Below are 115,343 nucleotides of genomic sequence, written 5' to 3'. Positions count from 1 at the left end.
TTCAAATGAACCAATTAGTTCCTTGAGTTGCAAAAGATAATTCCTGGGTCCTACTATCTCACCTTTGAATTCTTGCTCAGAATCTATTGCTTCATAATAGAAAATACCCTCACCTACACTATGTCCTTTTTGTCTATCCCTTGAATTGTGAAAATAGAAAATTGTCTCTGGTTCATACAACTCATATACACAATTTCCATTATCTACTTTATCTTCTGTAAAGTACCAAAATTTTTTCATTGGTTTGGTATTTCTTGATTCATTTGTAGGGTCAAATAGATTATACAAAACATCAGGTTCGCTCCCTTTTTCAGGTTGAAGACAAAGTGGAATTGGTTCAAATATTCTATTCTCTTTAGCAGGATAAGCTGGAGTAAAAATTATTTCTCCTTTTAGAAACATCTTGTAAAAATAATCATTTTGATGGGCATTTTCTCCCAAATCCATAAGTCTTATAAATTGATTAACTATTAATCCCTTAACAGTGAGAGCCGGGATGTATGTTTTAGTGTAGACAGTGTTTTGTTCCCCTCTTGGACTTGCTATCACTATTGGTGACAATGTCTTTATTGTATAGACAAGCTTTGCTAATGTTCTATCCTCTGTCCCCGTACACTTGAATTCTTTTATTGACTTATTTACCTCTGAAAAACTCTCTTCTTCACATTTTAACTTTTCTATTGCTTCAACAACATTTTTGAAATCAATACCTTCTATCCAACATCTTACTTGACCAAACCCTCTGTTTCTTAACGTGCCAATTCTTCTCAAATTTATAGAAGCAAGATAAAGCAAAGCTTTTTCTTTTTCTGAAAGAGGTTTTAATTCAAATATTGCACCTTCAAATTCTATGTTCGGCTTCAAAACTCTTGATGTTCTTAAAGAATTTTCTTTTGCTGTTCCATTTTCAGCATCAATTGCTGTTTGGTAGCGCTCAACTGTATAACAAGAAATTATTTTCTCTGGATAAAGAAAATGTTTATAATATTCTTCTTCCTTGAGTTTTTCAATTTCCCTTTTTATCTCCTTATAATTAGTCACATATAAGTTGTCTATATAAATTTTGGCAGGGTTAAAGCCATCTCTACCAAATAAAGAATCCACCAACTCAATTGATATTCCCAGCATTTCACACACTTCTGTAGCGCTTTCTTTGAAAAGCCCTTTTATGCGCCTTGAGGGTATATAAGGAAGACCTAAACTATCGTAAACTATATCGTTGTCTACCATTCCTTTGCTTTCCCCACAACCAACTAAAGTATATGACAAAGTTTTTAGAAAAATTTTTATACTATTCATTCAACAATCCCTCCGGATAAAAATCAATTGCTTCAATTGCATCAAAATATGGAGTTTTTTTGTTTTCCCATAAATCGGTAATATAATCTTTTTTAAAAGGTAGCTTCGGTAAATTTAAATCCTTCACACTAAACTCTTCAAGAATCAACTTCCTAATCTCCTTCTCTTCAAATAACGCTTCTCTTAGTCTCATCAGTTTATTTCTGGGAAACTTGAGAAGTCCTTTGATGTTTTCTTTAAGATATTTCAATGAATCATCATTATAACAATTAGTGTCACAATCTGAATCTACCTTGTATGGACCAAAATGTAAATTGCCATTTATTGTTGAAAAATGTTTTTCTAATATATCATCTATTTCGCCACTACAACCACCTGAAGATACAAAAAAGTCTAAATAAGAAGAATTGCCATTTTCTCGGGATTTCCTTTTGGCTCTTGAAAGTAATCCTTCGGCTATCAAATATGCTCTGTAAAATGGATATTTACTTTTTACAATACTTACACCCGCACAAGCAGAGAAAACGGAATTCTGTATTTTATAGTTCATAAGCTCTTTAATATACTTTTCAGCAAGCCAAATCCCCAACCTACCTTCACACACAAATGTTACTTCATCCCCGGCTATAAGAACTGGAATAAGAGGTAAAACAGTTTTTTCATCCTCGGAAGATAAATAAAAACCATTTTCTTTTGAAATGATTTTCTTTTTAATCTTATCAACAACTTCTTCAATTATTCTTTTAAAAGAACTTTGAGATGCATTTTCTACGTCAATAGAAAGCTTTCTAATTTCCTGGAGACTTTCACATTTTTTGAATTTCTCACCAATTTTATTTCCATCTATATGAACAATGGCAATGTAGTTTTTGGAGTTTTTCTGCTGCCCAAGTTTATCAATTTCGTCTGTAAATAAATATTCATTTTCATAATTTTTCAAATAACACTCTTTCATCCTCTCTCTGGCCTTTTTGCTTACTTCAATTTTCGCTTTTGCCACTGCAGAAATAAAACTTTCTTCTTCATCTTTCTTATCAAATTCTGCACTTTCATCAGTTCTTGGACAGTCTAAAGTAAAACCATGCTTCTGAAGAGTAACTAAAGAAAAAAATTTGTTTTTATTCATTTGTAATTCTTTATGAAGTTTTTTCATTGAATCTTCAAACTTGTCCAAATTAAAGTCAGCTGCTATCCCAAAAGCAGTTTTTACCCCAGGTACCTCTTCCAATAACATTTTTGTAAATGTTCTAACAAATTCCTTAGCCTTTTCTACTCTATTATATCTTTCACCTTCTTTGAAAAGTATCAAAGCATTACCTCCACCAATATAACCAACTTCAAATTCCACTTTATTCTGAGTTATTTGTATAATGTCAGGGTTTTCTCTCCATGTATTAATATTTATGTTTGAAGCCTTAAATACTATTTCAAGAGCTCTTTTTAGTTGGTCTTTATAAATGTTATCTACAATAAATGAAGCTCCTATATTGTCCTTTAACTTATTGCTCGAAAAAATGTATTCCTGAATAGAAACTGTATCAATTAAAACTGCTACGCAGTTATTCATTCATCAAAAACCTCCTCAACAATTTTATCTCCTATGTCAGCCCAATCATCTATTCCAAATACAACTATCTTTTCTTCGTGAGAACCAGTCTCATATGCCAAGTCCTCTTTCAAAGATTCAGGATTACTGTCTTTACCATTTCTATCTATAGCAGTTATTAAAATAGCTTTACTTTCTTCTCCTCCTATTTGGTTTACTCTATGAATAACTTCAAACCCTTTAAATTTACATTCTCCTGTTTTCAAAGAAGTTGTTATGCTAATTCCTATCAGTTGATATCCTCTAATAACAAATATATCTAATTCAAATCCTTTTGAATTATTTGAACCTTCTTTCTTTTTAGCTTTAAGAGATAAACCAAAATGACTTCCTTCTTTCAATCCTCTCTCAAGAAGTTTATTTTTTAGTTCATTGTAAACGTAGTACTCTAACCATTTGCCATCCAGAAACTTGACAGTTTCGAAAATTTTCTCTTTGAACTTCTTTGAGCTTAGATCTTCCGGCGGAATCCACAACTTCCCATCTTCATTGATTATCCTTTTTTCTTCTGGAAAACTCAGCAATAGACTTTTTATAAACTCATATTTGCTGAGTTGTTCATTAAACTGATTCACAATATTTTCATTGTTTTTAACTACATTACAAAATTCTTCCGTCTTCTCTATGAATTTTCCCGAAGACTTAAATAACCTTCTAAATTGATCATCAAGCCATGCAATAAATATTTTTATTTTTTCGGGCGTCTTAATGATGTCTTCTATTTGACGCATTATTATGATGAAATTGTTGCTACAAAACTTATTTCCCCATGATTCATTTTCTTCTTTTTTTTCATACAAATGAATTCTTAAAAGTGTGTCTATATCAATTGAGACCTCATCAACATTTCTTAAGTCATCTGAAGCTAGAGTTTTTATTTTATTTTTGGAATGAGGATTACTAACTATCATTCTTTTATCTCTTGCATCCAAATAAGACGATTCAAATTTTTCACCATATTTAGTTTTGAAAAAATCATAAATATACACGGCCATTGCCTTTGTTCCACCACTATAATGTAAATGTACTTTATTCACCTTTTCTTTTGAAAATTCCTGGCGAGAAGAAAAATATTCATTTAGGTCGTTGTAAATTGTTTCTGGATCTGACACATCTGATAGTAAAATATAAAATACTTTAACATTATCTCTACCCAACACCTCTTCTAATTTTTCGGCATATGAAGCTGTACTTTTCTGCCGAATAGTTTCTTCTGAACATATAAAAAAGACATAGTTATATTTTTCTGCGCTACATTTATTAGGCAAATATCTTAAAAAATATTTAGTTGCAATGTACTCAGGCAAAGGACTTGTACCAACAGTAACAACCAATATATTTTCCCCCACTTTACATAACCTCCCAAAATACAGCATAATTTTTGTCTTTTTGTTATTCTATTCTTATTTCTGAGTAGTAAATATTACTATTATTCGACAAATAGTTCTAGAATTCCTTCTTTAAGATTAATAATTTTAAATGTTTATTTGCAAGATTAATCTCACACATAGACAAAAGTAATAATTAACTTTAAGAAGTTTAATCTTTCTTGTTTCTTTTGTTATTGTCAAACTCTCCCTTACTTCATAGTTCAGATAAATCAAACCACCCCTTCAAGCAATTTTTTCTTCTACTGAAATGTTTACATCCCTCTCTCAATATACCTTTGATTTTCTCAAAATATCTCGCGATTTCTTTAAATTTCTCTACCGAAACAAACAATCTTATTCTTGATATTGTTATTATTGCTTTATTCTACCATACTAAACTTAGATTTAGCCTCTCTACTGTATTTATTTTGTTATTCTACTATATTGCGGCGGGTATCTATCCACAATAACCATGGCGTTTACCCTCTCATGTCTCTCAGGGTCTTTTCTCCCTTGCCCTCAATTCCTTCGTCCCATCTACCATAGCGTGGACGTCAGCTATGCTCGTATGCAGGGTCTTCGCCCGTATGGGGATGGAGTTAAAATAAAATTGTGTCCACTGCATAATTAGTATTGAAATAATCATCAAAGGGGGTCACTGAGAATAAATAAAAACGAAATATGTAAATGTCAATATCAAAATGGTTTGTTATTGTCAATACCTTTTCCCCACTTTTGATAACTTTTTTTCCCCACCTGTTTTCAAAAAAATTTAATTATCATTATTTAACTGATTTGACTCATTCTTGGAATCATCTGTTAAAGCTTTTATAGCACCCTCCCTTTGCTTCATCCTATAACTTTCACCTTTGATAACTACAAAATGACAGTGATGTACAAATCTATCTAAAATCGCTGTCGCTAAAACTGGATCATAAAATATCGTCGGCCACTCTTCAAATACCTTGTTTGTAGTTATTATTATCGATCCTCTCTCATACCTCTTTGATATTATCTCATAAAAATCATCTACACTGCTTTGATTAAATTTCCTTAAGCCCAGCTCATCTATTATTAACAAATCCACATTAACATAGTTTTTTAACTTTTGTTGATACGAATTATCCGCTCTTGAAATATACAACTCTTCTAACATCTCATTTGCTGTGGTAAACAAAACTCTATATCCAAGTGCTACGGCTTTAAGTCCTATCGCTATTGCAAGATGTGTTTTTCCCGTTCCTGGCGGTCCTATGAAGGCCACATTTTCTTTCTTGCGGACAAATTCACAGGTCGCCAAATTGTATATAAACCTCTTATTAATTGAAGGCTGATAACTAAAATTGTATTCTTCTAATGTCTTGTGCCATGGAAACCTCGCTTTGCTTATCCTCTTTTGATTACTGTTTATTCTCCTGTTACTCACTTCATCATTTATCAATATCTCAAAAAACTCTTGATACGAAAAGTTATTCTTAATAGCTTCCTCTACCCTTAAATCAAAACTCTTTATTATCCCAGATAATTTCAAATCCTTTAGCTTCCCCAACAAAAGAGGGAGTTAAAATAAAATTGTGTCCACTGTATAATGAGTATTGAAATAATCACCAAAGGGGGTTCACGATTATGGAGAAAAATGAAATTTTTGAGACCGCTAAAAATATGGCTATCGAACAAGTGCTAAATATGTATTGCTTCCTGTGATGATCCTACTCGCCCAGCTCTAAAACAGCTAAAAGTAAAACTTGCTCGATTGCTTTATGTTATCAGAAAGAACTGTTTACCTTGCTAAAAACGAAAACGACAAAGGCAATGGCTTCTATGAAAGAAAACTTGCAACACCTGCCTAACGTCTTGAAATCTCTGTCCCTCGCACACGCCCTTAGAATTTCCGACCTTCTATCCTCTTCTTTCCGCTACAAAAGAGTTGATAGCTTATCTACTTCCCTTCTTATGTCGCAAGTACATCAATGGTTATTCTTGAGCGTTCCCTTGTCCAGACTTTGAAAGCTTTGAATCTTCCATATTCCGAAAATGAAATACTAAAAATCAAAGAAGACCTTAAAAATGAGCTTCAGTTATTCAAACAAAGAGAACTACCAACAAGTGCTTTTGCTCTCATCATCGATGGTTATTCAGAAGTGAAGTTAAGGACAATTCTAAGGTTAAACAAGCTACTTGCAATGCCAGCCTCGGTATCGACTCAAGAAAGGTAAAAAAGACATTTTCGGTGTCTACACTTTCTTCGGCAAAGAAAATAAGGCTGATTGGATGAAAGTTTTTGAAGACTTAATTACAAGAGGGCTAAAAGAGATTCTAATTGTCATAAGTGATGACTTCCCTGGTATTATAGATGCTGTCAAACTTGCTTATCCTCTTGCTGACCTTGAGCTTGCTTTTGTCCACCTCCAATGAAATAGCAGAAAACATATGACAAAGGATAAAGCTTTCAGCTTTTAACAAGAGTTTAGACAGACTTAGAATTTCTTCCTCCGATTTTGACGAAGCTGTACTGAAATTTAAAGAACTTTGTAATGGATACCTTTCAAAATATCCTCGATTTTATTGCTGCAATATCAGAAAAAGCAGAGTTTTATTCTGTTCATATGAAATACCCTGAGGAATTAAGGAAGCAGATTCTTTGCTACAGACGCCGCCTTGCGTGTAAACAGCATGATTGAAAAGGTAAGAAGTAAATTCAGGTGGATACTTTTAAGGCTGCCAAAGTCTTAGAAATTAATATTTACTTAACAAGAAGAGAACTTACGCCGTACAAAATGGAAAAATGGAGTTCCCAGCATTAGAAAATGCATTAACAACATAACCCAACTCTACAATTTGCGTTATAAATTGGAAACACAAAATTCTTGACAAGTCTCATCACGTTCTCTTTGCCATTTGCTTTCATTATCTTATTTGCCCAATCCAAAAATTTTTCCATACCTTCTTTTCTATTCTCAAACTCTATTCTCTTGCCAAGCTCCACTCCTCTAAAATCAAATGCTCTGCCAACATGCCTTTCCTTTGCTATATCTACTCCTACAACTAATGTTTTCTCTGTGACTTGTAATATCTTCTCATTTTGTGTATACTTCAAGGTAGGTACCTCCTTTTGTGATGATTTCTCGTAAGTTCTAGAACTTACTTAACTATATTTTATCAGGAGGTACCTTTTCTTTTTCAAATCTCATTTCACTTCATTTTCACTCATTTTCGTTCATTACAGGAATGCTCATAGTTCAGATAAAACTATACAAAAAAGCGGAGGCGTTGCTGCGTTAGATTCAAGTTTACATCCCTCATAGTTCAGATAAAACCAGCATAACAAAAGAAAAAATTCTTGATAAAAACTGTTTACATCCCTCATAGTTTAGATAAAACTGTTCCTTATCCTAACACATTATTAAATATTTCACCGTTTACATCCCTCATAGTTCAGATAAAACAGGCAATGGATTTATTTCTCAATTTAAACCAGAGCCGTTTACATCCCTCATAGTTCAGATAAAACCTTTCTTGCTCATTAAATCTGCTTTCAGCTCTTTCATGTTTACATCCCTCATAGTTCAGATAAAACCCTGTTGTGTTTGCTTGAACGCCTATCTTAATCCCGGTTTACATCCCTCATAGTTCAGATAAAACCTCAAAACAGGTATTGCCTGCCTTATTCTTCTTGCCGTTTACATCCCTCATAGTTCAGATAAAACTTGAAGCTGATTTTTGCTATAATCCATTTTTGAATTGTTTACATCCCTCATAGTTCAGATAAAACCAAGGTTGTAAATATTTTGATACATGTCTTGTGAAGGTTTACATCCCTCATAGTTCAGATAAAACGAGCTCTTCTTTTCATTTCTCTTTGTACAGCTTCAAGTTTACATCCCTCATAGTTCAGATAAAACAAGATGTGAATCTAAAAAAGCGTATGCAAGATATGTTGTTTACATCCCTCATAGTTCAGATAAAACCTGCTGAGCAACAGTTAAGTTTTCAAGCCCTTTAAGGTTTACATCCCTCATAGTTCAGATAAAACATGATAAAAATTCTTATTGATTGTATAGTATGTTTTTGTTTACATCCCTCATAGTTCAGATAAAACCAAACTTGCTTTAGCAACTTTTCTCGCATAATCCTCAGTTTACATCCCTCATAGTTCAGATAAAACTTGCGAACGCTGTCTACCACAGTTTTAACAAAGATGTCGTTTACATCCCTCATAGTTCAGATAAAACCATCTACTATGCCTTAGCATATCATAATGATTTTAAAGTTTACATCCCTCATAGTTCAGATAAAACCTATACCAACTTACAATATAACAAAAGATTGGGACGTTTACATCCCTCATAGTTCAGATAAAACGTCACAAAAAACGTTCAATGTTTGAAATGAAAGATGACGTTTACATCCCTCATAGTTCAGATAAAACGTCACAAAAAACGTTCAATGTTTGAAATGAAAGATGACGTTTACATCCCTCATAGTGTAAATGTCAATATCAAAATGAACAAAAAATCGAAAATAAAAATGTACAAAAAATAAACTTAACTTTGCTGGTTTGTATTGCTAAAATATGCTGTTTTTGACTGCAATCTGTATGAAGGACCTTTTATGAAAATCACGTAAGAATGATGCAGTAGCCTATCTAAAATTGCATTTGCTATTGTCGCTCCACCAAATATCTCTCCCCATTCTGAGAATACAACATTAGTTGTTATTATTGTACTGCTCTTCTCATATCTGCTCGATATTAGCTGGAAAAATAAATTTGCTCCATCATTGTCTATTGGCAAATAACCTATCTCATCTATTATTAAAACTTTGTATTTCGAAAAATGCTTAAGTCTGTACTCTAATCTGTTCTCCAATAATACTTTCTTTAGCTGGGCTATTAACTCTTGAAAATGTATAAAATATGTTGAATACCTTCGTTTTGCACACTCTATACCTATTGCTGTGGCTAGATGCGTTTTCCCTACCCCTGGTGTTCCGACAAATAGTATATTTTCATTACCCTCTAAAAATCTCAAACTCATTAAGTCCATTATCTGTTGCTTGTTTATACTTGGCTGAAATGAAAAATCAAAATCTTCTATACCTTTTATAAATGGGAAATTTGCCACCCTCACACATCCTAATATCGCCCTTTCTTCTTTGGCTTTTATCTCTAAATTACTAAGTTCATATAATGCATCTGTCATACTTTTTTCTCCGCTTGCCACTAAATCTAAGTATTTGTCAAGGTTATTCTTTATGTTGTGAAGACCTAACTCTTCTAAGTTGTTAAGTAGTTTCACATAGTTGCTCATTTTTAGATTTTCTCCTTTCTTTAGGTTTTCAACAGATTATCAAATTTCTTTAGGTTTTCCTCACATATCTTGTTAAGCTCTTCTCTTTGACCAACTCTCATTAGCATTAGCTGCTTGTAATCTTCATCGTGATAATTGATATTTTTTTCATCAATAACATGTATCCTTAACAGGTTTGTGTTATAATAAATATAAATTTTGTTTTCCACCTCCTTTACTTGGACTGTCTTTCCTATGTATTCGGGTGGAACAGAGTATTTACTTCCCTTGTAGTAAATCAGAGAGTCCTTTTGGACTTTAACTGACTTGTAGGAATTTAGGTAACTGTCTATTAACCTTTTGTCTGGCAAGGGTTGTAAATACTCTTTTTCTTTTTGAAACAGAAGAGCAGGTGGAACTTGGGTTGTTTGATTTGGCTGCATATTGACCTTTGCGTTTATCTCTTTTATTATCCTTACTAAGTCCTCTTCTGTTTCAAATTCACCCTGATATGGCAGTATCCAATCTATGAACTTGTTTGCTGCTTCAACTTTTCCTTTTGTGTACGAATGTCTTGGTTTGCACAGTTTCACTTCAAACCCAAAGTCTTTTGCAAAACTTTTAAATCTTGAATTTACTTTAATTTTCTCACCTGTTATATCAACAACTGCTGCTGTATTGTCAAATAAAATCTCTCTCGGTACTCCGCCTATATCTTTGAATATTCTTATTAGAGTTTCTATTAATTCTTCTTGAGTTTTTGTCCTGTTTATCTCAAAGCAGCAATACCTTGAATAACCTAATTTAAAATCAAGAACATTAATGATAAACTCCTCTCCATTTCTTGAGACAAGCTTTATATTCTCTTTCCAATCAACTTGCGCTTGCTCACCTGGATCTGTCTCAAATCTTGGGTGACCTTTTATTTTCTTCTCTGGCTTTAATCCTTTTTTCTTAACATACTTATTGAAGTTTGAATATGTTCCTATTGTCTCATCTTTTGATTTTAAATACTCATAAACACCCTTGACTGTAACTCCTTTGATAGCAAGCTTTGATTTTATCTCATCATAGTATTTGTCCAATTTACTTGGTTTATTTCTATTCTTAGGTTTTCCTTCATAACCCTCATAATATTTTTTAACTGTTCTTCTATCCATCCCATATATTCTTGCAAGTTCTGAAAAGTTAGGTTTCATTTTCATCGCCCTTATCATGTTTAAATGTGCTGTTAAGTTCTGCATTTGATATCCCTCTTCACTATGAGAAAGGATATCATATCAATGTACAATTTTGTACATCATTATATTCCACTTTCAGTACATTTTTATTTTATCATTAACCATCATGCTTAGGAAAGCACAACCATTGATGAAAATAGACTTAAGAAAAGGTTGCAAAAGATTTGTTTTTTGTTAAACTAAAGTTAACAGGGCAAAGGTTGATTTATTGTTGATGGATATAATACCTCGATCATTAACCTAACCTGATTACCTTTGAGCCCAGCCAATTGTCGCCCCATATTATCCTGATATGGGAACAGCACGGGTGCTAAACTTCTTATTTTCTCAGGTAATCATCCCTGTAATAAATTCAGAATAGGAGATAATAATATGCAAGATTTACTTGAGATTTGTTGTGGATTGGATGTTCACAAAGAAACTGTTGTAGCCTGCTTGCTTAAAGGCTCTGTCCATGACGATAAACCCCAAAAAACAATAAGAACATTTTCCACTTTACTGCCAGGGCTTGAAGAATTAAAAGCATGGCTTGAATCAGAAAACTGCCGTCATGTTGCAATGGAAAGCACAGGAGTCTACTGGCAACCTGTTTATAATATTTTGGAAAGTGCTTTGGACGGCACTATGGTAGTTATAGTTGCCAATGCAAGGCATATGAAAAATGTTCCTGGCAAAAAGACTGATATGAAAGATGCAAAATAAATTGCAACTCTTTTGAGGGCAGGACTTTTAAATGGGAGTTTTATTCCAGCGCAAACAATAAGAGAATTAAGAGACCTTACAAGATATCGTAAAAGCATAATAGAAGAACTATCATCACAGAAAAACCGCATTGAAAACCATCTTCAAAGCTGTGGTTTTAAACTTTCAAATTTTCTCACAGATATATTTGGTGTATCTGGAAGAGCAATAATAAACCACATAGCAGAACATGGCAGTATAACCGCAGAAGAAGTTGAAAGTTATGTAAAAACAAGAGCACGCAATAAATTACAAGAGATAAAACTGTCGGTAAATGGCAGGATGAACAGACATCAGCGTGAATTTTTAAGGCTTCTGCTTAAGCATTTAGATGAGACATATGAACATCTTAGTGAAATAGAAGGAAATATTAATTTTGAACTTGAAAAATTTAAAAGGCAGATTGAGCAATTGGATAGCATACCAGGTATAGATAAAACGGCGGCTGCTGCAATAATTGCTGAAATTGGCATAGATATGAGCAAATTTAAAACTGCAGAACATATTTGTTCATGGGCAGGATTAAGTCCTGGCAATAATGAAAGTGCAGGAAAAAAAAGTCCACTCGAGTAACAAAGGGTAATACCTACATCAAGAGGATACTGTGTGAAGTTGCATGGAGTCTAACTCGCGTAAGAGATTCATACCTTGCTACGTGGTATTGGAAAGTAAAGCAGCGCCGAGGGGCAAAGAAAGCAATAGTAGCTCTTGCTAGAAAATTACTGGTTATAATCTATAATATGCTTAAGAATGACACTGACTATGATGAAAAAGTTTTTAGTGAAGTTCGAAAGAAACAAGAGATAATTCGTTTTAATCGACTTATCAGCGAAGCAAAAAAGTTTGGTTTAGAAGTTATAAGCCCCCAATCAGTTTAAATCTTGATTAAATTTATAATAATTCCAGCTGATGCCTTTTTAGCATCGGTTAGTTTGTTATTGTCTTTTTTTCTTATTAAATGATTGAGAATCTTCTATTGTTTATGTTCAAAATCATTTTTGAATGCAATCTATTTTCGTGCTAACAGATAAAACTGTGATAAAAGGTTATATTGAAAATGCAGTTGAAGGTTTACATCCCTCATAGTTCAGATAAAACGATGAGCTTCACGCAATCAAAGACCGCAACCTTTACGGTTTACATCCCTCATAGTTCAGATAAAACTATTCATAGACCAAATTCCCTTCTTGTAATGAAAGGCGTTTACATCCCTCATAGTTCAGATAAAACTCAGCAGGAGATTGGGTAACAATTAAAAATCTAACGTTTACATCCCTCATAGTTCAGATAAAACCTTACCAAGGGTGGCTTACCCACTTTTGACAATGTAAGTTTACATCCCTCATAGTTCAGATAAAACCGTTTGTTGACTGGAATGAAATAATACAGATTATTCCTGTTTACATCCCTCATAGTTCAGATAAAACAACATGTGGCAAATCTGGTGCATCAGACGGTACTATGGTTTACATCCCTCATAGTTCAGATAAAACTCTACACCCCTTATCCAAACATAACATCCCTACTCCTGTTTACATCCCTCATAGTTCAGATAAAACATGCAAGCATTCGGATTTATATTGTATATACCATTGTGTTTACATCCCTCATAGTTCAGATAAAACTGAATGATTCTGTTAAATCTCAGCTTTTAAAACTTGAGTTTACATCCCTCATAGTTCAGATAAAACTGGGTAACGGACGTACAGGCGGAGCTTGAAAGAATAGTTTACATCCCTCATAGTTCAGATAAAACTTCAATGCATTCTTCTCTTGATGAAGTAATGAAAGAAGTTTACATCCCTCATAGTTCAGATAAAACGAGAAATGCCCGCACTATCAATGGGGTAGCAAAGAGAAGTTTACATCCCTCATAGTTCAGATAAAACAGTCACAATTAGTTTGTATGACCCATCAGGCAACGTGTTTACATCCCTCATAGTTCAGATAAAACTGTGTGTGTAAATAAAACCACCAACGAACAACTAAAAAGTTTACATCCCTCATAGTTCAGATAAAACTAAAAATTTTTCAAGAGTTTATAGTAAAAAAACCGCGTTTACATCCCTCATAGTTCAGATAAAACCAGAATTTCTACAACGCCTTTACAAGCAACAAAACAAGTTTACATCCCTCATAGTTCAGATAAAACGTCTTTAATCTTTTCCAAATCGACCATACCATCCTGGTTTACATCCCTCATAGTTCAGATAAAACCAAGCAACGATGACGACTTACCCTTTTAATACTTACCAGGTTTACATCCCTCATAGTTCAGATAAAACTTTCCCCTGTGCCGTCGTCGTCAACAACAAACTCGAGTTTACATCCCTCATAGTTCAGATAAAACGTATTGTCTGCCTAATTCTTGTGTAACAACAACTTTTGTTTACATCCCTCATAGTTCAGATAAAACTGTTTTTTCTCCTTTATCACCTTCTTCCTTTTCAAAGTTTACATCCCTCATAGTTCAGATAAAACGATGGGTATAGTTATGAACTAGAACAAACAAAAATATCGTTTACATCCCTCATAGTTCAGATAAAACAGTTGTACCAACTTTGATATTTCCTTTGTCGTCAACGTTTACATCCCTCATAGTTCAGATAAAACCTGTTGTACGTAAGGTTTTATTATTTAGCAGTATATGTTTACATCCCTCATAGTTCAGATAAAACTTAGCTATTCAGAGCAAATTAGTTCGGGTGGTTTAGAGTTTACATCCCTCATAGTTCAGATAAAACTTATCACCCCAGTCTCCAGTGTCAGCGGGCGGTAGTGTTTACATCCCTCATAGTTCAGATAAAACTTTTATGAGCATTTTGTGTTAGTAGAAGTTGAATCTTGTTTACATCCCTCATAGTTCAGATAAAACCATAATACCAGTCATCACCTTCACCTCTGCGTTCAATGTTTACATCCCTCATAGTTCAGATAAAACTGAATTGTGTTATACTTTTTGAACCGCCTTCACTTTGTTTACATCCCTCATAGTTCAGATAAAACCGCTTGCAAATTTGTCACTGACGTTACACCATCAACGTTTACATCCCTCATAGTTCAGATAAAACATTTATATCTTTATGTATTGATTTCTTTTTCAGTGTGGTTTACAACCCTCATAGTTCAGATAAAACTGAAAGCTGAACAAACAGAACATAGAAACTAATCTTGTTTACATCCCTCATAGTTCAGATAAAACCTTGCCAAATTTTTTAAAGTAACTAACTGGGTCTGTAGTTTACATCCCTCATAGTTCAGATAAAACAATCTGTATCAAATACATTACCCGCTCGCGTTTTTGCGTTTACATCCCTCATAGTTCAGATAAAACTATCAAAAAACTTTTGATTCAAGACAAAGACAAAGAGTTTACATCCCTCATAGTTCAGATAAAACTGCCATATTCAGATGCCCATATCCATCTGGGTCGGCGTTTACATCCCTCATAGTTCAGATAAAACCTGCTGTATTAAAGAAGCTGGCTTTTTCTTGATTTCGTTTACATCCCTCATAGTTCAGATAAAACTTGCAACATATTGTTTTTTTATATGATTCCATGAAGAGTTTACATCCCTCATAGTTCAGATAAAACATGTGGGCGTCAAGGTCAGCTTGCTTTGCTGCATTTGTTTACATCCCTCATAGTTCAGATAAAACTGATACAGAAATGTCATTAGCTGAATATTTAGAGTACGTTTACATCCCTCATAGTTCAGATAAAACTATTATACTTTTTTTCAATTATAATCGTATAAGATCGTTTACATCCCTCATAGTTCAGATAAAACTGCATCTGCAGGAAGCACATACAAAACTACTTTCCTGTTTACATCCCTCATAGTTCAGATAAAACCACCAATGACTGGTTGAAAAAGTTCAATGTAAATGACGTTTACATCCCTCATAGTTCAGATAAAACGATAAATTAGGTGACCAAGATAAATTAATTGAAAAAGTTTACATCCCTCATAGTTCAGATAAAACAGCTATATTAATTATTTTTATCCTGTTCATGATTTCGGTTTACATCCCTCATAGTTCAGATAAAACAAGTGAAACACATTAATATGAGGAATTACTTTTGGTGTTTACATCCCTCATAGTTCAGATAAAACGATTTTGGGGAAAAGATAATGGGACCTACTCAAGAGTTTACATCCCTCATAGTTCAGATAAAACAGGCTTTCCCCCTCCAGACCTCCCCCGCAGGCTCTGGTTTACATCCCTCATAGTTCAGATAAAACAATAGAGATATACTCACAAAAGAAAGTAGGTTGAACAGTTTACATCCCTCATAGTTCAGATAAAACGAAGTATGCTTTGTCTTTAAATTTTTTTATATCTTTGTTTACATCCCTCATAGTTCAGATAAAACATGCAACAGACACTTATTATCTAAAATACAAGTTCAAGTTTACATCCCTCATAGTTCAGATAAAACCTGCCAGAGGCTAATATCCTGATTTCCATCAGAAATCGTTTACATCCCTCATAGTTCAGATAAAACAAAAGCAGAGGATATAGTTATTATTGCGCTGTATTTCGTTTACATCCCTCATAGTTCAGATAAAACTTTGCCCTATTTCTGTGCAAAATTTTAGTATAAAAAGTTTACATCCCTCATAGTTCAGATAAAACTAATATACTCTTGATACCCTCTGACCATTCCATATTGTTTACATCCCTCATAGTTCAGATAAAACACCTGATGACATTAAAATTAAACTTGCAAACTTTTTGTTTACATCCCTCATAGTTCAGATAAAACAGGTAATGTAGTAAGAATAGTAGCAACTGAACAAGAAGTTTACATCCCTCATAGTTCAGATAAAACCAGCAGATGGTGATACAACATGAACTCGGCAGAATAGTTTACATCCCTCATAGTTCAGATAAAACGAAATACCTGAAGCACTTTATTATGTTTGGGCGTCTAGTTTACATCCCTCATAGTTCAGATAAAACCTGCTATTGGTAAGCGATTGGTTCAGCCATGGGTTGAGTTTACATCCCTCATAGTTCAGATAAAACAAGTCAATCCATATTTTTAATATTTCTAAAAAGAAAGTTTACATCCCTCATAGTTCAGATAAAACTTAGAAGGCACATCAGGTTGACGACGAATAAGCACAGTTTACATCCCTCATAGTTCAGATAAAACTATCGTTAAAGGCAAGCCAAGTAAATACCCAACCTTTGTTTACATCCCTCATAGTTCAGATAAAACTTAATTATTTTCTCTGTACCTACCTCTTCCCATATTGTTTACATCCCTCATAGTTCAGATAAAACAGAAAAGAATGTCGGTTTGTTGTTCTGGGGAAAACCGTTTACATCCCTCATAGTTCAGATAAAACGGCTACCTGACCATTGACGGTGTTTTAGCAAAAGTGGTTTACATCCCTCATAGTTCAGATAAAACCAGGGTCAATTCGTTGACGTTTGTTTCGGCCTTTCACGTTTACATCCCTCATAGTTCAGATAAAACTTACTACTTCAATCTGTTGCTGAATCTCCTTTGTTTGTTTACATCCCTCATAGTTCAGATAAAACAAGAAAGGTGGTGAAGCAATGAATTCAAGAAAACTTAGTTTACATCCCTCATAGTTCAGATAAAACTCTGCTATGTCGTTCCAGCTCGGCAACTGGTCCGAAGTTTACATCCCTCATAGTTCAGATAAAACTTACCAAAGCTCAACATATGAAGATTGCAAGAAAAAAGGTTTACATCCCTCATAGTTCAGATAAAACTTACCAAAGCTCAACATATGAAGATTGCAAGAAAAAAGGTTTACATCCCTCATAGTTCAGATAAAACTACCTGAATGTCTTCTAGCTTGAACTGTCTTACCTCCGTTTACATCCCTCATAGTTCAGATAAAACATTCACATATTTTTAAACTAACGTTACACTTTGCAATGTTTACATCCCTCATAGTTCAGATAAAACCTTCAACAGTAACTATAGTATCATTATGCCACCCACCAGTTTACATCCCTCATAGTTCAGATAAAACAGGTCACAATATGTTAATTTCAATAGAAGGTATAGAGTTTACATCCCTCATAGTTCAGATAAAACTTACTATGATACGACAGGAACGAATATTATTGAAACAGTTTACATCCCTCATAGTTCAGATAAAACCCATAAAGTACCTTCTTTATCAATCAAAACTTTCGCGTTTACATCCCTCATAGTTCAGATAAAACTTCAATCGTTTGAGTATCCCAGTTGCCCGGATAAAGCGTTTACATCCCTCATAGTTCAGATAAAACAGCAAAGCTTCCTACTAGAGCAGATAAAGATTCTTGGTTTACATCCCTCATAGTTCAGATAAAACAGCAAAGCTTCCTACTAGAGCAGATAAAGATTCTTGGTTTACATCCCTCATAGTTCAGATAAAACCAATGAAGAGTTCTGACATGGTTTTAGGGATATTTCGTTTACATCCCTCATAGTTCAGATAAAACGGATTATGATATGGGTACAATTCCGAATTTACCTGAGTTTACATCCCTCATAGTTCAGATAAAACAGCAAAAGAATTCCCAGAAGTTCAACAATATCTGTGGTTTACATCCCTCATAGTTCAGATAAAACTCCGCAGAATGATTGGAAGTACAAATTTGTTTTCCGGTTTACATCCCTCATAGTTCAGATAAAACCATATACAGAATATTTGCACATTATCAAACAGTAAAAGTTTACATCCCTCATAGTTCAGATAAAACATACTCATCATATCTTGCTTTTGCTTCAGTTGCCGTGTTTACATCCCTCATAGTTCAGATAAAACATGAAGATGTTTATAAAAGTTTTTGACAAAGACTGCGTTTACATCCCTCATAGTTCAGATAAAACTTTGCACGCAATCGATATGATAGCGCTTTCTATAAAGTTTACATCCCTCATAGTTCAGATAAAACCGCTTGAACAGAATTCTAAAAAACTGCTTGAATTAAGTTTACATCCCTCATAGTTCAGATAAAACTATAACCTGCAGCATACAAAGGGAAATATCCTACCTGGTTTACATCCCTCATAGTTCAGATAAAACAGTCACCTACAAGCAAAAAAACTACAGTTTTAGCAAGGTTTACATCCCTCATAGTTCAGATAAAACCATCACTACTCCCCCTTCTAAAAATAAAAAAATAGAGGTTTACATCCCTCATAGTTCAGATAAAACTTTTGGCGAAAAAATAATGGGCCCTACTGATTATTGTTTACATCCCTCATAGTTCAGATAAAACCACTTTCACCAGCGACAAAACAGTTTATAGTTCAAGCGTTTACATCCCTCATAGTTCAGATAAAACTCTATATCGCTAAATATAACAAGCATATAATTGGTTTACATCCCTCATAGTTCAGATAAAACGGTTTTATAATACAGTTGAAGATTTAGAGTATTCGACGTTTACATCCCTCATAGTTCAGATAAAACCTGCTATCATTGTTCTGTTAATCTCATCAATGCGAATGTTTACATCCCTCATAGTTCAGATAAAACGGTTTTATAATACAGTTGAAGATTTAGAGTATTCGACGTTTACATCCCTCATAGTTCAGATAAAACCTGCTATCATTGTTCTGTTAATCTCATCAATGCGAATGTTTACATCCCTCATAGTTCAGATAAAACATTATCAATTTCGTATTTTATAATCCCTTGTGCTTCCAGGTTTACATCCCTCATAGTTCAGATAAAACTTATTTGAGACATTATTTGATGATACATGAAATTCAGTTTACATCCCTCATAGTTCAGATAAAACAGGGATTAACCCTTCTGAATCGGCTCATGCACATGCACGTTTACATCCCTCATAGTTCAGATAAAACATGTGGCAACAGCAACATTATTAGCTGGTGGTTTAGCGTTTACATCCCTCATAGTTCAGATAAAACAATTGTAATGCAGGCTTACAATGCTGCACAGAAAAAGGTTTACATCCCTCATAGTTCAGATAAAACCAGAAGATAAGCTTATAAGACGCCTTGAAACAGACAGTTTACATCCCTCATAGTTCAGATAAAACTACCAGAGGCTAATATCCTGATTTCCATCAGAAATCGTTTACATCCCTCATAGTTCAGATAAAACAATATTACAACTTCTCAGCACCAATTTTCATTGACAACGTTTACATCCCTCATAGTTCAGATAAAACCCGAGTAGGGCTGGTCTGTTAGAAAAAAAAAGAAAGGGTTTACATCCCTCATAGTTCAGATAAAACACCTCCACACAACCAGCATTTTTTATCTTTGCAAAGGTTTACATCCCTCATAGTTCAGATAAAACACAATTTATACTTTCTGTTGTTTTCTACCATTTTTGTGTTTACATCCCTCATAGTTCAGATAAAACGCAGAAATAGAAAAGGAACTCAATAAAGAAATCACTGTTTACATCCCTCATAGTTCAGATAAAACTAAGGCAGGCAATACCTATTTTGAGCTTGTTTGGTGCGTTTACATCCCTCATAGTTCAGATAAAACCTGTAAAGTGATGAGCAAAGTCAAATATATTATCAAGTTTACATCCCTCATAGTTCAGATAAAACAAGGTGAATGAGATGTGCGTTAAACTTGGGATACACGGTTTACATCCCTCATAGTTCAGATAAAACTTTAAGGAACAGAACATTTTGTTATAATAATCATAGGTTTACATCCCTCATAGTTCAGATAAAACTGGTGGAATTCCACCACTTGGCTATAAAATTGTTGAGTTTACATCCCTCATAGTTCAGATAAAACGTCCAGTGGCTTGATATTAAAATCTTTCTTGTTTTCAGTTTACATCCCTCATAGTTCAGATAAAACCTAAAGCCAAGTGCGACATATGGTGCTACATCATCTTGTTTACATCCCTCATAGTTCAGATAAAACAGTTGCTCTGTTTGAAAATATTCCAACAAGATTGTGTTTACATCCCTCATAGTTCAGATAAAACTCGCTGCCTTTTGATTTAGCATACTTAGTTGGTTTAAGTTTACATCCCTCATAGTTCAGATAAAACCTGGGTTAGTTGATAGAGTTAATATAAAAGTTCTCAAGTTTACATCCCTCATAGTTCAGATAAAACATCAAAAAGGCTCCAAGCGCTTAAAATGATTAACTGAGTTTACATCCCTCATAGTTCAGATAAAACCACCTATGAACGTCATAAACAGTTGCGTTAGAAGCGTGTTTACATCCCTCATAGTTCAGATAAAACTATATGCTTGTTATATTTAGCGATATAGAAATTTTAGTTTACATCCCTCATAGTTCAGATAAAACATTGGTCAGCATTCACAATCTGTGGTTTGCTTTCAATGTTTACATCCCTCATAGTTCAGATAAAACTGAATATGATTTTAATACACGAACAAGGAAAATAAAAGTTTACATCCCTCATAGTTCAGATAAAACTCCACCAATGAATGCTACATTAAGTTTTTTAAGTGTGTTTACATCCCTCATAGTTCAGATAAAACTCGACACCATCTACACCTCGCAAATATGGATATTGGTTTACATCCCTCATAGTTCAGATAAAACAGATACAATCTAATCTCATTACCATTTGTATCATACGTTTACATCCCTCATAGTTCAGATAAAACTGATATTGCAAATGACAATTTTAAAGTCCAAATACAGTTTACATCCCTCATAGTTCAGATAAAACAATTGGTCAAATTCTACCTTGCAGTGGCTTAATGCGGTTTACATCCCTCATAGTTCAGATAAAACAATCTATCAAAGCCATTTACTTTCCCTCTTTCTTTAGTTTACATCCCTCATAGTTCAGATAAAACCCATTAATAATAAATATCATCTTTTCTATGCTACATCTATATTATAACCTATTAACAAATTTTTCACAACAAAAATAAATTGCAGCGAGGGGATGGTTGGGTTTTGTAAGGAGATGGTAAAGAGTCTTGAAAGCCTTGTAGGAAAAGAAGACAGAAACTTTAAAATAGTTATAAGCCTCGCTGCAAAATGGTTAGTTTCGGAAATACTTATTCATCAATGGATTCATTTCAAAATCTTCAAATTATAATAGAATCATAGTTCTTTTCTTGTCCTAAAACCTTTTTATTGCACACAAGTTTATATTCCATCTCATAAAAATACACTGAATCTTCATTCTTCTCTATAACCGATAAAAGTTCACGTTTGCATTTTTCAAGCTTGCCCAATGTGATTTCACCTTCGAATACTGAGTTTTGAACCCATGTGAAGTATTTTTTCAAAATCTTTCTTACCTTGTTGACTCTTTTTTCATTGACATCATATGTGACTATTACAAATATCTTTAATCACTCCTTTGGGCAAAAACTTATAATATATTTGTTTAAAATATGTTTGCTGGGTCCGTGTGTACCGATGTCTTACAGAAACAAATGTCTGCCAATAGGCACTATCTTTTCATTGGCACTGCACTCCTCAACGCTTTCGACGACTGACAAAGAGGTTTACCTGACCATTCCTTAACCAACTTTTACCACCACGCCTTAAGTGGCGAGTAAACCTGATCGCCTATAAAATGTTTTATCAGCTTGTAACACTCAAGTCTTATAAATCCCTTATAGGAAACATTTCTATTTAGCTGTCTGTGACGAACTGTTGTCTCAAGCTTGTTTTTTAGTTCATTGATAAAAATCTTTTTTCCATCTTGATTCAAGTAGCAATAATTCAAATCCTCATCGAAGTGTTCAAGTGTAAGCTGATGATTATTCAAAAGCTTGAAAATTACACTATCCACAATCAGAGGTTTGAAAATTTCAGATATATCAAGACTTAATGAAAACCTCTTTTCACTTGGTTCATGCAAAAAACTTATGCTTGGGTCAAGCTGAGTATGGTAAATCTCTGTTAAAACTGTGCTATAAATTAGGCTATTTCCTAATGAAATCAAAGCATTTATCGGATTTGTCGGTGGTCTTTTTTCACGCTTTTCCATGTAAAAGTCTTCTGGCAAAAACTGATTGAAAGACGAATAGTAAATATTCCTCACTCTTCCCTCAAGCCCCATAAGCTCTGATATGCTTGAAATATTAAACCTGCCATTTTCCCATTCATCTTCAATTGCATTCAAAAAAGCCTCTGTTTTTTTTCTTTCTCTTAAATTTCTCATCATATGATAAACCGCTGATTCGACAAAACAGTATGCCAAGAAGATTCTCTTTTCCCTATCAAGATAATGAAGTGCTTGCCGAACAACAACATCTCCTGAAATGTTTTTCTTTCGAGGCAGAAAACTCCCCAAATAAAATCCGTAATAGTTGTAAAAGTGAAGAACTATGCCGTATTGAGAGATATAATTCAAAGTCTTGGTATTCAAATCGACTTCACCAAAGATGTGAATTTGTTCAATGTTTTCGATATCAATTGACCTTTTTTCAGTCTCTGTCTCAAAGTACAAGGTATTGTTTTTTCTTCTGAGTCTTCCGTTTGAGGTAATGTAAAGTGTTTTTTGCATAGCTTTTACCCCCAGCAAAACTCAAGGTACGCACAAGATTTGCATATTTTTTGCTTTGTAGCCGGCGGTGGAGTTGCTTGAGAAGTTATTTTTTCTATCTCACTTAGCGCCTGTTTTACTTTTTGTTCATATTCAGGTGTAAGCTGTAAGATTTCTTTCCTGCGTTCTTTTGGATAGTTGATTATACCTTGCTTTTCTATCCCTTTTTGTTTTAGATAGTAAAGATAATACATAACCTGCATTATATCTGCCTCTTTCATTCTGCTGCTGTATTTTACCTCTCTTACTGCCCCGTCAGAAAGAATGTCAATCATTATAAGATTGTCTATTAAGACCTCTTTTGTCTTTTCCTTGGGATAAGAATACTCATGCAAAATCCTGCCAAGCAATACTTTGTCTGATTGATTTTCAAATGTGATGTTTTTGCTAAATAGCCAAAGTTTTCTTTTGCAAACATAAAAGTAGTTGATTTTAATGCCTTGGAATTTGAGGTCTTGCAGTTCTTGAATTTCTTCTGACATTTTGAAAGCTCACTCTCTTTTTGTAGTTTTTACCATATATCATCTTTTTCTGATTCCTTAGGTGGTAACAAGCCCAACTCGTCGTCATAATCACAATTTAAAATGAATATACCCAGCTTTTTGCTATACTCACTCGCTCCACCTTTTGCGAAAAAGTACACCGGAACTGTAACTGTGTACTTTCGAACATCTGAAATTAGCTGCAGTTTCTCAATAGGGCTTAAAGATTTTGAACCTATTCTCTTCAGGCACTCTCTGATTGTTTCTTCATTTACCTCGAATACCTTCCTCGGTATACCTTCAACTGTAACTACATCCCTAAAAATCTTTTGAGCTTCAATCTTTCTATCTGCTTTAAATCCTAACTTCAAAAGTTCATATGCTTTTTTGAAACTCTTCATGAAATTAGTGTTTGAAAGTACCTCAACATCGTAGGCATATTCATTTAGCTCTTTTTTGTCATATTCTGTAATTTTTCTTCCGTCAAACCTTTTCAAAAACTCTTCTGTTCTAGTAACAATTTCTTTCTGATAAACTCTTCCAATTCCGCTTGGTTCCTTTGTTAGGATAATAACATTTGGTTTTTGCCCCTCATATGGTCTTTTCCTGTATACTCTCCCCATTCGCTGCAGCAATGAATCTGCAGAAGCCAGTTCCGTAAACAAAACGTCATAATCTATGTCAAGTGACGCTTCTACAAGCTGGGTTGAAATTACAATACTATTTTTTCTCTGGTTTGAAAGAATAAAATGTTCTTTTTGCCTTCTTTGCCCTTCCAAAAATCTTGAATGCAAAAGTTCAACCGGGACATCATCAGAATTTCCTATGCTTTCTTTTATAGCCTTATAAACTTCCTGTGACCTTCTTACTGTGTTGCATATTACAAGTACATTTTGTTGCTTCCCACAATTTACAATTTCATCTACACAATCTAAAATAGAAAGTGGTTTGACCGAAACAACATGCGACCAGCATTTTTTTAATTCTTCATCTGAATATGCCTGTAAATATTCAGAAATATCTCCAAGATACTTTAGTACAAGAGGATTTACAGTGGCACTCATCAAGCAGAATCGTCCATTTAAATTTACTATTTCTTCTAAGGTCTTTATTATAATTGCCAAAGACTCTGGAGAATAGCTTTGTGGCTCATCAATTATAATCTTTGAGTATAAGAATAACGAATATATTTTCTCAAAACCGGGCCATTTTAAAGCAGATGTAAAAATCTGGTCGCCGGTTGTTACAATTATCGGAAAACTTAAATTCCTCGCAAGGTTTACATTGTCAAATAAGGATTCTAACTCTTGGACATCTTCAGCTGATTGTGAATACTTTTCAAGCAGATAAATCATACTGTCAGAATGCAATATTCCAACCTTATTACTACCAAAAATTTTCGCCAGTCTTTCGTACATTGCGTTGATTGAAACACGAATTGGAAGAGTGTAAATTAATTTGCTTCTGCCTGCCCAGTTTAAGCCAAACTCTGTCTTACCACTGCCTGTGGGAGCAAATAAAATAACATTCTGGTTTGAGAAATCTAAAGCTTTTAGCTGAAATTCTTTAAAACCAACGAAATTCCCCTTTTCTTTCAAGTAGCTCTCAACCTTATGAGAAAAATCTGTAATCTTTCCTTCTTCTGTACTAATTCCTGCAGAACTTGAATGATCAAGTCTATGAAGAAAACCTTTCAAAAGAATTCTCATAATTGTGTTTTTATTGTAAAGGTCGGTATAACTTTTGAGCATGACCTCTTTCAACCAGTCAATAGTTCTATATACATAGTTTGAACTCTTCTCTATTTCATCTTTGGTAGGAAATGAAGGAAGTTCTTTAAACAAAGGAAGTAATGTCTTATTAGTTAAATACTTTGAAACATCCTCACAAATGTATTTTTCAAAATATTGGTAGTTGAAATCAAAACCCCTGTCATGCGAAAATGCAATAGCAAAAAGCAAATTTTCAAAATCTTCTGGGCTGATATTCCCCTTGTCTATCTCATCTTCCAAAGCCACAAAAGCTATTGAGATAAAGTTATGAGGTACCTCCACAGACAAGCACTTTACTTGAGGTACCTCATTTGATTTTGTCTTGTCTCTTATCTTTCTTTGAAAGTTTGAATTCGCCTTGCCCAAATCATGATATATTATTGCTAATTTTAGCAAATATTTAAACATCTCAAGGTCAATCTGAAGTTTTTGGAAACCTTCTTCGATCTCCTCTCTATACTCTTTGAATAATTTTTCCATATTCTGCAGTAGTGTCATTGTATGTTCGTATATTGTCTGGTATTCATAACCTTTCTCAGTTTTAAATCTCTTTGCGTAAAGATCTATATCCTCATAGGCTTTCATACTCATCATCACCTATTAAATCAATAAGAATATTTTCATCATCTACTAACAGCTTATCACTAACAGACATTATAGGGTTTAAATGTTGAAGATTTTCAAAATACACTACATCCTTTTTATCCGTAAATATCCTAAGACCATCTTTGGTTTTTATATAACGATTATTCAATCTGAACCTAATTCCATCAACCCTCAACTTCTCCGCAGTACTTGTCTTTAGATACATCCCTATGTCAGGAAGTTTGTGCTTTACATACTCCCTATACTCTACAACTTGAGGTTCAAAGAACTTCACTTCATCCACTCTCAACAAGTCTTCTTTTCTTCCAAGTCCCCAGTAAGAATTAAAGATATCAAGAGAAATCCCTTTTAAAACCTCTTGTTCTGCATTTACATGAATACATAGCTCTACATCAACAAGGTTGGTCACATATATAATGCCATTTAATACCCTCGCTGAGACATCTTTTAAAATTGGAGCAGAGGAATCTTCTTTTCTTAATCTGTCAAATTTTATGATTCTTTGAATGTCATAAACGATGGAATTAAACTTTCCACAAATAGAAACAGCCATTTTGTAATATTCTCCATTTTTTGCCCCCAAGATATTGTGAAGCCAACCCTTTACAGTGGAAGGCGGAGGCAGAGGGTAAGAATCTACTATTCCATATGAAAAAGGTTTTCTGAAGTTTGCAAAAGGCTGATAAAGTTTAATCTTCAGAAGTTTTTGAGACATCTTCAAACTGTCCCCTCTTTATAATATTTCTGTGCTTTCTCTTTTAAAGTTTCAAAGAAGTAATCAATTGTTCCACTTGAATCCGGCAAAAGTTTCTTGAGTTGTTCTTCATTTACAAAAAATCCTTCTATCAATCCTAATAAAGTATAATCATAAACCTTCTTACCATTTGGAAGAGTCAGCTCGCATGTACTATTAAGTAACCTTGCATCAATTGCATAGCCAACGTCATCTTTTATGATCTTAATTCTGTTCAAGAAAAAGGAATTTTTAACTGGATAAAGTCCGCCTATTACAAAAAGTGGACTTAAATTCTCTCTTCTTCCCTTGATTTCTCTGCTCAAAAACTTTATTGCATCAAAGAGGGTATTAAGTCTTTTCAGTCTTTCTTCAATAGGCACCTCTTCAATGACATTTCCCTTCTCATCAAAGTCTCTACCTAATCTATCCAAATCAACTGAAATAGTATAGGTGTAAAGAGACTTATGCTGTTCAAGCTGATAAGGGTTTGGATTGGTATTTGCTCTTTTTGCTAAATTTAAATTGGTTGCAAATTCTATGTCGTTTTTATACTCTTCTAAAGAGACAGCAGGTGTTATTTTGACAACTGTCGTCCTTGTCTGTGCACCCTGCCCCTGCCCAGATGTTTTCATATAACCGAATAAATCTATTTCGGGGTATTGTGTGATTGTTGCTTCTTTTGTAAACTGCACAACCTGCTCATCTCCTGTTACAGGCGCTTCCCTGTACTCTGAATTTTCCAGCATAAATTTGTGTTTTTCATATCTCAATGCCTGTCTTGACATGTAAGTATACACTTTATTTTCTCTTGTAAGTTTTTTAAGTTCAGAGATATTCCCTACGCTCTCTCCATAATTCAAGCTCATCGCTTCAAACACAACTGTAATCGTGATACCTGCATTTTTACTCATTTCTCCTCATCCTCCTCATTTTCTAATCTTTCATCTCTTTCACTTCCCAAAAGCCCGTTTACAAAGCTATATCCTAATGCGCAAAAATTGTCTTTATCATTTATACACGAAACAAATAAAGCCGGTACTTCCATGTTATAGTTCATATAAGTTCTAATAACTAAATTCATAAAGGTGTTTATGTCACCAATTCTAAGTGCTGAAATCAAACGATATGCAAGGCTCGTTATCTTGTTTTCTGCACCTGATTTTAAGAATGTTTTCTTTAACTCCTGTCCAAAAAAGTACATCCTCCACAAACTTTTTTCATCCATCAACATTTCACCTCTTTTTATGCTTTTTAGAAATTTATATGTGATAATGTTAAACATTTGAAGCCTATAGGGTGAAAGGTTTGTTTTAATTTTTGAATTCACTTTTTTAGAGCTTATAAACTGACTTTCTAAAAATGATACAAACTGAAAGCTTAGCGTATTATTTAAAAACCTCTGCAAAAGCTCGTGGAAAGGATACAAGGTATTGTCTTTCACAGTTATTTTGGTTCCCACAACATTTTCAAAAAATTCATAATTGGAGGTTACAAATTCAGCCTTTTGCTTGGATATATTGAAGCCATAAACCTTTGGAGCAACTGAAGAGAGATCTATTTCAACAAAAAGAACGTTAGTTAGGGCAAACTTGCTTTCTTCCCTCAGTTTTAACAATAAGTAATCATTTATGAAGTTCAAAATTCCTTTGTCTTTGAGTAAATTTTCTTCTTTTGACATTATTTCCATAAACAATTTATTTGCTTGATATAGCTCCAAAACAGAAGTACTTTTATCTACAAAGTAAAACCTTTTGGTTTGTCCAACTCTAAATTCAGTCAGGGCCGCAAAAATACAGAAATACATAAGCTCACAGATTTCGCATATAGGCAGCTGAGGCTTAAAGTTCCAGAAGAAATTCTTGTTATCTTTGTTTGCTCCAAGAAAATTCACAATCCCTGTGTTAAACATTGCACCTTTTTTAGCTTTTCTCTCACCGCAAAATATACAGGGATACTTCTTGTCCTCTTCATTGGCCTTCTCTATTATAGGTTTTTCAAAGTCGTTGTAAAACTTTTCTTTTAGGTTTTCTGTAATTTGCCTATTTAGAAAGCTTGCTTCACCATATACTGAGCTAACACTGTTCAAATAAACCTTTACATCGTTTTCCATAAACTCCTGTTTTCTATCTTCCAAAATTTTTATTATCGTGTTTACAAAATCTACTGCTTCATTTTTATTAAACTTTTTATTCAAACTGCATCCATATTCTTTCGCAAGCCTGCTCAGTTTTGCAAAACCATTAACTCTGTCTTTAAACTTTCTTATTCTCTCTCTCTGCTGTTCATCTATATCACTTCGGTTATTTAGTTGTTCCAGTAAATCCTTTCCTTCATTTATAATCTCATCTGTCCTTGGATACCTCTGATAAGCTTTCTTAAAAAACTTGTCGGAAAACCCTCGCAAACTTTCTCTTTCAAATTCAATGTAATTTAGTCCAATAGTTATAATGTTTTGAGAATCTATATCTTCTCCATCCAGCATAATCTCAATAAAGCCTATAATCCCTGCATTATAAGCCCAGTCACCTAAATAAACCCTCTCCTTCATTTTTTCCTATTCCCCTTTTATTTTTCATATTATTACCTCACCACTTCAATAAAACCAAATCCTTGCCCTCTTCTAAATCCAAGACCATTTTGATAAATCTCTTTTAAATCATCAGGATGTCCTGATAGTTCAAATATACCGCCAAAGCCTGTAAGATACATAATCTCTTTGCCGGTGTTTTCTACAAACTCAGAAATTTTATGCTTTACAACAATCTTTTTGATATTTATTGGCCTGAAACTAATTCTTTTATGAAGTCCTCTATTTTGCCCTCGCAAAATTCTGAGATTTCTAATTTCAAAGTCAATTACTTCGTTCAAAACCTCTTCAAATCCTTCATCATAGGGCAAAACTGGAATTTTCTCATCTCCCTCTTTTTTCTCAATCAGCACAGGTGAAAAGGTTTTGAAAGTCATAGTTGAAGAAAATTGTTCTGGTTCTTTTATAAGGTATGCCCTCTTGAGCTTGATTCCACAGTTATTAGCCAATTTATGAGGATATAGTTTGCTGCTGATTAAACTATTGTAGATATTGACAAAAAACTCATAATCGGAAGTTGAAAGGTTTAAAACTATATCTCCCCTGAACAGCACTTTATCGTCTGAAAAATTCATGTTGGGCAAATTTACCGCATAAACGAACGGCTTTTGCCACTTATTCTTTTTATCCTCCCACCAATAAAGCCTTTTGAAATATTCCTCATTGTATGATGATAGCGCTTTTTTTAAAAAAGCCATAAATAAGGTTCTATAGTAAACTGGGAGTTCCTTGGTTTCATTAAACCCATTATGTACTTCAAATATAAATTTTGCTCTCATCTCAAACAATCTCTCCTTTTTTAACAAATTCTTGTGTTAAACTGTATTGTTTATTATATTTCGACATTAACTGTATAAATCCTTCTTTTTCAAAATAAAATTTTTAAAGGAGGACAAAGAATATGACTAAACTATCCAAGCTCAAAATAAAAAATTTTTAAAGTTGTATTACGTGATAAAAAGATTACTGAAATACTAACTGAGAAGAAGAAACTTAATAGGAGAAGAGGACCGAGAAAATTTGATTTATTTCAAATAATAGCTCCATAATCCAGATAAGACTGTATAAAAACAACGAAAGCTCTAGAAATTGTATCAATCGTTTACATCCCTTATAGTTCAGATAAAACCTTTTTTGCAGTCCTTTGTTTTGTCCTCTCAAAATACGAATATTTCTTATCTCAAAGTCAACAACATCGTTGAAAATCTCTTCAAACCCTTCATCAAAAGGCAAAACTGGCACCTTTTTTTTGCCTTCTTTTTTTTCAATCAAAATTGTAGCAAACGTTTTGAAGGTCATTTTTGAGTCAAACTTTTCTGGCTCTCTTACCAAATACGTTCGCTTAAGCGCAATCTTGCAACTATCTGTTAAAGGGTATGGATAGAGACGATTGTTGAGTAAGCTATTGTACATGTTTACAAAAAACTCATAGTCAGATGTGGAAAGATTAAGCAAAATATCTCCTTTGAAAGAAACGGTATCATCTTGAAAGTTCATATTGGGAAGATTTACTGCAAAGACAAAAGGCTTTTGCCATTTATTCTTTTTATCTTCCCACCAGTAAAGCCTGTTGAAATATTCTTGATTGTAAAGTGATAGTGCTCTTTTTAAAAAACTCATAAAAATGGTTCTGTAATAGATAGGAAGTTCATGAACCTGTCCTTGTTTTTCAGATACTTCAAAGATAAATTTTGCTCTCATGTAAATATCCCACCTTTTTCTTTAACATTAGCATCAATTTGCATTGATTATTATATTTCGGCATTAATTGCTAAAATCCTTCTTTCTTTTTGAAAAAACTTAAAATTTTTTGGTGTTTAAAAATAATCTAATGTTTCAAGAGATAATAAAAAAAGCTGCCATATCGAGGCAGCCTTGAATTGATTTATATTAGTACAATTTACCCTTGACTTTATTGCAAAATTTTCTTCTCAACCTTTTTAAAATACTCCAAAAGCTCCTTTTCATACTCCTTATATACCTTTTTCGTATTAGAATCTCTGAACGACTGCAAGTCTTCATTCAAAGCGTCAAGCAAAAAAATTATCTTTTCAATATCGGGTTTAATCTGCAGCGCAAGATTTCTGTCTTTGGGCACAATTATCCTTTCGTTTATCTTTCTTACAAAATCTCTCACCTTAACAACAAGACCATACCTTTCATTCATTATCCTGCTAATATCCTTTTCCTCAAAGATATCAGGTTCTTTTGCAATTGACATTGTCAATGTATTGTTTAAAAAATATTCTTCTGCTCTCCCTCTCAAGTACGAAAAATCAATATTTTGGTCTTCTACAAGATGCTTTAGGATATCCTTTGCATCAGAGAGCTTGTACGAATATTCAGCAAAGAAGATATTGGGTATTTTGGCATTATAGTTTGTCTTGAATACTTCTAATCTGTTTATTTTAGCAATAAAAATAAAAATAACAACCAAGCTTATAACCAGATACACTACAAATGCCATCAAAAAGGGATTTTCAAAAGTTTTCTTTTCCATTTTGCAACTCCTCTTCTTTATATTAAACTGAGAGTTAAATCTACTACTAAATTAAAAAAATTACAATATTTAAATGAAACTCACATCTGATAACAACTTTTTGTATAATCTCAAACTATCTTCTTAATTGTCATTTGACTACACACCCTGATACTATTTTCACATAATTTTTCTATCATTTCAATATGTTTTGCGAAAAATATTGACAACCCAATTAAAACTGTATATACTGTATATATACAGTATGCAAAAGGAGAAAGGAAAATGTGTTAAAGCTTGTGATTTCGCAAACGTCAAACCAGCCCATATATGAACAAATCAAAAATCAAATAAAGAAGCAGATAATAGAAGGAAGTCTTAAGGCAGGAAATAGTCTTCCATCAATCAGGGTCTTGGCAAAAGAGCTAAATGTCAGTGTTATTACAACCAAAAGAGCTTATGAAGAACTTGAAAAAGAAGGATTTATTGTAACAGTCCCTGCCAGAGGCACATTTGTTGCTGACATTGATAAAGAAAAGATTTCTACTTTGGGCGTTCAAGAAATTGAAAATGATTTGAAAGCTATTGTTCAGAAAGCAAAAATACTTGGAGTTGACCTAAAAAAGCTTTTAGAAACAATTGAAAGATTGTATAAAGGAGAGGAAGGTCAAAGATGATTGCCTTGAAAGTAAAAAACCTTACAAAATCGTACAAAAACTTTAGGCTTGAAATACCAGAACTTACCTTAGAAAGTGGCTATATCATGGGACTTTTGGGGAAAAACGGTGCTGGAAAAACTACTTTGATAAAGTGTATACTTGACCTTGCAAAAAAGGAAAGTGGAGAGGTTTTCATATTCGAAAAGCCTTTTAACTGTGATGAAACCGAGATAAAACAAAGGCTTGGAGTTGTATTAGAAACTCCAATTTTGCCAGGTCAGTTAAAACCAAAAGATGTAAAAGAGATAATGAAGTCATTTTACAAAAATTGGGATGACAGGCTTTACAACAAGCTCTGTGACCTTTTTGAAATTGACCAGAACAAAAAGATATTTCATCTCTCAAAAGGAACTGTGATGAAACTGTCTATTGCTTTAGCTCTATCTATAAGACCTGACTTTTTGATTTTAGATGAACCAACATCTGGGCTTGACCCTGTTGCAAGAAATCAGTTTGTTGAGATTCTGCAGAGTTTTGTCCAGTCTGAAGAAAAAGCTGTGTTTTACTCAACTCATATAGTCTCTGATATTGAGAATGTTGCAGACTTTGTGACAATCATAGATAATGGCAAAATCATCTTTTCTTCATCGCGTGAAAGCATTGAAGAGGATTATTGTATAGTAAAAGGACCTTCTTCAGAGAGTAACAAAATCCCACAAAGTATAGTTTTATCTTGTAAAAAAGGTTCATTTTCGTTTGAAGCTCTTTGCAAAAAGAATGAAATTGAAAATTGTATGCAGCCAGGCTTTGTTGTTGAAAAACCATCAATTGAAAAGTTCTATGTAATGCTTGTGAGAAGGGATGAAAAGGATGAAGTTTTGGAAGTTCTATAGGAAAAGTATATATACATCAGTTTTGTATTTCTTTCTATACATTATTGTTCTTTGGATAGTTGGTAACCTATTAAATCCACCAGCATCTGCTACTATATTCTGGGAAGAATATTTATCTTACTTTTTTGTAGCTATTTTTCTTACATTTACCATGTTAAATAACCCTTTTACCTCAAATAGTTTTTCGTATGAAATATCTTTGAGTTTGCTCTTGCCTATTAAAAAATGGCAAATTATAATTAGTCGATTTTTAAAAGATGGATTTTTATTGCTAATATTTCAATTTATTAGTATGATTGGATATTTATTTATAGTTAATATTGATTCTTCTTATCTTATACTTGAGTTTAACAGCAAACTTTTGTCATATATATTTACAGAATTTGTTATGATAACAGTTCTTCAGCCTGTTTTTATTGCATTTAGAAAATCAACTCAAAAAAACTTGTATACAGTACTTCTTCTGTTTTGTTTTTACTTTGGAGTACCTTTTGTTTTTGCTGAACCTTTGCAAATTTTGTATCATAAAATTAAAATTTTTGAATCAATATACATAATGACAGCTGTTTCGCTTGCATATATTGTTGTTTTAATGGTTATTTCATATATTATTTCATACAAAATTCTTTCAAACAATGATTTTTAAGATAAATCCTAAAGGAGCGAGGTTAAAAATGTTTGCTTACATTAAATTGCTTAAAAGGGTTGAAAATAAGATTATTTCAGGTATCGTATTTCTTATTTTTCTTTTGTGTATATCCCAGCCTGTGAGAAAAACAGGCAAGATTGATCTTTCTCTCTTTATTGGAACTATCTATACCACCTTTATTCTGTTTATGTTGTTTGCAATAAAATCAAGCTTTTTCGTTCAAAGTACAAAACTACGTGAACTATATGGCAGTATATCTTATACTTCTCTGCTTTTTTTACTGCCTATTAAAAGAAATAAGATTGTTACTTTGGAGTTTATTTTAGATGTTATTATAATCTTGATATATATTCTCTTTCTTAACATCGGAATGTTAATCTTAAAAGTGTTTAATTTAACCCACTCATACATTTTCATTTTATCTTTCTTCTGGATTTTCTCTATTGTACTTGTATGGTATTCTATCTGTACTATCCTATATTCACTGCTCTACTTTATTAAAAATTCAGCTTTCCAAACAATCTATAACACTATTGTAAACTTTATAATAATATTAGCTGCTTACATACCTTTCTGGTTTGGTCTTCGTCTTTCAGAAATTCATAAAAGAGAGGAAAAATTTATTACAAATTTATATACAAACCATAAAAGTGCTTTAATAGTCTTATTTGTATCAATAATACTGTTTTTAATTTCATTCATTGTAAACAAAGCTGCAATTTACAGGCGAGAAATCTAAACTGCTTTTTATAAATATACAGCGTTAAAGTGATATGTAGAGTGAGGTGAAGTAATTGCATAAATTTAAACCTCATCCCAGTGAAATAAAAATGCACCTTTTAATTACCGGATTTTTTTCAGTTCTTTGGTTTTGTTTAAATTTACTTTTGTTAAATGTTAATAGCAATAATTTTGATAGAAATGCATATTCTGCATTTGTAATTGCATTCTCTCTTCTTATTCCAGTAGTTTTTGTAACTTTTAAAATAGCTTTATTTTTTGATAAAAGTTATGTAAAATCTAGTTATATATTGGATTCTGTTTTAAAATTTTACTTTTTGTTGCCTGTAAAAAGAAAAACAATTGCTTTTTGGATATTTACCAATGATATTATTTTCTCATTCTTATACTGTTCTGTCTTTTTTATCTCAAGCTTGTTTGCAATTTTTAGCAAACCAAATAGGATTGAACTTAATATATTTTTGTTTTTCGTTTCACCACTTGCTACTAACTTATTATTTATTTCATTGTTTTCATTACTTTATTCTTTTCCACATTTTGTTAAAAACAAAATGTTAAAATCATTATCAAAATTGTTGTATGGACTATTACCTTTCTTTCTCTTGATTATTCTTATAACAGTATTAGCTTTAGCAAAAACTGCAACAGTATCAAACGACAATTTAATAGCATCTATTGTGAATCTGTACAAAAATAGTCTCTGGTCACCAATATATTTGCTGATTTCGATAATTTTGCTCATTAGTTCATACATCGCTGTTTCTGCTTCATTCTACAGACAGGAGGGGTGATATACAAAGAAGGAAATTTTAAAATTATAAATACTAATTAACAAAAATATGTGAAAAGGAGGCTGCTTTGTGTATGATTGAACTTATTGAACTTACCAAAGACTTTGGCAAGGTCAGGGCGGTTGACAGGCTATCTTTTACCATTAACAAAGGCGAAATTTTCGGGCTCCTTGGTGAAAACGGCGCGGGCAAGACAACAACTTTAAGGATGCTTGCAACAATGCTAAAACCGACATCTGGCACAGCTATTATCTCAGGGCTTGACATTACAAAAGAACCAGAAAAGGTAAGAAGAAAGATAGGAATTTTGTTTGGAAGCGAAAGTGGGCTTTATGCAAGGCTTACAGCCCGGGAGAACATTGAATATTTTGGACTTTTGCACGATATGAAGAAGGATGAGATTAAAAAGAGGATTGATGAGCTATCTGAAAGGTTTGGTATGCAAGATTATATCGACAAGCCTGCCGGAACATTTTCAAAAGGTATGAAGCAGAAGGTGTGCTTTTTAAGGTCAATAATTCATAATCCAGAAGTGATGCTCTTTGATGAGCCGACAAACTCTTTGGATGTATCAAGTGCAAAAGAGGTACATGACTTTATAAGGCTTTGCAAACAGGAAGGAAGAACAATCATATTTTCAAGCCATTCAATGAGTGAGGTTGAAAAGCTGTGTGACAGGGTTGCAATTATTCACAAAGGAAAGCTTGTAGTACTTGGATCAATTGATGAGATAAAGCAAAGATTCTCTGGTCACAGCTTTGAAGATGTATTTATCAGATTGGTGGGTGATAGCAAATGAAGATAAATATGAAACATGTGTGGATTGTGTTTAAAAAAGAGCTCAAGGATGCTTTCAGAGACAGACGTGCTCTTTTTATGAACTTCATCTTGCCCATACTTACAACTCCTCTTATATTTCTTGTGATAATTTATGCATCTAAGTCTGCGTTTGAGGTTAAACCTGAAAAAACAAAGATTTGTATCATAGGTGAGCAATATGCAAAACAACTTGTTGACATAATTAAAAGCTCCCAGTTTGATATTGTTCAATCTTCAAATCCAAAGAAGGATTTGCAAGATGGGAAAATTAAGGCAGTGATTGAAATTCCACAAAATTTTTTGGACCACCTTTCAAAAGAAAAGCAGGTTAATATAAAGATTTTAGTTGATGGATCTGATTCAAAATCATCAAATGTTGGTTCAATCTTAAATGAAATTATAAGTAACTTTGCAAAAAACATAACAAAGCAAAGGCTTCTGGCAAAAAATATTAATCCTGAAATTATTGAACCCATTGTAATTATAAAAGAAAATGTTGCACCTCCTCGCAAAATGGCATTGTTTTTGCTGGCAATACTTGTCCCTATGTTTGTAGTGCTCAATACCTCACTTGGTGGCATGAATGCTGCTATTGACATAACAGCTGGTGAAAAGGAAAGAGGAACTCTTGAACCACTGTTGACAACTGCTGCATCACGCATCTCACTTGTAACAGGCAAATATATCTCAGTTTCAATAATGGCAATAATAAGCGGAGTTACCTCACTGATAGGGCTTGGACTCACATTTTGGCTTTTGCCATTGGTCCTTGGAAAAGATGCAACAAAAGAATTGGGGGATATAGCAGCTCTTGCACTTCCTGCATCTGTTTACTTTGTAATGTTTATTGTTGTGGTGTTGACAGCTATAATTTTCAGTGCAGTTGAAGTTGCCATTGCCTCATATGCAAGGTCGTTCAAAGAGGCTCAAACTTATCTTACACCTATTACCTTTTTGGTGCTAATCCCCGCTTACTTCACAATGTATAAAACTCCAAATGACTTGGTAGATTCTTACTTTATCATACCGCTTATCAATTCACTTGCAATATTCAAAGAGCTAATATATGGAATCATAAATATTCAGCACTTGTTATTATTCATAGTTTCTTCAACCGTATATCTTGTTGCCTCTATTATATTCGCCTCAAAGATGTTTGAGAATGAGAAGGTGCTGTTCAGAAGCTGAAAGCAAAAATGCAACTTACAATCTCATTTGAAATTCTACTAATCAACTTTACTAATCAATAAGTTGCTCAAAAATCTAAAAAACTGAGTAAATGGGAAAGAGAGGTGAAGATGACAATTTGTCTGCAAATGAAGCTCTAATAAAAGTTGAAAATGTGAAAAAATCCTTTAAAATAGGAACAAACAGTGTGGAAGTCTTAAGAGGAATCAGTTTAGAAATCTACCAAGGTGAGTTTGTTGCGATTGTTGGTGAGTCAGGTTCAGGCAAAACAACACTACTAAACATCATTGGTGGGCTTTTAAGACCTTCTGAGGGAAGTGTTGTGATTGCCAGCAAAGACATTACAGCCATGAGCGAAAATCAGCTTGCCATTTTTAGAAGAGAAAATATAGGATTTGTTTTTCAGTCATATAACCTTATACCTCATTTTACGGCGGTTGAGAATGTGGAAATTCCGCTTATGTTCAAAGGAATTAGTAAAAAGAAGCGTCGTGAGATGGCTGCTTTTATGCTTGAAAAGGTAGGTTTAAAAGATAGACTTTTTCACAAACCTGCTGAACTTTCTGGCGGGCAGCAGCAAAGAGTTGCAATTGCAAGGGCGCTTGTAACATCCCCTAAAATAATTCTTGCTGATGAGCCAACAGGAAATCTTGATAGCAAAAATGGTCAGGAGATTCTTGACCTTATGCTTCAGCTTAACAAAAATGAAAATATTACACTTGTTGTTGTAACCCACTCTCAAGTTGTGAGCAAAACTGCTTCAAGAGTGATAAAAATTGCTGATGGACTAATAATTGGAACTTAAGTAAAAGACAATAAAAAATTAAAATAAAGGAAGGTGAGATTTCTTAAGATGAGGAAAAAAATAATAACATTTGCACTTGCTATAGTGTTTACTTTAGTTGTTGTTCTAAGTTTTAAACCCAAAACTTTTGCTGACCAGAATAGTTTAATAATCCAAAAGGTGTGGACAGAACCATCAAGAGTAGTACCTGGAACTAAATTTGCACTGAATTTTGAACTTTTCAATAACTCTGAAAAGAGTTTATATGACATAACAATAAAACTTCTGTCAATTGAAGGAAGGCAGACATTGTCTGGCTTTTCCCCAATTGGAACCACAAATGAAATATATCTTAAAAAGCTTCAAAAGGGTGAGAAAAAAAGATTGTCACTCAACATGATTGCAGACGTAGAGTTAAAAACTGGTGTTTATAACCTTGTTTTATCTGTTAGTTTCAAAGAAGACAAAGTTTTAATTACCTCGACTAAAATTGTCGGAGTTGTTGTCGGGTACAATCCTCAGCTTTTGGTTCAGACATTGAAGTTTGACCAAACAACAGGAAAACTTAACTTGAAGATTGTAAATATTGGCAAGTGTACTCTTGAAAATGTTTTAATTGAAGCGTTTGCTGACAGTAAAACAAGCTCATTTGTTGGTACACTGGAAAATGGAGATGACTATCAGGAATCTATTGTTGTTGAGGCAAAAAAACAAAAGAATGTCAAAGTTGTAATATCATATAATGACCAGTTCAATAAAAAATTTACGATTACAAAAATTCTAAAAGCTCCATCCACACAGCCAAAATCCAGCTCAAAGACCAAAAATAAAGGTAGTTTACTTAAAAGCTTTTTAGGATTGGGTGATTAGAGAAAATGAAGTTTTCAGACATACTTTCTTTGATTGTGACAAACATAAAAAGAAGAAAACTTCGTACTGCGCTTACCGTTATGGGAATATTTATTGGAAGTTTGGGACTTTTTGTTGTTGTGTCAATCAGTACATCTTTTAAGGATTATATAGTAAAAGGCATTTCAAGCTTGGGAAATGCTGATGTCATATATGTTATGCCTAACACCAATGCAGGGTATACTCTTGAAAAGTTGAAAACTGAAATTCACGACAAAGACATAAAAAAACTTGAAAAACTCAGACATGTAAAGTTTGTCATTCCTTTTTATTTTACTAATGGAAACCTGAAATTTAAGAAATTTGAAGGCACAGTAACACTTGTTGCAACATCTGTCAAAGAATTTTCAAAAAAATACACTCTGCAGTTTGGCAGGTTCCCGAAAGATGATAATGAAAGCGGATGCATACTTGGTTATGGGATTGCAAAACTGATTGCCAATCCTTCTAAAGGAGGTTTTGCAGATGAAAATGAGGTTAAAAAGCTTGTGAACAAGGCTATAAAGATTGAGAGCAAAAGAATCAATCAGGCAGGTGAAGAAGAAACAAAAGAGTTTTCATTTAAAATAAGAGGAATTGCAAAGAGTGATTTTAATTTTGATTCTTCTATAATTCTGCCAATGAAAGCTATGGATAAGATTGAAGACTGGAGATATTCTCAGCAGGATTTTATCAAAAAGACTGGATATACCTATACATTTTTAGTTGTAGACAGTCCTTCGCACATACCTGAGGTGGAAAAATTCTTAGAAAGAGAAAAATACTACTATACCTCAATCAAAGAACAGCAAGAGGTTATCGAAAAGTTTTTAAATGCGGTAAAAATCATAGTTGGCGGAATTGGAGCAATATCACTGGTTGTTGCAGCTTTTGGTATTGCAAATACAATGATAATGGCAATTTTAGAGAGGCGAAAAGAAATTGGGATATTTAAAGTATTAGGTGCAAGTTCTAAAAACATCTTGCTTTTGTTTCTTTTTGAATCAGGCTTTCTGGGTTTTTTGGGCGGTGTTTTTTCTGTAATAGCTGGATTTGCATTGAATTTTTTGATAGGTCTTGTGCTAAGGGCACGCTTCCCAGCCATAAACGACTTTAGTATCGGTTTTAACATTCCACTTGCCTTGTTTGTTTTATGCATTTCAACCCTAGTTGGCATTATTGCCGGGATTTACCCTGCTAAAAAAGCAGTCTCGATTGAAGTAATCTCTGCATTGAAAGAAGAATAAAATAAAAGGGGAGGTTTTGACAAATGGAAGTTTTAAAACCAAAAAATCTCTTATACCTTATTATTCGCCCCTCCAGAGTATTTGAAATAGTAAAAGAAAAAGGCGTATTTTTGGAACAATTTCTTCTATACGTAATTGCTACATTTGTCTATCAGCTAATTCTTCCCTCACCTTCAAAAGAACAAATTGAGAGTTGGGTTAGGGAGAACATGAAAAATCCTCCTACTCAGAATCTTGAGATGACCGTAAAGACAATGCAGTTTTCTCTCTCCCCGGCTGTAAGGGCATTTTCAAGCTTGTTCGGCGCTGGTTTGGTAATAGTTATTTTCAGTCTTGTTGTTTTGGTAATAGTCAAAATTTTGAAAGGTAATATAAACTTCAAAAAGTCCTTTGCGCTTGTGTCAACAGCAATTCTTATTACTATACTCCAGTACATTCTGCACATTGCAATTTTTCTTATTACTCACAAAAGCCCTGTTGATTTTTTAGCAGCAAAGGATACTTCTTTTGCACAAGTTTTAGCAAAGACCTTTAATATCTTTGAAATTTGGTATCTTGTATTACTTGGAATTGGAGTATATGTAGTCGCAGGTCTGAGCAAAGCAAAAAGTGTAATATGCTCTTTGGTAGTAGCTGTTATTAATCTTTTGCTTGCTGGCATCTCATTGCTTGTAGGAAAAGTCTAATGAAGTGATAAATAAGCATAAATTAAATATTTAAGGGGCTGGTTGATGTTCAAACAAAGCCAGCCCCTTGTTATTTTCAAAAGGACAAACCTATATTTTTTCTTAGCTTACTGATGTATATTTTTATGCTTTCTTTCTTGACATAATATCAAGCCAAACTGCAAATACAAGAACAAGTCCTTTTACAATCAGCTGATATGAATATTCCAAGTTCAAAAGGCTCATACCGTTGTCTATGCTTGCCATAATTAAAGCACCTATGATAGCACCCGGAACTGTTCCTTCACCGCCAAGTGTGCTTGTTCCACCGAGGATTGCAGCAGCAATTGCATCAAGCTCCATATTTGTTCCAGCACCAGATGTTGCAGCGTCAAGTCTTGATGTTAATACAATTCCTGCCAGTGCCGATAAAAATCCCATGAGAATGAAAATCTTCATTGTCACATTTCTAATGTTTATACCCGAAAGACTTGCTGCTTCTTTGTTTCCACCTATTGCATACACATATTTTCCAAATGTTGTGTTCTGAGAAACAAATGTTAGCAGGATTGTAAACACAACAAGTATCAGAACAGGAATAGAAATTCCCTCATAGCTTATCATAACGCCCGTAAATGCAACAATAAGAGCAATTACAACTGCAGCTTTTGCAATCTCCAAGCCCATTGGCAAAACTTCTAAGTTGTATTTTTTCCTTCTATTTCTCTGGCTAATTGTTAAAAGAAGATACCCAACAATTAAAACAGCCCCAAATGCAATGCTCAAAGCTTTATTCAAATATCCTTGCCCGATAAATCTAAAACTATCTTTAAAAGGTGATATTGTGATACCCTTGCTTGCTAAAAGCACACCGCCTCTGAACACAAGCATTCCTGCCAGCGTAACAATGAATGCTGGAACGCCCCTGTATGCAACCCAGTATCCTTGCCATATACCAATTATAATACCAACTATCAAAACTGCAATAACTGTAGCAGGAGTTGACCACCCATTCCAAACCTGCAAAACACCAGCAATAGCACCAGTAAATCCGACAACAGAACCAACCGAAAGGTCAATGTGCCCTGCAACAATTACAAATACCATACCAATTGCAACAAGAGCTGTGATTGCCATCTGTCTTGCAAGCATTGAAAGATTTCTTGGTGTTAGAAAATTCCCATCAGTAAGTACTGTAAATATTGTCCATATAAGGAGAATTGCAATTATGAGAGTGTAAGTTCGCAAGTTTTTTTTCAAATTCATAACCTATCTTCCTCCTGTTGCTAAAGTCATAATCTTTTCTTGAGTTGCATCTTCGGCCATGAGCTCACCTGCAATTTTGCCCTTTTGCATAACAAGTATTCTATCTGACATACCCAAAATCTCAGGAAGTTCTGATGAAATCATAACAATTCCTACACCCTGGTCAACAAACTGGTTCATAAGGTTATAAATTTCATACTTTGCACCAACGTCAATACCTCTTGTAGGCTCATCCAGAATTAATATTTTTGGATTTGCTAAAAGCCATTTAGCAATAATAACCTTTTGCTGGTTACCACCGCTTAAATTCATAACCTGCTGGAAAGGTGAAGCTATTTTAATTCTGAGCTTACCAACATAATCCAAAGCTGTGCTGAGTGACTTTGGAATATTTATTATCCCACCGTTTGCAAACTTCTGGTAGTTTGGAAGCAATATGTTGTCTTTTATATCCATCATGAGCACAAGCCCATATCGTTTTCTGTCTTCTGAAAGATAACATATCCCGTGTTCTATTGCCTCTCTGGGGTTATTTATACTTATTTTCTTCCCTTCAAGCCAAATTTCTCCTTCTTTTCTTCCTGGATATGCTCCAAATATGCTCATAAAAAGTTCTGTTCTGCCAGCCCCCATAAGTCCTGATATACCCAAAATTTCTCCTTCTTTTATCTCAAAGCTTACATTATCTATTATCTTCTTTTCTGGATTATCTTTGTCATAAACAGAAAAGTTTCTAACTTCCATAATTGTTCTTTTTGCTTTGTGTGGCACTTTTGGATACCTTTGAGTAAGTTCTCGCCCAACCATTCTTTTTATTATCTCATCTTCAGTGAGATTTGATATTGGGTCTGTTGAAATTGTTTTACCATCTCTTAAAACTGTTACTGTATCTGCTATCTCAAATATTTCTTCAAGTCTGTGAGAGATATATATGCAGGTAACCCCGTGGTTTTTGAGGTCTTTTAAAATTCTGAAAAGCTGCCTTGTTTCACTCTCTGTTAATGCTGCTGTTGGCTCATCAAGAATTAAAATCTTGCTATCTTTTGAAATAGCCTTTGCAATCTCAACCATCTGCTGTTGGCCTATTCCTAAATTTTCAACTTTTTCATAAACATCTATCTCAATGTTTAGCTTTTCAAAAAGTTTTTTAGAATCAGCATAGACCTTATTCCAGTTTATAATCCCGTTTACAACAGGCTCTCTGCCAAGAAAGATATTCTCGCCTACAGTCATGCCTTTAACAAGGGTCAGCTCCTGGTAAATTATTGCAACACCTGCATGTTCGCTGTCTTTAATATTTCTAAAATGCTGCTTCTTGCCTTCAATGAAAATATCGCCGCTGTATGTGCCATACGGATACACACCGCTTAAAATCTTCATCAAAGTGGATTTTCCTGCACCATTTTCACCAACAAGAGCGTGGATTTCACCTTTTTTAACCTTAAAAGTTACATCATCAAGCGCTTTGACACCTGGAAATTCTTTTGTTATGTGCACCATCTCAAGAATATATTCGCTCATCTTAAAATACCACCTTCACCCCTTCAAAATTAAATTCTGAGAAGGGGCAAATCAACCCCTTCCCAGAAATTAAAGTCAAATTTTTTGTCCAAAAACTCCAAAATTACTTCTTGCCATAAACCTGTTCTTTTGTGAACCAACCGCTCTGGATAAGTACCTTGTCAATGTTAGACTTATCAACTGCAACTGGTGTCAAAAGTATTGATGGTACATTTATCTTACCATTGTAAACCTTGCCGTTTACATCTTTGAGCTGAGAAACCTTCTTGCCTTTTGCAAGCTCAACTGCAACCTCAGCAGCTTTTTTAGCTAAAAGTCTTACATCTTTGAACACTGTCATTGTCTGTGTACCCTCAACAATTCTCTTAACAGCTGCAAGGTCTGCATCCTGACCTGTTACAACAACCTTACCAGCAAGCCCCTGTGCTTTGAGAGCCTGAATGATTCCGCCAGCTGTTCCATCGTTTGGTGCCAAGATTCCTTGAACGTTGTTCTTTGCTGCAGTAAGAGCATTTTCACAAAGTCTCAAAGCCTCTTCTGGTTTCCAGTCTTTTACTGGCTGGTCAAAGAGAACTTTTACTTTTCCGCTCTTTACAAGTGGCTGGATATACTTCATAGCACCTTGATAGAAGAGTGTTGCGTTGTTGTCTGTTGGAGCGCCTCTGAATACAAAGTAGTTGCCCTTTGGAACCTTTGATGTTAAGTATTTACCCTGAAGTTCACCAACTTTTATATTGTCAAATGAGATGTAAAGATCAACATTTGCGTTTTTAATTAATCTGTCGTATGAAATTACTGGTATTTTTGCCTTGTGAGCTTCTTCAATTATGGATGTGAAAACTTCTGCATTGTTTGGAACTATAACAAGAACATCTACACCCTGGCTAATTAAATTCTCACACTGTTCTTTTTGCTTTACATCGTCCATATTAGCAGCCTGAACTAAAACTTTTGCACCAAGCTTTTGAGCTGCTTTTACAAATTCATCTCTGTCTTTGTGCCATCTTTCCTCCTGCAAAGTAGCTAAGGACAACCCAATTTTGATTTGCTTTTTAGAAGATTTTGCGCTTGCATATTTTGGAACAACTGCATAGCCAATACCAACTATGAAGACAACCGCAACAAAAATGGCAACAATTCTTAATAGTGATTTTTTCATTACAATTAAACCTCCTTATCAAATTTTTTTGTTTGATTTGCAATATCATTTTAACAATAAACATTTTCAAATACACTATTATTTTTTGACGTGTTGGTGGAATTATTAAATTTTCATTACAAAACGAATAGCACTTTTTTGAAATCAAAAAATTACTATAGGGTGCTGTGTGTCAAAAATGCTATAATGGTTGTTGAGGGAGGAAAAACAAAGATGCGAAAAAGAATGCAAAATTTGAGCTTTAGATTGATAGCTTTTTTCAGCGCAATTATCTTTGTAGCCATTGCATTGTATGATATTTATAATATAAGATTTATAAATGTAACAGATAAAAAAACAAACTTTAGAAATTCAGTAAGAATAATGATGATACTACCTCAAAACCAGACATACTGGAACTGGTTTTTGGAAAAATATAAAGATATCTCTGAAAAGCAGGGAATTATAAGTGATATTGTATTTTATAACACCTCTGAAGAAGCATATAAATATTTGAAATTGGCAACTGTGACAAAACCAGATGCAATTGTTATGTGCAATATATATAATTCAAAAGAAATTGCTCAAATGTTGCCAATTATTAAAAGCAATAATATTTTTATTGTATCCCTATTTAATGATATGCTCTTTAGATACGAAGATGTTTTTGTAGGAATTGATTATTATTATAAAGGCAAGATAGCTGGAAAGATTATATATAAAGTTTTAAATGAAAAAAACAGTATACCTAAAGACTTAAGAATTGCAATTATCAATCCGTTATATACAACAATTGGCGGAACGCTTGAGGTAAAAGGGCTTACTGACTTTTTAAAATCCAAAGGTATAAAAGAAATTAGCATAAAAAACTTTAATTTTGAATACCCTGCATTCCCATCTGAGGAGGTTGCAAGACAGCTCATTTTAGAAGACAAACAGAAATTCAATGTAATTTATATTGGAAGTGAAACAGACACACTTACAATTGCTCAAAATATTATAACCTTTAATAAGCTTGACAAATTCATTGTAATTGGTGCTGGTACAAATGAAAAACTTCAAAAATATGTTAAAGAAAAGATAATCAATGGAATTATAAATGACAAAGGAGATTTGATTGCCCAAAAGCTTTGCGAGGCAATACTTAGCTGGAAAAAGTTTGGTCATGCATCTTCTCATATTTCAACAAATTTTAACGTTATCGAATAAAGGTGATTAAAAATGAAGTTTTTTTCTGTGCAGAGCAAGCTTCTTGCATTTTTCTTTATAATAATCTTGTCATTGCTTGCAATCGACATTTTAATCCAGTACAACAATAGTTACATTGTAAGTCTGGTAAACGAAACATTTGAAACAATAAATACAATCAATACAACCAAAGAAGAAATATCTTTGCTAAATTCTAATCTTCAAAGATATTTAATCTCTGGAGACTCTGATTCTATGCTCTCTGTCTATGGTTCTCTTAACGCAATTGACGAAAAACTAACAGCTCTTGAAAACAAAATTACAACAAAAGAAGAATATCTATACTATACAAACTTAATCACCATATTTGAACACCTTAGCAAGCTAACCGAACGACTTGTAATTTACAAGAAAGGAAATTTGCCACTTTCCAAAACTTATTCTGAATATCTTGATTTCTCAAAATTTTTAAATGTTTATCTTGAAAAATTTAGCGAACAGAAGATAAAATTCACAATGCAGATTCATCATAGATCACAAAAACAGTTAAATGACATAAGAAGAATCAATACACTGGTAATACTTATATGGACATTATTTGCCTCATTACTGAGCATAGTTTTCAGCAACAGTTTTACAACACCAATTATTAATCTCTCAAAGGTGGCAAATAAGATAGCACATGGTAACTTAGAAGCTCAGCTTCCACAATATTCTTCTAACGACGAAGTTGCAGTTTTGTACCAGTCTTTTTCTAACATGATTTCAAACATAAAAGATATGGTTAAAAAACTTGAGGAAAAAGCTGAAATTGAAAGAATGTATGCCCAACAAAAGATTGAAGCGATAAAATATAGGCAGGCATTGCAAGAAGCAGAGCTTAAGAACCTGCAAGCTCAGATAAACCCTCACTTTTTATTTAACACTTTAAACACAATTCTTCAGATAGCCATGTTTGAAAATGCAAAGCAGACATATGAAATTTTGCTCAGAACCTCAAGTTACTTAAGATACGTTGTTCATAATATAAACAGGACTGTAAGGTTAGAAGATGAAATAGAAAATGTCAATAATTACATGTATATATATCGCATGAGATTTGGTAACAAGATAACTCTTGAAATTGATGTTGAAGATGAGACAAAACTTTTACTTATGCCTTGCATGATACTTCAGCCACTTGTTGAAAATGCTATTGTGCATGGATTCAAAGAAAAAGAAAGCGGACTTATCAAGATTGTAGCACGCAAAGTTGAAGAAAACGCAGAGATTGTTGTGTGGGACAATGGAAGGGGCATCGAAGAAAAGATACTTGAAGACTTGAAAAACTTTTCATTTGAAGACAATAAAACAACTGGGATAGGGCTTAATAACATCGCAAAACGTCTTTCGTATTTTTACGGTGTTGAAAGACCTTTATATATAGAATCAAATGTTGAAGGTGGAACAAAAGTCATAATAAAAGTACCATTTATAACAGATTACTCAAAGCTTCCAAAAAATGAGGTGAATACTTTATGACGTATAAAGTTTTAATTGCTGACGATGAAAAAATAGTTGTGGATTCTATTAAATTTATACTTGAAAATAATCTGAATACAGATTTTGAAATTTCTATATTTACATCAGGTAGAGAAGCACTTGAAAACTTGCTTTTTTATTCTTACCATATAGCTTTTATAGACATTAAAATGCCAGACTTAGATGGACTTGAACTTATAGAAGAGTACAGAAAAATGAAAAATTCAGAGTTTCCAATTTTTATTATTGTTTCTGCATACGACAGGTTTGAGTTTGCCAAAAAAGCAATAAAGGAAAAGGCATTTGCATATATCCTAAAACCGTATTCAATAGAAGATATAATCTCAACTATGCACTCTGCAATAGCTCAAGTAGATAGCATTTTGGCAAGGACAAAAGAGAACATAGAAAAAAATGCACAGCTGATTGTGATGAGAAACTTGCTTGAAAACAGTTTTATACCTACCTTAATATTCAAAAATGCATTCGATATTGTTGATGTAAATCAATATGAAAAAATCTTTGGAATAAATCTTAAAAGCGGGTTTTTAATGGTTTTGACACTCAAAGACAAAAGTGATTTGGTCTCAAGCTTCAAAGAACTTGACAATATCCGAAAAGACATAAAAATCTCATTTGAACACAAAGCTTTAACATCAATTGGCATGGGTGAGTATCTTATTTGTTTTTTCCCGTCTCAATCACAGAAAGAAGCAGAGGTTTTGCAAGAAAAAATTCAAGAAATTCTAAAACAAAAACCTTACTGGAATAGTATCAAAATTGGATTTAGTGACCTTTATTACTTAGAAGAAGGATATGAAAATGCATTCTGGGAGGCATACTATTCAACCCTTGACTTGGAATTCCCAGAAGAAAATGAAGAAAATGAGCATCTCCTTCTATTGACAGAAAATTTAGAAGCAAAACTGATTCATTCTATCAACAACCCAACACAAATTCCAATGATAGAAAACTATATAACCCAGCTTTGCAAATTATACATTGAACTTTTTGGGGAAAATAACCTAAAATACAAAGTGATAAAACTTATTATAATGTTATTGCTTGAAACTGGAATAGCAACAAGCGATGAGTCTATTGATGTAGAAAAATTAATTTCGCAAATACTTAATTCTTCTTATGAACAGATTGTAGAAATATTTAAAAAAGCTGTGCTTTCACTTTTTAGCAAGGCAAAAACCAAGCATGAACAGATTATAAACAATGATTCGATTAACAAAGCAATAGAATTTATAAACCAAAACTACAGTGAGGAAATTACACTTTCACAGATAAGCTCAACTTTTAACTTTAACCCATATTATTTCAGTAAATTGTTTAAAAAATACACAGGTGTAAGTTTTAAGACATACCTTACAAAGCTTAGAATTCAAAAGGCTTGTCAGCTTCTGAAAAATACATCAAAGAGTATAAAGGAAATATCATTTGCTGTTGGTTTTTCTGACCCGAACTATTTTATCAAGGCTTTCAAAAAGTTCACTGGAATGACACCCTCTGCATTTAGAAGCTCATCAGTAGATATAAATTCAATATAATTTTAGAAGAGGGATGATGGGATGAAACATATTTATAAAAGTAAAAAAACATCAAAAAGAAGTAGAGCTAAAATTTTTTGGGTTATTTTTTTGTTGATTTTTGTTGTAGCAGGCATTGTGATTTTAATTGCACATATTCCTGATATTTCTAAAAATGAACAGAAGGTTTTTAAACCATCAAAAGTGAGAATTGGCTTTGCAATGGGTACACTAAAGGAGGAAAGATGGTTCAAAGACAGGGACATCTTGATTGCAAAAGCACATGAAAAAGGATATGAGGTTGAATGGGTCAACGCAAATGAGAACGATGTTGAACAAATAAATCAGGTGAAATATCTTTTGAGCAAAAATATAAATATTTTGATTATTGTTCCTAACAACTATGAAAAATGTAGCAGTGCAGTAAATCTTGCTAAAAAGAAAGGAATAAAAGTTATAAGTTATGACAGACTTGTGAAAAACAGTGACATAGATGTATATGTCTCTTTTAACAATTACAAAGTAGGAGAGCTTATGGCAAAATGGCTTTTGAAAAAAGTTCCCTATGGAAACTACGTCTTTCTACTTGGTGACCCAGGGGATTATAACGTTCAGATGATAAAGGAAGGCTATCACAAAGTATTAGATTCACTTATTCAGAAAAAACAAATCAATAGTCTTTTAGAAAAATACTGTTATAACTGGAGAAAGGAATATGCATATAATTATGTCAATAACCTTTTAGAAGAGGGAAAAAGAATTGATGCAGTTTTAGCTTCTAACGATTCACTTGCTGAGGGTGCGATTATGGCACTTTCGGAAAAGCGGCTTGCTGGCAGTGTACCTGTTACAGGCCAGGATGCAGACATCTCAGCATGTCAAAGGATTGTCAAGGGCACTCAGCTTATGACTGTCTATAAGCCCATCGATAAGCTTGTTGACCTCACGCTTGATATAGTTGACAGGCTAATAAAAGGCAAACTTCTAAAGCCTAATTACACTATTAATAATGGTTACAAAAACGTTCCAACTTTTTTTATTGACCCAATAGGTGTTGACAAAACCAATATTAATGATACTGTTATAAAAGACAATTTTCATACATGGGATGAGGTATATATAACAAAGTAGTGTGGTTTCTCATAAACTGGGGGAGAGGCATGTGAATAATGTAAAAATTTATATTGGCACATCTGGTTTTTCATATTCTCACTGGAGAGGTATATTTTATCCTGAAAAATTGCCAACATCTAAAATGTTTGAGTTTTATGCAATGCATTTTAGAACAACAGAAATTAATTCAAGTTTTTATAGGCTTCCTCAAGAAAAAACTGTCCTGAACTGGTTTAACTTTTCACAGGCTGACTTTGTTTTTTCCTTAAAAGCTCCCAGAACTATAACCCATATAAAAAGGTTTCTGGATGTTGAAGATGAGTGGAAAAAGTTTGAAGACAGAGTAAAATTGCTGAAAGAAAAGCTTGGAGCAATCTTGTTACAGTTACCACCAAGCTTTAAAGCTGATGAGGAAAATGTCAAAAGATTATTAAATTTCTTGGATGGCAAAGAAAATTTTAGATTTGCAATTGAATTTAGGCATAAAAGTTGGTTTGTAGATGATATATATGACATCTTAAGAAGCAAAAACATAGCATTTGTAATTGCGGATTCGAGTCGCTATCCAAAAGAAAAAATTATAACTGCTAATTTTGCATATATTCGATTTCATGGTCCAAAAGAAATGTTCTCTTCAAGTTATTCAGAAGATCAGCTTAAAAACTTTGCAATGGATATAAAGGTATATTCCGAGATCTGTGAAAAAATTTATGTATATTTTAATAACGATTTTAATGGCTACGCAGTAGAAAATGCCAAAAATTTAGTAAAGATTTTGGAAAATGTTTTATAAATAAAAGGCCTCCTGCAGGAAGCCTTTTATTTACCAGTATTCATGCCAGTATTGTAAAAATCTCACCAATGCCTCGAAAAAGAAATAATCACCCCATATTGTGTGTTCATCCACACCTTCATTTTTCGGTTTATTATAAACACCATGCAAAAGCAAACCGTCTGAGTCCAGGTCTTGAGATGCTAAGTACTTTGTTGATAACGAAAATACTATATTTTTTGCTGCATTTTCATAATACTCTCTGTACTCATCACAAAGTGGTAAAAACTTTAACATCTCTAATATCCCACATGCACAAATTGCTGCTGCAGAGCTGTCTCTTGGCTGCTCACCTTCTGTAAAAACTAAATCCCAATAAGGCACACAGTCTTCTGGCAATCTGTTAAGAAAATAATTCAAAAGTTTTTTCGCTATATCAATGAAAATCCAATCCCGTGTGTACTTATAACTCAACACAAATCCATATATCCCCCAAGCCTGTCCTCTTGCCCAGCAAGAACTATCTGAATATCCTTGATGAGTTGATCCGTACAAAGGCTTACCTGTTTCAACATCAAAATAGAAAGTATGAAAAGTTGAAGCATCTTTTTTTACTATATTTTCAGCAGTCATTTGTGCGTGCCTGCGAGCTATATCAAAAAACTTTTTATCCCCTGTTTGCGTGCTTGCCCAATACAAAAGCGGAAGGTTCATTAAACAATCTATTATTATCCTACCTTTTTGGCCAGGGTCATCCATTGCACCCCACGCCTGAATTACACCAGGTTTTTCCCAGTACCTTGTACAAAGCTGTCTTGCCGCTTCTATAGCAATGTCTTTTGCTCTTTCATCACCTGTTACCTTGTAGCCTGCAACACACGAAAGAGTATATAAAAATCCAAGATCGTGGGTGTCTATGTAGCTCTTACTTTTGAGTCTTTTTTCAAAGCTATCTAAATGTTTTTTTTCATATTTTTGTATTTCTTCTCGCCTTTGACTTGTTGATTATAAAATAAAAATGATATTGACATTTACATGAGATTTATAATGACCCAAACCTGTCTTTATCTTTGATTGCTGAAAAGTTTAATATAACTCCTCAGTATTTATCATCATTGTTTAAAGAAAAAACTGGTCAAAACCTAAGCGATTATATTACTCACCTGAGAATAGAAAAAGCTAAGCTATTGCTCACGCAAACCAACTATTCTGTAAATGAAATTGCTTTAAAAGTAGGATACATATACCCTAACAGTTTTATAAATGTCTTTAAGAAAAAGGTGGGACTTTCACCAACAAAGTACAGGACTCTTTATAGCTCTCAAAATTAAAGGCGGGCTTTTTCGCCCACCCATTTTATTTATATTTTACTTTTCCAGAACAATGGTCAATATAGACCTTGCTGGAGACTTTCCGCTGAATATTTTATCTCCAATGACAATACTAAACTCTATTTCCTCTGGGTTTTTATTAAACACAACCACTGCTAAAGTATCGTCCTGGCTCTTCGCTGCCAAAACTTCAAGTTTTGAACTACTACAGCTACTTTTGACTACTTTAGCTCCCGGCCTTATGAATTTAGAAAAATGCCCTATATAATAACATGCATTTTGATAGTAAATCTTTTTCTGGTCTTTATCAACTATTATTGGAGCGTCGCAAAAGTTTCCTACATGATTGGGGCCTCCAACTGTGTCAAGAACAATATTCCAATCCATAAATCCAATTGTGTAGTTATTAAAATCACCAATTATCTCATGAGCATACCTTTCTCCAAGCTCCCAAGAACCAAGCTTCACTCCACCTTCCTGACAACCTTCGGTAAACACCAAATTGACATCAGGAAATTCTTCTTTTATTTTTTTGAGCTGGTCAAAATGGTCTCCTCCATACCAGTGGAATGCAACTCCCCATACAAATTTTGCAGCTTCTTTGTCACTCAAAATTGTTTTTACCCTGTCATATATGATGTCTTTGTTGTGATCCCAAATGAGTATCTTTACATCCCCCAGTCCTTCTTCCGCAAGAGTCGGCCCCAAATAATACTTCACAAAATCTCTTTCTTCTTCAGCTGTGTATATGCACGACTCCCACACTTGAGTTGCCATAGGCTCATTTTGAACTGTCACAGCCCATATCTCAATTCCTTCTTCTTTATATGCTTTTATGAATTTGCAGAAAAATCTTGCCCATGTTTTTTTATACTCATCCTTTAGCTTTCCACCATGGCACATATCACCGTTTGTCTTCATCCATGCAGGCGGACTCCATGGCGAAACAAGAATTTTTAGGTCTTTGCAATACTCCTTTATCCTTTTTAAAAGAGGAATTACCATCTTTTTGTCTCGTTCAATGTTAAAGTGTTTTAGCTCTATGTCACCTTCAACATCATCACAGCTGTAGCTATCAACACAAAAATCACAGCTGTTCATGTGGATTCTACAAAGCTTATAGCCAAGCCCCTCTTTTGGGTCAAAGTACCCTCTTAAAATCTCTTCTTGCTGGTGTGGCAAAAGCGACAGTATATTTACCGCAGCAGCTTCAGTCAGTGCCCCACCAAAACCTATTACCTCTTGAAATGTAGTGGATGGCTCAATTGTTATAACAATACTACTTTCTATTTTTGTGCTTTCTTTTATATTGTCTACTTGCTGCATCGGAATGTCTTGATCTTTTGCTGTTACGTAACATGCAATTGTTTTGTGCATTTTTTAACTTTTCTCCTTTTGCTTTTCAAATATTTTTATATTTATTTTATCTGACTGCAATATTATATGTAAATACTCTAAATTTTAGGGAAGGTTTCTATTTTGGAGAATGGTAAATCTAAAGTAAGAATACACACAAAAAAACCAACTATATAGCCTTATATACAAGCTCTCCCCCAACATATACCTCTTTTACATTTAAATTCTCATCCATCAATACAAAATCTGCCCTAAAGCCTTCTTTTATCGTAGCGCACTCAAGTGAAAAAAGTTTTGATGGATTGTAAGTTGCTGCCATGAGAGCATCCTCTAATCTAATTCCGATTTTTACCAGGTTCTTCACTGCCTTATCAATCGTCAATGTGCTGCCAGCAATGGTACCATCTGCTAATTTACAAATTCCATTTTCAACTTTTACTCTTAGGCTTCCTAAACTATATTCACCATCACTAAGTTCTGTTGCAGCAATAGAATCACTGATTAGTATAATGTTCTCTGCACCTTTCAGCTTGTATGTAAGTTTTATAATCTCAGGTGATAGGTGAATAAGGTCGCAAATTAGCTCCACTTTTATATCGCTCAAAAGCGCATAAGTTGTAATAGAATTCTGTCTGTGATGTAGCTGTGGCATTGCGTTAAAAAGGTGAACAATATTTTTTGCACCAAGAAGGTGTGCTTTTGCTGCCTGTTCAAAACTGCTTTCTGTGTGCCCAAGAGAGATATTGATTCCATGTTCGATTGCCTTTGAAATAAACTCATTGGGATTGTCAAGTAGTTCTGGAGCAAGCACAATATCAACAATTTTTTCTTCACAATTAGAAATTAATTCATCTAATTTCTCAACTGTCGGCTTTTGCAAAAATCTCTCATCATGCGCACCTTTTTTGGCAGGGTTTATAAATGGCCCCTCTAAGAATATCCCGGGGATGTTTAGCTTAAAATTTGGGTCTTTCTTTGCCTCTTTGATAGCTTTTGCAAGCTTATATATGTTTTCAAACGGAGCTGATACAATTGTTGGCAGAACAGTTGTAACACCATGTTTAAAATAGTAGTTTTGGATTGTTTTTAAATCATCTGCCGTTACCTCAAAAAAATCAACTCCACCAATACCATGTGTGTGTTTGTCAACAAATCCAGGTGATAAAATAAAATCTCTTCTGTCTATAATCTCATCTTTTCCAGTATCAATTCCATTTTGCGTTCCCAGAATTATTCCATCTTCTACAACCAAGACATTGTCTTTGATAAAAGAATATTCATTAAAAATTTTTTTGACCAAGATGTATTTTCTCATGATTGAAAATACCTCAAAATATTGTTTTATTTTCTTTTTTACAAACTTAATTCGATTTTTTTAAATCATATGTCAAAGTATTTTTAGTACTGAGAATGATTATTTCGTTATAGGTGATATATTCTTATTATTTCATTTATTATATCTTTGTTTATATATGCACCGCTATTGCTTCGATATTCATCTATTAACTCTTTTAATTCTTTTTTGCTAATTATTCCCTTCTCAAAAGCAGCACATAAAATACCCAACGTGCCAGTCGAGTTTATTCCATACTTTTTACAGATTTTTCGTACTGGTTTATCATTTGAAACACAAATAATTTTTTGGAGTGCTATTGAAATTACGAGTCTATCATAAATTGAAAGAGCTTTGAACTTTTTTAGCTCTTTAAAAAAACTATATCCCTCTTCTGTTTCAAGATTTGCAATATCATATCCTAAATCCTTGAGTTTTTAACCTTCTCTCTCATCCATCATCCACTTCTTTGCGCTTTCTCTTGCTTCTTCAACACTAACCCCAAGAAGTTCTGCCACCTTGTTAATTCCTATCTGTTCCTTCATAAAAAGCATCCTTACTATCTTCTCATGTGCAGTATTTTTTTTGAAGTAAGGCATTGGATCAGGTTCTTTTTTAGTGTAACCTTTCATGTTCAAGTATTTCAGCCATTTTTGATATTCTTTATCACTGATATATTCATAGTCGTTCAAAACATGCAAAAGAGCTTTTAAACTTACTCGCAAATCTTTTTTGATGTATATGAGATCATTCCATGATAATTGACTTTTGAGTAAGACGGAATACTTAGCAAGACTTTTCCGCGGAATCAAAAAATATCCTGCAAATTTGTCAGCAATTTTTTCGTAAATATTCCTGCGAGTAGACTGTAGAATAACTTGTCTGTATTGGTTTCTGTCAAATAAAATGTGAGCATACTCATGAACAATACTAAATATCTTTCTCTCTTCTGGAATGTTCTCATCATCGTTAATAACTATAAAACAACCCTTTTGGTCATGCAAAGCAGACACTCCAAACATGTCTGGCATATCAAATTTTTCAAAAATTATTCTTATTCCCTTATTTTCAAAACATTCAGTAATTTCCTCTCCTCTGCTTTCACCAATGTTTAACCATTCTCTTTCTTCTAGTACTATCTGTTCTATTTGAAGTTTTATCTCCTTTGGTATCTGCTTTTCCTTAGAATCTATTTTGAGATTATACTGCTGTGGAAGATAGGAAATCTTTTCACCAGCAAGTTCATAAATCTCATACACCCTGTTTATCAAATCACAGATTTTGTACTGAACGGTTGAGATAGATTCTTTATTTAAAACATGAGCCCTGAATAAAAAGCCATTTCTTCATGTTTGTTTTCAAGAAAATAATCTAAAGGCTTTCCAAAAAATTCAGCTATTTTGAAAAGCTTCTCGCTATCAATAATTACTTCACCTTCAAGGTATTTAGTCATAGTCTGCCTGGTAACTCCAATTAAATCCGCAAGTTGCTTTATCTTTACATTCTGTTTTTTCATCAAAGCGTGTATGTTATTCCCAATTACCTTTGCTAATGACATATTAACTCACTCTCATCAATTTTTTGTTACAAATATTTTACACTATTTGAACTATCTTTGCAATAAAAATGTTAATTTTATTTAACATTTTTATTGTTGTTTCCATTGAAAGAAAAAATTTGCATATTGCTTAAATATGTAAACTGCATTATAGATTTGTATTCTCTCATATGAATTACCCGTATTTGATATGCATAAATCTTAAAGCATCACGTTCTTATCAAGTAGTTTTTCAAATACACACAATACCAATTGACATATTTAAATTTTTCTTGTATATTTATGAACTATGAAAAGCTTTTAAAAGATTATAATAATTTGAAAACCGAAAATCAGAAGCTAAAAAACGACATAGCCCTACTTAAAAAGAAAAATGAGGAGTTGCAAAAGAAAATATCATCTATGCCTCAACTATCCTATTATGATGTTTTAATTAACGGAATTAGTACTGCTCAAAAAGTACCCTTTATAAGCTATGGTGGAAGAAGATATGTCCACTTTGATTCTATACTCAAAACTTTCTTGAACGTTGGAGATATGGGCTATATCTTCAATGATCAAGCAAAAAGAGTAGAAATAGGGGCTTTTGTGAAAAATAAAAATGGGGTGTGGTTGAGTGATTTAGAATATTTCAATAAAGAAGGGAGTTACTATAATTTTGGCTTTAATGCAACTGATGTTGTTATAAATGGAAAAAAGTTTTATAAGAATATATGGTGGAACTATTGGGCTGATACCGCTCAGAAATTCAGACTAAATTATAAGCTACACGGTAAATATACAAAATTACAATTCAAATATGGCGTATCTGATTTTTCTGGAAAAGGCTCAAAAGGTGCAGTAAGAATTTATGGTGATAATGAACTTCTTGGTGAGTATACTTGTGAGCTTTATGATGACCCAAAATCAGCAACTGTGAACATAACCGGTGTTAATTATTTGACTGTAGAATTTGAAAGTTTTCCAAATGGCGAGGGTAAAATTTATATGAATATTTGTGACCCACTTCTTATTCCATAAATCATATACAATTTCAGCGATATTATTAAGTACTGCAAATTAAGGGTAATGTTAATCTTGAGTAATTCCCTCTATTGTTAAAACACCATTTTATAACAAAAACCTCCTTCTTGAATATTCATGCTTGTATCCTAATTATCACCAAGAAGGAGGTTCTTTTTTTAATGTTCAATTGTTATTTCTTTTTCCTTCCTCTAATTTTCTCCAAACCTCTTTTGGAATTTCATCTATCATAGGAACTTCCTCAAGCTTGTCAATTCTGTTGATTTCTTTATTAAGTTCATTTAAGGTTATATTAAAAAATCTTTTTTTATACCTTTCATCGTACCACCAACATGCAGGATATATTGTGCCTTAGTGTAAAATATTTATAGGACATTGGATGGAAAAAAGCTCCCTCCTCTTGGTAGAAGAGAAAAAATGAAGTAGAATATAATGATGAAAAAATAAAAAAAGAAAAAGGAAAAACAAACCAAAGGAGGGAGCAAAATGACTGAAAATATTGTATCAAAAATAGAAGAACTTTTAAAGACTTTTGAGGAAGGATTAGAGAAGATAGTGAAAAGGGAGAAGGATTTAGCGGAATATTCAATTGAACTTAAGAAGCAGTTAGACCTGATAGGCAAGGAGATGATAAAGGAAGCATGTGAACTTATAGATGAATCATTGAAAGAAAACGAAGAGAGGAAGAAGAGGTATGAAGTTGTGAGGAGAGACAAGAGGGGTTTAAAGACAATATTTGGTGATATTGAATATGAGAGAACATATTACAAAGATAAGGAAGGCAAAGGATATGTTTATTTAGTTGATATAGTTTTAGGGATAGAGAGATATCAAAGGATAGACAATGCGGTAAAGGGAGCGATAATAGAGAGAGTAGTAGACATGTCATATGAGAAGGCAGCAAAGGAAGTATTAGGGGAGGATAGGATTAGTAGACAAAGTGTAATGAATATTTTGAAAGGGATAGATAGTAAAGAATTAGATGAAATCCAGCATAGCAAGAGTGTAAAAGGAGAGAAGAAAGTTGTAAAAGAGCTTTATATCGAGGCGGATGAAGACCATATTTCATTACAGAATGGGAAGAAAGAGATAGCGAAGCTTGCTTACATAAATACGGGATATAAGGAAGAGAAGGGCGTTGTTATTAGGAAGGAATTAAAGGATTTGCATTATTTTAGCAGTGTAAAAGAGGATGCAGATGATTTTTGGGCAAAAGTGGGTAAGTATATTGAAGAGAATTTTGAAGTTGAGAAGATAGAAAACATATATCTTTTAGGAGATGGAGCTAATTGGATAAAGAAGGGATTAGAGTGGATAGATGGAGCGGAATTTGTATTAGATAAGTTTCACTTAACGAAGGAGATAATGAAAATAGCAGGAGGGGATAGAAAATTATTTAATGAGATTTTGAAAGCATTAAGAGAGAAGGATAGAGAGGGATTTGAGGCATTAGTAAAAGAAAAGATGGAGGAGGTAAAAGAAGATGAGTTAGCTAAGAGGAGGATAAAGAAGGGAAGGAGATACATACTTTCGCACTGGGATAATATAGTATTAGAAGCAGCGAATGTTAATATAAAGGGATGTAGTGCAGAAGGGCATGTAAGTCATGTATTAGCAGAGAGGATGAGTTCAAGACCAAGAGGATGGAGCGAAGATATAGCGGAGACCATGGTAAAGTTATTGAGTTTAAAATATAATGGTTTTGAACTTATGAATGTATATTTAGAGAAGATAAAAGCCAAGAAGTCAGAAAGGCAAGAAGTTAAAGAAATAGCAAAAGGAATTATAAAGAACGGGAAAAGAGTACGAAAAGGTACGGAAAAGTGGAATAATATACCAGTTATAGCAAATGGTAAAGTTAACCAGTTACGAAGAGCATTAAAGTCTTTGATTAGTTGTAGCTTCTATAATGCAGGTATATTCTGATAAAAATTTTTTCCTACAAACTCTTGACACTATCTATTGTGCTGTCGCTATTGACTTTAAATATAAATCTATTTTCAGATGCAATCCACCACACACCTGGTTTATCTTTTCTTTTTTCTATCATAAAAACAAATTTTTCACCAGGCTGCATTTCAAAAAGATCTGATTTATTAAATGGGTCATAGAATGCAAAACAAAGCTCTATTTGCTTGTCATCTACATTTCCTTTTAGGATTTTCTCAACTTCAACTGTTACATATAATCTGGTTACTGTAGTTGACGGTATTCCTAATTTTGATTGTAATTCATATACGTTAGTTCCTGGTTTTGCCTGTACTGTTTCAGTTGTTTCTTCTTTTTTAACTACTTTTCCTACAATTACTGCTTGCGAATTTTTGACGTAGTACTCAAAAGTCAAATGTTGGTAACTTTTTAATGGATCATAATATATAATTGGCTTCTCATAATTTTTCATTTTATTCGTATTTTTCTTTATATAATTCAAAAACGGTAAGCTAAAAAGTAGGATCACTGTTATAAGTATACAACTAATTTTAACGCTTTTTTTCATTTCGATCTAACCTCCTCATAACTATCTGCTAAATACTCAAGATATTTAATTGTAACAGTTAAAACCATACATTATTTCAATGTCACATATATCATGTATAGTTGGGTATTCTTCGGTATAACTGTAATCCATAATACTTCCATAACTATCAGCTGAATAGCTATTTCTTGAGTCCGAATAATTAGGATGTCTTAAGCCCATAGCGTGTCCCATCTCATGCATTAAAATACCTCTTCGCTGAGTTAAAGTATGTGTAAATGCAGTTACATAAGGGCTTACATAAATTGTAGCCTGACCAATATTCCTATCACAAGATTGAATGGTCGAAGAATTGATTTCTGTTCCATAGATATTCTTTAATGTTGTATAACCTTCAACATATTTGGATATTGTACTTCCGCCAAACATTGAGTCCCACCATGTCGGATCAGCTGTGCAAAAAAACAGATTTGCATTTGAAAAAGTTAGATTTTATACATTTTCCATGTGACATAGCATAAAATAAATACATTCCTCCAAAAGCGATGAATTGAATCAGTCTTTGTTAGCTTCTATACACGGCTTTGGTTGTATCATATGTAGTAATTTTTAAATACCCTAACGATGATAAGATTTGTACATTTTTGTGTAAAAGAACAAATACCAACTCAAATTTACCTTTTGCCTTTGTAAAACAGTAAAAAAACTATATTCCAGTTAAAATTAATACATTAGACTGACTCCAATCGTTTTGTACTAGTAAATATAAAAAACAGGCTGCTTCTTCGAAGCAACCTGTTTTAAAAACATTTCTTAATTTCATTGTATTAACAAATAATCTGCATAAACATCCCATGTACCATTATCAGCAGAAACTACAATTTCCACTTTGTGCGAACCTGCACTCACATACACATTCTCTATAGGAGCTTCCCAAGGATATGTCCCCCGATAATAGAACGAACCTACTTTCTTCCCATCTATTAGTAAATCAACTGATGCTAAATTATTGTTATTTCCACATCCTCGTAATTTAAAAGTATAGTTACGGCTTGCTGAAAAGTTTATATTTGTTGTTGCTTTATCTCCGTTTGCATAAAGAGCCATGCCGTAAAATGGACTTGTAATTTTTGATGCATACGGCCCACTCAGTGACATATTTTCACACTCTACCTTTGTGGTAGTGGGTGTTGTTCCACCTGAAGAGGCACTTGTTATAGAAAATGTATTTTGTGTTATATTAGCTGAACCACTGCTCTGGTAACCTTCTACACAGAGTGTAATCTGGTCAATTGTACCCAAGTTCAGGCCTTTTGCAGCCCATGCTTTAAAATGATCAGTCACAGTAACAGTGCCACTTGTTCTTTTTGATGTTCTAACACTCCAATACTGATCAAATGTAGTTGTCCCTTCTATAGATGGTTGATTTACACGAGTTGTCTTGTAAATATCGTATGTTCCTCCATCAATCGTTACAGTACCCAATGATGTTGCCCCGGGCGGACGCCATGTGCCCCAGCTTTCGACAATGTAAAATTCAACCAGTGGATTTCTTGACCATCCATAGATACATAGATATGAATTACCATTTGGATTGTAGGTAGCAGAGTAGGTGATTTTCACTGTTCCGAGCTGGTTCCATGCTGTACTGAATTTTTTACCTGTTCTGAAAAGTGCATTGTTAATGTTACTCCATTGACAGCTAAATCTTCCTCCTGTGTCAACTGTCATTGTTGTATTTCCAGAATCCTTCCACAATTCATAGTAATAGCCATCATAAGTTCCACTAGCATTGGATGTGAGGGTTATTGCAGCTTGCGCATAAAACGGATTTCCAAGCATAAAGCACATTAAAACAGCTATCAAAACTTTTAAAAACTTTTTAAACCTCATTTTGTAAACCTCCCTTCATTAGAATTACTTTTATGAAACGCTCTTTTTGAAGCGTTTCAGACATTCTTTGTCTTAATTAAGATGCTAATATTAATCAATTTAGGTGTTTTTTGTTTATTTATTTGTTCATCTATTTATAGACTTTAAAATTTAGTTGTCAGATATCTTATAAATATTTTCTGATAATTATATTATATAATCAGAATTGATTTCCGTCAACAGGTTATTTAAAATTTTTATTCATAAAGATTTTAAACCTATTATGTTATCCCTTATATTTGAACATTATCTTTCAAAAACTTTTCCCATTATCACTATTTGATTAACTATATCTTTTTTTACTGTTATTAATTTCCCCGAAAATTTTTCTTTTAATATGTAATAATCTCTTGTTGCTCCAATAAGCCATCCCTCATATTTCACTAAATTTTCTCCCCAAATCGTTACCAAAGATATGCAATAAAATTTTAAAATTGTAATAAAACAAGCTATATTTTTAGCTTCTGTTAGTATAAGAAAGGAAATAGTGAATGTTATTGTTAATTTTGAAACTGCAGATGAATATATGAACTTGTAAACTATGTAATAATTTAAAAGAAGACAGACAATTATGTAACACAATATGCTACTTATAAAAAATATTTTTCTTCTTTGAGATTTTAAAAGTTTAGAAATATTCTTGAATAATATTTCTTTTTTTATAGTTTCTCTGTAATATGACAAGATCCACAATACAATAAGATTTAGCATCATCCATATCTTTATCGAAATCATGCCCGGAAATGTTATAAACAAATGAATTCCTAAAAAAGTCATCCCTATGAGCAGAAATAAATTTTTGTCTCCTGTTAAACAACTTTTATGAAAGGTTTTACTTTGTAAAATTTCAATCCCAAATGCTATAATTATCGAGACAAATAAAATGGTTATATATAAGTCTGTCACATTGCTACCTCCTTTCACCTTCCCTTCACTTAAATAATGTTACAAAAATTTTTGTTTATTTTTTTACCGTTATTTTATTTACTTCATATCTTAATGCATATTACACAACGGTTTATTAAAATCTTTTTATTTAATCACTTTATCAAAAGGTTAGTTTATTATAAATTAACAACTAGAAAATGTAAACCCTAAAAATCTTAAAAAAATACCTAAAAAATTAAACTTTTTTGATTATCGTCATTCTTTTTTTACCATTTTTCTGTATTTTGATGGAATTTTTCATTAAATTATAATGCTTTATGTATATCCTCATATAAATGTTAAATTAATAAGGGGCTATCCAAAAAGATAGTTGGACAGCTCCTTCTCTTGCAATATATAGTTTTTAATTTATTTTATTTTACTTTTAACATTTTGTTTTTAGAGAACTCTTTATTTCACTACATAAATATATGAAATTTTTATGTCAATCACTGACCTGGTGTAATCAACCTTGTTGGAAAATCATTGGTATTATAAGCCATTGTACAATCTACACCAGAAACTTTTGTGATTGAGACTCTTATTCTCTGGTTGCTAAAACTAATATCTGAAGAAACAGAAATAATGCATTTGGATAGCCATAGACATGTCCATCTGGTTCGGTATACCAGCCAAGTCTTTGCTTGTTTGCAACCGTGAAGAAGTACGGGTCATATTTCTTTGCAAGTTCATCCAAAGCATATACAAGCTTCCCTGCAATCATTTTTTTAACTGCCTCTTCCCACCAACCAAGAGTTATAAAGTCTGGGAGTGTGTTTGAAGCAATCATTACATTGAGTTTTTCATTTTCATTTCCTGCTGGGACTATAAAATTGATTTTCACACCTGTCTTTTTTGTAATGTAATCAGAAACTGCATTTCCGCCCCACTTTGTCCCAAACCACGAAAAGTTGATGTACCAATCAAATGTGATTGGTTTTTTGGCATCTTCTTTCCACCCTGGCTTGACAGAACTTGCTGCACTACCAATAGCAAATGGAACTATACTTGCAACAAATGCAATAGCTACAACTAAAGCCAAAAGTCTTTTAAGTTTTAAATTTCTCATGCTAAAAATACCTCCTTTTAGTATATTTTTTATTTTTATTAACTGCACAGACGTGCAGTTAATGCCATCGATCGATTATATGATTGTATTATTATCCTTTTATGGCACCTATCAATAGACCTTTAACAAAATATTTTTGTAAAAATGGATAGACACATACAATTGGTAAGGTGGTAATAACCATTGTAGCCATCTTTAACGATTGAGAGGTAACGTTTCTTGTTGCAATACCGCCTGGAGCATATGCAAGCATCTGATTCGAGGTTACCTGAGCTATCACTTTGTACAAAAATGTCTGTATTGGCTGAAGTTTTGGATTGTTAATGAATATAACTCCCATAAAATAGTCATTCCAGTTATAAACTCCAACAAAAAGAGCTATTGTTGCCAAAACTGGTGTTGACAGTGGAAGGATTATTCTTGTAAATATTATAAAGTCGTTTGCTCCATCAATCTTTGCAGACTCTTCAAGTTCAATTGGAAGTTCTCTGAAAAAGGCTTGGAAGATTATAAGATTATAAAAGTTGAACATTCCTGGTATTACATACACCCAAAAGGTATTGTACAATCCCAAACTTTTAATAAGTAGGAAGTATGGTATAAGCCCCCCTCCAAAAAAGAGGGTTATTGTTCCCATTGCCATGTAAATCTTTCTTCCCAAAAGTTCTTTGCGCAAAAAAGCATATGCAACCATTGCAGTGAAAAATACATGCAGTGTAGTTGTTATAACTGTTCGTGCAACTGTCACCATAAATGCTGTTGTGATGTCGCTATTGCTAAAAACAGTTTTGTAGTTATCCAGTGTGAACTTGCGTGGCCAAAAGTAGATACCGCCAAGCATTGCATCTTTTCCTTCGTTAAAAGAATATACTATGATATACCAAATTGGATATAATGTTAAGAAACATATAATAAGCATTAATGTTATATTAAAAATGTCAAATACCTTATCTCCAAATGAAGATTTGATTTTCATTTCAATTTACACCTCTTTTCATAGCTCAATTTTACAGTATATAGAAATTAGAATAATGATTTGCCAGTAAGTTTCTTTGTTACTCCATTTGCAGTAAGAAGTAACATCAGTGCAATTATCGACTTAAAAAGTCCTATTGCAGTTGCATACGAAAATCTGAACGCCTCTATTCCCATACGGTAAACATATATATCAATAACATCAGAAGCATCTGCATTGAGCGGATTTCTGAGAACAAATATCTGGTCAAAGTTAGAGTTCATAAGTCCACTTACCGCCAAAATAAACATAATAGCAATTGTACCAGAGATACACGGTATGGTAATCTTGAACATCTTTGTAAACCTTCCTGCTCCATCAACAGTTGCAGCTTCATAAAGCTCAGGGTCAATTCCAGCAATTGCTGCTAAATAGATTATCGCATTCCAACCAAGTTCCTTCCAAACTTCAGATACAACTGTTATTCCCCAAAAATACTTTGGTTCTGCCAAGAATGCTATAGGCTGCTTTAATATTCCTATTTTTGTTAAAATTATATTTATAAGACCTGTTTCTGACAGCCAGTTCATAAGTATTCCGCCAAGCACAACCCAAGATATAAAATGTGGCAGGTAAGATATTGTCTGGACAGTTCTTTTGAACCTGACTGACACAAGCTCATTTAGAAGCACTGCAAATAATATGGGAAGAGGAAATCCTACAAGAAGTTTGAAAAAGCTTATTCCCACTGTATTCTTTATTATCAGCCAGAATCTTTCATCAGCAAAAAATTCCTTAAAGTTAGCAAGACCTACCCATGGTGATTTATTAAATCCCAAAGTAATGTCGTATTCTTTAAATGCAATTATAATTCCATACATTGGTATGTAGTTAAAAATTATCATCCAAATTACACCGGGTATCGCCATTGCCTGAAGGTACTTTTGTTCATTTAATTTGTGCAAAAATCTTCTAAAACCACTTTGGTGGCTGTGCTGCATATTCGGTGAAATAGCTGATTCCATGATACATCGCCTTCCTTCTATAGAGGTTATATTTTTTATATTACATAAGCTACAATTTGTTTTTCTGATTTTATTATAAAATGGGGCAAAGTCTATAAAAAAGAGGGGTTTTTTAAGAAGTGGTATCTAAATTTAAGATTTTTGAGCAAAAACAAAAAGGCAGAGACTTTAAAACCTTATAAAGCCCCTGCCTTTATTTATTTTACCTGCTTTATCAGCTACTTACTCCAACATCCCCGTAAACCCGTTTATATAATAAACATTGCCGTCTGCAACAATCCGCCAAACAGGAATTGCCTGACCTTGTATAACATTAAAATCCTTTAAATAGAATCCAAACTTTATATTTTGAATTTCTTTTATGCCTTTTTGCTGGTTTAAAAGATTAAAAACTGCTTCAAGCGCTGAAATAGCTCTTGTTCTTTTTATCTCAAATCTTTTTGGATTTATTTTTGAAAATATATAAAGTGTATTATCTTTTTGTTTTATTACCTTCAACCTCCCATCAAAAATTGGATATCCTCTAAATACCTGAATGAAACTACCGTCGTAGTCCTTAATATAGTCACCTTTTTTTATATCAAAAAGTTCAAATGGGTCTTGGTAATACTTTGACTCTAAAAAAAGGGTCTGGTTGACAATTTTGAGATGATAAATGCTGCTTTCAAACTCATTCTGATACCTGTCCACTCTTTTTCCAAAAAGCTTTGTAACTATGCTATCATACTTGTTTTCTGTTGTCACACTAAGTTTTGATACATAATATATTCTTCTGTCAACATCGCACAAGAGCTTTATAGAGTTCTGCAAAAGTATACTCTTGGCAATGTCTACCTGCTGTTTTGTAAGATACTCTTCTTTTGGAAAAAGATTTAAATACCTTATTACAAGAAATACAAAAATTAGTACAAACACTAATATTGCTATTGTCTTTACTCTTGACCAGTTCATAACTATATCCAAGTCTCCTTTAAATTACTTTATTGTTTCAACAAAGGCAACTCCGTTTTGAGTTTTTATTTTCCAGTAAGGATATGAACTTGCACCACCTAAAACATATTCAATGTCTATATCCTCTATGAAAATATCACCTTTCCGTTCTTTTAATGTGTCAATTGCCGCAATCCCTTCAACCTTTATCTGTGAAGTCCTGACTTTAATGATATCAAAAATGTATCCCGAGATTCTATAAATCCTTCCGCTTTTTACTTCAATTTCTACACAGTACTCTTCATCAGATGAAGCAATGTCTATTCCGCTTGTTCTCAAACCAAGCTTTATGGTAAAATTGCCTTCTTTTTCTGTCTTAAGACTAAAAACTCTCAAGTCTTCATCAGTATAAAATGTCTTAAGATAAAACATTAAAGTATCGCAGACAGAATCTACTCTGTCACCAAATGTTTTCTCTGTGTATTCAAATTCAAAACCTCGGTCATTTTTAAAAACCAACATCTTTCTTTCGTCTGTTATTGCAATATCGCCATCTTTAAGAATATTCTTTCTGGTAAGAATAGTATCTGGAAATAGTCTGCGAACAATCCATTCTTTCTTAAAACTGCTATCTTTTATCTTTATCTCAGAAAACTGAATATCAGAAAATTCAATAGGTATTAACACATCATTTTTGGCTATCTCTGTAAACCCAAGCCCGTCTGCCCATGAATATATAATGGATAAGTTTTTCTCAATTACTCTTTCCAGTGGCAAAAAACCAAACTGGTCAAATTTCTGCAAAATCGCAATCTGTTTTTGGGAATTAAAAAAATACACAATAGTTGCATTTGAATCTTCTTTTATAAATATTTTGTCAAATTCAAAACCTTTCGGTATTTTGTCAGTAGTTCTTCTTGTTAACTCATACAAGAAAACATTCAAGTTAACAGGATAATCATAGCAAAAAATTAAATATCTACCTGACTTAAAAAAATCTATATTTAAATTTTTAGTGGACACTTCTACCTCTCTTTTGACAAATCCTCTCTCAATCCCTTCTATAAACTTTGAGACAACTTGTAAATATTCGTTCTGGTTGCTCAAAATCCTGAGTGCAATATTTTTTGAAATGTTTAAATACATTTCCTTTGGCGAAACCAAAATTTCTTTTGCCTTTTTCAAAAGCTGCTGCTGAGATTGTTCTTCCTTGTATGCTAAAGCTAATTTCACAATGTCTTCTGTTTTGTAGTCAAAATAAATTTTATAATACAAATAAATGCTGAGTATAACAAGTATACTCAGCACTATGCTTTTTAAAAACTCTTTTTTGCTATACCTCATTTAGCTTACCCTCTTTTTTATTTACCAAACGAATTTATAATGTTTGAAATAACTTTTTCTATCCATCTTCCAAAACTCTCTTCTTTTTGATATGACACTTTCAACATACTAAGCTGCATATTACTGTCTTTTTTAGCCACAACTAAAATATATGTTGTTCCCTCATCAACATTTATCTTCTTTGCAAAATATCCAGACTTGCCAACAGTAAACTTTTCAACAATATTATTCTGTGTAAATGCCTCTTTCTTGTCTTTTTTAGTATATATACTAATTTCAACACCTTCTGAACTCTTTCCAGACAGCACAAATGCTGAAGTTGTAATATTGCTGTTGTAATCTGCTATCTCCACAAGGGAGGTACTGGTTGATGCAATTTTACTGCCATCTATCTCAATTGAATTTATATTCTTTGCCTTAGAAAGAGTCTCTCCTGCAAATGCATATGTCAAGGTTAAGTTAAATAAGATTAATATTATTACAGCCATAGATGCAAACTTTTTCATCTTCTTTTTCACCACTTACATATAATAATCCTAATTACATTATACAATTTTATTATTACAATCTTGTTACAAGCATGTTAAAAGCACATTACAAAGTCACTTGTCCTTTTTCTTTTAAGGGAAGCACTACTGTAAACTTTGTTCCAACGCCTTCTTCGCTTTCAACCAAAACCCTGCCACCATGAGCCTTTACAATTTCATCAGCAATCGAAAGACCAAGCCCGCTACCCCCAAGACTTCGTGACCTTGCCTTGTCAACCCTGTAAAACCTCTCAAATATCCGTGGAAGGTCCTCCTTAGGTATACCAGGCCCATTGTCTTCAACTGTCAGTTCAATATTTCCATTTTCTTTTTTAAGACAAACTTCTATCCTACCACCATCCTGAACATAAGTAATAGCGTTGTTAATAAGATTTATTAGCACTTGTTCAAGTCTGTCTCTGTCTGCATCTATTATAATATCCTCCTGCACATTGCACAAAAGACTCTGGTGTTTTTTATTGGCATGAATTCGCATCTTTTCACAAACAAACCTCACAAGCTCACTTATATTTACTTCTTCTATTCTCAGTATATTCTCTCCACTATCAAGCCTTGAGAGGTATAAAAGGTCAGATATAAGCCTTGTCATCCTATCACATTCTTTTATTATTACAGTCAAAAACTCTCTTTTAACACTTTCATCATCAACATCTAAAAGTGTCTCAGAATAAGTTTTGATAGTGGTAATTGGTGTTCTCAGCTCATGTGAGACATCTGCAACAAACTGTTTGCGCATCCTGTCAAGCTTTGCTTGTTCTGTTATGTCATGTAGTATAAATACCATACCTGTTGATTGAAAAGAATCAACAAAAAATGCTATGCTAACCTCAAGTGTATAGCCATCAACTTCATAAATTATTGGCTGAGAAACTACAGAACTTTTTTGAGCTTGAATTTTGTCCAAAAATCCATGAATATCATCTTTGAGAAATCTCTTCGCACTCTCATTTATATGAATTATCTCATTTCTCGAGTTTATAGCCAAAACACCATCTGACATGTTCTGAAGTATTCTTTCAAGCTTTTGTTTTTCAAACTCAAGCTCTGTTATATACCTTTTCAGATTTGTTGCCATTATTTTAAAAGCACTTGCAAGCTTGCCTATCTCATCCTGACTGGAAATTTCAATCTTGACATCAAGATTGCCTTGTGCCATCTCAAGTGCCTGCCTGGTAAGTTTCCTTAGCGGATTGGAAAGGGTTTTTGCAAACAAAAATCCAATAAATAGTGAAAAACCCATACCAATAACATATGCCATAAATAAAATATTTTTTATGTCTGTGACAGTTTCAAGTATACTTTGGCAAGACACTTCTAAATATAATGACCTTTCAACAGACTTACCACTTTTTATAGGAAAAGCAAAAATCATAGTCTGGTTTTCTGAATCCCGTTTAATAACCTTATAGCCTGCAAGACTTGTCAATATCTCATCCGAAGGATAAAAGCTGATATCCATCCTTGGAAAAGATGCCAAGAGTCTTCCTCTGTTGTCTGTCACAATTAGTTTTTGTATCATAAAACCATACTGACTCTGCTTCATTGACTGGTCAATTATTTCCTGAATTTTCTGCTGTGTAAGGCTTTTATCCTCTAAAATCCTTATCAGTGATGAACTCACCATGAATTCTATCTTATTTTTAATATCATCATAAAAATAACTTTTTGTCCTGTCTATGACAAAAAAGCTGGATATAAACATGAGTATCAAAATCAATAGACCAAAGACAATTATAAGTCTACTTTCAATGCTTTTCGTCATGGTATTATTTTTTCTCCTCACTTTTAAATATTGGGATTAAAGTAGTAGCCAATTCCTCTCTTTGTAAGAATAAAATTCGGTTCTGATGGATTATCTTCTATTTTTTCTCTCAATCTTCTTACAGTAACATCTACTGTTCTAACATCTCCATAATATTCATAGTCCCAAACCTTTTCCAAAAGCTCTTCTCTTGAAAATACCTGACCCTTTTGCGACATCAAAAACTTCAAAAGCTCATATTCTCTTACGGTAAGTTCAATAACTTTGCCGTCTTTCTTTACTTCAAACGTCTCAGGGTTCAAAGTCAAATTCCCAGCTTTTAATACCTTTCCATCTTGAGCTGCGCTTTGAGCTGTCCTTCTTAAATTTGCTCTAATTCTGGCAATGAGCTCTCTTATACCAAACGGTTTTGTTATGTAATCATCTGCCCCAAGCTCCAGCCCCAAAACCTTGTCAACCTCATCAGCCTTCGCTGTTATCATTATAATTGGGACATCTGAAAACTCACGGACCTTTTTGCATACAGAAAACCCGTCAAGTTTAGGAAGCATCACATCCAGAAGTACCATGTCAAAGTTTTCATTTTTTATTCTATTTAACGCATCCTCACCGTCATATGACGCTGTTACCTTATATCCTTCTTTTTCTAAATTGAACTTTATAATATCAACAATTGGTTTTTCATCGTCAACAACAAGAATATGTGCTTTGGACATGAAATTTAAAATCCCCCTTTTTTTAAATGAAAATTTTCAATTTTACCAGTCTGATAATTTAATTATACACTAATTCGATATTTTAATGTATAATTGATTTTGGAGTAATTTCAAAAAGTAAGTCTTCAAGATGCTAAAAAAGGAGGGTAAAAGCTCTTAAATTCTTTTTAAGAGCTGTAATACTATGGAAAATAGAAATGTTGCATTTGAAATATTTCTTTGGCTTTTGATATACCTTTGTTTTTTTGCAGGCACTAACCTGTTTTCAAATGATGGAATGCTTCTTCTTGTCTGGTCACTGATATGTTTGATTACTATATTTTTGATAACAATTATTTTAAGATTTTACATAACATCAACCTTGCTACTTTTACCAGGCTTTGTTATATCATGCATCCTTGCTGTTCTGTTTATGTTTAATGCCCATTTTCAAAATTTTATGATTTTGCTTTTACAGGTTTTTTCAATACATCTGATGGGATTTGTAGAATTTGCAAGAGAATCTTCCAACATGGTAATTCTTCAAAGACCTCTATATATTTACATACATGTGGGACTTAACCTTGTGCTATTTTTGATTCATCTTTTTGTGATATACCTCATTTCAGAGCTGCCAAGACAGCAACGACCAAAAACTTTGGACCTTACATATACAAGAAGAAGACGAAGATAAGGTTATTATGAATGTTATCAAAACAAAAAGAGGGGTTTAAAAAAGTTATTAAATCCCCTCTTTTTTCTGTCTATTCTCAAGTGATGCTCTTATAAAATCTGTAAAAATTGGATGAGGTCTTTGCGGGCGCGACTTGAACTCAGGATGAAATTGCACACCCAAAAACCATGGATGGTCTTTCAGCTCTATTATCTCTACAAGCCTTCTGTCCGGTGATATTCCTGAAAATACCATGCCGGCTTGCTTGAATTTTTCCTTGTATTCATTATTAAACTCATACCTGTGTCTGTGCCTTTCATATACAAGCTCATCGTTGTAAATTCTGTGGGCAAGAGTACCTTCTTCAAGCTTACACGGATAAAGTCCAAGACGCATAGTGCCGCCTTTTGTGAATACGTCCTTTTGCTCTGGCATGATGTCAATCACAGGATATGGTGTTGCTTCATCAAACTCTGTTGAGTTTGCTCTTTCAAGCCCAAGCACATTTCTTGCAAACTCAATTACAGCACATTGCATTCCAAGGCATATTCCAAAAAACGGAATTTTGTTTTCTCTTGCATACCTTATGGCTGCAATCTTACCCTCAATACCCCTGTCACCAAATCCGCCCGGCACTAAAATTCCGTCTGCACTTTTAAGTTTTTCGTGCGCATTGTCGTAAGTGACTTCCTCTGCGTTTGTCCATAGAATCTCAACATAGCTATCATTTGCAATTCCCGCATGTTTTAGTGCCTCCGCAACAGAGAGATATGCATCATGAAGCTCAACATACTTTCCAACAAGCGCAATTCTGACACTCTTTTTGAGATTTTTTTCTTTTTCCACTATCTCAATCCAGTCAGATAAGTCTGGTTTTGTGCAGACAAATCCAAGCTTTTCGCATATAATCTCCCCAAGCCCTTCTTTTTCAAGCATCAAAGGCACTTCATACAGGCTTTCTGCATCAATATTTTGAATTACATATTCAGGCTTTAAATTACAAAACAAGGCAATCTTTGCCTTAAGTTCCTGTGAAAGTGGCTTTTCTGTTCTGCAAACAATAATATCCGGCTGAATACCTATTGATCTAAGCTCTTTTACAGAGTGCTGTGTTGGTTTTGTTTTAAGTTCTCCTGACTTTGATAGGTAAGGAACAAGAGTTACATGAACATACAGAACATTTTCTTTTCCAATGTCTGTTGCAACCTGTCTTATAGCCTCTAAAAACGGAAGGCTTTCAATATCGCCAACAGTCCCACCAATTTCTGTTATAACAACATCTGTGGAGTTGCTCTTACCAAGCCTGTAGATTCTCTCTTTAATTTCATTTGTAATGTGAGGGATTACCTGTACAGTGCCACCAAGAAAGTCGCCACGTCGCTCCCTTTGGATTACAGACCAGTAAATCTTTCCTGTTGTGACATTGCTGTTTTTTGTGAGGTTCTCATCGATAAACCTTTCATAGTGACCAAGGTCTAAGTCTGTCTCAGCGCCATCGTCTGTGACAAACACCTCTCCGTGCTGGTAAGGACTCATAGTTCCAGGGTCAACGTTTATATATGGGTCAAACTTTTGCATGGTAACTTTTAAGCCCCGCGCTTTTAATAGCCTTCCAATTGATGCTGCAGTGATTCCTTTGCCAAGCCCGGACACTACCCCGCCTGTGACAAAGATGTATTTGACTTGTTTTTCCATTTCTAAGATGACCTCCGGCAATCTATGTTAATTTATTTTTTAGCCATATGTATTTTAACTTTAATATTTTAATTTATTTATATGAGGTTATCAATGGGGTTATTTTGTTTGAAATACAAAAATAAGGCTATCCTCTTGATCCTGTCCAGAGGATAGCCATTTTTCAGTTATTTTTTATTCTCTTTTTTAATAAGCTGTGTGTTGATTATTTGATTGTAAATCTTAGCCTTTTGAATATATGACTCTTTTCGCAAACCACCTGATCCTGCAGTAAGTGGGTAAATTGTAATTTCTTTGTCGATAATAACATCAATGTCATACGGTGATAGTGGTAATACTATTCTAAATGTTGAATTTAGATCACCTACTACATCAAGTACAATTATACGCCAACTATTAGTATTGTCAATAAAACCAAGATGTCCTGTAAACAATTCATATGGAGTACTATTTGAAATAGTATACGTTCTAATTGGATAAATGCCAGCAATACCCATCCACATAATATGCATATCTCCATTATTTTCTATAAGCTGCTGAGGTACAGTATCCCCACCCACAACGTAGCTCTGACTATTGGTTGGAATATAAATATCAATTATAATGTCATCCTTTTCATATACCATATCAAGCGTTGTTGGAAGAAAATCCCAGCTTCCTTCTGGTCGACGTTCACAGTTCAAGACTATTTTGCTTCTGTCAACTCTCAAATCAACAGTATATTGCTGAAGCGTACCTTCTGGAATAATTAGTTTTTGCAAAGGTTTATACACTAATGATGTAGCAACATTATCTTCTATATCATACGGGTTATGGGCCAAAATCCATACCCAACCATAATCACCCGGTGCAAAATAAGCCTTTCTCGAGTGCCCCATCGATGACACAACAAATTTTCCATCATAGTCAAAGTCGAAACCAAGTAACAGCTTGTCTCCCATTCCAACGCCGCCTTCGGTAAATCCTGGTATATATTGAATCTGATTAAACTGAGACAAATCAATTGAAGTTACACTATCTTGTGTTACCTGTAAAATCGAATAGTAAAAATCTTGAGAATTTGTTTCTGAATTATAATTAGCAACTTTTAAAATGTATTCTCCGTTTGTAAGAACAAGCGGAAGATTTCCTTCTGAGTCTGTGCTGCCTACAAACAGCTCCTTGAAGGTATCTTTGTCAATCACATAAACGTCTGCACCGACAACTGCATAAGCACTGTTATACACACTTAAAAGTACATAAGAATCGTATGCATCGTTACAAACTGTAAGTTGGATCGGGTCATAGCTGTCAAATGTTAAACTTTTCTTTATTACAAAACCTAAACCATAGAAAATTAGATCATTCTCGCGCCACCTGCTAAGTCCAACCTGTCGCTGACCACCCGTGACTTTCAAGAAGTTCAAACCATCTGAGATATAAAATTCATCAATTGGTTGATTGTCAATATTTAAACTTAATGTCACCGGCTTCAGTTTTTCAACAACTTTAATGTATCCTTTGTCTTCCATAAAAGAGGTTATATAAATCTGGTAAGATATCATCTCAGTAGGCTTTAAATTGAATGTTATTGTACCATCAGCAGAAGTATAGCCAGTAAATACAATATCTTCAACTCCTGCTTGGTTAAATTTCGTTATTGTAATAAGTTTATTGGCTTGTAGTTCACCTTTATAGTTTTTGACAACTATTGTTACAATATTGTCTTCGTTGTAATAAACATCCTGTGGAATGGTTTCTACATTGTAATAGTTACCATAGCTGTAATCTATAGCTGTAGCAGCAGGATAAAGGTTTCTTTCCCAATCATGCGTTAACTCAATTTTACTATCTGGAACATTGAAAAAGGCATGTTCAACATAATTGCCCCAGTCTGGGTCATCCCATGTTGCATCTAAATGATACCAATTATTTTCTAAGCTTACCATGTTCCATGCATGGGCTTCTTTTGAATTACCTACACCTGCCATACCATAGATCTCTTTTGAGTCTATACCTGCATCCTCTAAAAGCGCAAGCATAGCTGTTGCATAACCGTTGCAAACTGCAATACCATTAATTAGTGCACCATAAGCTGTATGTGACTCATAAGGTATGTTGTTGTTAAGATACCCTTCCAAATCGTACTGGGTGTGCAAAACAAGCCAGTCATGCAAACCTAAAACTTTATCATAGTCATTGTAAGTTTGGTCTACAACTGTAGATACTATTTGCAAGGACTTTTGTTCAACAGCTTGTCTTCTTGTAAGACCCTCGTCTTTGCTGAAAAGATAAACAGGCCATATCATGTAGAGGTTTTCACTGGTGAGATTAAAGCTCAGTCCAAACATTCCATTCAATCCGTATTCAAAAGTAAGCGGTCTTTCTGTCATGAGTTCAAAATATATTTTGTTGGCAATAAGATTGACGTCACAAGTTTCACTTGCCGGAAGACTAAGTGCTAAAAAGTCACTTGCTCCACTGTCAATTTTATCACATACAAAGTATACAGCACTTGTAGTTGTATTTTGTGGATATACATAACCTCTACTGTCACCATTTTGATTGTCTATAGAAAGCGAAATACTGCTTGTAATAGAGCTTCCATAAAGCAAACCTATTTCTGCCGTAAATTCTACGCTAACAGTACCATCTTGAAGATTCCTTGGCAAATATCCGAGTACATGCGAAATATTATTATCTTCTACCGATGTACAAAGAAGTTCAATATTATTCTGTACATTTCCACTTGATATGTATGCCACAATATCACTTGCTTTAAACAATGGTGCTGTATCTGACATCTTTTCAGATGGCTTTAACAAAGCTAAGTTCAGCCCACTTTTCGTCTTTAAAACCACTACAAAATCTATAAGTGAACCTGCCTTTATAGAAGCAAATTCATTTCCATCTATATTAGTAGCATATACACTGCTTGAGACATTATCTATTGAAAGGTCTACATTCACAGAGCACTCTTCGTTACTTCCTGTCGCATCAACTACAATTGGACTACTGCCTGCTGGCACCTTATATGAATAATCAACCTCTTTACTGTTCTCATCGTATGTCTTTATAAAAACTTCTTCCAGGTTATAAACTCCTCTTTGCAGATATATATCATTTTCCCCGGAGAGTTCAAACCAGCTACCATTTAATTTTACAGATACACTCTTTTGTAAAGTGCCAATACCAGAAAAATTAAATATAACTCTTTTAAAAGAGCTGAAATTAAATGAAAAAGCTTGTCCTGACTGTTGGAGATTAAAATCTCTCATAAAATATAGCTTACCATCCTGAGTATCTTTTGCTACCTTGATTGAATAACTGCCCGCATCTGCTGTAATTTTAAGCTGATTTGAAGAAATATTTAGCTTTACATCATCAATTGAAAAAGTATTAGATTTTGAGCTATTGATAATTGAAAACTCATAGTTATTGAGGGGTTGGTTATTTATGCTAAAATCTAGTGTAGCTTGTACATAATTTGGTAATGTTGTGTCTGCAACAAGTCTCACAATACCGTTTCCAACTGACAGATTATCTAAGATGGTATATATAAGCCCATTTTGACTATCATATGACCATATTAAAGCTTTGTATCCATCAACTGCTGGTACAATGAATGACACTTGTTCAGCTGTGGCAGACTTTAACTCAGAAAATTGCTTAGCTTGATTTACTAGTTTCACATTAAATCCACTTAAAAAGTTACCACTTGCCGTCTTTAACTTAAATGTCAAAACTCCTTCAGTTGGTTTAATTGCGTACAAAAGACCATAATAGTCATTGCCATCTACATTTATAACTATTTCTTTGCTATCCTGAACTGATAAAGTAAATGTTGCACTACCTAAGGAATTTGTATAAGCAGCCTGTCCTTCAATCCTTACAACCTTGTTTGGCAATAAATTCCCCGCTGCATCCTTCACTGTAACTGTTACTTGGACGTTCTGACCAATAGGGATGGTTTCTTTGTCAACCTCTACTCTACTTACAGGTCCATATTGGACACTTGTTCCAGAACCCGAAGAACCGCCACTATATACACTTCCTCCACCTGTATAGCCACCAGTTGAAGTGCCTGAAGATATATTTCCAGTTGATGTTCCAGTATTTGTTTGCACACTTGAAGTATTATTAGATGTTTGAGACGTAGTTTCATTTTGTGTTGACTCCTGCGAAGTATTGGTATTTGTAGATTGAGTCTTTTTCTCATTTTCATTGGTATTAGTAATTGTTAGTATAGCGCCTTGCTGGACCTCCTTATCATTTACTTTTACATCTTTTGCATTTACTGCTATCCTCTCTATTTTGCCTTCTGCCTTAAAAATTGTTCTGTCAGCTCTGATATCCACTGTGTTCACTTCTGCAGTCTTCTCAACTAAAATATTAGCTGGCTTTTCAATTACAACCTTATCTATCTTTGAATTTCCACTAATATTTACTTTTGTAGCTGCTTGTTTGTTCACAACTATAACTGCAGAAGCTTTGACATTTTTCAAAACGACACTGTGTTCTCCTCCGCCACGAACAATGATATTACCGTCTACCTGCGTATTAGTAATTGTAACATTTCCATCTTTTACTCCTTCTGTTATCAAGCAATTTTTACTTACATTAAATCCTGACACACTAACATAAGGTGCACTTATAATTAAATTTCCCTTGACTTCTCTTCCTACATACATACCCTTTTTTGATAACAAAAGCCCAACAATGTTATCTAAAATAGTCAGTGCCTCAGCTTTTGTAATGTAATTTTTAGGTCTTAATGTTTTATCTTTATAGCCATTAATATATCCATTTTCAACCATAGCTGCTAAATACTCTTTTGCCCACTCTGACACTTGTTTATAATCAGAAAACTTCGAAAGAACATTGCTCTGTGATTTGTCAATACCAAATACCTTTGCCAAAATACATGCTGCTTCTTCTCTTGTTATACTGTTCTTTGGTTTAAATGTACCATCTGGATACCCACTTATATAATCAGCAAGATTTTTGACGGCTGAGTAAAACCAATCATTTTCTTTTACATCCTTAAAGTTAATTTCAGACCTGACTAAAGCCTCACCAATTACTCTGCTCACAAGCTGAGCAAATTCAGCCCTTGTAATAGCATTTGAGGGTTTAAAAGTGCCATCAGAATAACCATTTGCCACATTGTATGTATTTGCCCATCTCTCAATTACATCTTTTGCCCAGTGATTTGATGTGTCTTTAAAACCTTTTGCAAAAACAGCTGGGTTTATAAAACCCAATACAAAAGATATTATCACTACCCATGATAGCAGTCTAAAAGCTTTCTTTGAATTCAATCTCCTTCCTGGTCAACCAAACTGTGCAAAATTGCACAGTATTGGCGGCTGGGGTATTTGTAGTCCGCCTTTCAGGCTTTCCCAGCCCCAGCAGGCGGTATTTGGGAAAGCCATAGCCCCTGCCCCAAGAAACAGGAACTTACGCCCTTACAGGTCTTCCCCACTTGCCCTGAAATCAAAAGCGATTTCAAGACAGACATATCACGCAGGACTCTGTCAGGGGAGAGTGGCGTTACCACCGCTACCCTAAGAACTTGCCAGGGATTGTGTTTTTTGCCACGACTACCCGCGCTTGTTCCATCCAGAGGCACGGATAGCCTCCCTGGCTCACTCCCAGAGCTTTGTAAAAACTTTATCGCTCTATCTATCGTTTTGAGTTGTTTTTTCCTCAGATGTTTGTTCTTGACTACCTTCCTTACATACTCTTTTAGCTCTTCCAGGTTGTTTACATCAAGCCTACTAAGAAGCAGCATATAATTGTGCGGTATCCTTTCTCTCAAGCCAAGTCCTCTTCGCGCTATTACATACGCTGCCGCAATATCCTTGCTTACCATATACTGCGGTGCATACTTCAACATCCCTATCACAGAAGTATACGCCGGGTCTACTTCTATAACCTCTATCCCTTCACGCTTTGCCAGAAGTTTTACCTTCTCCAAAAGTGACCTGTACCCAAAATAGTGCCTTATCCGTCTTGATTTTCTACCTGAAAAGTCGCCTCTTCTGCCCCTGTCCTGTATGCTAAGGTTCTCAATCACTATCGCTTTTTGCTTCTCTTTCGCCATTTGTACTATCATGTGTGCATACTGCCACCTGTAATACTCTCTCTTGCTTGAGCTTCCACTCTCAAGCTTCTCAAGTGGTATTCTGCCATATCCCAGAAACTGTCCGTGCTCATCTGTTTCTACCCATGCAACATTCTTTGGATATGCGTTAGTGTCTATCCCTATAACTCCATTTGCTCTCGTTATCGCAGGCTTGGGGAAAACTTCTTCAACGGTGAAGTAGGCATATACTACACCGTTTTTGAGTTTCAGTTCTACAGAATAAGGTCCCCTAGAGCTGCTTATTGCTTGTAGCAGTAGGTTCCTATCCATGTATGTCTTACCTTTCATCTTCCATCCAGCTTGTATCGTCGCATATACGTACTCTCTTTTTCCTACGTTAATCCTGAGTTTTGTGAAGTTCCCGTCTATCTCAATCCTTGTATTGAGATTCCCCTTTTTGCTCCTGTCTCCTCTTGAGTACAGATTCCCCTTCCTTTTCTCCTGCCACTCTCGTTGAAGTTTCCTATATACCTTGCCGTTTATGTGCCGCCTCTTTAGTTTTTCAAAAAGTTGCCTACCACCAAAAATGACCTTTTCAGGATTTTCTCCTCTTTCTTTGCATGAGTTTAAAACACTGTTTGCTTTCATTATTGCATCATCAACGTATCGGGAATTAAGATTAAAAATTCCTTGCAGCTCTCTTTTGAGTTCATTCCTTTTATGCCTTTCCAGTAGTCTCTTATATGCATACCTCATACAAGAGGACCATCTTCTCATAAGATCTAATACTGCCTTTTTGTCTTCCTCTCTATCGAACACTAACTTCGCCTGAACTGTTACCATGTCTTTTAGCACCTCTTTGTCCATAAATCCTCGCTGCAAAAGATGTTACTATCGCTATTAAGTCCTCTGCCAGTTCTCTGTTTATATCTTCTTCATTTTCTCTGCCATTTAACACTACCAGTTCTACCCCAAAGCTCTCCATGAAAAACTTAAGATATTTAAATCCAATTTTGTAACTTCTCCTCTTTTGATTTTGTTCAAAAGTTTTAATAGTCCTCTCCTGTTTTCATCTACTTTGCTGGCTATTTCAGATATAACTTCATACTGCCAACCTTGAGACTTTGCGTATTCCTCAAGTCTTCTAATTTGGTTTTTAAGGTACTCTTCTTGCTTTTTAGTGGAGACTCTTGCATACAAAACAACGGTTGGTTTTGGTTTTTCCTTTATCATGCCAAGTAGTTTTTCTATGTCTTCTTTTTTATACCTTCTCCTTCCCTTCGGTGTCCTGAGAGGTGTTATTAACCCTTCCTTCTCCCAGTTTATTAGTGTTCTTCGGCAGATAGAATATATCTCTTTAACTTTTTGCACACTTAGCAACATTCAATATCACCTGGTCAAAATTATACCTTTTTGCATTGTTATTTTCAACTGTTGTGACCTCCACTTTGCTTATATTCTCAAATATTAACTTAAATATTCCACTGCGCTTTCTTCTTCCTTTTCTTTATCTTTTAATTCACTTCCTAATATATCATCTTTTTGATCTCTTTTACTGTAATATTGTTGAATTAAATAATCCAAAATTATATAAGCTGAAAATACTATTATAATTCCAAATGCCAATTGAATATGACCTTCTTTTGAAGATACTTCCTCAAATAATAAGGCATTAAAACCAAAATGTATACCAACTGACCACCATATTGTTTTAGTTTTTTCCAGCATGTAAATAAGCAGAAGTGAAATTATTACATTTCTTAGCATTAAAACTCCTGTTTCGAAAGGGTATATGTGGTAAAGAGCAAAAATTATAGATGTAATCATTGCTGACCATAACTTTGTCGTTATTTTTGAAAATCCTTTATAAATTATTCCTCTGAAAATTGACTCTTCCATTATTGCTGTTATAAGCATTTGTATTAGCCAAAAAATATTTGCATATGCACTGCCTTTAGCCCACATAATATAAAGTTGCAATTTGCTTAAGTTTACCTTTATATCGCTTTTTATAGGAAACATCACTACAATATAGGTTAGAACCAACGTTATAACTATACCTTCTAAAAAAAGAAGAAAGAAAAATTTAGTCTTATAAATTTTTGTTAAATCGTTATAAAAATCTTTTAGCCCCTCTTTCCTTTTATAAAAGACTACAGTTAAACTTAATATGATAAAAGCCATCAAAAAATTAAAAATGTAACCCAAGAATTCATCTACAGTAACCTTAAAATTTGTGGTTATATCAGGACCACCAATAATTGATGGTACTCTCAAAAGTTCTCTTAGAAATTTTTCTATATATTGTCTGTTAATAATCTGACATATTATTAAAGCAATACCCGCAATAATAGCAATAATAATTATTAAAACATTTTGCGCGATTTTGTTTTTTAATTTTATTCCATTTTCTAACATATAATTTGTCTCCTTTCAAATTGATTTTAAACACTTCTCTTTATCTGTTATCATCTATAATTTGTTAACCTTCATTTAGCAACTTTTTTTGTTAAATTTTCAGGGTTGTCAATTGCTTTGTAACAATCTATCCCTGTCGAGGTATCAGGATAAGCTATTTTCAAGTATTTTTCATTTTCTTTTTGGTAGAGTATTCTGGGAGATAATGTTAAAACATGATAAACTTCAGGGTAATTCTTAGGTATGAAAATTTTAAACTCTATTTTCTCTTTTGGTTTTAGTAAATATCCACCTGAAGGTATATTGTCTGTCATTTGAATTTTAACTGTAGGATATATTTTAGAAGGCACATCTATTTTTATCACCTTTAGATTTTTATCTGTGGCATTTTCAAAAACATAATCCCATTCTTCACCTAAGTACCCCTTCTCTCTATTATTTATTATCTCTTCCACACTTTGATTAGCTACAAATTTTTGTTGTTGATAACCCCCAACCCATAAAAAATCATAATTGTCACTCTCTTTGGTAACTTCTACATAGCACAAAATTTCTTTTCCTTCTGTTTTCCCATTTAATGTATATTTAAGTTTGTTAAATATATAAATCCCTTTCTGTAGATCATCTACTGATAAATAAAGGTTAAAAAGATAATAATTAAAACCACCTATTATAAACGGTTTCTTTGATTCAATTTGAACTTTATTTATCTTAACCTTACTATTATTTGCACCCTCTAACATTGTGAACTTAAGTTTTTTTATAATCTCTTCTGTTGCCACAACACCAACTCTCAAGCTTGGATACTCATATCTACCTTTTGAAACTGTTTGCATACTCTCTGTTCCCAAAGGAATGTATCCACTCTTTACAATTGATTCTATATCTCCCCGAATATTAGCTATGGTTTTCAATATATATGCTTTATCTTTACCTAAATGGAAGAAAACCACTTTTTCAGAAGCAATGCCTTTTATAGATGATATTGTTATGTTGATTAAAAACAGAATTGTGAAAATGAAAAGTGTTATTCTTTGTTTTAAAAAAAAATTCATCATTTATTTAATCTCCTCTCTCTGTTTACTTGTATTTTTAAATAAGGGCTGCTTATTTTTTTGCTCAGCAGCCCTTATTGAATAGCATTTAAAGGTTTACAATTCAAAGATTAATAATTAATAATGTCCCCAAAATGCAATACCTGTATAGTTTTTAACCCATCCAGAACCTACATAGTCGTAACCAGAATCAAATGCATGCGGGATATATACATCATAATAAATATTGCTTCCTTCACCTGCAGCTTCAAGATAAAATGTTGTGTTAGGTGGTATTGCCACTGTATTTGTATATGTTCTTGTCACGGAAGCACTAACATTCACCCCTAATTGTGCTTGAATTACTTGCGGTGAAAGCGTAACATTACCACCCCATGAATTTGTAACTGTATATGTCTGGGTTATTGTTACTGTTACTTCATTAGGCGTATCATTTCTGTAAGAGAAAATACGTTTCCAAGGGTCTCGAAAAGAAACTGTCTTCGTTCTTACAACTTTAATTGAATCCCAAAACCACTTATATTGTGTAATATCATAAACACTGTCACCCACAGTTTCGCCCATTGTTGCCTGTTTTATTTGTGAAACCACCGATGACGTCGAAGAGCTACCACTTGACTGCACCTCATCTGCAAATACTACACTAAAACTAAGTACACACGCAAAAATTAACAAAATACTCAAAGCTTTTTTAAACATGCTCACACACCCCTCCATCTTCTTTGTTTTTTATTGCAACCCCTCTACCCCATTGGCGCCAAAGGTTTTACAAAGAGGGTTGTTGCCCCTCTTCATTCTGCTTTTTTCTTAACTGGTCATTTGCATATCTTTGCTTATCTTATTAGCTTTTCATTTAAATTAACCCTGTTCTGGCAACTCAGTTACATGCAAAATTTTACTATTCCTTTTATAAGCATGTCAATCTCTTTTTTTTCCAAAATCGCGATTTTTTCAGGGAAAACTTGATGTTTTCTTATGTTTTCTTCAATTTTCTCTTTTTACCTCTGTTTTTTTGCTGTTTTTAAATGAAAATATATTTTTAGTAAGGTACTCAGATGTCTCACAATTTTATAATTTTATTACCTAAAAACATCAAATTCAGTTTAGTCTTATTTAAAAGTTTTTATTTGGATTTTTGCTATTTCAACTTATTAGTTAACTTTGCTGCTACAATAAAAACATGCATATACTTTTTGGCAAGCTGTTCTAAATATTTACTATCACATTCAAGATAATTAAATTCAGTTATTACCAGACTGCTGTTTTTATTTTTTGCCCCTTCAACCATCAAAAGCAAATCAAAGGATTGGTCATTTTTAACCTTTGCTGTTGATGCAGTTATTATTCTGTCGTCTTTTCTTGACAATGCTAATATTTTTATTGGTTCAATTCTTGAAGTACCGTTTCTATCAATTCTATTCTATACATAATATCTATACATAATAAGTTGTTGAATAAATAATTATACCATTAATGTTATTATATAGAACTATAAATTATTCCTCGTGTTTTTAAAAGAAAATTTGCAGTTTTCAATTTTTTGAATATAGACCTCTATCAAATAAGTAATCATTATTCACCTCTACATGCCTCTTATATGTTCTAAAACCTCTTAACCTTACTTGTTCTAAATTGTATTCTCCTTCTAATTTCCCAAATAATCTTTCAATTTTTGTCCTTTGCTTATACAACCTTTGCCCTTCTTCACTTCCTAAAAATTCTATATTCTTTATCCTCAAAATATTTTTTACATTACCGAAATCCTTACTATTTCTCTTATTTACCGCCGCTACAAACTTTATCTCAAGTTTATCTGCCACCTCAAAGCACTTTACACAATCATAACCTGCATCCGCTAATATCACATCAAGCCAAATATCTTAGATCAATACAAAAGTTCTACTACTCTACTGTCATGGACATTTGCACGTGTCAACCACCATACTATTGGTATAACCTCATCTCCAATTGTTGCTATTACATGTAATTTATATCCATTGTAAAAACCTAAACTAATACATACTCCTGTTCCTGCTTCTTTGTCACCCCTCGAACTTCTCAAAGGGGTAGAATCTATAGCACAAATTTTTGTCTGCGGTTCTATTCTTCTTGCTAAAATTCTTGCTATTTCTTCTATATATTCTTCTTCAATTACCTTTGCCCATTTCGAAAAATATGAAATGTCAAAAGCTCTTCTCTATCCCTATAGCTTTTTTAAATTCTTCATCTTCGTTTATCTTGTATTCTAATTCCCTGAAGCTGTTTATCTTGTTTTTGACTTTGTAAACAAAACAAGCTATTATATGGCTTAACTTAAACTTCTTTGGTCTTTTACTTCTGCTGCTTTTTATCTTTAATCCCATGGCTTTTATTACTTTCTCAACTGTCATAAGTATCTTTAAAAATTTTTGATTTTGTGTTTTAATAAAATTAGTCATTACCATCCTCCTTTGTTATGTGTTTTTTGTCTTCTCTTCCTATAATTTTATCTCAAGGAGGATGGTTTTTTATATATCTATTTATTATCTTTTATGTTAATTTCTTTTATTCAACAACCTATATCTATACATAATATATCTATCATTTTTTAAATTTAAAATCCCTGCCTCAATTTCATTTGAATCCTTTACTATTTTACTCATAATTATCCCACCCATTTTTTACCATTGGCATATTCCTCAGTCCAAACTATTAAATGCTGAGACCTCAGTTTATTTAGATAGATCTTAAATGACTTTTTCTCTTCACAATTGAGAATATCAAACAGCAATTGCTCCCGCTTCGACAAACTATTTAATTCAAAAGGAACTACTTCGGCATATTCTTTAACATTTCTGCTTTCAGTTTTCAAAGATTTTGACGACATCATTTTAATAGTTAAAATGGTTACTAATAATAATGTAAAAAATACCAGGAAAATTCTTAATCCTTTTTTCATTGAAAAACCTCTTTTTGTTTTCTATTAAACTAATTTATTTCTTGTCATTAATATTTTTTAATCACCGTATATCAACACTTTTTTCTAAAGACTTTGTAATCTTTTTGTTATTAGTATTGTCAACTTCCCTTCTTTTGAAATATTTAATGATTAAATAATCCAGTACCATGTATAGCAAAAATACAAATATTATGGCTATAGCAAGCTTTTTTTGTTCCTCTACTGTTGTAACTACATCAAATAAAAATGCATTTAATCCAAAATGAGCCCCAACTGACCACCATATACTTTTAGTTTTTTCTAAAGCATATATGAGAAATAATGAAGTTATAATATTTCTTATAATAAATATACCATTATAAATTGAATAATCATGATAAAAGGCAAATAAAGTTGAGGTTAGAATCGCTGAAAACACTCTAAATGTAACCGAAGAAAAAACATGGTAAATTACTACTCTATAAATTGTCTCTTCAATAAAAGCAAATATAAAAATACCTATAAAATAAAAAACATTTAAACAACCACTTTCTTTCATCCATGAGGAAGTAAGTTGATAATTAACTAAATCAATTTTTATACTTTTTTGCATTGGAAATAAAATTACACTGTAACACAATATAATTACTCCAAAAAAGCCTTCAAGTAAAAGAAATAAAAAGTATTTTGTTTTGTATCTATTATATATTTCTATTGATAATTGTATTAATTTGTGTTTTCCTGCAGTAAATAATAACATTAAGCCAAGTATCAAAAAAGTAAAAAAAGTAAATGGAAGATAACTAATAAGAGCAATCAATAATTTATTCAAGTACACTAAAGAAACATTTTGACTTGAATTGAAAAATGACAATTTCCCAATATAGTTATTTATGTACGTATCTGCTCTTCTAAATGCAAATAAACAGAATATTACTATACCAACAATTGTTGCATTCCATGTATTCTCTGAAAATTTCCCTTTTATTTTTTCTATCATTTTAATACCTCCAAAGTACTTATTCACTTTTAACTTTTTTCAATGTACATTTATTCTACAGGCTTTCATAAAAAAACACTGCGGTTTTTCAATCGGATAAACTGGCGTTTTATTATCAGTAAAAGATAATGGGTGACTCACTCTATAACTTTTGTTATCATCTTCATACTTATAAACTATTTTTGGAGATACAGTGATTATATGGTATTCTTGAGCATATTCCTTTGGAACAAAAATTCTTATCTTTATTTCTTCATCAGGTTTAATCAATGATTTATTTGAAAGTACTGACACAGAAACAGAAGGATATACTTCTTCAGGTACTTCTATCTTTAAAATTTTTATTTTTTTGCTACTTACGTTTTTAATAGTACAAATGGTTTCGTCTCCAATATATTTTTTTCTATCATCAGACAATACATCTTCTAAACTTTCCCCTTTTTCATTGAATCTGAGCCCACTTCTTAGTTCCGTCATTTTCCAATCATATGTTTTTGCTTTTTGTACGTCTACATAACATTTAAGAGCATTTACTTCGTAAATTTTCCCTTTGATTGAGCATTTTAACTTCTCAAATATAAAAGTACCTTTAGGTATTTCATTTGATGGTAAATAAATTGCAAATAAATAATAATTTGCTGAATTAACAAAAGGCTTTTTAACCAAAAGTTTTACATCTCTAATCTTAAACTCTTTTCCGTCTTCTGTTTTTAAACTAATAAATCTTAAACCATTAAATAGCCTTTGTGAACAAACAATTGCAATTTCAATATCAGGATATTGAAATTTACTTGTATACTTTCCTTTTATACTATCCTTTATATCAACTCCCCAAAAAGCATCTCCTTGGATATTTGCCACAGTTCTTAAAAAATATATGCTGTTACTATATAAGTTGAAAAAATAAATTTTTTCATGAATACTTTCGTCTTTTGCAGATACAAAAACATTAACAAGAAAAAATAAAAAAAATATTAACAAAACAATTCTTTTCACAAGAAAGCTTTTCATAAGCTTAATCATCTCCTCATCTGTTTCTAATCTTTAACCATTTATTGCAAACTACTATAGTCAAAAGAGAGGACTGTCTTTTATATAACAGTCCTCTCTTTATAGGATTTATACTAATTACTTCTTGTTCTTGTAATAAAATCTTGTGGCTCTTTTATCCACGCCGTTCCTTGTTCTACTTTTTCAATTATCCAATTCCCATTACACTCTGAAGTATTTGGTAAACTGTAAATAAATTTTTTGTAAACTTTTGTTATTTTAAAATAATGATTTTTTCCTATAGGTGCAATATCTATAAATATTTGTTCATTTGGTTTTATGTCTACCTTAATTTCTTTTTTGATCTCAACTGTTCCTGACACTTTAATTCCAAATTTAGCCGAAATTTGCTTCCAATCAAAACTAATATCAGAGTCGTTTTCTATTGAAAAAGTCCGAGAAATAGTAAATGTATATATCATAGGCTTATTGCTAACATTTACATGTCCTCCTGCTGGAATCCAAGGATCTTGAAAAGATACTGTCTTTATTTTGTCTATAAAAACTTCAACTTGAGGTATCATTATTGGAATTGGAATATAGTTATATTTTGTTAAATCATTATAAACACTACTATTTACAGTTTGCCCTGCCTGAATCAAAGCCGATGTTGCTGAACTACCTACATCTGGCTGCACCTCATCTGCAAATACTACACTAAAACTAAGTACACACGCAAAAATTAACAAAATACTCAAAGCTTTTTTAAACATGCTCACACACCCCTCCATCTTCTTTGTTTTTTATTGCAACCCCTCTACCCCATTGGCGCCAAAGGTTTTACAAAGAGGGTTGTTGCCCCTCTTCATTCTGCTTTTTTCTTAACTGGTCATTTGCATATCTTTGCTTATCTTATTAGCTTTTCATTTAAATTAACCCTGTTCTGGCAAATCAGTTACATGCAAAATTTTACTATTCCTTTTATAAGCATGTCAATCTCTTTTTTTTTTTTCCAAAATCGCGATTTTTTCAGGGAAAACTTGATGTTTTCTTATGTTTTCTTCAATTTTCTCTTTTTATCTCTGTTTTTCTCTTTTTCAAATGGTTTTTTTAAGAAGTTATAAGCTGCTATTTTGAAAAACTGGTTTAAGAATAGTTTTACTAACTTCGCATAAAAATTGGCCTTTGAAAAATTCTGGTGAAGAATATAATTATATTTTGCATGCAGATTGAAAAGAAAATAGAGCTAATTAAGAAAATATAATTCTGATAATGGAGTGTGATTACAGCTTTGAGCCAGAATGGTTGGCTTTTTCAAGAGGCAACAAGGCTGGCTCAAGAATATGGCTTTAAGTGTTATGAGATACATTCAAATCTTGTTAGAGTAAGAACAGTCTGTGATGAATGGCTCATTGAATATGTACAAGAATCAAAAAAACCTTTTTACTTACATCACTACAAAGATAAGCCTCATTTTCAAAGAAAGTTTTACGACCTTCCCTTCCTGTTCAAATCCCTTTTTCAGCACGACAGGTTTGTCCTAAACGGCAGAACAACAATGCCTGTAAAACCAATCAGGGTATAAAAAGCCGTAAGTAAATGAAATACCAAAGGAAAAGGGGGTGAAAGTAAATTAAATGTAACATTTAAAACTTTGATACGTTTTATAAATTTGATGTATAATAATTTTTGAAAGGACGTGATTGCTTGAAGGTCAGTTTAATCTTAATCTCTGGACTTTTGGCTGGCATGGGACTTATAATAACTTATAATAAAGTAGTACCTCTAATTCTTTTTAAAAAGAAAAAGCCTCCTATAAAGATTTTTCCCGAAAAAAAATCGTTTGACGAGCTTGTTCAAGTTTACGATAGTGTATCTCAAGATATAAAAAGATATTTAGAAGAATATTGCTCTTTCCCAACCACTGATTGCGGAAAATTACTTGCTGCAAGCCTTTTTACCCAAGTTACCGTTTGCCTGAGCATTCTTTCTTCTTTAGAAAAATTTGGCATTGACACAAAAACTGTGTTTGACGAAATTTTAAGCAAAAACAAAGCTCAGCAGCCAACTCAACAGAAAAATTCTTAAAGTTTGGGGTGAAAATAAATTGTCTACGAAAGAAATTTTCCAAAAAATCGCTATCAAAAAAGGCGATATCACAAAAGAAAATGTTGATGTAATTGTAAATGCAGCAAACAGCCACCTGCGCCACGGTGGTGGGGTTGCTCTTGCAATTGTAAAAGCAGGTGGCATTGAGATTCAAAAAGAGTCTGATGAGATTATAAAAAAGATTGGAATGCTTCCAACAGGCCATGCTGTTATTACAAATGCATATAGGCTGCCTTGCAAGTTTGTAATACATACAGTCGGTCCAATTTACGGTGAAGGCAATGAGGATGAAAAGCTATCTATGGCAATTTACAATAGTCTCTACCTTGCTCATCTTTATAACCTAAAAAGCATTGCATTTCCTGCTGTATCAAGCGGCATATTCGGATTTCCGAAGGACAGATGCGCAAAGATTTTGATTGATACTGCTGTTGATTTTCTAAGCAGTATAAAGACAAGCATTGAAAAGGTTGTGTTTTGTTTATTTGATGATGAGACTTACGGATATTTTGAAGAGTACTATAAAAACTTGCTTGGAAAATAATTAAAAGGGGCACTTAACCTTGGATTGCCCCTTTTTTAGTAAAATACAAAAATTCATTATTATGTAATTTATATCAAAATTCCTATTTTTTCTTTCATAATTCTAAGATCAATATCATGTCTGCCATACTCTTCTTTTATTTTATTGGTAACTTCAACAAGATTTTCTATTTTAGTTGAGGTTTCATTTTTGAATTTATTTACGTCACTCCTAAAATTCTCTATATCTGCTTTAAATTGTATAACTCCTCCAAAAGCATTGAAAAGTGTATCTATACAACCTGTATTTTCTAATATAGCCTGTTTTAAACTTTGCATTTCTGTCTGCATATTTCTGATATCATTTTTGACAGTAGAAATTTCATTTTCTAAGGCATATACTTTCTGTTCAAGGTCACTAACCCTTTTCTCAAGCCTGCCAAAACCATCTTCAAGACTGCTAAGTCTCACTTCAAGCTTATCAAGCCTCTCTTCCACTTTGTCAAGCCTTTCTTCAACTCTGTCAAGCCTTTCTTCTACTCTGTCAAGCCTAACTTTTACCTCTTTTACATCGTTTTTTAGTTCCTCAATGCCCAAGATAATCTTTTCTAACATTTCTCTTTCTGACATAAGTAAATAACCTCCAAAATATTTTCCTCTATAAATTCTATCAAATAACATTATAGAAATTCAACCAACTACTAATTAGAGTTCAGTACGCATTCTCCATAAACTTGCCACCAAAGATGGTTGCCAGAATTATTTTTATATCAAGCCAGAAAGACCAATTTTCTATGTACCAGATATCATATTTTATTCTCTCCTCAATTGAAGTATCTCCTCTGAGTCCATGAATCTGAGCCCAGCCAGTAATTCCTGGACGCACACGGTGCTTTATCATATATTTCGGAATTTCTTCTTTAAACTTTTCAACAAAATATGGTCTTTCTGGCCTTGGTCCAACAAGGCTCATATTGCCAACAAGAACATCCCATAGCTGCGGAAGCTCATCTAAAGAAAGCCTTCTTAAAATCTTGCCAATTGGTGTTCTTCTTGGATCATCTTTTGTTGTCCATCTTATTTTCTCTTCATCAGGGTCTTGAACATACATGGTTCTGAACTTGTGCATTTTGAAAACGCGCCTGTTATAGCCTACTCTTTCCTGGGTAAACAAAATTGGCCCTTTTGATGTTAATTTTATCAAAATTGCTATGATTATGAATAAAGGAAAGCACAAGATTAATCCAATTAGAGAGACAACAATATCAAAGCTCCTTTTTATAAACCTGTTTGTCCACTCATCAAGTGGAGAATAGCGTATGTTTATCAAAGGAATTCCTTCAAACTCCTCGATTTGAGCTTTTGACGGAATATATCGCAAATAGTCAGGAATAATATATGTTCTTATGCCATATTTCTCACAGATGTTTATTATCGAGGGAAGCTTTTTATATTCCTCAAGCCTCAAAGCAATGATTATCTCATCTACATGATGCATCTTTATGACATTTTCAAGTTCAGAGATCTTAGCAAGCGCACTCTTTGAGTAATCATCAATAATGCCAATCATATTATACTCAACATAAGGTGAGGATTGAATTTTATGAATCAAATTTTTTGATAAATCACTTTCTCCTATGATAAGAATATTTTCTTGTTGGATAAATCTATTTTTATTTGAAATTAATAGCAGTTTTAAAATATAACGATTAATTAAGCTTAAGGCAAAGTTCATCAATATAAACAATGCCAAAAAAATTCTTGAATAATCAACTTGTTTAATAATGTAAAAAATTATAACAACAACCGCTAACGAGATTATATTTGCTCTGAAAAGGTTGAGTGTCACTTTTAACGCTGATTTTTTCGTTGCTGGCTGATAAACTCTTGAAATAAAAGCTAACAAAAAATAAGATGGCAAAAATATAGCTAATATCAGCAAGTAATTCTCAACATCTAAATGGCCCACTTTGGGAAACAAATTACTTTCAAACTTTATAAACCACGCAATAAAGAAAGCCAGAAAAACCCCTATTACGTCAAAAACTTTATTAAGGTTTGCATATAAACTCTTTAGGCTATGCATGGTTTTTTTCCCTTTCTAATAGGAAAGTTCCGTACTTTCGCATGGGCAAGCTTTAATGATTTAATCAACTTAATTGTTATAAATATTAATAAGGCTAAGGTTTTTGGGTATCTGTTGTAGTAATGTTTTTTATAAAATATCCACATTGAGTCATAAAAAGCTGACAAAACCTTCAAATTCCTGCCAGAACCTCTTTTGTGATGAATGATTTTTGCATCAGCATAGTAGTAAACTTTAAATCCATTTTGTTTGGCTCTAAAACAAAAATCTATGTCCTCGCCAAACATGAAATAATCCTCATCAAGTAAACCTATTTTATCTATAACTTCGCGCCTTATTAACATAAACGCCCCAACAACTGAATCAACTTCATAAGATTGATTTTCATCAAGATATGTAAGATTGTAACCTGCAAAAAATCGACTTTTAGGAAACAGCTTCGCAAGCCCAAATATCTTAAAAAACGAATTCTTAGGAGTAGGAAACCCTCTTCTACATGCTAAATCAAGCTTGCCATCTGGAAGCACCACTTTACATCCAAGAATTCCAATTTCTTTAGCTTCATCTTTCTCCAAAAAATCTATACAACTATCAAGTGTACCCCTTAAAACTTCTGTATCTGAATTTAAAAGCAATATGTACTTTCCCTTTGCAATTCTTATCCCTATATTGTTGGCTTTGGCAAATCCTAAATTTTGTTTATTTTTAATCAAAATAACATTTGGAAACTCTTTTTTTACCATCTCTTGGCTGCCATCACTTGATGCATTGTCTACCACAATTATTTCAAATTCTCTATAGGTAGGATTCTTATATATTGACTCAAGAGTTTTTCTGAGCAAATTCCTGGTATTGTAATTAACTATAATTATAGACAAATCCATCTATATTCTTCCTTTCATCAGCATAGCAAACTCTTCAAAAGCCTCTTCCCAATGTCTCATTTTATATCCAAATTCAAGTCTTAACATCATCTTGTCAAGTGCTGAGTTCTTAGGACGTTTTGCCGGGCGAATAAATTTATCACTTGTAGTTGGATTGACTTTGCAGTCTATCCCAAACGTGCTTACAATCTTATATGCAAAATCGTACCAAGAAGTTATGCCTTCATTTGTTACATGGTATGTTCCATATTTCTCTGAGTTCATTATTACTTCTACAGCTTGAACAACATCTTTGGTAAATGTGGGATTGCCTCTCTGATCATTAACAACATCAATCTCGCCTTTTTCTTTAGCAAGTTTTACAATTGTTTTTACAAAGTTGTTACCATTTTCACCATACAGCCAGGCAATCCTCACTATAAAATATCTGCTACAAAAAGTTTTTACAAATTCCTCTCCCGCAAGCTTAGAAAGGCCATATATGCTTATCGGATTTGGTCTATCAAATTCATTATATGGCTTCTCTTTTTCACCGTCAAATACATAATCGGTAGATATATATACAAGCTTTGCACCAACTTTTTCTGCAGCCATTGCAACATTTCGTGTCCCAATGGCATTTACTTTAAAAGCAGTGTCTTTGTCACTCTCACACCCATCTACATTGGTGTAAGCCGCACAGTGGATGATGATGTTGGGCTTTGTGGCTGAAATATAACTAACTGTACTGTCAAGATCAGTAATATCAACTTGTTCAATGTCAATACCTTTCACATTATATTTATTTTCAAACTGCTTTATAAATTCGCTTCCAAGTTGGCCTTTGGAACCTGTGATTAGTATCATTTCTTTGCACCTCTTAAAGTGTAAAATGCTCTTTTTATATATTGGTGAAAATATTCAAATGTAGCTTTAATAAGAATCCATTCAAGCTTTATGTTAGAAATTTTCTTTTTTCTCATATTTTCTCTTCTTTTTTCTTTAAATTTGGGCAAATTTTTTAGTCCTTCAAGAACTCCACTTATGTAAATTTTTCCTTTTCCTTTTTTAGCAAAGAATATAAATTTGATTAAGTATCCCAATAAAATAAAGGGAAAATTAATTATTAAAAGGGGTAAGGGAAGATTTTTGTATATAACATATATCGAGTTTCTTGCTGTAAGTCTGATAGTAATATCGTTATATTTTCCTCCTGTTGTCGCACTTCCAACATGCAATACGCTTATGTAAGGATAATATAAATTTTTATATCCCCTCATGAGCGCTCTCAAACCTAAATCTACATCCTCAAGATATGCAAAAAAATCTTCATCGAAGTAACCTATCTCATCAAGAATTTTTTTGTTATAGATTGCAGCACCACCACATGCGGAAATAATTTCACACGGTCTATCATAAAGTTCTTTTGGAAGACCATTGCCTCTTTTAAACTGCCAACCTAAGATAGTGTACATATCACCTGCGTCGTCTAAAAGATTTGGATAATTACCCTTCAGCATTTTCAACGATATAGAAAAAATGTTGCCTTTTTCAATCAATTCATGAATAATATTATCTATATCTATCTGATTTATTACTTCAGTATCATCGTTTAAAAGAAAAATAAATCTTGATTTTTTTATTAATCGTAATCCATAATTGACTGCTTTACAAAAACCACAGTTTGTGTTCAAATATTCAACATGTAGATTTGCATAATTTTTATTTCTTACGATGTAATTACTTTCCGTATTGTTGACTAATACATATATATTTATTTCGTCATTGCACTTAGATATTAACGAATTTATTGCTCTTTCTAATAAATCTTTTTGATTATATGTAGGTATTATAACTGTTAAATTTCTCATATACTTACCTCTTTTCTTATTAACAAAAACTAATCTTTTAATTCATTGTAAACTTTCATAAATAACTTTATTTCTTCTTCAATATCAGTTATATGAGTATTTAAACAATTTTTGCTCATATCTACCAGTATTTGGGGATTGCTTAATATTAATTCTATTATGTTTTTTAATTGTAAGCTATCACCAATATCAAATCTAAACCCATTATATCCATCCACTACAATATTCGAACCAAAAGTTTTAGTAGTTATAACAGGTTTTCCTAACTTGATAGCTTCTCTTAAAGATATGTTATATGTTTCGAAAAATGTGGGCAATATCACAAGATCAGCATTACTTATTTCGTTATATAATTCTTCTTCTGGCAATACCCCCTTAAACATATATTTATCATTATTAAACCTTTCTCTAAATTCCTTTGTTGTTTTACCCACTATAGTTATTTCCTTAATCTTGTTGAATAACTCCCCATTTAAAGAATTTAACGCATTATCTAATATAACAAATCCTTTTCTAAAATTATCTCCTCCAAGATATAAAAATCTAAATCCTTCGTTTTTTGGCATATTCGGCAATATATATTTTTCTAATTTATTTTCTACTCCATGTGGTATTATTCGGATTACATCTCTTGGAATATTTACGTAGTTGGTAAAATATTTAGCAAATTCTTCATTAGTAAAGGTTATTATATCACAAAAATTAGAATATAATAATTCTACGCTCGTAAAATGCTTAGATATCTTTTTAATTATAAACTCCATCAAATTATTACCACCATACATCTGTTTATAATGACAAGCGCATTTTGCTATCGGATCAGGCCCACTACATATCTCAATTTTATCACCAACTTTAACAAAAGGATCAACATTAAAACAAATATCCTCAGTATGTGTTATCGTACGAACAATTCTGATTCCTTCTTTCCTAAGTTTCATTACCTGATAAGAGCTAAATACTAAATTATAAATATGCAAAATATTACAATTAACTTCTTTTAAAATATTCTTTATTTTTCTAATATACGTTTCTCTATCTATATCAAAATCATGAAAAAAATTTTCATGCCAATCTATTCTTTTTACTTTGTAAACCAAAATATCGTCAACCTTTTCTTTTCCCTCTTCTCCATCAGGTGAAGGAATTATAAATGCTACATTTTGATTATATTTTTCTTTTACACCCTTTGCCACTCTCCAAGCAGCTATTGGGGTTCCACTCTTTTCATATTTGGGTATTGAATGGACTAAATAAACAATTGTGCTCATCACTTTTTCTCCTCACTTTTTAATAAGTTATAAAGGGACATGATTTCTTCAAGTGTAGAATGATAATATTTTAAAGGATTTTTTTCTATAAAGGCCTTAACCATCTCAGAGTAAAATGGATGTAATTGATTGATAACCTTTAAGCTCTCCATTTCTCTTTTCCTTTTAACTTCTTCCGTAAAGCTTTGACTTCCTTTGTGATAAATAAATAAATTATCACATAAAATATTTACATACCCTTCGTTTAGCGCTCGCATACAAAAATCATTTTCTTCTCCATAACCTTTGCCAAATTTCTCTTCGTTAAACATTCCTATTTTTTCAATAACTTCTCTTTTAATATACATACAAAATCCAACTGCTGTTGGAATTTCAGGATATTTTAAAAGTGAAATCCTATCTACAACTTTAGCAAAATAATCAATATCCCAATCCAAAGGAAGCGAATTATCTTTTAACATTATTGGTAATGAACAAATTGTGGCATTATTTGAAAAAGGTGTAACTGTTGCAACATTAGACCTTGAATACGCTGCTCTGATAAGCTTTTCTACCCATCTCGCAGTTACAATTGTATCAGAGTTAAGAATAATAACATCTTTATTACTCAAACTAATTCCTTTATTAACTGTTTTTACAAAACCCAAATTCTCCTTATTATGAATAACAAGTAAATTTTCTTCGGTTCTTTCGTTCTCAAGATTTTTTAAGAAAGAATATATTCTCTCATCAGTCGAACAATCATTAATTAATACCAATCTATGTTTTTTCAAATCAGTGTGCTTAAGAATACTTTCTACACACCTCTTTAAATCCTCATAAGCATTATAAATAGGTACAATTATATCAACACTGATTTCACTTAAAAGATAATCTCTTTCAAATTGTTCAGGAACAAAATAATTTTCTTGGTTACTCGAATAACTTTTCATAGAGTGCAAAGCAATTCGACTTCGATTATAAAGAGCTTTAATACCATACATCCTTGCAAATCTTATTATTTCCTGAACAAATTTTAAATTCAGTTTTTTCATAATAAATAAAATAAACTTTGCTAATTCTCTTCTCTTACTATTCGGTGGGAATATCTTATCTCTTATTTTATAACACTTGGTTAACAGTTTCCAACCTTCCGAACAATAAATACTTTGTAAGTGTTGTTCTTTTATTTTTAAATCTTCTTTAATTGTTTGTAATAGTTTATCTTTTTTTTCAATTTCTTTTACCACCTCAATTATATAATTTTGAAGAAACTTTATGTTTCTGATTTCATTATATTTAATATCAGGTATAATGGGATCATGTCCACGAGAAGTTTCTATTAATAAAAAAGCTAAATCGTCAAGCGTGGTAATTTCAAATAGATAATTTAATTTTCGCCATTTCAAAGTATCATTTCCATAAGTACTCAGTTTTGATTTATGAATCCCCAAAATACCTGTTTCACATGCATAACCAAAAATATTATCTTGTGTACCTTTAATGTTAAATGGATTAAATGCTGGAAATCTAAACAAGAAAGTATCGTATCCCCATTTCTTTACTAAGCAAATACTATTCCATGTTTTCTCAAGCTCATTACTTTCAAAATAAATAATTGGCATAAAACTTTTTATTGTCTTTTCTGAGCCTCTCAATACAAATTCTTCTTGTCCTTCTACGTCAATTTTTATTAATTTACAATTATTCAATTCTAAACTATCAATAGTGATTGCTTCAATTTTTTTGATAATTCCTTGAGTTTCAATATCATCAGTTATTATTTTAGCACTGCCAAAATTATTAGTTTCATTGTAGTTAAAAGTTTCTATGTAGGTTATTGTATTTTTATCTAAAACAGCTTTGTTAAATATTTGCACATTATCTGCGTTATTTGTCCTTATATTCTTTGCTAGTATATTGAATATAATCTCTTGGGGTTCGAATGCAATTACAAAACCTTTTCCATTCAACTTTTGAGCAAATGGAATAGTATGAGTTCCTATGTATGCGCCTACATCAATTACTATATCCCCTTCTTCTATAAAACTTGTTAACAACTCTATTTCTGGTACCGCCCATTCTCCGTATATTTCTAAAGATTTGCCTATTATTGCATCACTCTTTAAATAATAGAATTTGCCGTACTTTGTCTCTGTTAGACCAATATTTAATTGGTTTATACTTCTCATATTCTCATTCTCCTTTGAAAAATTCATTTTTATACCATTCTATAGTCTTTCTAATAGCTTCATCAAACTTATATTCAACCTTCCACCCCAATTCCTTTTGAATCTTACTCGAGTCAATTGCATATCTCCTATCATGTCCTGGCCTGTCAGCCACAAATTGTATTAGATTCTCTGGTTTCCCGAGTAGTTTTAAAATCAATTTGGCTATATCTATATTCCTCCACTCATTATTCCCGCCAATATTGTATACTTCACCTATTCTACCTTTTTTGAGCACAAGCTCAATTGCTCTGCAGTGGTCTTCTACATATAGCCAGTCTCTTATATTTTGCCCGTCACCATAAATTGGTATCGGCTTGTTTTGCAGCGCATTCAAAATTACGGTCGGTATAAACTTTTCTGGGTGTTGATGTGGACCAAAATTGTTTGAACACCTTGTTATGTTCACAGGCAGACCATATGTCTTAAAATATGCTCTCACAAGCATATCAGCCCCTGCTTTGCTGGCAGAATAAGGACTGTTTGGTGCAAGCGGACTTTCTTCTGTAAAATATCCTTCAGGCCCTAAGGAACCATATACTTCATCTGTTGAAATTTGAATAAACTTTTTTATCCCGAATTTCCTCGACACATCTAATAAAACTTGTGTTCCCAAAACATTTGTTTTAACGAATATATCAGGGTCCTTTATACTTCTGTCCACATGCGACTCTGCGGCAAAGTTTATTACATAGTCAATTTGATAATTTTTAAAAACCTCTTCAACTTTAGATCTATCAACAATATCTCCTTTAATAAATGTATAATAAGGGTGGTTTTCTACCTCTTTCAAATTCTCAAGATTTCCTGCATAGGTTAATGCATCATAATTGATTATTTTGTATTCTTCTTTGCTAATCATGTACTTAACAAAATTGCTTCCTATAAAACCTGCCCCACCTGCTACAAGAATTGTCTCCATCTTCGTGTTCCCACCTTATCTAAATTTTGTTGTCCAATCAAAATTAATTTCCTTGTCATCCCAAGGAATTCTGTATTCATCTGGATTTTCTCTATTATAATGCTCTGTTGTAAAATACACAATTATTGCCGGCTCATTCCCCAATACCCTATAGCCATGAGCAACCATTCTGGGTATTAAAAGTACTATAGGGTTGTGTTCTCCCATGTAGAATACATTTGTTTTTTTGTATGTAGGCGAATCTGGCCGCAAATCGTAAAGAACAACCTGTGCATTGCCTTTTGGGAAAAACCAAACATCGTCTTGCAACTTATGATAGTGAAAAGCTTTTATTACCCCTGGATAAGTCAAAGACATTGAAGCCTGTCCAAATTTTTCTAAAAAGCCATCTTCGTCTCTCAAAATCTCCATGAAAAAACCTCTATCATCAGCAAATTTCTCGAGTCTTTTTACCTTAACACCTTCAATAAGCTCCATTATTCCCTACCTCTCCTTTAATTTATATTCCATTAAAATCTAACACCATATTTTCAGCAAGCTCATTTGCTCTTTTTAGTGACTCAAAAGTCCCTGCATCAGTCCACCAGCCCTTTAAAAAGTCAAAATACAACTCTCCTCTTCTTATGTACTCGTTATTTACATCCGTAATTTCCAATTCACCCCTCTGTGAAGGCTTAAGTGTCTTGATAATATCAAAAACTTGGCTATCATACATATAGATTCCTGTGACAATAAAATTACTTTTCGGATTCTTAGGCTTTTCTTCAATCGAGACTATTTTCCCATCTTTCAGTTCAGCAACTCCAAATCTATGCGGGTCCGGAACTTCCTTAAGAAGAATCCTAGCGCCCCGCTCCTGCTTTTCGAAATTCCTTACATACTCAGTTATATCATCCTCAAAAACATTGTCGCCCAGTATCACAACACACTTATCATTCCCAGCAAAAAAGCTACACAGTCCCAGAGCTTGAGCAATTCCACCAGCTTCATCTTGAATCCTATAAGTAAATTCTAATCCAAACTCACGACCACTTCCTAATAAATTGACAACAGCTCCCATGTGTTCTTTACCAGTTATTATCATTATCTCTTTGATACCTGCTTGTTTTAATTTAAAAATTGGATAATAAATCATTGGATATTTTCCAACAGGCAACAAATGCTTGTTTGTAACCTTAGTTAACGGATATAAACGTGAACCTGTTCCTCCTGCCAAAACTATTCCTTTCATGAAATAACAGTCCTTTCTTTTTATATTTTTTATTTGTTAAACCATCAAGAGTTCCTGTAAGCCTCACAAACCTCTTTTGCATCGCCTATCATTTTCATTCTGCCTTTTTCAAGCCACAAAACTCTTTGGCACATTCTCTCAATTTGATCTATTGAATGGGACACCATCACAATAGTTGTCCCTTTTTCAAGCATACTATTAATTCTTCTTTCGCATTTTTCCTGAAAATGAAAGTCTCCTACTGCCAGAATCTCATCAACAATTAAAATGTCAGGGTCAACAATTGTAGCAATAGCAAAACCAAGTCTTGCCTGCATACCAGACGAAAAGTTTTTTAGAGGAACATCTAAAAAATCTCTCAGTTCTGCAAACTCTACTATCTCGTCAAATTTTTCTTTCATGAACTTTCTTGAATAGCCCAAAATAGCGCCGTTTAAGAATATATTCTCTCTTGCAGTAAGTTCAAAGTCAAAACCTGCTCCAAGTTCAATCAATGGTGCCATAGTACCGTTTACATAGACTCTACCCATTGTCGGCTTTAAAACTCCTGCAATTATTTTGAGCAGGGTACTTTTGCCTGCCCCGTTTAAGCCTATTATACCAAAAATTTCACCTTTTTTGATTTTAAAACTTATATCCTTCAAGGCCCAAAATTCTCTAAAGTATAGCTTACCTGACACAAGTTTTATAAAGTACTCTTTAATACTATAAATCTTTTCAGATGCCATATTAAACATCATTGAAACATTTTCAATCTTTACAGCTATGTTTTTGTCCATCCAAACCTCCAGTTAGTTTTCAACAATTTTTTACACATACAAGATAAATTTATTTTGTTTTCGATAAAAAACTAAAAGTCCTATTACTAAAAATATTATGTCTACCAAAATGCAAATTAGAGTTTCCTTTAGTGTAGGTAGTGTACCATAAAATGTAACTTTTCTAAAGTACTCTATAAAATAATACATCGGATTTAGCTTAATCAATATCAGATATTTTTGTGGAATTATACTCACAGGATAAAATATGGGTGTCAAATACATCCAAGCAGTTAATCCAACCGAGTATAGATGAATCAAATCTCTGAAAAATACTGCATAGCAAGACAGAATTAAGCCTATGCCTATTGAAAAAATTAATATGAATATTAAAGGAATAGGAAATAACAAAAATGTCCACGTTAAATTAACATTATTGCCCAATACTACCATTCCTATTGTAACTAAAACAATTGCCAAAAGTGAGAAAATTAGATTAAAAAAAGATGACAAAACTTTGGAAACAGGAAATATATATTTTGGTATATATACCTTTTTAATGAGTGAAGCGTTATCTATAATTGCCCTCATTGCACTTGAGGTTGATTCAGAAAAAAAAGCAAACATAATTTGTCCGGTCAATAAGTAAATAGGATAATTTTTTATGTCAAATCTGAAAAGGTGAGAAAATACAATCGTTAAAACAATCATCATCAAAAGAGGATTTAGCAAGCTCCAAAACATACCTAAAATAGACCGTCTATATTTAATTTTTATATCTCTCAAAACAAGCTCATATAAAAGATCTTTGTATTTCAGAAAGTTTGCCAAAAATCTATTCAAATTACAAGTCCACCCTTTCTTTGTTCAGCCAACTATATCTTTTTCTTGACTTCTTCAATTATTTGCTGAGTTCTTTGTGTCATCGCAAACGGCACAATTTTTTCTTGGCCAATTAGCTCTTTTGGAATGTGTTCTCTGTACTTTTTCAATCTCTCAATTTCCTCAGGAATCTTTAACACAACTTCAAAATACTTCTTCGCTTTTTCTTTATCACCTTTTCCAAGGTAATAATCTCCAACCTTTGCATATGCATCAGCCTTCAGCTCATAGTTTGCTGGCTGAAGAGGCTGAAGCTTTATCCCCTCTTCTATCTGTGAAAGTCCGCTATCTATTGCTCCATGAGAAAGAAGATATACGGCATATTTAAACCTTATCTTTGGATTGAACCTGTCATTTACAATTGCCTGTCTGAAATAACCGTCTGCCTTCGCAATCAGGTTTGCATCTTTGTTCTGGTCACCTATTCTGTATAGAGCAACCGCATAGTCTGAAAGCGCATTGGAATTGAGTGAGTCGTATGTGACAGCTTTTGACAAAAACGAATATGCAGCAGACAAATTCCCTGCTTGCAGCGCCTGCTGACCAATGTTAGCATAGTAATTTCCAAGTCTGAAATTCAATGAAATTACTATCACAAACAGATAAAATATTGCCAGCAAAACAGGTACAAAATTTGTCTTTCTGCTCGTGTAAATCACCTTTTCTTGCTTATGCTTCTGAAGAATTTGTAAAGAGGTTGAAACTAATACCCCTAAAGCTGCAAATAGCAGAACTTGCACAGATGCGAGCGAAAAGTCAAAGTCAAGCACTGAGTGAGAATAAAGCTGTATAGCTGCAGCCACAAGCCCAGCAATAATAACATTCTCTTTTTGTTCTTTTTTATCCCATGCCTTGAGCGAAGCAGAAAATAAAAGCCATAAAAACACTAAAAGTATACTAAATCCAACAATCCCCGTGTCAAGAAGCACCTGCAAAAAATAGTTGTGAGACTGGGTTGTAAAATATAAATAAGACTGGTACATAAAATACAGCGATACCCATGCCCCACCACCATAACCGAATACAGGACTTTTTAAGAATATCTTTAAACCATCTCTGTAAAACACCATTCTTTCAACAAAGTTTCTCTCTTTCCAGAACATAGCTATGGATTTTATTTTCTCGACCATGTCTGAAGGAATCAAATGCATCTTTAGAGCAATGGCAAAACCAATGATAGCCAAAATGCCAACAACGCCTGCAGCCACTATATAAATGTTGTTGCTAATACCATAAAGTCTTCTCTCCACAAATCCAAAAGCATATGTCAGGGCAAAAACCAGAAGCATCTGGAAGAGCAAGACAAGCCAAAGTTTTACTTTCCCATGTTCGTTTAGGTTTGCCCCAACCTTATTCAAAAAAGTAATAACAAAAGCGCCAACAATCGCTATGTTAAAAATGAGCGAAATTCTTTTTTCTCTCGGCAAAAGCAAGAAAAACACTAAAAGAGCAAGCAAGAGGGTAATATATGAGCCTCTTGAGTATGTAAAGAAAAACGCTGTAAATATAAAGCTTGAAAAGGCAAAATAGAAGCTTTTAAGCAGCTTATTTCTACTATATATTGCCAGCATCAAAGAGATTATAAATCCGAACGCCAGCACAGTTCCTGCTGTGTTGTGATACTGCAGTGTTGAGTTTATCATATTTCCAACCCAAAGCCCGTTCATGGCCATGCCAAGAGGGCGGGCAGTTTCTGGAATTAACTTTACCGCTGCTTGATACCCAAAAAATGCAACACCTACTGTTGAGAGAAAAAGAGTATTCAAAATTGCAAACTTTTCTGCTTTGCCTTTTGAAATTCTTGACGCAACATAAAAAACTGCAAAGTAAAATGCATACTTGAAAAATTCTCCAAGAGCAAGCCTTCTGTTTGCTGCAAAAAAGTAGGGAACAATATATGCAACCATAAAAAGAAGCAGCATAAGTTCAAGTTTTGAATTTATTAAAAAACCCTCTTTTGAAAGATAAAGATATATTGCAAAAAGAATAAATATCCCAGCCATAACTGCTTGAAATACACTTAGTTCATAATCAAAATAAAGTCCTCTATAATATGGACTCATCAAAACAAGCACACAAAAGACAAAAAGCACAAATGCTTTGTATGCCGCAAGTGTTTTGCCTGGAAAAATTGAAGTTCCACCTTCACCAAATTTATTTGCACTTTGATATATACTTTTCTTCTCACTTTTTTTTGCCATTTTGCAATTTCTCCTTTATCCTTTGTATTTTAATACAATGACCTTCTGCTTTTCTGGAAGGCTATTGATTTCAATCTCACTTGTCTGCAACACTTCAACATCTTCAAAATGCTTTGTAAACTCCTCTACCTTTCCAAGGTCAAATTTGAGCTTTTCTGTTTTATAATGCATAGGAATTACAACTCTTGGATTTACAGCCTTTGCAACACTGAAAGACTCTTTTGCATCAATTGTATACACACCGCCAACAGGAATTAAAAGAATATCAACTTTCCCCATCTTTTCAAGCTCAGGGGATGAAAGTTCATGCCCCAAATCGCCAAGATGCGCAACACAAAACTCATCCTCAATAACAAACACAATGTTTTCTCCTCGTTTTTGCCCTTTTTCTTTGTCGAGGAAGGTCTTTATGCCTTTTATTTTAACACCCTTGACGTTAAATTCGCCTTCCTTGTCGACAAGAACATAATCTCCTTTTAGGTTGCCTGTGTAGCCATGGTCAAAATGCTTGTGAGATGTGAGCACCACATCCGGTGACAGTTCAAACACCGTGTATCCAACAGAACCATCGTACGGGTCTGTTAAAATTTTTACCCCCGATTTTGTCTCTATCAAAAAGCTTGCATGTGCAAGGTATGTTATCTTCATGTTTACATACCTCCTGTAAATTTATATCAGAAATAATTATATACCAAATATGAAGAGAAGTTAATTAAAATTTTGTGAAAAAATTTCTTCTGCTCGGAATTGCACTTAAGTTGCAAGTTTTGTTATCATTTTGTTGAAAGAGTTTCAAAGCATTTGAGGAGGTAAGCAACAGGTGAAATTTGTTGTTCAGACCTTTAAAGCTGAAAAAAGACTTATTCTAATATCATTTTTGATTTTTGTACTTTCTTGTATCCTTGGCATTGTTGCAGGACTTTATTTTGGAGATGAAATTCAAAGATTCATCAACCAGTATATCAGGAAATTGTTTGAAAACATCTTGAAAAACGCAAAAAGCCCATACCTTCTCTTTCTTGCAATCCTCAAGAACAACATGAAAGTCTATCTTATAATCATCACAGTAGGGACCTTGACATTCGGTCTTATATCTGTTTTTGTGCTGCTAACAAACGGTTTTATAGTTGGAGCTGTTGCTACAATCTCAGCAAAAGAATTATCTATTGGAAAAACCCTACTTTTGATTTTGCCCCACGGGATATTTGAAATTGCAGCATTCATAATAGGCAGCGCAGCATCGGCGATATTTCTGGAAAGCGCAGTTTTTTCAAAGGAAAAACCAAAGCTGAACATTGCCTTTAAAAGGTTCTTAGTTCTCGCTGTGTGCGGAGCTTTCCTGGTAGTATTTGCAGCCTTTATAGAAGCTTTTGTCACTTCAAGCTTTGCAAGATAAAAGAGCCGATAGGAAATTAGAAGACAAAAACAAAATAGGCAGGAAGAATTAACTTCCTGCCTATTCATTCAACATCATATTTTTAAATTCAGCATATCCCAGTTGCCATCTGGCAAGCAGGACATGCCTGGAGCCTTTCAACTCCCTATCTGGAAGGTACTCGGCTCTTCATAAACAAATGGTGACCCCGAGGGGATTCGAACCCCTGTTACAGGCGTGAAAGGCCTGTGTCTTAACCACTTGACCACGGGGCCACCTGTCACTTTTCAAATTAAATGGTGAGCCATCCGCGACTCGAACGCGGGACACCCAGCTTAAAAGGCTGGTGCTCTGCCTACTGAGCTAATGGCCCACACAAATTAAACACGGTTAAATATTATAAGACCTTTCTTGTTATTTGTAAATACCAAAAATATATTCGCAGTATCTTTTTCTTCCTCTTATCACCCTGCCTTTACAAATCTTATCTGGCTTGCACAAAGTTCATAATAGATACCTTTTTTCCTTATCAGGCTCTCGTGTGTACCCATTTCAGCTATCCTGCCCTTGTCCATTACAATTATGAGATCTGCATCCTTTATGGTAGATAACCTGTGAGCAATCACAATTGAAGTGCGGTCTTTCATCACCTTGTTTAAAGCGTTTTGCACCATAAGCTCGCTATGTGTATCAAGCGATGCCGTTGCTTCATCCAAAATAAGAATCTGGGGGTTTTGAAGCAAAAGCCTTGCAAGACTTATCAGCTGTTTTTGTCCAGTAGATAGCCTGTTTCCCCTTTCATTTACCTGTGTAAAGTAACCATCCTCAAACTGCGATATAAATTCGTGTGCACCTAAAAACTTGCAAACCTCTATAACCTCTTCAAACTTGGCATCTGGTTTTCCATACAGAATATTGTCAAGGATGCTTCCTGAGAACAAAAATGGTTCCTGCTGGACAATACCTATAAGTTTCCTTAAACTTTTAAAGCTAATTTTCTTAAGATCAATGCCATCAATGAGGATACTGCCTTTTTGCGGGTCGTAAAACCTTGAAAGAAGATTTGCAATTGTGGTTTTGCCAGAGCCTGTTGCACCCACAAGCGCAACCATCATTCCTTTTTTGATTTCAAACGACACATCTTTTAAAACATATTCTTCATCTTTGTACGCAAACCACACATTTTTAAATTCGATCGAATTTCTAAAAGTAGATATCTCTACCGGATTTTTATCCTCTTTTATTTCGGGCTGGATAGAAAGCACCTCAAAGATCCTTTCTGACGATGCGCTTGCAACAAGAAGCTGATTGTAAAAGTTTGAAAGTGTAACAACCGGTCGCCAAAACCTGTCTAAATAGCTAACAAAAGCAATTAAAGTTCCAACTGTAACACCGTTTATTTTAAGAAGCTTTACACCGTAAAAGTAGATGATGAGCGTTCCTATCATTGAACATACCTCAACCGCAGGTGAGAATATGCCGTTTATCCTGACCGCCTTCATCCATGACAAAAACACATCATCTATGACATCTTTGAAAATAGCCCTGTTGACCTTTTGCCTGACATATGCCTGAATCACCCTGATACCACATATGTTTTCGTGTATATACGCATTTAAGTTTGCAATTTTCCTTCGCACAGTCCTCCAGTTTCTTTTTATGGCGTTTCTGGTTGTAAAAAGAACTACTAAAAAAATTGGCAAAGCTGCAAATGTCACTATTGCAAGCTTAGGATTTATAGAAAACATTATTATTGCTGCTAAAACCAAGCTTGACATGTCTGTTATTACATTTACAATGCCGTTTGTAAAGAGGTTGTTCAAAGTATTGACGTCATTGACAATTCTAACAATAATTCTTCCTGTTGAGTTTTTTTCAAAAAAGCTGAAAGAAAGGCTTTGAACGTGGTCAAAAAGAGCTTTTCTGATATCAAACAAAACCATCTGCCCTGTTCTGTTTGCAAGCCTTATCTTGTTTTTCGAGCACTCTTTGTTTATGAAAAGCATCAAAATGAGCAAAACTCCAATTATTAAAATTCCCTTGAAATCTTTTTTGGGGATATAGTAGTCAACTGCCTGTTTCAAAAGGTAGGGAGAAACTAACTCGGCAACTGTTGCTACGAACATGAAAATCAAGGTTAAAACCAGCCATTTTTTGTAAGGAAGAAGAAACTTAAAAAGCCTTTTCAAATATGGTATCTTCAATTCGTAATTTGTCTCTTCTTGAGAAAACATTGGCTTTTTGGCCACAGGGTCTGCCATTTTAAAAATTCCCCCTTTTACAAAACTTTTTTAAGCAGGAAGTGAGTTTGCGCGCTCGAGCAGTTGTTTTTTGAATGTTGTGTAATATCTACCTTTGAATCTCATCAACTCTTCATGTGTTCCTTGTTCAACAATTCTGCCATCTTGCATGTAATAAATTTTGTTTGCCTCAACAACAAGCTGGGAAATTCTGTGGGTTATGATAATTGTTGTTCTTCCTTTTATCACTTCTTTCAAAGTATTTTGAATCTCAGCCTCTGTTTCAAAATCAAGACTTGACGTTGCATCATCAAGCACTAAAATTTTTGGGTTGTATATGAGCGCTCTGGCAATTGCAATTCTCTGTTTCTGACCGCCCGAAAGTCCTATCCCTCTCTCACCAACAACGGTAGAGTACCCTTCTGGAAGCCTTTCAATGAACTCATCTGCCCGGGCAAGCTTTGCAGCCCATTTTATCTCTTCTTCTTTTGCATCTGGCTTTCCAAACGCTATGTTTGCAGCAATTGTATCAGAAAAAATAAATGTCTCCTGCATTATTATTCCAATGTTTCTTCTGAGTGAACAAAGCTTTACATTTTTCACATCAACATCATCAATGAGTATCCTGCCAGATGTCGGGTCGTAAAATCTGGCAAGAAGATTTATTAAAGATGACTTTCCAGAACCTGCCTGACCTAAAATGGCAACAACCTCACCAGGCTGAATATGAATGTTTATTCCCTTTAGAACAAACTTATCTTTGTACTTGAAATACACATTCTCAAACTTTATATCACCTTTGATGTTTTTAAGATGAATAGCATTTTTTGGACTATGAATTAAAACCTCACTGTCAAGCACCTCGAACACCTTTTCCAAGGATGCAAAGGCGTTTTGCCACTGGTTCACAAGGTTTTGAATGTTACCAATGGGTGCAGAGAACAAGTTCACATAGCTCACAAATGCAAAAAGCGTGCCAATAGACAGCTTCCCTTTTATAGCCAAATACCCTCCAACCACAAGGATTATGACTGAGTTTAAGCCATTTAAGAAATTTGCAAGAGGATTGTGCACCGACCTTATATCAGCAGCCTGGATATTTTTGCTTGTAAACTCAAATGCAACTTTTCCAAAACTTTTCTTTTCAAGCTCTTCATTTCCAAACGCTTTGACAACTCTTATACCTGTAATGTTCTCCTGCACCTTTGATGTGAGCTTTTCAAAGGATGTTCTTATTTCCCTGAAGGTTGGCTGAAGTTTTTTGGCAAGGCTTTTGACGTTAGAGTATATAAGAGGTGTTGTTGCTAAGCTCAAAAATGAAAGTAAAAGGTTCATTGAAAGCATTATAGAAAGTGCCAATATTAATGTAATGACTATGCTAATTACCTGAACAAAGCCCTGGTTTAAAAAGTTTCGAATAGCCTCCAGGTCACCTACTATTCTGTTCATAATAGCTCCTGTTGATGCTCTGTCAAAATATTCAAAAGACTGGTATTGAAGCTTTGTGTAGAGCTGCTCTCTGAGCTTATAGATGGCTTTTTGAGATGTGTATTCGAATATGTAGCTCTGAAAATAATTCAAAATTGCCTTTGAAAGCACAAGTCCTGCCAAAATAATAGCAAAATGGTAAAGCTTTTCAAAGTGCCTTGCAACAAGAACATCGTCAATGATGTGCTTTGACACTTTCGGCACTGCCATACTGCAAAATATCCCTGCCAGCGCCAAGATTAGGCCAACCGCTACCAACAGTTTGCAGTCGTCTAAATACTTCATGAGTCTTTTAAGATAGTCCAACTTTTCTCATCCTCTTTTCCTCAAAAATTTAATTTTATTATACACCCAATCTCAAAAAAAATTAAGTTATTCCCACAAAAAAACACTTTTTCTGCTGCCAAAGTAACACAAAAAGCCACCCGAATCAACTACATTCTCGGATGGCTTTTTATTAGCAATAACTTTTAGTCTTTTATTATTATATCCTCTCTTGCCGGTCCTGTGCCAATGAGAAAAACCTTTGCACCTGTCTCTTTTTCTATAAACTCTATATATCTTTTTGCACTTTTTGGCAAAGCTTCATACTCTTTTGCAGCTTTTATCTCCTCTTCGCTCCAGCCTTCAAACTCTTCATACACAGGTTCACACTCTCTTGCAACCCTCAAAGACGCAGGGAAAAGATCTAAGACTTTTCCTTCATACTTGTATCCAACACAAACCTTTATTTTTGGAAGACCGGATAACGTATCAAGCTTTGTAAGTGCAATCTTATCAATTCCATTTATTAAAACCGCATACCTCACAACAACAAGGTCAAGCCAGCCGCACCTTCTTGGTCTTCCGGTGGTTGTTCCGTACTCTCTTCCCTTTTCACGTATGCTATTTCCTATTTCATCCAAAAGCTCTGTGGGGAACGGACCTTTCCCAACCCTGGTGGTGTACGCTTTAACAACACCTATTACCTCTTGAATGTACTTTGGTGCAATCCCTGCTCCAATACAAAATCCACCAACAGTTGGGTGCGATGATGTAACATAAGGATATGTTCCATAATCTAAGTCAAGCATTGTTGCCTGTGCACCTTCTAAAAGAACCTTTTTGCCAGCTTTTATTGAATCATTCAGAAGTTTTATTGTGTCTGTGATATACGGCTTTAAAATTTCTCCATACTTCATGAACTGTTCTAAAAGTTCTCCAAACTTCATCGGTGTTTTGTGGTAAACATGGGTAAGTATCTGATTTTTCCTCTCATAAACAGTTCTTAGCTTTTGCACAAACTCCTCTTCATCAAGCATGTCACAAACTCTGAGGTTTGTTCTCTCGGTCTTGTCAGTATACGCAGGACCTATTCCCCTTTTTGTTGTGCCAAGGCTCTCTTCGCCTCTCAGTCTTTCCTGCTCTTCATCTAATATCTTGTGGTATGGCATAACAAGATGTGCTCTGTCGCTAATTTTTAAGTTCTCTGTTGATATTCCCTCTTTTTCTAAACTTTCTATCTCCTGTATCAAAGATTCTGGGTCAATCACAACACCGTTTCCTATGATGTTGAGCTTATCCTTGTAAAGTATTCCTGACGGTATAAGGTGTAGCTTGAAAACCTTACCGAAAGCTTCAACTGTGTGACCTGCGTTGTTGCCGCCCTGAGCCCGAACAACAACATCAGCTTCCTTGGCCAAAAAATCTACAATTTTGCCTTTTCCTTCGTCACCCCATTGGGTGCCAACTATCGCGCGGATTTGTTGCATTTCTGTTCATTCTCCTTCTTTTATAGGCTAAGATTATTTACCTTAAATAAAATATTAAAAGTCCTTTAATATTATATCAGAATGAAGTAAGTTTTTTAAGTAATTTTAAAATCTTCTCAGTTTTTTAACATCCAAAGTATCATTAGATACTACCTCTGCTTCCTTTGAATTTTTCGCATAAGTATTCTTCTTCTTCTTCTTCAAAGAAGATACTTTATCCCATACCCTTTTAAGTGAATGTGGCTTTGCAATCCTTTTAAAGCCTGAAGATATTGCCAAAAAACTCCTTTCCACCTGAGGATAAAGACCAAATCTTCTAATACTCACTTCCAAAAGGAATAATACAATACAAAGAACTATTAATAAACTGCTAATATCCCTCTTTTCTTCTGTGCTCTTGAGCTTTCCCGCATACACCTCATTGGGATTTTTTATAACTTTTGCACCTGATAAGGAGATAAACTGTTCAAACCTGCTGCTGTCTATATCCACTCTAAACTCATCAGAGTAGTTAGCTGAATAGAAAAACGTTGATACCTTGGATTTGTCCTTATTACTTAAGGTTGCCACAAATACATAATTTCCCAGCATAAAATCAACTTTAGATTCGAACCTATCTGGTGCAGTTCTTCTCATTGCAATTGTCTTTTCTTTGCCGTTTGGATACATGCATTTAAGAGTTGCAATGGTATCAGCATCGAACTTGCCTACCAAAGATACCACCAAATCTTTTTCTTTTCGAACATTAAAATCATAGCTGCTGTCATCTGCCCCTTTTTCCAACCACTTGAAAAGCTTTGTCCAAAACTGTGAAAATCTATCCCACAAAACCCAGTCACGCGACCACTGGCCGCTCAAGTCCGAACACCATGCAGCAACCTTTCCAAGCCCGTACCTCCACACTGTCAAAATAGGCTCGTCCTCGTCGCTTACCAAAAGACTGGTTGCAAGGTCTTTTTTTGTTGTTGCGATATAACCGTAAAGCGGTGGATAAGAGGAAAAACCTGAGTTTATTGAATTTGTCTCAACCACTTTGGGGACAAACTTCTTTTCCTTTATGTACTTGCCTTTTATAATTTTTGTCTCTTTTAAAAACACATCAACAAGCTCAGAAGGATTGGAAACTAAATAGAACCTGCCTGAGGTAAAAGAGGCTATCCAACTCAAAACTGTAGCGTTTACATACTTTCCAACACCAATTGTGGTGATTTTGATGTTATTTCTTTTTGCCTCATTGGCTGGAATTTCATAACCGCCTTGTTCACCCATGCCATCAGTCAGAAGCACAATCAACTTGCTTTTTGCCTTTGACTTTTTTAGAGTTTTAACTGCTTCACTCAAGGGTGGAATTATAGCCGTCCCACCACCTACTTCGATGCTTGATATGCTTTCTATCACATCTTCTTTTTTGCTTATCTTACCAAATTTGTATGCCCAATAATAATTGTGGTCAAAAGCAATCACACCAACACCATCTGAACTTTCAAGGTGCTCAATCATCTTTGCAGAAGCACTCTTGGCAATCTCTAATTTTGGAATACCTGCGTCTTCTGTATCTGCCATGCTGCCTGAATGGTCAAGGACAAGTACAACATCTATGTTCTTTTCCTTTTCTTTGTTCTTAATCTCCATCTTGACAGGCAGCATCTTTTCTAAAACCGAATTAGAATAATTCCCAAGCGCATATGAATTTGTGCCGCCAATTACCAAAAGTCCACCACCTAAATCCTTCACATACTTCTCTACAGAGCTTAAAAACTCATCGCTAAAGCTTTCTCTTGACACATTGCACAAAATCACAAAAGAATACCCTAAGAGTTTGTCAAGCCCAAAGTTTGCCTGGTCGCTCTTTACTGCATCATAATCGGCTGAATAAGAATCAAGAAGATTTTTGACATTTTTCACATCATCAATATCCTCATAAACTACCAGAACCTTTTGAGGTTTTCTTACCTGACACATAGCATACGCAACATTGTTTGACTCTTCTTCATCATCTATCGCTTCAACTTCTCCTTGATAGCTGAAAACCCCTTCCTTGTCCAGTTTATCCTTTATCACAAACCTGTTTTCACCTTTTTCAAGCGTCACCTGCTGGCTGAAAATTAAATCATTGTCTCTGAAAATCTTGAGCAGAGCTTTTGTTGAAAAAGTGGTGTTTATATTGGCAAATATCGAAAACGCCTGATTTTTAAATACCTTCTGCGGAATCTTCAAACTTGAAAATTGAACATCTTTTTCTTTCTCACTTTTAAATAGCACTACTTTTACATCTATTCCATTATTTTTGAGAAGTTCTACTTCATTTTTTGCCTCACCTATTGTCTCTTTCCCATCTGTTAGAATGACAAGTCTTTTCTGTTGATCCTTGTCAAATAGATTTACTGCATACTTTATTGCATTTTCAATATTGGTTTGAGTGCTATCTACAGCCGTTCCAAATTCAGAAAAGTTAGGATACTTAGTCGGTGTAAACTCAATGTTTGCATCCTGCCCGAACACAACAACTGACTGCAATTCATTTGATTTTTTGAGCTTTATCGACCTTTGAATAAAGTCTTTCATTTTTTCTGCGTTCTTTCTATTGCTCTCTGACATATCCGCAAGATAAATTGTTGTTATTTTGTCGGTTGAAATTGCCAAGCTTGGCACGCTTAGAGCCAGGATTATGAGCGTTATTAAAACAATCCTCACCCATACAACAAATCTTTTACCCAAACTTTCTTTTGAAAATCTTCTTGAAACAAGCCAAATAAATACTCCAAGCACAGCTGCAGCAAGTAAAATAAAAGGTCTTTCAAACTCTATTCTCATTTAAAAACACCATCCACTCCAAAGTCAAAAAAATAAGTGCCAGTATCAAAAATATATCTTTCAAAGAATATGGCATTTTCACGCTATTGATTTTACCTGCATCTGGAAAGTTGGTATTATTTTCTGCCAAATTTCTACTGCCCGAATCATCCAGAGCATAGGTTGGGAAATTTATTGCAAATTTGTAATTCTCTTTTGACTTTTCATTTAGAACCAAAGAATAAACTCCCAACACATCTTTTTTAGGAAGAATTGAGGGATAACCTGACAAATCAACAATTTCTTCTTTCCCATCGGGTAGTACCAAATCTGCTTTTTTATCTGAATATGAAAAAACTCTTATCTCTTCACCAGGATAAAAAGCTGTCTTTTCAAATAACTGATTTTTCTTGACAAAAGCACTTTTAATGTTTGCCATCAAAATTGGAAAAGATACCTTCAAAGGCAGGTCACTGTTATCTATCGCAAAACCAAATAGGATTGACGGATGATTATGGATACTGCCAAAAGAGATTATTGGCTTGCCACCTATCTTTGCAACTGGCTCAAAAGCACTATCA

At 33.6% G+C, this 115,343-nt stretch carries 89 protein-coding genes, 2 tRNA genes, 7 pseudogenes and 2 CRISPR repeat arrays (2 of these 100 cut by a window edge); of the genes and pseudogenes, 25 read left to right on the top strand and 73 right to left on the bottom strand.

The window, feature by feature from the left end; all coding sequences use genetic code 11:
* The 4 genes from ATHE_RS00675 to istB (ATHE_RS00660) form a co-directional block, all read right to left on the bottom strand.
* Positions 1-1,299, bottom strand: the 5' portion of a protein-coding gene (locus ATHE_RS00675) for an RAMP superfamily CRISPR-associated protein (RefSeq protein ID WP_015906770.1). It extends 975 nt beyond the left edge of the window; 1,299 of the gene's 2,274 nt are visible here — the first part of the coding sequence; the start codon lies at positions 1,297-1,299; the stop codon falls past the left edge of the window.
* Positions 1,292-2,866 carry a Cas10/Cmr2 second palm domain-containing protein gene (locus ATHE_RS00670; RefSeq protein ID WP_015906769.1) on the bottom strand — a complete coding sequence of 525 codons (1,575 nt, stop codon included), beginning with the start codon at positions 2,864-2,866 and terminating at the stop codon, positions 1,292-1,294. Before ATHE_RS00670 ends, ATHE_RS00675 begins: the two co-directional genes overlap by 8 nt.
* Positions 2,863-4,254: a hypothetical protein gene (locus tag ATHE_RS00665; RefSeq protein ID WP_015906768.1), complete on the bottom strand. Its 1,392-nt coding sequence runs from the start codon at positions 4,252-4,254 to the stop codon at positions 2,863-2,865. Before ATHE_RS00665 ends, ATHE_RS00670 begins: the two co-directional genes overlap by 4 nt.
* Before the next feature lie 793 nt (positions 4,255-5,047).
* Positions 5,048-5,827, bottom strand: a complete 780-nt coding sequence (istB, locus tag ATHE_RS00660) for an IS21-like element ISCsa9 family helper ATPase IstB (RefSeq protein WP_041726944.1) — start codon at positions 5,825-5,827, stop codon at positions 5,048-5,050.
* Positions 5,828-5,901: 74 nt separating this feature from the next.
* On the opposite strand from istB (ATHE_RS00660), the pseudogene ATHE_RS00655 reads away from it, so the two are divergent.
* A pseudogene (locus ATHE_RS00655) lies at positions 5,902-7,146 on the top strand (IS256 family transposase).
* Positions 7,147-7,153: 7 nt separating this feature from the next.
* On the opposite strand, the pseudogene ATHE_RS00650 reads toward ATHE_RS00655, so the two are convergent.
* The 3 genes and pseudogenes from ATHE_RS00650 to istA form a co-directional block, all read right to left on the bottom strand.
* Positions 7,154-7,372: pseudogene (locus ATHE_RS00650) on the bottom strand (IS110 family transposase); the annotation flags it as partial.
* Positions 7,373-7,563: 191 nt separating this feature from the next.
* Positions 7,564-8,704: direct repeats of the CRISPR family, unit length 29 nt; unit sequence GTTTACATCCCTCATAGTTCAGATAAAAC.
* Between the two features lie 115 nt (positions 8,705-8,819).
* Positions 8,820-9,584: an IS21-like element ISCbe3 family helper ATPase IstB gene (gene istB / locus ATHE_RS00645; RefSeq protein ID WP_015906766.1), complete on the bottom strand. Its 765-nt coding sequence runs from the start codon at positions 9,582-9,584 to the stop codon at positions 8,820-8,822.
* 20 nt (positions 9,585-9,604) lie between these two features.
* Positions 9,605-10,807 (bottom strand): IS21-like element ISCbe3 family transposase, encoded by a 1,203-nt coding sequence (istA, locus tag ATHE_RS00640; protein WP_013429593.1) that lies wholly within the window; start codon positions 10,805-10,807, stop codon positions 9,605-9,607.
* Positions 10,808-11,176: 369 nt separating this feature from the next.
* Between istA and ATHE_RS00635 the strand changes: the two are divergent.
* A pseudogene (locus ATHE_RS00635) lies at positions 11,177-12,423 on the top strand (IS110 family RNA-guided transposase).
* 191 nt (positions 12,424-12,614) lie between these two features.
* A CRISPR array of direct repeats spans positions 12,615-21,361; the repeat unit is 29 nt; unit sequence GTTTACATCCCTCATAGTTCAGATAAAAC.
* Positions 21,362-21,598: 237 nt separating this feature from the next.
* On the opposite strand, the gene cas2 reads toward ATHE_RS00635, so the two are convergent.
* The 8 genes from cas2 to cas6 form a co-directional block, all read right to left on the bottom strand.
* Complete coding sequence (cas2, locus tag ATHE_RS00630) at positions 21,599-21,862, bottom strand: CRISPR-associated endonuclease Cas2 (RefSeq protein ID WP_015906765.1); 264 nt, start codon at positions 21,860-21,862, stop codon at positions 21,599-21,601.
* 188 nt (positions 21,863-22,050) lie between these two features.
* Positions 22,051-23,031, bottom strand: coding sequence for a type I-B CRISPR-associated endonuclease Cas1b (gene cas1b / locus ATHE_RS00625; protein ID WP_015906764.1), 981 nt, complete (start codon positions 23,029-23,031; stop codon positions 22,051-22,053).
* Positions 23,032-23,036: 5 nt separating this feature from the next.
* Positions 23,037-23,552 carry a CRISPR-associated protein Cas4 gene (gene cas4 / locus ATHE_RS00620; protein ID WP_015906763.1) on the bottom strand — a complete coding sequence of 172 codons (516 nt, stop codon included), beginning with the start codon at positions 23,550-23,552 and terminating at the stop codon, positions 23,037-23,039.
* 29 nt (positions 23,553-23,581) lie between these two features.
* Positions 23,582-25,909, bottom strand: coding sequence for a CRISPR-associated helicase/endonuclease Cas3 (locus ATHE_RS00615; protein ID WP_015906762.1), 2,328 nt, complete (start codon positions 25,907-25,909; stop codon positions 23,582-23,584).
* Positions 25,896-26,645, bottom strand: coding sequence for a type I-B CRISPR-associated protein Cas5b (cas5b, locus tag ATHE_RS00610; protein ID WP_015906761.1), 750 nt, complete (start codon positions 26,643-26,645; stop codon positions 25,896-25,898). Before cas5b ends, ATHE_RS00615 begins: the two co-directional genes overlap by 14 nt.
* Before the next feature lie 2 nt (positions 26,646-26,647).
* Positions 26,648-27,577 (bottom strand): type I-B CRISPR-associated protein Cas7/Cst2/DevR, encoded by a 930-nt coding sequence (gene cas7i / locus ATHE_RS00605; RefSeq protein ID WP_015906760.1) that lies wholly within the window; start codon positions 27,575-27,577, stop codon positions 26,648-26,650.
* Positions 27,574-29,214: a type I-B CRISPR-associated protein Cas8b1/Cst1 gene (gene cas8a1, locus ATHE_RS00600; protein ID WP_015906759.1), complete on the bottom strand. Its 1,641-nt coding sequence runs from the start codon at positions 29,212-29,214 to the stop codon at positions 27,574-27,576. The genes cas7i and cas8a1 overlap by 4 nt, the downstream gene beginning before the upstream one ends.
* 32 nt (positions 29,215-29,246) lie before the next feature.
* A complete protein-coding gene (gene cas6, locus ATHE_RS00595) occupies positions 29,247-30,032 on the bottom strand; it encodes a CRISPR-associated endoribonuclease Cas6 (RefSeq protein ID WP_015906758.1) in 786 nt (261 codons plus the stop codon).
* Between the two features lie 133 nt (positions 30,033-30,165).
* Here cas6 and ATHE_RS15420 point away from each other — a divergent pair.
* Positions 30,166-30,296 (top strand): annotated as a pseudogene (locus ATHE_RS15420) (ISNCY family transposase); the annotation flags it as partial.
* Here ATHE_RS15420 and ATHE_RS00590 read toward each other — a convergent pair.
* Positions 30,247-30,954 carry a CRISPR-associated protein Cas6 gene (locus ATHE_RS00590; protein ID WP_015906757.1) on the bottom strand — a complete coding sequence of 236 codons (708 nt, stop codon included), beginning with the start codon at positions 30,952-30,954 and terminating at the stop codon, positions 30,247-30,249. The pseudogene ATHE_RS15420 and the gene ATHE_RS00590 sit on opposite strands and share 50 nt — an antisense overlap.
* A 211-nt stretch (positions 30,955-31,165) precedes the next feature.
* Positions 31,166-31,753 (bottom strand): hypothetical protein, encoded by a 588-nt coding sequence (locus ATHE_RS00585; protein ID WP_015906756.1) that lies wholly within the window; start codon positions 31,751-31,753, stop codon positions 31,166-31,168.
* A 266-nt stretch (positions 31,754-32,019) separates the two neighbouring features.
* On the opposite strand from ATHE_RS00585, the gene ATHE_RS00580 reads away from it, so the two are divergent.
* Genes ATHE_RS00580 through ATHE_RS00570 form a run of 3 tightly spaced genes read left to right on the top strand, consistent with a single transcriptional unit; the run spans position 32,020 to position 33,930 of the window.
* The gene (locus tag ATHE_RS00580) at positions 32,020-32,409 is read left to right on the top strand and encodes a GntR family transcriptional regulator (RefSeq protein ID WP_015906755.1); all 390 of its coding nucleotides are present in this window, start codon (positions 32,020-32,022) and stop codon (positions 32,407-32,409) included.
* Positions 32,406-33,284 (top strand): ABC transporter ATP-binding protein, encoded by an 879-nt coding sequence (locus tag ATHE_RS00575; protein ID WP_015906754.1) that lies wholly within the window; start codon positions 32,406-32,408, stop codon positions 33,282-33,284. The genes ATHE_RS00580 and ATHE_RS00575 overlap by 4 nt, the downstream gene beginning before the upstream one ends.
* Entirely contained in the window at positions 33,262-33,930 is a 669-nt protein-coding gene (locus ATHE_RS00570; RefSeq protein ID WP_015906753.1) for a hypothetical protein, read from the top strand. The genes ATHE_RS00575 and ATHE_RS00570 overlap by 23 nt, the downstream gene beginning before the upstream one ends.
* A 1,264-nt stretch (positions 33,931-35,194) precedes the next feature.
* Here the strand turns inward: ATHE_RS00570 and ATHE_RS14740 are convergent.
* Complete coding sequence (locus tag ATHE_RS14740; protein WP_179121855.1) at positions 35,195-35,428, bottom strand: hypothetical protein; 234 nt, start codon at positions 35,426-35,428, stop codon at positions 35,195-35,197.
* Between the two features lie 110 nt (positions 35,429-35,538).
* On the opposite strand from ATHE_RS14740, the gene ATHE_RS00555 reads away from it, so the two are divergent.
* From ATHE_RS00555 to ATHE_RS00530, 6 genes are all read left to right on the top strand, one after another.
* Positions 35,539-36,264: an ABC transporter ATP-binding protein gene (locus tag ATHE_RS00555; RefSeq protein WP_015906750.1), complete on the top strand. Its 726-nt coding sequence runs from the start codon at positions 35,539-35,541 to the stop codon at positions 36,262-36,264.
* The gene (locus ATHE_RS00550; protein ID WP_015906749.1) at positions 36,261-37,472 is read left to right on the top strand and encodes an ABC transporter permease; all 1,212 of its coding nucleotides are present in this window, start codon (positions 36,261-36,263) and stop codon (positions 37,470-37,472) included. Before ATHE_RS00555 ends, ATHE_RS00550 begins: the two co-directional genes overlap by 4 nt.
* Positions 37,473-37,563: 91 nt before the next feature.
* Positions 37,564-38,277, top strand: coding sequence for an ABC transporter ATP-binding protein (locus tag ATHE_RS00545; RefSeq protein WP_015906748.1), 714 nt, complete (start codon positions 37,564-37,566; stop codon positions 38,275-38,277).
* 48 nt (positions 38,278-38,325) lie between these two features.
* Positions 38,326-39,126 (top strand): COG1361 family protein, encoded by an 801-nt coding sequence (locus ATHE_RS00540; RefSeq protein ID WP_015906747.1) that lies wholly within the window; start codon positions 38,326-38,328, stop codon positions 39,124-39,126.
* Between the two features lie 5 nt (positions 39,127-39,131).
* Positions 39,132-40,391, top strand: a complete 1,260-nt coding sequence (locus ATHE_RS00535; protein ID WP_015906746.1) for an ABC transporter permease — start codon at positions 39,132-39,134, stop codon at positions 40,389-40,391.
* 23 nt (positions 40,392-40,414) lie between these two features.
* On the top strand, positions 40,415-41,077 hold the full coding sequence (locus tag ATHE_RS00530; RefSeq protein WP_015906745.1) for a YIP1 family protein: 663 nt from the start codon (positions 40,415-40,417) through the stop codon (positions 41,075-41,077).
* 123 nt (positions 41,078-41,200) lie between these two features.
* Here ATHE_RS00530 and ATHE_RS00525 read toward each other — a convergent pair whose 3' ends face one another.
* The 3 genes from ATHE_RS00525 to xylF form a co-directional block, all read right to left on the bottom strand.
* Entirely contained in the window at positions 41,201-42,322 is a 1,122-nt protein-coding gene (locus ATHE_RS00525) for a sugar ABC transporter permease (RefSeq protein WP_015906744.1), read from the bottom strand.
* Positions 42,323-42,325: 3 nt separating this feature from the next.
* Positions 42,326-43,843 carry a xylose ABC transporter ATP-binding protein gene (locus tag ATHE_RS00520; protein ID WP_015906743.1) on the bottom strand — a complete coding sequence of 506 codons (1,518 nt, stop codon included), beginning with the start codon at positions 43,841-43,843 and terminating at the stop codon, positions 42,326-42,328.
* Between the two features lie 103 nt (positions 43,844-43,946).
* Positions 43,947-45,002: a D-xylose ABC transporter substrate-binding protein gene (xylF, locus tag ATHE_RS00515; RefSeq protein ID WP_015906742.1), complete on the bottom strand. Its 1,056-nt coding sequence runs from the start codon at positions 45,000-45,002 to the stop codon at positions 43,947-43,949.
* A 213-nt stretch (positions 45,003-45,215) separates the two neighbouring features.
* Here xylF and ATHE_RS00510 point away from each other — a divergent pair, with 213 nt between their 5' ends.
* Genes ATHE_RS00510 through ATHE_RS00490 form a run of 5 tightly spaced genes read left to right on the top strand, consistent with a single transcriptional unit; the run spans position 45,216 to position 51,131 of the window.
* Complete coding sequence (locus tag ATHE_RS00510; RefSeq protein ID WP_015906741.1) at positions 45,216-46,190, top strand: sugar ABC transporter substrate-binding protein; 975 nt, start codon at positions 45,216-45,218, stop codon at positions 46,188-46,190.
* Between the two features lie 12 nt (positions 46,191-46,202).
* A complete protein-coding gene (locus ATHE_RS00505) occupies positions 46,203-47,690 on the top strand; it encodes a sensor histidine kinase (RefSeq protein ID WP_015906740.1) in 1,488 nt (495 codons plus the stop codon).
* Positions 47,687-49,246, top strand: coding sequence for a helix-turn-helix domain-containing protein (locus tag ATHE_RS00500; RefSeq protein WP_015906739.1), 1,560 nt, complete (start codon positions 47,687-47,689; stop codon positions 49,244-49,246). The genes ATHE_RS00505 and ATHE_RS00500 overlap by 4 nt, the downstream gene beginning before the upstream one ends.
* Before the next feature lie 21 nt (positions 49,247-49,267).
* A complete protein-coding gene (locus tag ATHE_RS00495) occupies positions 49,268-50,356 on the top strand; it encodes a sugar ABC transporter substrate-binding protein (protein WP_015906738.1) in 1,089 nt (362 codons plus the stop codon).
* A gap of 31 nt (positions 50,357-50,387) precedes the next feature.
* Complete coding sequence (locus ATHE_RS00490) at positions 50,388-51,131, top strand: DUF72 domain-containing protein (protein ID WP_015906737.1); 744 nt, start codon at positions 50,388-50,390, stop codon at positions 51,129-51,131.
* 30 nt (positions 51,132-51,161) lie between these two features.
* Here ATHE_RS00490 and ATHE_RS00485 read toward each other — a convergent pair whose 3' ends face one another.
* Positions 51,162-52,091 (bottom strand): glycoside hydrolase family 88 protein, encoded by a 930-nt coding sequence (locus tag ATHE_RS00485; protein ID WP_079503994.1) that lies wholly within the window; start codon positions 52,089-52,091, stop codon positions 51,162-51,164.
* Between the two features lie 89 nt (positions 52,092-52,180).
* Between ATHE_RS00485 and ATHE_RS00480 the strand changes: the two genes are divergently transcribed.
* Positions 52,181-52,441, top strand: a complete 261-nt coding sequence (locus ATHE_RS00480) for a helix-turn-helix domain-containing protein (protein ID WP_049760220.1) — start codon at positions 52,181-52,183, stop codon at positions 52,439-52,441.
* 36 nt (positions 52,442-52,477) lie between these two features.
* Here the strand turns inward: ATHE_RS00480 and ATHE_RS00475 are convergent, their stop codons facing one another.
* From ATHE_RS00475 to ATHE_RS14875, 5 genes are all read right to left on the bottom strand, one after another.
* Positions 52,478-53,818, bottom strand: a complete 1,341-nt coding sequence (locus tag ATHE_RS00475; protein WP_015906736.1) for a glycoside hydrolase family 30 protein — start codon at positions 53,816-53,818, stop codon at positions 52,478-52,480.
* 148 nt (positions 53,819-53,966) lie between these two features.
* Positions 53,967-55,112, bottom strand: a complete 1,146-nt coding sequence (nagA, locus tag ATHE_RS00470; protein WP_015906735.1) for an N-acetylglucosamine-6-phosphate deacetylase — start codon at positions 55,110-55,112, stop codon at positions 53,967-53,969.
* Between the two features lie 107 nt (positions 55,113-55,219).
* Positions 55,220-55,363: a DUF3368 domain-containing protein gene (locus ATHE_RS15315; RefSeq protein WP_157678144.1), complete on the bottom strand. Its 144-nt coding sequence runs from the start codon at positions 55,361-55,363 to the stop codon at positions 55,220-55,222.
* 204 nt (positions 55,364-55,567) lie between these two features.
* Positions 55,568-56,401: an ImmA/IrrE family metallo-endopeptidase gene (locus ATHE_RS00465; protein ID WP_231503213.1), complete on the bottom strand. Its 834-nt coding sequence runs from the start codon at positions 56,399-56,401 to the stop codon at positions 55,568-55,570.
* Between the two features lie 41 nt (positions 56,402-56,442).
* Positions 56,443-56,688 carry a helix-turn-helix domain-containing protein gene (locus ATHE_RS14875; protein ID WP_015906733.1) on the bottom strand — a complete coding sequence of 82 codons (246 nt, stop codon included), beginning with the start codon at positions 56,686-56,688 and terminating at the stop codon, positions 56,443-56,445.
* Positions 56,689-56,970: 282 nt separating this feature from the next.
* Here ATHE_RS14875 and ATHE_RS00460 point away from each other — a divergent pair, with 282 nt between their 5' ends.
* Entirely contained in the window at positions 56,971-57,708 is a 738-nt protein-coding gene (locus ATHE_RS00460; protein WP_015906732.1) for an NPCBM/NEW2 domain-containing protein, read from the top strand.
* Between the two features lie 489 nt (positions 57,709-58,197).
* Entirely contained in the window at positions 58,198-59,637 is a 1,440-nt protein-coding gene (locus ATHE_RS00455) for an ISLre2-like element ISCbe4 family transposase (protein ID WP_015906731.1), read from the top strand.
* Positions 59,638-59,650: 13 nt separating this feature from the next.
* Here ATHE_RS00455 and ATHE_RS00450 read toward each other — a convergent pair whose 3' ends face one another.
* The 12 genes and pseudogenes from ATHE_RS00450 to ATHE_RS00395 form a co-directional block, all read right to left on the bottom strand.
* A complete protein-coding gene (locus ATHE_RS00450; RefSeq protein ID WP_015906730.1) occupies positions 59,651-60,208 on the bottom strand; it encodes a hypothetical protein in 558 nt (185 codons plus the stop codon).
* Between the two features lie 45 nt (positions 60,209-60,253).
* Positions 60,254-60,616 carry a M66 family metalloprotease gene (locus tag ATHE_RS00445; RefSeq protein WP_015906729.1) on the bottom strand — a complete coding sequence of 121 codons (363 nt, stop codon included), beginning with the start codon at positions 60,614-60,616 and terminating at the stop codon, positions 60,254-60,256.
* Positions 60,617-61,006: 390 nt separating this feature from the next.
* The gene (locus ATHE_RS00440) at positions 61,007-62,080 is read right to left on the bottom strand and encodes a glycoside hydrolase family 11 protein (protein ID WP_015906728.1); all 1,074 of its coding nucleotides are present in this window, start codon (positions 62,078-62,080) and stop codon (positions 61,007-61,009) included.
* A 285-nt stretch (positions 62,081-62,365) separates the two neighbouring features.
* Positions 62,366-63,025 (bottom strand): hypothetical protein, encoded by a 660-nt coding sequence (locus tag ATHE_RS00435; protein WP_015906727.1) that lies wholly within the window; start codon positions 63,023-63,025, stop codon positions 62,366-62,368.
* 607 nt (positions 63,026-63,632) lie between these two features.
* A pseudogene (locus tag ATHE_RS00430) lies at positions 63,633-64,115 on the bottom strand (extracellular solute-binding protein); the annotation flags it as partial.
* 91 nt (positions 64,116-64,206) lie between these two features.
* Complete coding sequence (locus tag ATHE_RS00425; protein WP_015906725.1) at positions 64,207-65,091, bottom strand: carbohydrate ABC transporter permease; 885 nt, start codon at positions 65,089-65,091, stop codon at positions 64,207-64,209.
* A 47-nt stretch (positions 65,092-65,138) separates the two neighbouring features.
* Positions 65,139-66,095 carry an ABC transporter permease gene (locus ATHE_RS00420; protein WP_015906724.1) on the bottom strand — a complete coding sequence of 319 codons (957 nt, stop codon included), beginning with the start codon at positions 66,093-66,095 and terminating at the stop codon, positions 65,139-65,141.
* 222 nt (positions 66,096-66,317) lie between these two features.
* The gene (locus ATHE_RS00415; protein ID WP_015906723.1) at positions 66,318-67,046 is read right to left on the bottom strand and encodes a hypothetical protein; all 729 of its coding nucleotides are present in this window, start codon (positions 67,044-67,046) and stop codon (positions 66,318-66,320) included.
* Positions 67,047-67,070: 24 nt separating this feature from the next.
* Entirely contained in the window at positions 67,071-68,369 is a 1,299-nt protein-coding gene (locus ATHE_RS00410) for a two-component system activity regulator YycH (protein ID WP_015906722.1), read from the bottom strand.
* A 17-nt stretch (positions 68,370-68,386) separates the two neighbouring features.
* Positions 68,387-68,875 carry a hypothetical protein gene (locus ATHE_RS00405; RefSeq protein WP_179121854.1) on the bottom strand — a complete coding sequence of 163 codons (489 nt, stop codon included), beginning with the start codon at positions 68,873-68,875 and terminating at the stop codon, positions 68,387-68,389.
* Positions 68,876-68,963: 88 nt separating this feature from the next.
* On the bottom strand, positions 68,964-70,679 hold the full coding sequence (locus ATHE_RS00400; protein ID WP_013429136.1) for an ATP-binding protein: 1,716 nt from the start codon (positions 70,677-70,679) through the stop codon (positions 68,964-68,966).
* A gap of 23 nt (positions 70,680-70,702) precedes the next feature.
* Positions 70,703-71,395, bottom strand: coding sequence for a response regulator (locus ATHE_RS00395; RefSeq protein WP_013429135.1), 693 nt, complete (start codon positions 71,393-71,395; stop codon positions 70,703-70,705).
* Positions 71,396-71,579: 184 nt separating this feature from the next.
* On the opposite strand from ATHE_RS00395, the gene ATHE_RS00390 reads away from it, so the two are divergent.
* Positions 71,580-72,068, top strand: a complete 489-nt coding sequence (locus tag ATHE_RS00390) for a hypothetical protein (RefSeq protein ID WP_015906720.1) — start codon at positions 71,580-71,582, stop codon at positions 72,066-72,068.
* Positions 72,069-72,116: 48 nt separating this feature from the next.
* Here ATHE_RS00390 and ATHE_RS00385 read toward each other — a convergent pair whose 3' ends face one another.
* The 13 genes and pseudogenes from ATHE_RS00385 to ATHE_RS00325 all read right to left on the bottom strand — a co-directional run bounded on the left by ATHE_RS00385 (position 72,117) and on the right by ATHE_RS00325 (position 88,962).
* A complete protein-coding gene (locus ATHE_RS00385) occupies positions 72,117-73,742 on the bottom strand; it encodes a CTP synthase (RefSeq protein WP_015906719.1) in 1,626 nt (541 codons plus the stop codon).
* A 167-nt stretch (positions 73,743-73,909) separates the two neighbouring features.
* Positions 73,910-79,042, bottom strand: a complete 5,133-nt coding sequence (locus tag ATHE_RS00380; RefSeq protein ID WP_015906718.1) for an S-layer homology domain-containing protein — start codon at positions 79,040-79,042, stop codon at positions 73,910-73,912.
* A gap of 71 nt (positions 79,043-79,113) precedes the next feature.
* Positions 79,114-80,652 carry an IS200/IS605 family accessory protein TnpB-related protein gene (locus tag ATHE_RS00375; RefSeq protein ID WP_015906717.1) on the bottom strand — a complete coding sequence of 513 codons (1,539 nt, stop codon included), beginning with the start codon at positions 80,650-80,652 and terminating at the stop codon, positions 79,114-79,116.
* A pseudogene (locus tag ATHE_RS00370) lies at positions 80,618-81,192 on the bottom strand (IS607 family transposase). Before ATHE_RS00370 ends, ATHE_RS00375 begins: the two are co-directional and overlap by 35 nt.
* Positions 81,193-81,276: 84 nt before the next feature.
* Positions 81,277-82,227, bottom strand: coding sequence for a CPBP family intramembrane glutamic endopeptidase (locus tag ATHE_RS00365; RefSeq protein WP_015906716.1), 951 nt, complete (start codon positions 82,225-82,227; stop codon positions 81,277-81,279).
* 71 nt (positions 82,228-82,298) lie between these two features.
* A complete protein-coding gene (locus ATHE_RS00360; protein WP_231503211.1) occupies positions 82,299-83,285 on the bottom strand; it encodes a hypothetical protein in 987 nt (328 codons plus the stop codon).
* A gap of 114 nt (positions 83,286-83,399) precedes the next feature.
* A complete protein-coding gene (locus tag ATHE_RS00355; RefSeq protein WP_015906714.1) occupies positions 83,400-83,981 on the bottom strand; it encodes a hypothetical protein in 582 nt (193 codons plus the stop codon).
* 439 nt (positions 83,982-84,420) lie between these two features.
* Complete coding sequence (locus ATHE_RS00350; protein ID WP_231503210.1) at positions 84,421-84,648, bottom strand: hypothetical protein; 228 nt, start codon at positions 84,646-84,648, stop codon at positions 84,421-84,423.
* Positions 84,649-84,771: 123 nt separating this feature from the next.
* Positions 84,772-85,720, bottom strand: a pseudogene (locus ATHE_RS00345) (transposase).
* Positions 85,721-85,926: 206 nt separating this feature from the next.
* Positions 85,927-86,220 (bottom strand): hypothetical protein, encoded by a 294-nt coding sequence (locus ATHE_RS00340; RefSeq protein WP_015906712.1) that lies wholly within the window; start codon positions 86,218-86,220, stop codon positions 85,927-85,929.
* Positions 86,221-86,281: 61 nt separating this feature from the next.
* The gene (locus ATHE_RS00335) at positions 86,282-87,199 is read right to left on the bottom strand and encodes a CPBP family intramembrane glutamic endopeptidase (protein WP_015906711.1); all 918 of its coding nucleotides are present in this window, start codon (positions 87,197-87,199) and stop codon (positions 86,282-86,284) included.
* A 39-nt stretch (positions 87,200-87,238) separates the two neighbouring features.
* Positions 87,239-88,210, bottom strand: coding sequence for a hypothetical protein (locus ATHE_RS00330; protein WP_015906710.1), 972 nt, complete (start codon positions 88,208-88,210; stop codon positions 87,239-87,241).
* A 113-nt stretch (positions 88,211-88,323) separates the two neighbouring features.
* Complete coding sequence (locus ATHE_RS00325) at positions 88,324-88,962, bottom strand: hypothetical protein (RefSeq protein ID WP_015906709.1); 639 nt, start codon at positions 88,960-88,962, stop codon at positions 88,324-88,326.
* Between the two features lie 518 nt (positions 88,963-89,480).
* On the opposite strand from ATHE_RS00325, the gene ATHE_RS00320 reads away from it, so the two are divergent.
* From ATHE_RS00320 to ATHE_RS00310, 3 genes are all read left to right on the top strand, one after another.
* The gene (locus tag ATHE_RS00320; RefSeq protein ID WP_041726934.1) at positions 89,481-89,774 is read left to right on the top strand and encodes a hypothetical protein; all 294 of its coding nucleotides are present in this window, start codon (positions 89,481-89,483) and stop codon (positions 89,772-89,774) included.
* 122 nt (positions 89,775-89,896) lie between these two features.
* Entirely contained in the window at positions 89,897-90,277 is a 381-nt protein-coding gene (locus tag ATHE_RS00315) for a hypothetical protein (protein WP_041726932.1), read from the top strand.
* A gap of 19 nt (positions 90,278-90,296) precedes the next feature.
* Positions 90,297-90,842 (top strand): macro domain-containing protein, encoded by a 546-nt coding sequence (locus tag ATHE_RS00310; RefSeq protein WP_015906707.1) that lies wholly within the window; start codon positions 90,297-90,299, stop codon positions 90,840-90,842.
* A 68-nt stretch (positions 90,843-90,910) separates the two neighbouring features.
* Here ATHE_RS00310 and ATHE_RS00305 read toward each other — a convergent pair whose 3' ends face one another.
* The 14 genes from ATHE_RS00305 to ATHE_RS00240 all read right to left on the bottom strand — a co-directional run bounded on the left by ATHE_RS00305 (position 90,911) and on the right by ATHE_RS00240 (position 105,763).
* A complete protein-coding gene (locus ATHE_RS00305; protein WP_015906706.1) occupies positions 90,911-91,450 on the bottom strand; it encodes a hypothetical protein in 540 nt (179 codons plus the stop codon).
* Positions 91,451-91,532: 82 nt separating this feature from the next.
* Positions 91,533-92,906: an undecaprenyl-phosphate glucose phosphotransferase gene (locus tag ATHE_RS00300; RefSeq protein WP_012660734.1), complete on the bottom strand. Its 1,374-nt coding sequence runs from the start codon at positions 92,904-92,906 to the stop codon at positions 91,533-91,535.
* Positions 92,894-93,790 (bottom strand): glycosyltransferase family 2 protein, encoded by an 897-nt coding sequence (locus tag ATHE_RS00295; RefSeq protein ID WP_012660733.1) that lies wholly within the window; start codon positions 93,788-93,790, stop codon positions 92,894-92,896. The genes ATHE_RS00300 and ATHE_RS00295 overlap by 13 nt, the downstream gene beginning before the upstream one ends.
* On the bottom strand, positions 93,791-94,636 hold the full coding sequence (gene rfbD, locus ATHE_RS00290) for a dTDP-4-dehydrorhamnose reductase (protein ID WP_012660732.1): 846 nt from the start codon (positions 94,634-94,636) through the stop codon (positions 93,791-93,793). It abuts the gene before it with no gap.
* Positions 94,633-95,640, bottom strand: a complete 1,008-nt coding sequence (locus ATHE_RS00285) for a glycosyltransferase family 2 protein (RefSeq protein WP_012660731.1) — start codon at positions 95,638-95,640, stop codon at positions 94,633-94,635. The genes rfbD and ATHE_RS00285 overlap by 4 nt, the downstream gene beginning before the upstream one ends.
* Before the next feature lie 29 nt (positions 95,641-95,669).
* On the bottom strand, positions 95,670-96,911 hold the full coding sequence (locus ATHE_RS00280) for a glycosyltransferase family 4 protein (RefSeq protein WP_012660730.1): 1,242 nt from the start codon (positions 96,909-96,911) through the stop codon (positions 95,670-95,672).
* The gene (locus ATHE_RS14055; RefSeq protein ID WP_012660729.1) at positions 96,911-99,082 is read right to left on the bottom strand and encodes an FkbM family methyltransferase; all 2,172 of its coding nucleotides are present in this window, start codon (positions 99,080-99,082) and stop codon (positions 96,911-96,913) included. Before ATHE_RS14055 ends, ATHE_RS00280 begins: the two co-directional genes overlap by 1 nt.
* A gap of 4 nt (positions 99,083-99,086) precedes the next feature.
* Complete coding sequence (gene rfbB, locus ATHE_RS00270) at positions 99,087-100,043, bottom strand: dTDP-glucose 4,6-dehydratase (protein ID WP_012660728.1); 957 nt, start codon at positions 100,041-100,043, stop codon at positions 99,087-99,089.
* A 15-nt stretch (positions 100,044-100,058) separates the two neighbouring features.
* Entirely contained in the window at positions 100,059-100,520 is a 462-nt protein-coding gene (locus ATHE_RS00265) for a dTDP-4-dehydrorhamnose 3,5-epimerase family protein (RefSeq protein WP_012660727.1), read from the bottom strand.
* A 22-nt stretch (positions 100,521-100,542) separates the two neighbouring features.
* Complete coding sequence (locus tag ATHE_RS00260; protein ID WP_012660726.1) at positions 100,543-101,274, bottom strand: sugar phosphate nucleotidyltransferase; 732 nt, start codon at positions 101,272-101,274, stop codon at positions 100,543-100,545.
* A gap of 44 nt (positions 101,275-101,318) precedes the next feature.
* Complete coding sequence (locus tag ATHE_RS00255; RefSeq protein WP_012660725.1) at positions 101,319-102,053, bottom strand: ABC transporter ATP-binding protein; 735 nt, start codon at positions 102,051-102,053, stop codon at positions 101,319-101,321.
* Between the two features lie 30 nt (positions 102,054-102,083).
* Complete coding sequence (locus tag ATHE_RS00250; protein WP_012660724.1) at positions 102,084-102,875, bottom strand: ABC transporter permease; 792 nt, start codon at positions 102,873-102,875, stop codon at positions 102,084-102,086.
* 32 nt (positions 102,876-102,907) lie between these two features.
* Positions 102,908-105,115, bottom strand: coding sequence for an O-antigen ligase family protein (locus tag ATHE_RS00245; RefSeq protein WP_012660723.1), 2,208 nt, complete (start codon positions 105,113-105,115; stop codon positions 102,908-102,910).
* A 15-nt stretch (positions 105,116-105,130) separates the two neighbouring features.
* Complete coding sequence (locus tag ATHE_RS00240; RefSeq protein ID WP_012660722.1) at positions 105,131-105,763, bottom strand: MBL fold metallo-hydrolase; 633 nt, start codon at positions 105,761-105,763, stop codon at positions 105,131-105,133.
* Between the two features lie 172 nt (positions 105,764-105,935).
* Between ATHE_RS00240 and ATHE_RS00235 the strand changes: the two genes are divergently transcribed.
* Positions 105,936-106,511 (top strand): stage II sporulation protein M, encoded by a 576-nt coding sequence (locus ATHE_RS00235; RefSeq protein ID WP_012660721.1) that lies wholly within the window; start codon positions 105,936-105,938, stop codon positions 106,509-106,511.
* 179 nt (positions 106,512-106,690) lie between these two features.
* Here ATHE_RS00235 and ATHE_RS00230 read toward each other — a convergent pair.
* From ATHE_RS00230 to ATHE_RS00200, 7 genes are all read right to left on the bottom strand, one after another.
* Positions 106,691-106,765 (bottom strand) — tRNA-Glu (locus ATHE_RS00230).
* 22 nt (positions 106,766-106,787) lie between these two features.
* Positions 106,788-106,863: transfer RNA gene (locus tag ATHE_RS00225), tRNA-Lys, on the bottom strand.
* Positions 106,864-106,954: 91 nt separating this feature from the next.
* Positions 106,955-108,751 (bottom strand): ABC transporter ATP-binding protein, encoded by a 1,797-nt coding sequence (locus ATHE_RS00220; RefSeq protein WP_012660720.1) that lies wholly within the window; start codon positions 108,749-108,751, stop codon positions 106,955-106,957.
* 30 nt (positions 108,752-108,781) lie between these two features.
* Entirely contained in the window at positions 108,782-110,524 is a 1,743-nt protein-coding gene (locus tag ATHE_RS00215; RefSeq protein ID WP_012660719.1) for an ABC transporter ATP-binding protein, read from the bottom strand.
* Positions 110,525-110,688: 164 nt separating this feature from the next.
* Complete coding sequence (locus tag ATHE_RS00210; RefSeq protein ID WP_012660718.1) at positions 110,689-111,969, bottom strand: adenylosuccinate synthase; 1,281 nt, start codon at positions 111,967-111,969, stop codon at positions 110,689-110,691.
* A gap of 105 nt (positions 111,970-112,074) precedes the next feature.
* The gene (locus ATHE_RS00205; RefSeq protein ID WP_012660717.1) at positions 112,075-114,783 is read right to left on the bottom strand and encodes a vWA domain-containing protein; all 2,709 of its coding nucleotides are present in this window, start codon (positions 114,781-114,783) and stop codon (positions 112,075-112,077) included.
* On the bottom strand, positions 114,767-115,343 hold the final stretch of the coding sequence (locus tag ATHE_RS00200) for a vWA domain-containing protein (RefSeq protein ID WP_012660716.1). 1,244 nt of this gene lie beyond the right edge of the window; only the last 577 of its 1,821 coding nucleotides appear in the window; the start codon falls outside the window, past its right edge; the stop codon is at positions 114,767-114,769. Before ATHE_RS00200 ends, ATHE_RS00205 begins: the two co-directional genes overlap by 17 nt.

Origin of the sequence: Caldicellulosiruptor bescii DSM 6725 (genome assembly GCF_000022325.1) — a bacterium.
Classification (GTDB): domain Bacteria; phylum Bacillota; class Thermoanaerobacteria; order Caldicellulosiruptorales; family Caldicellulosiruptoraceae; genus Caldicellulosiruptor; species Caldicellulosiruptor bescii.
Note: the sequence above shows the minus strand (reverse complement) of the source record. Positions and strands in the feature narration are given on the sequence as shown.

Bases quoted from the DNA above. Each gene is read 5' to 3' on its own strand.
- ATHE_RS00285 (WP_012660731.1), bottom strand. From the start codon at position 95,640: ATGAGAAATTTAACAGTTATAATACCTACATATAATCAAAAAGATTTA.
- ATHE_RS00255 (WP_012660725.1), bottom strand. From the start codon at position 102,053: ATGGACAAAAACATAGCTGTAAAGATTGAAAATGTTTCAATGATGTTT.
- ATHE_RS00265 (WP_012660727.1), bottom strand. From the start codon at position 100,520: ATGGAGCTTATTGAAGGTGTTAAGGTAAAAAGACTCGAGAAATTTGCT.
- ATHE_RS00545 (WP_015906748.1), top strand. From the start codon at position 37,564: ATGGGAAAGAGAGGTGAAGATGACAATTTGTCTGCAAATGAAGCTCTA.
- ATHE_RS00405 (WP_179121854.1), bottom strand. From the start codon at position 68,875: ATGAAAAAGTTTGCATCTATGGCTGTAATAATATTAATCTTATTTAAC.
- nagA (WP_015906735.1), bottom strand. From the start codon at position 55,112: ATGAGAAAATACATCTTGGTCAAAAAAATTTTTAATGAATATTCTTTT.
- cas4 (WP_015906763.1), bottom strand. From the start codon at position 23,552: ATGTCAGAAGAAATTCAAGAACTGCAAGACCTCAAATTCCAAGGCATT.
- ATHE_RS00415 (WP_015906723.1), bottom strand. From the start codon at position 67,046: ATGAACTGGTCAAGAGTAAAGACAATAGCAATATTAGTGTTTGTACTA.
- ATHE_RS00440 (WP_015906728.1), bottom strand. From the start codon at position 62,080: ATGAGGTTTAAAAAGTTTTTAAAAGTTTTGATAGCTGTTTTAATGTGC.
- ATHE_RS00365 (WP_015906716.1), bottom strand. From the start codon at position 82,227: ATGTTAGAAAATGGAATAAAATTAAAAAACAAAATCGCGCAAAATGTT.
- ATHE_RS00280 (WP_012660730.1), bottom strand. From the start codon at position 96,911: ATGAGCACAATTGTTTATTTAGTCCATTCAATACCCAAATATGAAAAG.
- cas1b (WP_015906764.1), bottom strand. From the start codon at position 23,031: ATGCAAAAAACACTTTACATTACCTCAAACGGAAGACTCAGAAGAAAA.
- ATHE_RS00445 (WP_015906729.1), bottom strand. From the start codon at position 60,616: ATGTTTGGCGGAAGTACAATATCCAAATATGTTGAAGGTTATACAACA.
- ATHE_RS00495 (WP_015906738.1), top strand. From the start codon at position 49,268: ATGAAACATATTTATAAAAGTAAAAAAACATCAAAAAGAAGTAGAGCT.
- rfbD (WP_012660732.1), bottom strand. From the start codon at position 94,636: ATGATACTAATCACAGGTTCCAAAGGCCAACTTGGAAGCGAATTTATA.
- ATHE_RS00510 (WP_015906741.1), top strand. From the start codon at position 45,216: ATGCGAAAAAGAATGCAAAATTTGAGCTTTAGATTGATAGCTTTTTTC.
- ATHE_RS14740 (WP_179121855.1), bottom strand. From the start codon at position 35,428: ATGTATGAACTAATGAGCAAAATTATCGAAATCAGCAAATATATTGGT.
- ATHE_RS00295 (WP_012660733.1), bottom strand. From the start codon at position 93,790: ATGGATTTGTCTATAATTATAGTTAATTACAATACCAGGAATTTGCTC.
- cas6 (WP_015906758.1), bottom strand. From the start codon at position 30,032: ATGAGAGCAAAATTTATATTTGAAGTACATAATGGGTTTAATGAAACC.
- ATHE_RS00260 (WP_012660726.1), bottom strand. From the start codon at position 101,274: ATGAAAGGAATAGTTTTGGCAGGAGGAACAGGTTCACGTTTATATCCG.
- ATHE_RS00530 (WP_015906745.1), top strand. From the start codon at position 40,415: ATGGAAGTTTTAAAACCAAAAAATCTCTTATACCTTATTATTCGCCCC.
- ATHE_RS00400 (WP_013429136.1), bottom strand. From the start codon at position 70,679: ATGACGAAAAGCATTGAAAGTAGACTTATAATTGTCTTTGGTCTATTG.
- ATHE_RS00455 (WP_015906731.1), top strand. From the start codon at position 58,198: ATGACTGAAAATATTGTATCAAAAATAGAAGAACTTTTAAAGACTTTT.
- ATHE_RS00525 (WP_015906744.1), bottom strand. From the start codon at position 42,322: ATGAATTTGAAAAAAAACTTGCGAACTTACACTCTCATAATTGCAATT.
- ATHE_RS00475 (WP_015906736.1), bottom strand. From the start codon at position 53,818: ATGCACAAAACAATTGCATGTTACGTAACAGCAAAAGATCAAGACATT.
- ATHE_RS00360 (WP_231503211.1), bottom strand. From the start codon at position 83,285: ATGATGAATTTTTTTTTAAAACAAAGAATAACACTTTTCATTTTCACA.
- ATHE_RS00390 (WP_015906720.1), top strand. From the start codon at position 71,580: ATGGAAAATAGAAATGTTGCATTTGAAATATTTCTTTGGCTTTTGATA.
- cas7i (WP_015906760.1), bottom strand. From the start codon at position 27,577: ATGAGTAAAAATGCAGGTATCACGATTACAGTTGTGTTTGAAGCGATG.
- istA (WP_013429593.1), bottom strand. From the start codon at position 10,807: ATGCAGAACTTAACAGCACATTTAAACATGATAAGGGCGATGAAAATG.
- cas5b (WP_015906761.1), bottom strand. From the start codon at position 26,645: ATGTCTCAAAAACTTCTGAAGATTAAACTTTATCAGCCTTTTGCAAAC.
- ATHE_RS00375 (WP_015906717.1), bottom strand. From the start codon at position 80,652: ATGGTAACAGTTCAGGCGAAGTTAGTGTTCGATAGAGAGGAAGACAAA.
- ATHE_RS14875 (WP_015906733.1), bottom strand. From the start codon at position 56,688: ATGTCATTAGCAAAGGTAATTGGGAATAACATACACGCTTTGATGAAA.
- ATHE_RS00570 (WP_015906753.1), top strand. From the start codon at position 33,262: ATGAAGTTTTGGAAGTTCTATAGGAAAAGTATATATACATCAGTTTTG.
- ATHE_RS00585 (WP_015906756.1), bottom strand. From the start codon at position 31,753: ATGGAAAAGAAAACTTTTGAAAATCCCTTTTTGATGGCATTTGTAGTG.
- ATHE_RS00305 (WP_015906706.1), bottom strand. From the start codon at position 91,450: ATGTCAGAAAGAGAAATGTTAGAAAAGATTATCTTGGGCATTGAGGAA.
- ATHE_RS00355 (WP_015906714.1), bottom strand. From the start codon at position 83,981: ATGTTTAAAAAAGCTTTGAGTATTTTGTTAATTTTTGCGTGTGTACTT.
- ATHE_RS00555 (WP_015906750.1), top strand. From the start codon at position 35,539: ATGATTGAACTTATTGAACTTACCAAAGACTTTGGCAAGGTCAGGGCG.
- ATHE_RS00410 (WP_015906722.1), bottom strand. From the start codon at position 68,369: ATGAGGTATAGCAAAAAAGAGTTTTTAAAAAGCATAGTGCTGAGTATA.
- ATHE_RS00340 (WP_015906712.1), bottom strand. From the start codon at position 86,220: ATGAAAAAAGGATTAAGAATTTTCCTGGTATTTTTTACATTATTATTA.
- ATHE_RS14055 (WP_012660729.1), bottom strand. From the start codon at position 99,082: ATGAGAAGTATAAACCAATTAAATATTGGTCTAACAGAGACAAAGTAC.
- ATHE_RS00460 (WP_015906732.1), top strand. From the start codon at position 56,971: ATGAACTATGAAAAGCTTTTAAAAGATTATAATAATTTGAAAACCGAA.
- ATHE_RS00670 (WP_015906769.1), bottom strand. From the start codon at position 2,866: ATGAATAACTGCGTAGCAGTTTTAATTGATACAGTTTCTATTCAGGAA.
- cas8a1 (WP_015906759.1), bottom strand. From the start codon at position 29,214: ATGAAGGAGAGGGTTTATTTAGGTGACTGGGCTTATAATGCAGGGATT.
- ATHE_RS00535 (WP_015906746.1), top strand. From the start codon at position 39,132: ATGAAGTTTTCAGACATACTTTCTTTGATTGTGACAAACATAAAAAGA.
- ATHE_RS00385 (WP_015906719.1), bottom strand. From the start codon at position 73,742: ATGGAAAAACAAGTCAAATACATCTTTGTCACAGGCGGGGTAGTGTCC.
- ATHE_RS00330 (WP_015906710.1), bottom strand. From the start codon at position 88,210: ATGAAAAGCTTTCTTGTGAAAAGAATTGTTTTGTTAATATTTTTTTTA.
- ATHE_RS00550 (WP_015906749.1), top strand. From the start codon at position 36,261: ATGAAGATAAATATGAAACATGTGTGGATTGTGTTTAAAAAAGAGCTC.
- ATHE_RS00590 (WP_015906757.1), bottom strand. From the start codon at position 30,954: ATGAGAGCAAAATTTATCTTTGAAGTATCTGAAAAACAAGGACAGGTT.
- ATHE_RS00420 (WP_015906724.1), bottom strand. From the start codon at position 66,095: ATGGAATCAGCTATTTCACCGAATATGCAGCACAGCCACCAAAGTGGT.
- ATHE_RS00335 (WP_015906711.1), bottom strand. From the start codon at position 87,199: ATGATAGAAAAAATAAAAGGGAAATTTTCAGAGAATACATGGAATGCA.
- rfbB (WP_012660728.1), bottom strand. From the start codon at position 100,043: ATGGAGACAATTCTTGTAGCAGGTGGGGCAGGTTTTATAGGAAGCAAT.
- ATHE_RS00615 (WP_015906762.1), bottom strand. From the start codon at position 25,909: ATGAAAGCCTATGAGGATATAGATCTTTACGCAAAGAGATTTAAAACT.
- ATHE_RS00395 (WP_013429135.1), bottom strand. From the start codon at position 71,395: ATGTCCAAAGCACATATTCTTGTTGTTGACGATGAAAAACCAATTGTT.
- ATHE_RS00220 (WP_012660720.1), bottom strand. From the start codon at position 108,751: ATGGCAGACCCTGTGGCCAAAAAGCCAATGTTTTCTCAAGAAGAGACA.
- ATHE_RS00325 (WP_015906709.1), bottom strand. From the start codon at position 88,962: ATGTTTAAAAAAGCTTTGAGTATTTTGTTAATTTTTGCGTGTGTACTT.
- ATHE_RS00520 (WP_015906743.1), bottom strand. From the start codon at position 43,843: ATGAGCGAATATATTCTTGAGATGGTGCACATAACAAAAGAATTTCCA.
- ATHE_RS00240 (WP_012660722.1), bottom strand. From the start codon at position 105,763: ATGAAGATAACATACCTTGCACATGCAAGCTTTTTGATAGAGACAAAA.
- istB (WP_015906766.1), bottom strand. From the start codon at position 9,584: ATGAGCAACTATGTGAAACTACTTAACAACTTAGAAGAGTTAGGTCTT.
- ATHE_RS00300 (WP_012660734.1), bottom strand. From the start codon at position 92,906: ATGCATAGCCTAAAGAGTTTATATGCAAACCTTAATAAAGTTTTTGAC.
- ATHE_RS00500 (WP_015906739.1), top strand. From the start codon at position 47,687: ATGACGTATAAAGTTTTAATTGCTGACGATGAAAAAATAGTTGTGGAT.
- ATHE_RS00450 (WP_015906730.1), bottom strand. From the start codon at position 60,208: ATGAAAAAAAGCGTTAAAATTAGTTGTATACTTATAACAGTGATCCTA.
- ATHE_RS00540 (WP_015906747.1), top strand. From the start codon at position 38,326: ATGAGGAAAAAAATAATAACATTTGCACTTGCTATAGTGTTTACTTTA.
- ATHE_RS00245 (WP_012660723.1), bottom strand. From the start codon at position 105,115: ATGGCAAAAAAAAGTGAGAAGAAAAGTATATATCAAAGTGCAAATAAA.
- ATHE_RS00205 (WP_012660717.1), bottom strand. From the start codon at position 114,783: ATGAGAATAGAGTTTGAAAGACCTTTTATTTTACTTGCTGCAGCTGTG.
- xylF (WP_015906742.1), bottom strand. From the start codon at position 45,002: ATGAAAAAATCACTATTAAGAATTGTTGCCATTTTTGTTGCGGTTGTC.
- ATHE_RS00425 (WP_015906725.1), bottom strand. From the start codon at position 65,091: ATGAAAATCAAATCTTCATTTGGAGATAAGGTATTTGACATTTTTAAT.
- ATHE_RS00505 (WP_015906740.1), top strand. From the start codon at position 46,203: ATGAAGTTTTTTTCTGTGCAGAGCAAGCTTCTTGCATTTTTCTTTATA.
- ATHE_RS00210 (WP_012660718.1), bottom strand. From the start codon at position 111,969: ATGCAACAAATCCGCGCGATAGTTGGCACCCAATGGGGTGACGAAGGA.
- ATHE_RS00575 (WP_015906754.1), top strand. From the start codon at position 32,406: ATGATTGCCTTGAAAGTAAAAAACCTTACAAAATCGTACAAAAACTTT.